This is a genomic window from Streptomyces sp. NPDC044064, assembly GCF_056434245.1.
Genome location: NZ_JBWKFN010000008.1, coordinates 181,330 through 296,672, shown reverse-complemented (window position 1 = coordinate 296,672; position 115,343 = coordinate 181,330). Strand labels below are relative to the sequence as shown.

General features: G+C 72.0%; 86 protein-coding genes, 1 pseudogene and 2 riboswitches (1 of these 89 running past the window's edge). Of the genes and pseudogenes, 51 read left to right on the top strand and 36 right to left on the bottom strand.

Going from position 1 to position 115,343, the window contains the following annotated elements; all coding sequences use genetic code 11:
• Together AC07DS_RS16095 and AC07DS_RS16090 are read left to right on the top strand one after the other, a co-directional pair.
• Window positions 1-92, top strand: the 3' portion of a protein-coding gene (locus tag AC07DS_RS16095) for a rhodanese-like domain-containing protein (protein ID WP_479145749.1). The gene continues 298 nt to the left of window position 1, outside the view; the window shows 92 of its 390 coding nt (coding positions 299-390); the start codon falls outside the window, past its left edge; the stop codon is at window positions 90-92.
• A complete protein-coding gene (locus AC07DS_RS16090) occupies window positions 89-835 on the top strand; it encodes a sulfite exporter TauE/SafE family protein (protein ID WP_479145747.1) in 747 nt (248 codons plus the stop codon). The genes AC07DS_RS16095 and AC07DS_RS16090 overlap by 4 nt, the downstream gene beginning before the upstream one ends.
• 33 nt (window positions 836-868) lie before the next feature.
• On the opposite strand, the gene AC07DS_RS16085 is transcribed toward AC07DS_RS16090, so the two are convergent.
• The gene (locus tag AC07DS_RS16085; protein ID WP_479145745.1) at window positions 869-1,156 is read right to left on the bottom strand and encodes a metal-sensitive transcriptional regulator; all 288 of its coding nucleotides are present in this window, start codon (window positions 1,154-1,156) and stop codon (window positions 869-871) included.
• 91 nt (window positions 1,157-1,247) lie between these two features.
• Between AC07DS_RS16085 and AC07DS_RS16080 the strand changes: the two genes are divergently transcribed.
• From AC07DS_RS16080 to AC07DS_RS16060, 5 genes are all read left to right on the top strand, one after another.
• Window positions 1,248-1,835, top strand: a complete 588-nt coding sequence (locus tag AC07DS_RS16080) for a rhodanese-like domain-containing protein (RefSeq protein ID WP_479145743.1) — start codon at window positions 1,248-1,250, stop codon at window positions 1,833-1,835.
• 567 nt (window positions 1,836-2,402) lie between these two features.
• The gene (locus tag AC07DS_RS16075) at window positions 2,403-4,589 is read left to right on the top strand and encodes an MMPL family transporter (protein WP_479145741.1); all 2,187 of its coding nucleotides are present in this window, start codon (window positions 2,403-2,405) and stop codon (window positions 4,587-4,589) included.
• 115 nt (window positions 4,590-4,704) lie between these two features.
• Window positions 4,705-4,849, top strand: a riboswitch (cobalamin riboswitch).
• Between the two features lie 35 nt (window positions 4,850-4,884).
• A complete protein-coding gene (locus AC07DS_RS16070; protein ID WP_086692985.1) occupies window positions 4,885-5,106 on the top strand; it encodes a CbtB domain-containing protein in 222 nt (73 codons plus the stop codon).
• 21 nt (window positions 5,107-5,127) lie between these two features.
• The gene (locus AC07DS_RS16065; protein WP_479145739.1) at window positions 5,128-5,880 is read left to right on the top strand and encodes a CbtA family protein; all 753 of its coding nucleotides are present in this window, start codon (window positions 5,128-5,130) and stop codon (window positions 5,878-5,880) included.
• Between the two features lie 92 nt (window positions 5,881-5,972).
• Window positions 5,973-6,326, top strand: coding sequence for a hypothetical protein (locus tag AC07DS_RS16060; protein WP_479145737.1), 354 nt, complete (start codon window positions 5,973-5,975; stop codon window positions 6,324-6,326).
• Window positions 6,327-6,332: 6 nt separating this feature from the next.
• On the opposite strand, the gene AC07DS_RS16055 is transcribed toward AC07DS_RS16060, so the two are convergent.
• Entirely contained in the window at window positions 6,333-6,911 is a 579-nt protein-coding gene (locus AC07DS_RS16055) for a histidine phosphatase family protein (RefSeq protein ID WP_479145735.1), read from the bottom strand.
• A gap of 229 nt (window positions 6,912-7,140) precedes the next feature.
• Between AC07DS_RS16055 and AC07DS_RS16050 the strand changes: the two genes are divergently transcribed.
• The 7 genes from AC07DS_RS16050 to AC07DS_RS16020 all read left to right on the top strand — a co-directional run bounded on the left by AC07DS_RS16050 (window position 7,141) and on the right by AC07DS_RS16020 (window position 12,297).
• Window positions 7,141-7,779, top strand: coding sequence for a helix-turn-helix transcriptional regulator (locus AC07DS_RS16050; protein ID WP_479145734.1), 639 nt, complete (start codon window positions 7,141-7,143; stop codon window positions 7,777-7,779).
• A 10-nt stretch (window positions 7,780-7,789) separates the two neighbouring features.
• The gene (locus AC07DS_RS16045; protein ID WP_479145732.1) at window positions 7,790-8,728 is read left to right on the top strand and encodes an ornithine cyclodeaminase family protein; all 939 of its coding nucleotides are present in this window, start codon (window positions 7,790-7,792) and stop codon (window positions 8,726-8,728) included.
• A complete protein-coding gene (locus AC07DS_RS16040; RefSeq protein WP_479145730.1) occupies window positions 8,725-9,891 on the top strand; it encodes an alanine racemase in 1,167 nt (388 codons plus the stop codon). Before AC07DS_RS16045 ends, AC07DS_RS16040 begins: the two co-directional genes overlap by 4 nt.
• 53 nt (window positions 9,892-9,944) lie before the next feature.
• Window positions 9,945-10,913 carry a threo-3-hydroxy-L-aspartate ammonia-lyase gene (locus tag AC07DS_RS16035; RefSeq protein WP_479145728.1) on the top strand — a complete coding sequence of 323 codons (969 nt, stop codon included), beginning with the start codon at window positions 9,945-9,947 and terminating at the stop codon, window positions 10,911-10,913.
• A 78-nt stretch (window positions 10,914-10,991) separates the two neighbouring features.
• Window positions 10,992-11,726: a hypothetical protein gene (locus tag AC07DS_RS16030; RefSeq protein WP_479145727.1), complete on the top strand. Its 735-nt coding sequence runs from the start codon at window positions 10,992-10,994 to the stop codon at window positions 11,724-11,726.
• A gap of 63 nt (window positions 11,727-11,789) precedes the next feature.
• Window positions 11,790-12,083 carry a DUF6400 family protein gene (locus tag AC07DS_RS16025; protein WP_479145725.1) on the top strand — a complete coding sequence of 98 codons (294 nt, stop codon included), beginning with the start codon at window positions 11,790-11,792 and terminating at the stop codon, window positions 12,081-12,083.
• Entirely contained in the window at window positions 12,070-12,297 is a 228-nt protein-coding gene (locus AC07DS_RS16020; RefSeq protein ID WP_479145723.1) for a hypothetical protein, read from the top strand. Before AC07DS_RS16025 ends, AC07DS_RS16020 begins: the two co-directional genes overlap by 14 nt.
• Before the next feature lie 6 nt (window positions 12,298-12,303).
• On the opposite strand, the gene AC07DS_RS16015 is transcribed toward AC07DS_RS16020, so the two are convergent.
• Window positions 12,304-13,131 carry a maleylpyruvate isomerase family mycothiol-dependent enzyme gene (locus AC07DS_RS16015; RefSeq protein WP_479145722.1) on the bottom strand — a complete coding sequence of 276 codons (828 nt, stop codon included), beginning with the start codon at window positions 13,129-13,131 and terminating at the stop codon, window positions 12,304-12,306.
• Between the two features lie 97 nt (window positions 13,132-13,228).
• Window positions 13,229-13,792, bottom strand: coding sequence for an AMIN-like domain-containing (lipo)protein (locus tag AC07DS_RS16010; RefSeq protein WP_479145720.1), 564 nt, complete (start codon window positions 13,790-13,792; stop codon window positions 13,229-13,231).
• Between the two features lie 170 nt (window positions 13,793-13,962).
• On the opposite strand from AC07DS_RS16010, the gene AC07DS_RS16005 reads away from it, so the two are divergent.
• From AC07DS_RS16005 to AC07DS_RS15965, 9 genes and pseudogenes are all read left to right on the top strand, one after another.
• Window positions 13,963-15,987, top strand: a complete 2,025-nt coding sequence (locus tag AC07DS_RS16005) for an AfsR/SARP family transcriptional regulator (protein WP_479145718.1) — start codon at window positions 13,963-13,965, stop codon at window positions 15,985-15,987.
• A 6-nt stretch (window positions 15,988-15,993) separates the two neighbouring features.
• Complete coding sequence (locus AC07DS_RS16000) at window positions 15,994-16,791, top strand: tetratricopeptide repeat protein (protein WP_479145716.1); 798 nt, start codon at window positions 15,994-15,996, stop codon at window positions 16,789-16,791.
• A gap of 120 nt (window positions 16,792-16,911) precedes the next feature.
• Window positions 16,912-18,738 carry an AfsR/SARP family transcriptional regulator gene (locus AC07DS_RS15995; protein ID WP_479145715.1) on the top strand — a complete coding sequence of 609 codons (1,827 nt, stop codon included), beginning with the start codon at window positions 16,912-16,914 and terminating at the stop codon, window positions 18,736-18,738.
• 109 nt (window positions 18,739-18,847) lie between these two features.
• A complete protein-coding gene (locus AC07DS_RS15990) occupies window positions 18,848-19,771 on the top strand; it encodes a helix-turn-helix domain-containing protein (RefSeq protein ID WP_479145713.1) in 924 nt (307 codons plus the stop codon).
• A 206-nt stretch (window positions 19,772-19,977) separates the two neighbouring features.
• Window positions 19,978-20,949: an alpha/beta hydrolase gene (locus AC07DS_RS15985; protein WP_479145712.1), complete on the top strand. Its 972-nt coding sequence runs from the start codon at window positions 19,978-19,980 to the stop codon at window positions 20,947-20,949.
• A 21-nt stretch (window positions 20,950-20,970) separates the two neighbouring features.
• Window positions 20,971-21,728: pseudogene (locus AC07DS_RS15980) on the top strand (alpha/beta fold hydrolase).
• A 258-nt stretch (window positions 21,729-21,986) separates the two neighbouring features.
• On the top strand, window positions 21,987-24,047 hold the full coding sequence (locus AC07DS_RS15975; RefSeq protein ID WP_479145710.1) for a serine/threonine-protein kinase: 2,061 nt from the start codon (window positions 21,987-21,989) through the stop codon (window positions 24,045-24,047).
• Between the two features lie 152 nt (window positions 24,048-24,199).
• Entirely contained in the window at window positions 24,200-25,090 is an 891-nt protein-coding gene (locus AC07DS_RS15970; protein ID WP_479145708.1) for an NmrA/HSCARG family protein, read from the top strand.
• Window positions 25,087-25,512, top strand: a complete 426-nt coding sequence (locus AC07DS_RS15965) for a MarR family winged helix-turn-helix transcriptional regulator (protein WP_479145707.1) — start codon at window positions 25,087-25,089, stop codon at window positions 25,510-25,512. The genes AC07DS_RS15970 and AC07DS_RS15965 overlap by 4 nt, the downstream gene beginning before the upstream one ends.
• Before the next feature lie 8 nt (window positions 25,513-25,520).
• On the opposite strand, the gene AC07DS_RS15960 is transcribed toward AC07DS_RS15965, so the two are convergent.
• Both AC07DS_RS15960 and AC07DS_RS15955 read right to left on the bottom strand, forming a co-directional pair.
• Entirely contained in the window at window positions 25,521-26,312 is a 792-nt protein-coding gene (locus tag AC07DS_RS15960) for a ribonuclease BN (RefSeq protein WP_479145705.1), read from the bottom strand.
• A gap of 176 nt (window positions 26,313-26,488) precedes the next feature.
• A complete protein-coding gene (locus tag AC07DS_RS15955; RefSeq protein ID WP_479145703.1) occupies window positions 26,489-26,947 on the bottom strand; it encodes an Lrp/AsnC family transcriptional regulator in 459 nt (152 codons plus the stop codon).
• Between the two features lie 62 nt (window positions 26,948-27,009).
• Here AC07DS_RS15955 and AC07DS_RS15950 point away from each other — a divergent pair, with 62 nt between their 5' ends.
• Together AC07DS_RS15950 and AC07DS_RS15945 are read left to right on the top strand one after the other, a co-directional pair.
• Window positions 27,010-27,759 (top strand): AzlC family ABC transporter permease, encoded by a 750-nt coding sequence (locus AC07DS_RS15950; RefSeq protein ID WP_479145702.1) that lies wholly within the window; start codon window positions 27,010-27,012, stop codon window positions 27,757-27,759.
• On the top strand, window positions 27,752-28,081 hold the full coding sequence (locus AC07DS_RS15945) for a branched-chain amino acid transporter permease (RefSeq protein WP_479145700.1): 330 nt from the start codon (window positions 27,752-27,754) through the stop codon (window positions 28,079-28,081). The genes AC07DS_RS15950 and AC07DS_RS15945 overlap by 8 nt, the downstream gene beginning before the upstream one ends.
• A 105-nt stretch (window positions 28,082-28,186) precedes the next feature.
• On the opposite strand, the gene AC07DS_RS15940 is transcribed toward AC07DS_RS15945, so the two are convergent.
• The gene (locus AC07DS_RS15940; protein WP_479145698.1) at window positions 28,187-28,678 is read right to left on the bottom strand and encodes a peptidylprolyl isomerase; all 492 of its coding nucleotides are present in this window, start codon (window positions 28,676-28,678) and stop codon (window positions 28,187-28,189) included.
• Window positions 28,679-28,803: 125 nt separating this feature from the next.
• On the opposite strand from AC07DS_RS15940, the gene AC07DS_RS15935 reads away from it, so the two are divergent.
• Together AC07DS_RS15935 and AC07DS_RS15930 are read left to right on the top strand one after the other, a co-directional pair.
• Window positions 28,804-29,688 (top strand): class I SAM-dependent methyltransferase, encoded by an 885-nt coding sequence (locus AC07DS_RS15935; RefSeq protein ID WP_479145696.1) that lies wholly within the window; start codon window positions 28,804-28,806, stop codon window positions 29,686-29,688.
• Between the two features lie 162 nt (window positions 29,689-29,850).
• A complete protein-coding gene (locus AC07DS_RS15930; RefSeq protein WP_479145694.1) occupies window positions 29,851-30,468 on the top strand; it encodes a hypothetical protein in 618 nt (205 codons plus the stop codon).
• 94 nt (window positions 30,469-30,562) lie between these two features.
• Here the strand turns inward: AC07DS_RS15930 and AC07DS_RS15925 are convergent, their stop codons facing one another.
• Together AC07DS_RS15925 and AC07DS_RS15920 are read right to left on the bottom strand one after the other, a co-directional pair.
• Window positions 30,563-31,483 carry a serine hydrolase gene (locus AC07DS_RS15925; RefSeq protein WP_479145692.1) on the bottom strand — a complete coding sequence of 307 codons (921 nt, stop codon included), beginning with the start codon at window positions 31,481-31,483 and terminating at the stop codon, window positions 30,563-30,565.
• Between the two features lie 100 nt (window positions 31,484-31,583).
• Window positions 31,584-32,384: an SAM-dependent methyltransferase gene (locus AC07DS_RS15920; RefSeq protein ID WP_479145690.1), complete on the bottom strand. Its 801-nt coding sequence runs from the start codon at window positions 32,382-32,384 to the stop codon at window positions 31,584-31,586.
• A gap of 275 nt (window positions 32,385-32,659) precedes the next feature.
• Here AC07DS_RS15920 and AC07DS_RS15915 point away from each other — a divergent pair, with 275 nt between their 5' ends.
• The 4 genes from AC07DS_RS15915 (at window position 32,660) to AC07DS_RS15900 (ending at window position 36,668) form a co-directional block, all read left to right on the top strand.
• Complete coding sequence (locus tag AC07DS_RS15915; protein ID WP_479145688.1) at window positions 32,660-33,646, top strand: hypothetical protein; 987 nt, start codon at window positions 32,660-32,662, stop codon at window positions 33,644-33,646.
• Window positions 33,647-33,694: 48 nt separating this feature from the next.
• Complete coding sequence (locus AC07DS_RS15910) at window positions 33,695-34,771, top strand: hypothetical protein (protein ID WP_479145687.1); 1,077 nt, start codon at window positions 33,695-33,697, stop codon at window positions 34,769-34,771.
• Window positions 34,772-34,892: 121 nt separating this feature from the next.
• Window positions 34,893-36,110, top strand: a complete 1,218-nt coding sequence (locus tag AC07DS_RS15905) for an MFS transporter (RefSeq protein WP_479145685.1) — start codon at window positions 34,893-34,895, stop codon at window positions 36,108-36,110.
• Between the two features lie 84 nt (window positions 36,111-36,194).
• On the top strand, window positions 36,195-36,668 hold the full coding sequence (locus tag AC07DS_RS15900) for a DUF6174 domain-containing protein (protein WP_479145683.1): 474 nt from the start codon (window positions 36,195-36,197) through the stop codon (window positions 36,666-36,668).
• A gap of 87 nt (window positions 36,669-36,755) precedes the next feature.
• Here AC07DS_RS15900 and AC07DS_RS15895 read toward each other — a convergent pair whose 3' ends face one another.
• Complete coding sequence (locus tag AC07DS_RS15895; protein WP_479145681.1) at window positions 36,756-37,058, bottom strand: hypothetical protein; 303 nt, start codon at window positions 37,056-37,058, stop codon at window positions 36,756-36,758.
• Between the two features lie 300 nt (window positions 37,059-37,358).
• Between AC07DS_RS15895 and AC07DS_RS15890 the strand changes: the two genes are divergently transcribed.
• Window positions 37,359-38,627: an alpha/beta hydrolase family protein gene (locus AC07DS_RS15890; protein WP_479145679.1), complete on the top strand. Its 1,269-nt coding sequence runs from the start codon at window positions 37,359-37,361 to the stop codon at window positions 38,625-38,627.
• 21 nt (window positions 38,628-38,648) lie between these two features.
• On the opposite strand, the gene AC07DS_RS15885 is transcribed toward AC07DS_RS15890, so the two are convergent.
• Window positions 38,649-38,894 (bottom strand): Smr/MutS family protein, encoded by a 246-nt coding sequence (locus AC07DS_RS15885; protein WP_479145677.1) that lies wholly within the window; start codon window positions 38,892-38,894, stop codon window positions 38,649-38,651.
• Between the two features lie 114 nt (window positions 38,895-39,008).
• Between AC07DS_RS15885 and AC07DS_RS15880 the strand changes: the two genes are divergently transcribed.
• Complete coding sequence (locus tag AC07DS_RS15880; protein ID WP_479145675.1) at window positions 39,009-39,827, top strand: hypothetical protein; 819 nt, start codon at window positions 39,009-39,011, stop codon at window positions 39,825-39,827.
• Window positions 39,828-39,850: 23 nt separating this feature from the next.
• Here AC07DS_RS15880 and AC07DS_RS15875 read toward each other — a convergent pair whose 3' ends face one another.
• From AC07DS_RS15875 to AC07DS_RS15845, 7 genes are all read right to left on the bottom strand, one after another.
• A complete protein-coding gene (locus AC07DS_RS15875; protein WP_479145674.1) occupies window positions 39,851-41,758 on the bottom strand; it encodes a glycoside hydrolase family 5 protein in 1,908 nt (635 codons plus the stop codon).
• A gap of 105 nt (window positions 41,759-41,863) precedes the next feature.
• Window positions 41,864-43,753 (bottom strand): hypothetical protein, encoded by a 1,890-nt coding sequence (locus AC07DS_RS15870; RefSeq protein WP_479145673.1) that lies wholly within the window; start codon window positions 43,751-43,753, stop codon window positions 41,864-41,866.
• 44 nt (window positions 43,754-43,797) lie between these two features.
• Window positions 43,798-49,056, bottom strand: a complete 5,259-nt coding sequence (locus AC07DS_RS15865) for a hypothetical protein (RefSeq protein WP_479145671.1) — start codon at window positions 49,054-49,056, stop codon at window positions 43,798-43,800.
• A complete protein-coding gene (locus AC07DS_RS15860; RefSeq protein WP_479145669.1) occupies window positions 49,043-52,324 on the bottom strand; it encodes a hypothetical protein in 3,282 nt (1,093 codons plus the stop codon). Before AC07DS_RS15860 ends, AC07DS_RS15865 begins: the two co-directional genes overlap by 14 nt.
• A complete protein-coding gene (locus AC07DS_RS15855; protein ID WP_479145668.1) occupies window positions 52,321-53,526 on the bottom strand; it encodes a Kelch repeat-containing protein in 1,206 nt (401 codons plus the stop codon). The genes AC07DS_RS15860 and AC07DS_RS15855 overlap by 4 nt, the downstream gene beginning before the upstream one ends.
• A gap of 34 nt (window positions 53,527-53,560) precedes the next feature.
• A complete protein-coding gene (locus AC07DS_RS15850) occupies window positions 53,561-58,210 on the bottom strand; it encodes a DUF6603 domain-containing protein (RefSeq protein WP_479145666.1) in 4,650 nt (1,549 codons plus the stop codon).
• A gap of 1 nt (window position 58,211) precedes the next feature.
• A complete protein-coding gene (locus AC07DS_RS15845) occupies window positions 58,212-60,833 on the bottom strand; it encodes a S8 family serine peptidase (protein ID WP_479145665.1) in 2,622 nt (873 codons plus the stop codon).
• Window positions 60,834-61,385: 552 nt separating this feature from the next.
• On the opposite strand from AC07DS_RS15845, the gene AC07DS_RS15840 reads away from it, so the two are divergent.
• Window positions 61,386-64,760, top strand: a complete 3,375-nt coding sequence (locus AC07DS_RS15840; protein WP_479145664.1) for a M14 family zinc carboxypeptidase — start codon at window positions 61,386-61,388, stop codon at window positions 64,758-64,760.
• A 156-nt stretch (window positions 64,761-64,916) separates the two neighbouring features.
• Complete coding sequence (locus AC07DS_RS15835) at window positions 64,917-65,084, top strand: hypothetical protein (protein ID WP_479145663.1); 168 nt, start codon at window positions 64,917-64,919, stop codon at window positions 65,082-65,084.
• A 177-nt stretch (window positions 65,085-65,261) separates the two neighbouring features.
• Here the strand turns inward: AC07DS_RS15835 and AC07DS_RS15830 are convergent, their stop codons facing one another.
• Window positions 65,262-66,674 carry an FAD-binding oxidoreductase gene (locus AC07DS_RS15830; protein ID WP_479145662.1) on the bottom strand — a complete coding sequence of 471 codons (1,413 nt, stop codon included), beginning with the start codon at window positions 66,672-66,674 and terminating at the stop codon, window positions 65,262-65,264.
• Between the two features lie 69 nt (window positions 66,675-66,743).
• A complete protein-coding gene (locus tag AC07DS_RS15825; protein ID WP_479145661.1) occupies window positions 66,744-69,968 on the bottom strand; it encodes a tetratricopeptide repeat protein in 3,225 nt (1,074 codons plus the stop codon).
• 358 nt (window positions 69,969-70,326) lie between these two features.
• Between AC07DS_RS15825 and AC07DS_RS15820 the strand changes: the two genes are divergently transcribed.
• Both AC07DS_RS15820 and AC07DS_RS15815 read left to right on the top strand, forming a co-directional pair.
• The gene (locus tag AC07DS_RS15820) at window positions 70,327-70,755 is read left to right on the top strand and encodes a DoxX family protein (protein ID WP_479145819.1); all 429 of its coding nucleotides are present in this window, start codon (window positions 70,327-70,329) and stop codon (window positions 70,753-70,755) included.
• An 87-nt stretch (window positions 70,756-70,842) separates the two neighbouring features.
• Complete coding sequence (locus tag AC07DS_RS15815; RefSeq protein WP_479145659.1) at window positions 70,843-71,337, top strand: nucleoside deaminase; 495 nt, start codon at window positions 70,843-70,845, stop codon at window positions 71,335-71,337.
• A gap of 92 nt (window positions 71,338-71,429) precedes the next feature.
• On the opposite strand, the gene AC07DS_RS15810 is transcribed toward AC07DS_RS15815, so the two are convergent.
• Window positions 71,430-71,945, bottom strand: a complete 516-nt coding sequence (locus AC07DS_RS15810; RefSeq protein WP_479145657.1) for a YceI family protein — start codon at window positions 71,943-71,945, stop codon at window positions 71,430-71,432.
• A gap of 178 nt (window positions 71,946-72,123) precedes the next feature.
• On the opposite strand from AC07DS_RS15810, the gene AC07DS_RS15805 reads away from it, so the two are divergent.
• Together AC07DS_RS15805 and AC07DS_RS15800 are read left to right on the top strand one after the other, a co-directional pair.
• Window positions 72,124-73,338, top strand: coding sequence for a sensor histidine kinase (locus tag AC07DS_RS15805; protein WP_479145656.1), 1,215 nt, complete (start codon window positions 72,124-72,126; stop codon window positions 73,336-73,338).
• Between the two features lie 2 nt (window positions 73,339-73,340).
• On the top strand, window positions 73,341-73,991 hold the full coding sequence (locus AC07DS_RS15800) for a response regulator transcription factor (RefSeq protein WP_479145654.1): 651 nt from the start codon (window positions 73,341-73,343) through the stop codon (window positions 73,989-73,991).
• 144 nt (window positions 73,992-74,135) lie between these two features.
• Here the strand turns inward: AC07DS_RS15800 and AC07DS_RS15795 are convergent, their stop codons facing one another.
• From AC07DS_RS15795 to AC07DS_RS15780, 4 genes are all read right to left on the bottom strand, one after another.
• A complete protein-coding gene (locus AC07DS_RS15795) occupies window positions 74,136-74,585 on the bottom strand; it encodes a cytidine/deoxycytidylate deaminase family protein (RefSeq protein ID WP_479145652.1) in 450 nt (149 codons plus the stop codon).
• A gap of 162 nt (window positions 74,586-74,747) precedes the next feature.
• Entirely contained in the window at window positions 74,748-76,316 is a 1,569-nt protein-coding gene (locus AC07DS_RS15790; protein ID WP_479145650.1) for an FAD-dependent monooxygenase, read from the bottom strand.
• A 173-nt stretch (window positions 76,317-76,489) separates the two neighbouring features.
• Complete coding sequence (locus AC07DS_RS15785) at window positions 76,490-76,843, bottom strand: hypothetical protein (protein ID WP_479145648.1); 354 nt, start codon at window positions 76,841-76,843, stop codon at window positions 76,490-76,492.
• A gap of 286 nt (window positions 76,844-77,129) precedes the next feature.
• The gene (locus AC07DS_RS15780) at window positions 77,130-77,705 is read right to left on the bottom strand and encodes a TetR/AcrR family transcriptional regulator (protein WP_479145646.1); all 576 of its coding nucleotides are present in this window, start codon (window positions 77,703-77,705) and stop codon (window positions 77,130-77,132) included.
• A 243-nt stretch (window positions 77,706-77,948) separates the two neighbouring features.
• Here AC07DS_RS15780 and AC07DS_RS15775 point away from each other — a divergent pair, with 243 nt between their 5' ends.
• The 4 genes from AC07DS_RS15775 to AC07DS_RS15760 are packed head-to-tail and all read left to right on the top strand — an operon-like array spanning window position 77,949 to window position 82,798.
• Window positions 77,949-78,545, top strand: a complete 597-nt coding sequence (locus AC07DS_RS15775; RefSeq protein ID WP_479145644.1) for a (2Fe-2S)-binding protein — start codon at window positions 77,949-77,951, stop codon at window positions 78,543-78,545.
• The gene (locus AC07DS_RS15770; protein WP_479145642.1) at window positions 78,542-79,534 is read left to right on the top strand and encodes an FAD binding domain-containing protein; all 993 of its coding nucleotides are present in this window, start codon (window positions 78,542-78,544) and stop codon (window positions 79,532-79,534) included. Before AC07DS_RS15775 ends, AC07DS_RS15770 begins: the two co-directional genes overlap by 4 nt.
• Window positions 79,531-81,663: a xanthine dehydrogenase family protein molybdopterin-binding subunit gene (locus AC07DS_RS15765; protein WP_479145641.1), complete on the top strand. Its 2,133-nt coding sequence runs from the start codon at window positions 79,531-79,533 to the stop codon at window positions 81,661-81,663. The genes AC07DS_RS15770 and AC07DS_RS15765 overlap by 4 nt, the downstream gene beginning before the upstream one ends.
• On the top strand, window positions 81,656-82,798 hold the full coding sequence (locus tag AC07DS_RS15760) for an XdhC family protein (RefSeq protein ID WP_479145639.1): 1,143 nt from the start codon (window positions 81,656-81,658) through the stop codon (window positions 82,796-82,798). Before AC07DS_RS15765 ends, AC07DS_RS15760 begins: the two co-directional genes overlap by 8 nt.
• A gap of 24 nt (window positions 82,799-82,822) precedes the next feature.
• On the opposite strand, the gene AC07DS_RS15755 is transcribed toward AC07DS_RS15760, so the two are convergent.
• Window positions 82,823-83,701: an MBL fold metallo-hydrolase gene (locus tag AC07DS_RS15755; protein ID WP_479145638.1), complete on the bottom strand. Its 879-nt coding sequence runs from the start codon at window positions 83,699-83,701 to the stop codon at window positions 82,823-82,825.
• A 12-nt stretch (window positions 83,702-83,713) separates the two neighbouring features.
• A riboswitch (guanidine-III (ykkC-III) riboswitch) is annotated at window positions 83,714-83,781 on the bottom strand.
• Window positions 83,782-83,864: 83 nt separating this feature from the next.
• Window positions 83,865-85,067, bottom strand: a complete 1,203-nt coding sequence (locus AC07DS_RS15750; protein ID WP_479145636.1) for a PP2C family protein-serine/threonine phosphatase — start codon at window positions 85,065-85,067, stop codon at window positions 83,865-83,867.
• A gap of 383 nt (window positions 85,068-85,450) precedes the next feature.
• Between AC07DS_RS15750 and AC07DS_RS15745 the strand changes: the two genes are divergently transcribed.
• Window positions 85,451-86,413 (top strand): hypothetical protein, encoded by a 963-nt coding sequence (locus tag AC07DS_RS15745; RefSeq protein WP_479145634.1) that lies wholly within the window; start codon window positions 85,451-85,453, stop codon window positions 86,411-86,413.
• A 197-nt stretch (window positions 86,414-86,610) separates the two neighbouring features.
• Here the strand turns inward: AC07DS_RS15745 and fabV are convergent, their stop codons facing one another.
• Both fabV and AC07DS_RS15735 read right to left on the bottom strand, forming a co-directional pair.
• Window positions 86,611-87,810: an enoyl-[acyl-carrier-protein] reductase FabV gene (gene fabV / locus AC07DS_RS15740; RefSeq protein WP_479145632.1), complete on the bottom strand. Its 1,200-nt coding sequence runs from the start codon at window positions 87,808-87,810 to the stop codon at window positions 86,611-86,613.
• 256 nt (window positions 87,811-88,066) lie between these two features.
• Entirely contained in the window at window positions 88,067-89,092 is a 1,026-nt protein-coding gene (locus AC07DS_RS15735; protein ID WP_479145630.1) for an aldo/keto reductase, read from the bottom strand.
• A 162-nt stretch (window positions 89,093-89,254) separates the two neighbouring features.
• Here AC07DS_RS15735 and AC07DS_RS15730 point away from each other — a divergent pair, with 162 nt between their 5' ends.
• The gene (locus AC07DS_RS15730; RefSeq protein ID WP_479145628.1) at window positions 89,255-90,487 is read left to right on the top strand and encodes an FAD-dependent oxidoreductase; all 1,233 of its coding nucleotides are present in this window, start codon (window positions 89,255-89,257) and stop codon (window positions 90,485-90,487) included.
• A 70-nt stretch (window positions 90,488-90,557) separates the two neighbouring features.
• Here AC07DS_RS15730 and AC07DS_RS15725 read toward each other — a convergent pair whose 3' ends face one another.
• The 4 genes from AC07DS_RS15725 to AC07DS_RS15710 form a co-directional block, all read right to left on the bottom strand.
• Entirely contained in the window at window positions 90,558-93,227 is a 2,670-nt protein-coding gene (locus AC07DS_RS15725) for a SpoIIE family protein phosphatase (RefSeq protein ID WP_479145626.1), read from the bottom strand.
• A 135-nt stretch (window positions 93,228-93,362) separates the two neighbouring features.
• Window positions 93,363-94,100: a class I SAM-dependent methyltransferase gene (locus tag AC07DS_RS15720; protein WP_479145624.1), complete on the bottom strand. Its 738-nt coding sequence runs from the start codon at window positions 94,098-94,100 to the stop codon at window positions 93,363-93,365.
• 172 nt (window positions 94,101-94,272) lie between these two features.
• Window positions 94,273-96,609 (bottom strand): glycosyl hydrolase family 95 catalytic domain-containing protein, encoded by a 2,337-nt coding sequence (locus tag AC07DS_RS15715; RefSeq protein ID WP_479145622.1) that lies wholly within the window; start codon window positions 96,607-96,609, stop codon window positions 94,273-94,275.
• 126 nt (window positions 96,610-96,735) lie between these two features.
• Window positions 96,736-97,560 (bottom strand): SGNH/GDSL hydrolase family protein, encoded by an 825-nt coding sequence (locus tag AC07DS_RS15710; protein ID WP_479145620.1) that lies wholly within the window; start codon window positions 97,558-97,560, stop codon window positions 96,736-96,738.
• A gap of 290 nt (window positions 97,561-97,850) precedes the next feature.
• Between AC07DS_RS15710 and AC07DS_RS15705 the strand changes: the two genes are divergently transcribed.
• Entirely contained in the window at window positions 97,851-105,914 is an 8,064-nt protein-coding gene (locus AC07DS_RS15705; protein ID WP_479145619.1) for a type I polyketide synthase, read from the top strand.
• A gap of 29 nt (window positions 105,915-105,943) precedes the next feature.
• Here the strand turns inward: AC07DS_RS15705 and AC07DS_RS15700 are convergent, their stop codons facing one another.
• Window positions 105,944-107,188, bottom strand: coding sequence for an LmeA family phospholipid-binding protein (locus AC07DS_RS15700; protein WP_479145617.1), 1,245 nt, complete (start codon window positions 107,186-107,188; stop codon window positions 105,944-105,946).
• 395 nt (window positions 107,189-107,583) lie between these two features.
• Here AC07DS_RS15700 and AC07DS_RS15695 point away from each other — a divergent pair, with 395 nt between their 5' ends.
• A complete protein-coding gene (locus AC07DS_RS15695) occupies window positions 107,584-108,159 on the top strand; it encodes a lamin tail domain-containing protein (protein ID WP_479145615.1) in 576 nt (191 codons plus the stop codon).
• Window positions 108,160-108,306: 147 nt separating this feature from the next.
• Here AC07DS_RS15695 and AC07DS_RS15690 read toward each other — a convergent pair whose 3' ends face one another.
• On the bottom strand, window positions 108,307-110,655 hold the full coding sequence (locus AC07DS_RS15690; RefSeq protein ID WP_479145613.1) for a SpoIIE family protein phosphatase: 2,349 nt from the start codon (window positions 110,653-110,655) through the stop codon (window positions 108,307-108,309).
• Between the two features lie 187 nt (window positions 110,656-110,842).
• Here AC07DS_RS15690 and AC07DS_RS15685 point away from each other — a divergent pair, with 187 nt between their 5' ends.
• Window positions 110,843-111,655, top strand: a complete 813-nt coding sequence (locus tag AC07DS_RS15685; protein WP_479145611.1) for a maleylpyruvate isomerase family mycothiol-dependent enzyme — start codon at window positions 110,843-110,845, stop codon at window positions 111,653-111,655.
• A gap of 27 nt (window positions 111,656-111,682) precedes the next feature.
• On the opposite strand, the gene AC07DS_RS15680 is transcribed toward AC07DS_RS15685, so the two are convergent.
• The gene (locus AC07DS_RS15680) at window positions 111,683-112,642 is read right to left on the bottom strand and encodes a GlxA family transcriptional regulator (RefSeq protein ID WP_479145609.1); all 960 of its coding nucleotides are present in this window, start codon (window positions 112,640-112,642) and stop codon (window positions 111,683-111,685) included.
• A 115-nt stretch (window positions 112,643-112,757) separates the two neighbouring features.
• Here AC07DS_RS15680 and AC07DS_RS15675 point away from each other — a divergent pair, with 115 nt between their 5' ends.
• The 3 genes from AC07DS_RS15675 to AC07DS_RS15665 all read left to right on the top strand — a co-directional run bounded on the left by AC07DS_RS15675 (window position 112,758) and on the right by AC07DS_RS15665 (window position 115,230).
• The gene (locus AC07DS_RS15675) at window positions 112,758-113,057 is read left to right on the top strand and encodes a putative quinol monooxygenase (RefSeq protein WP_479145607.1); all 300 of its coding nucleotides are present in this window, start codon (window positions 112,758-112,760) and stop codon (window positions 113,055-113,057) included.
• A 59-nt stretch (window positions 113,058-113,116) separates the two neighbouring features.
• A complete protein-coding gene (locus tag AC07DS_RS15670; protein WP_479145605.1) occupies window positions 113,117-113,674 on the top strand; it encodes a PaaI family thioesterase in 558 nt (185 codons plus the stop codon).
• A gap of 344 nt (window positions 113,675-114,018) precedes the next feature.
• Entirely contained in the window at window positions 114,019-115,230 is a 1,212-nt protein-coding gene (locus AC07DS_RS15665; RefSeq protein WP_479145603.1) for a S8 family peptidase, read from the top strand.
• Window positions 115,231-115,343 lie beyond the last annotated feature (113 nt).

The following is a 115,343-nucleotide window of genomic DNA, read 5'->3' as shown; positions in this document are numbered from 1 at the left end:
AGGCCGTGGACGTGATCGGCGGCATGCGGGAATGGGAAGCGGCGGGACTGCCCGTGCTGGACTCGCGGGGCGGGAACGGGACCGTCGAGTGAGCGCTGTCGTATTCGCCCTGGCCGCCGGTGCCGTCATCGGCGTGGCGCTCGGGGCACTCGGGGGCGGTGGCAGTGTCCTGGCCGTACCCGCCCTGATCTACCTGCTCGGCTTCACCCCGGTCGCGGCCACCACCGCCAGCCTCGTCATCGTCACGGTCACCTCGGCCACGGCGCTGTCCGCGCACGCCCGGGACGGCCATGTGCGATGGCGGACCGGGCTGTTGTTCGCGGCGGCCGGGATCGTCCCCGCGATGCTGGGCGGCGCGCTCGCCGGACGGCTGCCCGCCGGTGCCCTGACGGCCGCCTTCGCCGTCGTGGCGGGAACGGCCGCGGTGCGGATGCTACGACCCCGTGCCGCGTCGGAGACGGCGGTGCTGGTGCGGACGGACCGGGCGGCGGCCGCGGGTGCCGGGCTCGGCGCGGTCACCGGCGTCCTCGGCGTCGGCGGCGGCTTCCTCGCCGTGCCCGCGCTGGTGAGCGTGCTCGGTATGCGGATGCGTGACGCGGTCGGCACCAGCCTGCTGGTGATCACCGTCAACTCCCTGGCCGCGCTGGCGATGCGCGCCGGTACGGCCGACGGTCTGGACTGGGCCGTCATCGGGCCCTTCGCCGGGGCCGCGGTCCTCGGCGCGTGGGACGGGAAGCGACTCGGGGCGAAGGTGTCCGGGCACGCGCTGCAGCGAACCTTCGCCCTGGTGCTGCTGGCCGTGGCCGCGTTCATGATGATCGACGCGGTGGTGTGATGCGCCCGCGCTCACAGCCCCGCGCCGGCCCCCTCACGCCAGCGACAGGAAGAGCTTCTCCAGGCGGGCCCGCATCTGCTCCGGGTCCTCGCCGTTCTTGCCGCCGGACTCCATGTCGGTGATGCACTGCTGCAGGCCGGTGGCGATGATCGCGAAACCCGCGCGGTCGAGCGCCCGCGACGCGGCGGCGAGCTGCGTGATCACGTCCTCGCAGTCGCGCCCCTCCTCGATCATCCGGATCACGCCGGAGATCTGGCCCTGCGCGCGGCGCAGCCGGTTCAGGACGGACTTCAGCTCCGCACCCGCGAGTTCCAGTTCCACGATCACTCCTCCGAAAATACCCCTAGGGGTACTGTACGTCCCGGTACGGGACGGCGTCGAACGCCAAGGATCACAAAGGATCACATCTGCCATGACCGCCCCCATCGCCCCCGTAACCCTCCGTGCCGACCAGGCCCGCACCCGGCTGCACGAGCTGACCGTCATCGACGTACGCACCCCTGGTGAGTACGGCGCGGGCCACCTGCCCGGCGCCCTCAACATCCCCCTGGATCAGATCCGGCGTGCCCTGCCCGAGATCCGGCACGCCGCAGAACGCGGCGACGTCCTGGTCGTGTGCGCCTCCGGAGCCCGCTCCGAGAACGCCTGCAAGCTGCTCGCGGAGCAGGGCATACCCACCGCCACCCTGGTCGGCGGCACCAGCGGCTGGGCTGCCGCGGGCCACGAACTGCAGCAGCCCGCCCCCTGCGACACCCGGGCCGGCTGGAGCATGGAGCGGCAGGTCCGGTTCACGGCGGGCGCGCTGGTCCTCGTCGGCACCGGCCTCGGGCTGCTCGCGCACCCGGCCTTCCAGATCCTGTCGGCGGGTGTCGCAGGCGGTCTCGTCTTCTCCGCGCTCACCGACACCTGCGGCATGGCCGTTCTGCTCGGCAAGCTGCCGCACAACCGCCCTCGCGCGGCCGACCTCGACGCCACGCTCACCGCTCTGCGCAGCCGCTGAGCGACACGCTGCGGGCGCCACCGTGCGCGGTGGGGCCCGCAGCCGCCGGGGATCTCGGCGCCGGCCCGGTTGCAGCGCCGCTTCGACGACGGACTCGGGGGCGGTGTGAGGGGGGCGCGCGTGCCTCACGGGTGCCGACGGCGCACGGCGTGCGAGTGCTGCGGGAGTCCGTACGCCGGAAGCGGATCCGGACAGCGGCGTGCGGTGGGCGCGATCGCGGGGCGCGCCTGCGCAGGCCGCCGTCCTGCGCAGGATCCGAATCCCGGATCCGCCCCTCATCCGTGCCGTGAACGCGCGAGGAACGTGCGCGGGCGACACGACGCTCCAACACCCGTCAGTGGGGCGGGAGTTCACGCTCCAAACCTCGAACGAACAGTCATGACCGAAAAGAGGAGGGTTTTTCGCGGAAGGGCGTCACACGATGGAATGATCTCGGCGTGCGGTCACTACGATCGCATCTCAAGACAACCATTCGACCGGCTCGAAAGTGACAGCCGGTCAGGGTCGCCGATGCCAGGGTCCGCTCCCCGGGCTGCGGTGATCTTCCTGTCCAGGAGGACCTTCCGCATGTTCCGACGCATTGGGAATGCCGTCGTCCGTCATCCCGTCTGGACGATCGTGGCATGGCTCATCGCGGCGGTGGCGATCGTCGCCACCGCACCGAGCCTGCCCTCGAACAGTGACGAGAGCAGTTTCCTGCCGAAGAGTTACGAGTCGATCAAAGCGGCGGTGTTACAGGAGAAGGCGTTCCCCAGCGCCTTCACCCCGTCCGCGATCGCGCTGTACCAACGCACCGACGGCGGCAGGCTCACCGCCGCCGACAAACAGGACATCGCCCGGATCACTTCACAGCTGGGCAGCAAGCACATCGACCAGGTGCAGAAGGTCGTCCCCGGCCAGCCGTCCAAGGACGGCAGGTATGACCTGACCCTGGTGCAGATGGACAGCAAGAACGCCGGCCAGCCCAAACAGATCGACGCGGCCAAGGTGCTGCGCGACGACGTCAAGGAACTGGCGAAGGGCACGCACCTCGACGTCAAGCTCGGCGGCTCCGCCGTGCAGGCCCTCGACCAGCAGGACTCGTCCAAGCAGGGTCAGGCGCTGATCGGTATCGGCACCTTCGCGATCATTCTGATCACCCTGCTGATCATCTTCAGAGCGCCGATCCTGGCGATCCTCCCCCTGGTCCTGATCGGCCTGGTGTCGGCCGTCGCCAACGGACTGATCGCCTACGCCACGAAGCTGTTCGACCTCCAGGCCAACAGCTCGATCTCGTCGATCCTGATCGTCGTGCTCTTCGGCGTGGGCACGGACTACTTCCTCTTCCTGATGTTCCGCTACCGCGAGCGCCTGCGCGCCGGCGACGAGCCGAAGCAAGCCATGATCAACGCGGTCGACCGGGTCGGGGAGGCCATCGCCTCGGCCGCCGGAGCGGTCATCATCGCGTTCCTCGCGCTGGTCCTGTCCACGCTGGGGTTCCTCAAGCAGATGGGCCCGGCACTCGCCATCGCGGTCGCCGCCACGCTGGTCGCGGGCCTGACCCTGATCCCGGCCGTGGTCTCGCTCATCGGACCGAAGGTCTTCTGGCCCTCCAAGTCCTGGCAGCGGGAGCCGGAGAACGCCCGGTTCGCCGCCCTCGGCCGGGGCGTGCAGCGCCGCCCGGGGCTGACCGCCACGCTCTCCGGCCTCGTCCTGGTCGCGCTGTCGCTCGGCACCCTCGGCTTCAACGCCACGTTCGACCTGGCGGCGGGCTCGATGCCCAAGACCAAGGAGTCCATGGTCGTCCAGGACGAGATGCAGAAGGCGTACTCGGCGGGCGCCGCCGCACCCACCGACGTCTTCGTGTCCAGCACCGACGGCAAGCAGCTGGACAAGTCCGGCCTGGACGCCTACGCGCAGAAGCTCGGGGCCGTCGACGGCGTCGCGAACGCCCGCCTGACCCAGCTGAACAAGGCAGGCACCACCGCCGACATCACCGTCACCCTCAAGTACGAGGCGTCGACGGACAAGGCGATCGATGCCGTGGGTGAGGTGCGCGACGTCGCACACTCCGACGCACCCGAGGGCACCGAAGCCGTCGTCGGCGGCATGTCCTCGATCTACAAGGACATCGCCACGGCGGTCAACCACGACTACCGGACGGTCTTCCCCGTGGCCGCCCTCCTCATCATGATCATCCTGGGGCTGCTGCTGCGCAGTGTGGTCGCCCCCTGGTACCTGATGGCCTCGGTGGGTCTCGGCTTCGGCGCCACCCTCGGCGCCACGGTCTGGATCTTCCAGGCGGGGCAGGGACACTCGGGTCTGATGTTCATGCTCCCGGTGATCATGTATCTGTTCGTGGTCGCCATCGGCACCGACTACAACATCCTGATGATCGCCCGGCTCCGCGAGGAGGCCCGCGAGGGCCGCGAGCCCCGCGAGGCGGCGGGCATGGCGCTCCGGCACGCCGGGCCGACCGTGGCGGCGGCCGGCTTCATCCTGGCGGCGACCTTCGCCACGATGATGCTGGCGGGCAACGCGCTGCTGACGGAGATGGGTTTCGCGGTCTCCTTCGGTATCGCCGTCGCCGCCTTCGTGATGGCGATGTTCTTCACGCCGAGCCTCACCGCGCTGATCGGCCACGCGGCATGGTGGCCGGGCCATGGGGACCGGGCACGGGAAGTGCCGGCCGGTGCCGGCTCTCCGGACGCCGGTTCGGTTCCCGGCCAGGACCGGGACACCGTCGCACCCGATCCGTCGGGCCGCCGCGGCTAGTTGTACGAGGACGGGGCAGGTCTGCCGGGCCGCACAGCCCGGCGGGCCTGACCCGCCGTCATCGCGGCGGCCGACGCGAGAGGAAGATCACGACGGACCACGCGGTCTTGGCCATGCACGCGCCACGCGGTACGGTCTGTCCGATATCGACGACGGCGAGACGGAAGCCGGTGGAAATCCGGCACGGTCGCGCCACTGTATGCGGAACACCCCTGGGTGTCCCGTGAGTCAGACCCGTGGCCGTCGTCATGTGCACCACCGAGATGGGACGCGAACTCCCAGAGGAGGTCCTGCCATGGCGCAGACCGTCGCCCAGCCGACAGCCACCACCCCCGCCGTTCCCGCCACGCTGCCGCTCAAGGCGATCGCTCCGTGGGCGGTCTTCTTCGGCATCCTCATGCTCGTCCTGCTGTACTTCGTCGGCGCCGAGCAGGGCGCCACCTCCGTGTTCAACGGCACGGACGTCCACGAGTGGGTGCACGACGCCCGCCACCTGCTCGGCTTCCCCTGCCACTGACGCGAGGGACGCCGCTCGACCATGAACTCCACAACCGTGAGAAACCTTCTCGTGCGGGGCATGCTCGCCGGCCTTGCCGCCGGCGTGCTCGCCCTCGTCGTCGCCTACCTCCTCGGTGAGCCGAGCGTCGACAGCGCGATCAGCTTCGAGGACGCCCACTCCCACGAGCACGAGATGGAGGTCGTCTCCCGCTCACTGCAGTCCACCCTGGGCCTCGCCACCGGTGTCCTCGTCTACGGGGTCGCCTTCGGCGGCATCGCCGCGCTCGCCTTCTGCGTCGCGCTCGGCCGTGTCGGCCGCTTCAGCCCGCGGGCGACCGCGCTGCTGCTGTCCGGCTGCGCACTGCTCGCCGTCTACGTCGTACCGTTCCTGAAGTACCCGGCCAACCCGCCGTCGGTCGGCGAGCCCGACACCATCGGCAAGCGGACGACCCTGTACTTCCTGATGATGCTGCTCAGCGTGCTTCTGGCGGTCGCCGCCACCATCCTGGGCAAACGCCTCGCGCCTTCCCTGGGCACCTGGTACGCGACCGTCGTCGCGGTGGCCGCCTTCGCCGTCGTGATCGGCCTGGCCTACGAGTTCCTGCCCGTCATCAACGAGGTGCCGAAGGACTTCCCGGCCACCCTGCTGTGGCGGTTCCGCCTCTCCGCACTGGCCATCCAGGCCGTCCTGTGGGGTGGATTCGGCCTGCTCTTCGGCGAGTTGGCCGAGCGGCAGCTGAACCCCAAGCCCGCGGCCGCCGCGTCCGGGCGAAGAGTTCCCGCCACGCACTGATCCGTTCAGGACACGAGAGGGCCCTTCGGAACCGTCCGGGGGCCCTCTCGCGTTTCCGGGACACCGGCGGAGGCGACGAGCGGAGGAGCCGAGTGGCCAGACAACGTCCCGAACCGCGCCACATCACTCTCGGCGGTCGTGAGGCGGTGGCCCTGACCGTGGAGGAGTACGCCCAACTCGTGGCCAGCCGACGCCAGATCGGCGGCCAGAGCGCACGCGTACGGGTGCTCGCCCAGCAGGTCAAGCGGACCGAGCGACTTCTCGACGAGCTGGAGGCCCTGGTCGGTGCCCCCACGGCCGTCTGCCGTACCCCGGACGAGGCAGCGGGCCGCCGGGCGACGGCCGACTGCCACGGCGACCACGGCACGACCGGCGGCATGGACACCGACTGCCTGCGGTGCGCGATCGCGGCACTGCTGCGTCGCCACCGGGACGCGACTCCCTGACCGCCGTCAGTCGCCCGGCCGGCCGAGGCCGTGTCCGAGGCGCACGTTCCAGCGTCCGGAACGACCGGTGACCTCGGCCGCCGTGAGCGGCGGAACGTCGAGGCGCCAGAACGCCGCCTCGGGCGCGCCCAACGCGTGCACCACCACAGCCCGTACGACCTCGGGCTCCACCACGGCGACGGTCCGCACGTCCGCCCCTCCACTCGTGTCCAGCCAGCGCGCGACCCGTGCACACAGCTCCCGAACCGACTCGCCGCCATGCGGTGCGAACCCGGGATCCGCCAGCCAGCGGGCCACCATCTCCGGCTCGGCAGCACCGACCTCGTCCAGCGTCCGCCCTCGCCACCGGCCCACATCGAGGCCCGAGAGCTCCGGTTCCACCGAGGCGTCGAGGCCGAGCGCGGCGGCCGTCTCCCGGCAGCGCACGCTGGGGGAGGCAAGAACGCGGCGTGCTGCGGGCAGGGACCCGGCCGCCGACCCGGCACGCGCCGCCGCGCTCTCCTCGATCGAGTCGCCGTCGTCGAAACGGGCTCGCCGCAGGGAGCGCGTGGTCGCGGGTGAGATGAGAGTGACACGGCTGGTCACGCGGTGGTTCCTCCTGCTTCCGCTGTGGGGCGGGGCGCCCTGGACTGCATGTGTACGACGGTACGGGCATCCGTGGCACTCGTGCGCGCTCTCCCACCCTCACGTGGAGCCGCGCCGAGCAGGAGCGGCGGCCTCGACGGCCGGCTGCTGGACGGCGACAGCGCAACCGCTTAGGGTTGCTGTCCAGAGTTGGAAAAATAGTCGAAGTGCTGTGTGGGAGGGGCACGTCATGCGTACCGGTGGGGCCGAGGCGGACGAGCACCTCATCCGCGAGACGGAGAAGATCGCCGTCGCGCTGGGCCGGATGTTCCCGGGGCTGTGCGAGGTGGTCCTGCACGACCTGCGCGATCCGGAACACGCGATCCGGGCGATCGAGAACAACCTCTCAGGCCGGCAAGTGGGCGATAGCGCAACCGAGCTGGGACTGGCCCGCATCGCCGACCCGCAGTACCCGAGCGTCATCCAGAACTACCCCAACCGGTTCCCCGACGGCCGCCCGGCCAAGAGCACGTCGATCGGCATCAGGAACAGCGCCGGCGAGTACATCGCGGCCCTGTGCCTGAACCTGGACGTCTCCGTGCTCTCACCGGTCACGCTCGCGCTGTCCAACCTGGTCGCCACGGACGCCGAGCACCGTGAACAGCCGCTGGAGACCCTGCGCGACCGCAACGCCCGGGAGCTGCGTCAGGCGGTGGAGGAGCTCGCCGCGGAACGTGGTGGCACCCCGAGGTCGCTGGGCCGGGACGGCAAGAGGGCGCTCGTACGGCAGTTGCACTCGGACGGCTACTTCGACTCGCGAGATGCCGCCCAGACGATCGCGGACCTGCTCGGCGTGTCCCGCGCGACCGTCTACAACTACACCAAGTGAAGGGCCACTCATGAACCGCGGTCTGCTGCACATCACCGAGGAAGAGACCGCCGCGGTCGTCGACGAGGACCTCGCACTGCAGGCCGCCCGCGAGGCGTTCGCCGCGACCGTGGACGGCGCGGTCTTCCCCAGTCTGGCCGTCCACGGATCCGACCCGAGGAACCGGTTCACGCTCAAGCCGTCGGCCTCCGCCACACACGCCGGGGTGAAGATCGGCAGCTACTGGCCCGGCAACCCGGAGCAGGGACTGCCGCGCCACCACTCCACCCTGCTGCTCCTCGACCAGAGGGTCGGCCGGATCGCCGCCGTCCTGGAGGTCGGCAGGGCCAACGCCTACCGGACCGCGGCCGCCGACGCCCTCGCCGTCGATCTGCTGGCCCGCCCCGACACCACCACGCTGGCCGTGTTCGGCACCGGGCACCAGGCCGCCTACGAGGTGCGGGCGGTCAGCCGGGTCCGGCCCGTGGGCGAGGTCCTGGTCGTGGGCCGCGACAAGGACCGCGCCGCACGGATGGCAGCCGACCTCGCGGCGGAAGGCCGTACGGCGACAGTCACCGGTGCCGAGGAGGCGTGCGCCCGGGCCGATGTCATCGTCACCGCCACCAACGCCACTGCCGAAGCCCCGCCCCTGTTCCAGGCCGAATGGGTCCGGCCCGGCACGCACATCTCCTGCATGGGTGCCGACGCTCCCGGCAAGCGGGAACTGGACCCCGGACTGTTCTCCATGGCGCGCGTCTTCTGCGATCTGCCCGAGCAGGCCCGCCGCATGGGCGAGAGCCAGCACGCGCCCGAGGAAACTCCACTCACCCCGCTCGGCGAGGTCCTCACCGGCCGGGCCGCGGGACGCGCCGACGACGCCGACATCACGCTCTTCGACAGCTCCGGCATCGGCCTGCAGGACCTCTACCTCGGCCTGGCCCTTCTGAAGAGACTGGACATGACCCTGTGACCACCACACCATCGGCGGCCGTCCGGAACCTGGCCGACCCCGACACCCCGTTCGCCGTCGTCGACGTGCACAGGACACGACGCAACATCGCACGGCTCGCCCGGCACGCGGACCGCCTCGGGGTCACCCTGCGCCCGCACGTCAAGACGGCCAAGAGCCTCGACGTCGCAGCCCTCCTGCACGACGGCACACCCGGACCGGTCACCGTCTCCACCCTCGCCGAAGCCGAGGCGTTCGCCGGCGCCGGCTACACGGACATCACCTACGCCGTCGGCATCGACCCCCACAAGCTGCCCCGTGTGATCGCCCTGCTGCGCCGCGGTGTCACGCTGCGCGTCCTGCTCGACAGCACCGAACAGGCGACGGCCGTCGCCGCAGCCGCGCGCGAAGCCGGCATCGCCCTGCCCGCCCAGATGGAGATCGACTGCGACGGCCACCGCGGCGGCCTGAGGCCCGACGCGCCCGGGCTCGTCGGCATCGGCCGCATCCTGCACGAGGCAGGCTGCCTCGACGGCGTCCTGACGCACGCGGGGGAGTCCTACTTCGCCCACACCGCGGAGGACCGGCGCCTGGCGGCGAAGAACGAACGCGACGCCGTCGTCGCCGCGGCCGACGCACTGCGGGCCGCCGGGCTGCCCGTGCCCGTCGTCAGCGTCGGCTCCACCCCCACCGCCCACGCGGCGGACGACCTCACCGGCGTCACCGAACTGCGCGCCGGCAACTACGTCTTCTTCGACCTGGTCATGGCCGGCCTGGGCGTCTGCGACCTCGACGACCTCGCCCTGTCGGTGGTCGTCACCGTCATAGGTCACCGCCCGGAGTACGGGTGGATCATCACCGACGGCGGCTGGATGGCCATGTCCCGCGACCGGGGCACCTCCGCCCAGGCCCAGGACCAGGGCTACGGCCTGGTCACCGACCTGGCCGGGCGGCTGATCCCCGGGCTCGTCATGAGCGGCGCGAGCCAGGAGCACGGCACCCTCTCCGCACGTGACGGATCCCACCTGCCCGACCTGCCCGTAGGCACCCGCCTGCGTGTCCTGCCCAACCACGCCTGCGCCACGGCGGCCCAGCACCACGGCTACCACGTCGTCGACGGCAGCCGGTCCGACGGCCCCACGCCCACGATCCAGGGCGTCTGGAACCGCGTCGGCGGCTGGTAGCCCGCCCGCCGCGGTCCCCGACCGCCTCCCGCCCCCTACTCCAAGGACACGCCATGGCCGCCGCTTCGCCCGTAACGTTCGACGACGTCCGTGAGGCCGCCGCGCGCCTCAAGGGCATCGCCCACCGCACCCCCGTCCTCACCTCGCGCACGCTCGACGCCCTCGTCGGCGCCGAGGTGTTCATCAAGTGCGAGAACTTCCAGCGGATCGGCGCCTTCAAGATCCGCGGCGCCTACAACGCGGCCGCCCAGCTCACGCCCGAGCAGTTGGCCAAGGGGATCGCCGCCTACTCCTCCGGCAACCACGCCCAGGCCACCGCCCTTGCCGCCCGTGAACTGGGCACCAGCGCCGTCATCCTGATGCCCGAGGACGCCCCCCGCTCCAAGATGGAGGCCACCGCCGGATACGGGGCGGAGATCGTCACGTACGACCGCTACACCCAGGACCGCACCGCCCTCGGCGAGGCCCTGGCCGAGGACCGCGGCCTGGCCCTGATCCCGCCCTACGACCATCCCCACGTCATCGCCGGCCAGGGCACCGCGGCCCTCGAACTCCTCGAGGACACCGGAGAACTCGACGCCCTCGTCGTGCCCGTCGGCGGGGGCGGCCTCATCGCCGGCAGCGCCACCGCCGCCAAGGCCCTCCACCCGGGCATCCGGATGATCGGCGTCGAGCCCGAGGCGGGCGACGACACCAAGCGCTCACTGGAGAGCGGCACCCGCGTCACCATTCCCGTGCCGCGCACCATTGCCGACGGCCAGGCGATCTCCACCCCCGGGGAGATCACCTTCGGCATCAACCGGCGCCTGGTCGACACGGTCACGCTCGTCAGCGACGAGGAGATCGTCCGGGCCATGAGGTTCGCCTTCGAGCGCCTGAAGATCGTCCTGGAGCCCAGCGGCGCCACGGGCCTGGCGGCCCTGCTGGCCGGACGCGTCGGGAACCTCCCGCGGCGGATCGGCGTCATCGCCTCGGGCGGCAACATCGACACCGCCCGGTTCACCGCCCTGATCAGCGGCTGAACCGCAGGTCAGCGCCTGTAAGCCCGGTGCCCGGCACCCGCTCCGACGCGCGGCCCGCCGAGCGGGACAATCGTCGCCATGACCGATGACATGGGCGACGCCGAGAACAGCTTGGCCAGGGTCGAGCGACTGCTGGAGGCCGGCGAACGTGATCTGGTCCCCGCGTGGCGGCGGGCCACGCGCGGGGAGCCGCGCTGGGCGGTGACCGCCGTGATCCTGGTGGCGGTCGCCCTGCAGCTGATGCTGCCCCACCGGCTCGCGCTCCAGCCGTACTGGGCGCTGCCGGTGCTGGAGCTGGTGCTGCTGGCCGGCCTGATCGCCGCGAACCCCCGACGGGTCGAGCCGCGGACGCGATGGCTGCGGTGGCTGGGCCTCGGCCTGATCTCCGTCATCAGCCTGGCCAACGGCCTGGCGGCCCTCAGGCTCGTCGCGGACCTGGTGAGCGGCCGGGCGGGGAAGGACGCGGTGCCGCTGCTGCTGACCGGCGGCGGCATCTGGCTGACCAACGTCATCGTGTTCGCGCTCTGGTACTGGGAGTGGGACCGCGGCGGCCCGATGGCGCGGGCCCTCGGCCGGCAGCAGCACGCCGACTTCCTCTTCGTGCAGATGCAGAGCCCGGAGGTCGCCCCGCCGGACTGGGAGCCGGCGTTCCTGGACTACCTGTACCTGTCCTTCACCAACTCCACCGCCTTCAGCCCGACCGACGTGATGCCCCTCTCACGGTGGGCGAAGATGCTGATGATGCTCCAGTCCTCGGTGTCCCTGGTGACCGTGGTCCTGGTGGTCGCGCGAGCCGTGAACATCCTGAAGTGAGCTGCTGTGACTTCCCCCACCTGCTCTTGCCGTGGCGGGAAAGGCTTACCTACGTTCGGTTGTATGTCCTCCTTTGACCCCATCCTTCCTGGCGAGCCGGACGAGCAGCCTGCCGCGGTGAGCGCGTCCGAGCCGGTCGACTTCGTCGTCGACCTGACCGCGCACGAGATGCTCCGGCGCACGCACGCCCTGGCCGCCCTGGGGCCCGACTGGGACCCCGTCGCGGCGCTGCGCGGCGAGGAGGAGGCGTACGACCTGCTGTACTCCGGCCTCGACGCTGAGCAGCAGCGGATCTACGACGAGCTGGTCGCGGCCGGGGTGCTCCCCAGGCGCGGGGGTGGCGATGCTGCCGCTTGATCCGCAGGCCGACATCGGGCGCCGTGCCTGGGTGGACTGCCCGAACTGCGACGACCGCCGGCAGTGCGCCACCTGCGCGCAGGGCGGCGAGTGCCGCTCCCACTGGCGCTACCTGCTGTCCAACACCGGCAGCCTGCTGCACCTGCAGTGCCCCTCCTGCACCCACGTCTGGAACCACGAGACCCACTTCGGAGCCACCCGGTCCAAGGGCTGAGACGGCTCAGGGCGCGGTGAACAGGTTCGGGAATCGGGGCGCCAGCCAGGGCTTGGCTCCCCAGGTGAGGATCTGTCCCCGGGCGATGGCGCGCCACGGGTTGAGCCGCCCCAGCGCGACGAGCAGGAAGGCGGTGGGCTCGATGAGAATGGTGCAGTCCGAGCGGCCCTGCGGCGGCCCCGGGGTCACCTGCACGGCACCGTCGGCCAAGGCCACACCGAACGTCTCGCCCCCGCGGAGCCTGACCGTGTAGCGAGCCGTGAGACCGGCGGTGGCCGTGGTGTTCGTGACGCGCGGCATGACCGAGAGCATGAACGGCATGCACAGGCTCACGCGCGGGCCGTCGACCATGTGCGGGCGGCCCACGGCGCGCGCGAGATCGTATCCGTGGCCGAGCATGTGCGTGAGCAGGTAGGACGCGAGGACGCCGCGGTTCATGGGGCCCAGCGGCGTGGTCGGTGCGGGGGCATCGGTGGCCGTCCGCGTCATGGCGTCCAGGAACGCCCCGGCCTGCTCGGCGATCATCGTCGCCAGCGGCTGCGCCCGGCGCTCGCCGAAGGCGGCGAGCGAGTCCTCGTTCGCCGCGGCCAGGCTCTGCGGGGTGCCGTCGCCGTAGGGGCGCTCGCGCCCGGCGGCGAGGTCGGCCATCAGCTCGTTGGCGAGGGCCAGGTGTGCGGCCGCCTCGCCGACGGTCCACGCCGACCCCGGTACGGGAACCGCCGTGTCGGGCACGCCTCGCAACAGCGTGGCGATGTCCTCGGCGGTCCCGCGTATCGCCTGCCCGAGTCCGTCGGGCAACAGCCCCTCGGTGTCCTGTCGTTCCGTCGGCCGCACGCCGCCCGCCCTCCCGCCTGCCGTACCCCGTGGGTACGGGGTGCCGGGTACCCAATCAGACTCGGGAGGGCAGGGCAAGCCTGCGGGCGGCCCGTGATCAGCGGCTGCCCGTCCAGTTGTGGGCCACGTCGATCACCACACGGTCGGACAGCTGGATCACCCGGAACGGCAGCCTGGCCCGGACTCCGAGACCGACCTGCGTCTCGCCCTCGAAGCTGCCGGCGAACCGGGTGTCCCGGAAGGTGCGGTACCCGCTGACCTTCACGCCGGGAAGCGTGTGGCCCACCCGTCCCGGGTACGTCACCGCGCCGGTCTCCGGGTCGTAACTCGGAGCGCCGATGTGGACGTCGAGGATCGCCCCACCGCCGACCGGGATGACCCGGCCGCTGGCGCTCTGGTGGAGCCGGTGGACGTACCTGACGGAGTAGCCGATGGAACGGCCCCCGCCGGGCACTTCGAGGACCATGCGGTCGTAGCAGGCGTGCCGACCGGTCCTGATGTCGTCGAGCGGCACGGCGCCTGCGGTGGAACCGCCCTTGTCGCCGCTGCCCCAGCCGGTCGGGCAGGCCGTCGCCTGTGTGGCGGCCGTCGCGCTCGACGCCGTCCCCAACCCTGCGCCCGCCAGAAGGAGCGCTGCTATAACTGCCCCAATTCTTCGCATGATGTCCCCCTTGGTCGAGTCATGCTGTTATGGCATGAGACACGGAACCCTGGCGAATGGTTGCACGCAATGATGCCGGAAGTTCCGCGGATCTCGGGGTGCGGTAACTCTCGGTCACTGATCGGGTGACGTACAGTCGAGTCCGGGGAGGCAGACCGGAGGGGGGCGTCATGCCGGACGAGTCGGCCGTGCGGTTCGCGGTGCTGGGGCCGGTGCGGGTCTGGCGCGGGGAGCGCGAGCTGGCACTCGGGGGACCTCAGGAACAGGCACTGCTGGCCCTCCTGTTGCTTCGTGCAGGCCAGCCCGTGTCCGTGCCCGAGATCGTCGACGCGCTGTGGGGCCCGCACCCGCCACGCACGGCCGTCAACGTCGTCCGCCGCCATGTCGGCTCCCTGCGCCGTCTGTTGGAGCCGGGGCTGCCCGCGCGAGCGTCGGGCCGCCGCCTGGTGCGCGGCGCCAGCGGCTACCGGCTCGTCACCGACGGCGACGCCCTGGACCTCCTACGCTTCCGCGAGTTGCGGGACGAAGCTCGGCAGGCCGCCGCCGAGGGGTCGCCCGCACGGGCCGTGGACCTGCTCGCCGAAGCATTGTCGCTGTGGAACGGACCGGTCGCCGCCGGAGTCTCCCCGGACGTGCGCGACCGCATCTCGGTCGGCGGGCCGGAGCGCGAGCGCCTCACCGCGGTGCGCGAGGCTGCCGACGCGGCACTGCACGCCGGAGTACCGGACAGGGTGCTGCCCGAACTCCGGCAGGCCGCCGCCGCGCACCCGCTGGACGAGCCCCTGCTGGCCCGCCTGGTCCTGGCCCTCGCGGCCACCGGCCGCCGCGCCGAGGCGCTGGACACGTACCGGACCGCCTGCGGCCGCCTCGCCGACGGGCTGGGCATCGACCCCGGCCCCGAACTGCGGGACGCGCTGCACGAGGCGACCGGCCGGGGCGCCGGCACACCGCCCCGGGAAGCCCCGGGCCCGCACCCCGCCGTACCCGCCCAACTGCCCCACGACCTGGCCACGTTCACCGGACGGCACGCCGAGCTCGCGGAGGTGCTCGGCTCGTTCTCCGGCGGCGCGGAGGACGCCGGGACGGTGCTGATCTCCGCGCTCGGCGGCATGGCGGGGGTGGGCAAGACCACGCTGGCCGTCCACTGGGCCCACCGGGTCGCCCACCGGTACCCGGACGGCCAGCTCTACGCCGACCTGCGCGGCTTCGCACCGTCCGGGGCGGTCACCGGTCCGGGGGAGGCCCTGCGCGGTTTCCTCGATGCGCTCGGGGTGCCACCGGAGCACATTCCGCAGGGCCTGGACGCTCAGGCCGCGCTCTACCGCAGCATGCTGTCCGGACGGCGGGTGCTCGTCCTGCTCGACAACGCGCGCGACGCGGAGCAGGTACGGCCACTGCTGCCCGGCGCGCCCGGCTGCCTCACCATCGTCACCAGCCGGGACGAACTCACCGGCCTGGTGGCCGCCCACGGAGCCCGCTCCCTGACCCTGCGGCCGTTCGACACCGGCCAGGCGCGGGAGTTCCTCACCGGCCGGCTGGGCGCGGAACGGATCGCCGCCGAACCCGCAGCGGTCGACGCGATCATCACCCGGTGCGCCGGGCTGCCCCTCGCCCTCGCCTGCGTGGCCGCCCGCGCCGCCCTCCGCCCGCACTTCCCGCTGGCTGCCGTGGCCGCCGAACTCCACGAGGCCCACGGCAGCCTCGACGCCTTCACCAGGCCCGACACCTCGGCGGACGTCGCCACGGTGTTCTCCTGGTCGGTACGCGCCGTGTCGGCCGAGGCCGCCCGGCTGTTCCGGCTCCTCTCCCTGCACCCCGGCCCGGACGCGTCCCCGGCCGCCGCGGCCGCGCTCGCCGGACTGCCGCTCCGTCAGGTGCGACCACTGCTCGCCGAACTCTCCGGCGTCCACCTCGTAGGCGAACCCACGCCCGGCCGCTACGCCTTCCACGACCTGCTCCGCGCGCACGCCGCCGAACTCCTCCAGGCCCACCACGGCGAGGGCGAGCGCCAGGAGGCGAGCGACGGGCTGTTCGCGTACTACCTGCACCGCGCCCACGCCGCCGGTGCGCTCCTCGATCCGAGCGGGGATCTCCCACCCCTGCCGGAGGGTACGCACGCCGAACCGTTCGCCGACGACAGCCACGCCCTGGCCTGGCTCGGTGCCGAGTACGGAGTACTGCCCGCCGTCGTCTAGGAGGCGGTGGCCTCCCGACGCGACCGGCTCGCGTGTCTGCTGACCTGGTCCCTGGAGCCGTACTTCGAACGGCGCGGCCACTGGCACGACGGACTGGCCGCCCAGCGCACCGCGCACGACGCCGCGCTGCGGCTCGCCGATCCCGCACTGGAGGCCCGCGCCCTGCGCGGCCTCGGCCGGGCGGCCGGCAGACTGGGACAGCACGAGGAGGCCCGCACCCACCTCGAACGAGCCCTGGAGCTGTTCACCGGCCTCGGTGACCTGGCCGGCCGGGCGGGCACCCACCGCAGCCTGGGCTGGACGAGCGAGCAGCAGGGCGACCTGGCCGGAGCCCTGCGGCACAACCGGCTCGCCCTCGACCTGTTCCGCACCGCGGGCCACCGACCGGCGCAGGCCAGCGTCCTCAACTCCGTCGGCTGGTACCACGTCCTGCTCGGCGAGCACCGGAAGGCGCTCGCCCACTGCTTCGAAGCCCTGACCCTGCTCCAGGACCTGGGCGACCGCTACGGCCAGGCCGCGACCTGGGACAGCATCGCCTACGCCTACCACCACCTCGGCCGCCACCCGCACGCCCTGCTGGGCTACCGCAACGCGCTGACCTTGTACCGCGCGCTCGGGGTGCCTTACCCGGAGGCCGACACGCTCACCCGCATCGGCGAGACCCACCTGGCCACCGGCGACCGCGACAGCGCACGGGCCGCCTGGGAAGAGGCACTCACCCTTCTCACCGCCCTCGGCCACCCCGACGCCGACCGGGTCCGGGCCAGACTCGACGGACGGGACGAATGGCCCGGCGCGGTGTGAGCGGCGCGCACACGCGCGATGCGGCGGTAATGGGTGGTCGGCGGACAGCGGACAGCGGACAGCGGACAGCGGTCGGTGGCCGGTGGTGTGTGGCCGTGCGGGACGGGGCTCGGTGAAGTGATGCGGTTCGAAGTGCTCGGATCCCTGCGGGTGGTGCGGGGGGAGACCGAGCTGGATCTCGGCTTCCCGCAGCAACGGGCCCTGCTCGGGCTGCTGCTGGTGCAGCCGGGCCGGCCCATGCGGATGAGCGAGATCGTCGAGGTGCTGTGGTCCGGGGAGCCCCCTGCCAGTGCCCGCAACGTGGTGCGCCGCTACGTCGGTGCCCTGCGCAGGCTGCTGGAACCGGGCCTGCCGCCGCGCGCGCCCGGACGGCGCCTGCTCGGCCGAACCGGTGGCTATGTGCTGGAGGCGGACACCGACGAGGTCGACCTGCTGCGCTTGCGGGACCTCGCCCGGCAGGGCATGCGGGCCGCCGCCACCGGACGGCCGGAGGAGGCGGTACGGCACTTCGCCGACGCCCTCGCCCTCTGGCGCGGTCCGGTGGCGACGGGGATACCCGTGGCCACCCGCGCGCACCCGCACTTCGCGGCCGTGGAGCGGGACATCGTGCGCACCGCACAGATGGCGGCGGACGCCGCCCTGCTGTGCGGCAGGTCGGAGCAGGTGCTCCCCGCCCTGCGCAGGGCCGCCGAAGTCGAGCCGCTCGACGAGTCGTTGCACGCCCGACTGGTCATGTCGCTGGCGGCCTGTGGTCTCCAGGCCGAGGCGCTGGCCGTGTACGAGCGCGTCCGGCGCGACCTGGCCGCTCAGCTGGGCGTCGCACCCGGTCCCGAGCTGGGCGCGGCCCATGCCCGCGTCCTGCGCCAGGAGGTGCGGCCCGCCGGGCACATCACCGCGCGGAGCACGCCGTCGGCGCGACCGCACTCTCCGGAACCCTTCGTCCGCCCCGCCCAGTTGCCGCCCGATCTCGCCGTGTTCACGGGCCGCAGCACCGAACTCGACACGCTGAGCGCCCTCGCCGACGCCACGGCGGCAACCGGTCACCGGCCCGTGACCGTCCTGATCAGCGGAATGGCGGGCATCGGCAAGACCACCCTCGCGGTCCACTGGGCGCACAGCGCCGCCGACCGCTTCCCGGACGGCCAACTCCACGTGGAGCTGGGCGGCTTCGACCCGCGCCGGTCCGCCCTGGACCCCGCCGAGGTGCTACGGCAGCTCCTCGCCTCCCTCGGAGTGCCCGTCCAGCGGATGCCGGAAGGCGTCGACGAGCTCGCCGGCCTCTACCGACGCCTGCTGGCGGGCCGCCGCCTTCTCCTCCTCCTCGACGGCGCCGCCGACACCGAGCAGCTCCGCCCCCTGCTGCCCCTCTCGCCCGGCTGCCTGACAGTGGTCACGAGCCGCAACGGACTACCCGGCCTGATCGCCGCCGGCGCACGCCCGCTGCCCCTGGACCTGCCGTCCGCGGCGGACGCACGCACCGCCCTGGCCCGGCGGATCGGCTCGGAGCGGGTGACCGCCGAACCCGAGGCGGCCGAGGAGATCGTGGCGCGGTGCGGGCGGCTGCCGCTGGCCCTCGCCGTCGTCGCCGCACGCGCAGCCAGCCGCAGAGACTTTCCGCTGGCCGCCCTCGCGGCCGAACTCCGCGCCTCCCACGGCAGCCTCGACGCCTTCTCCTCCGCGAGAGGGGCAGCCGACGCCCGAGCCGCGTTCGGCTGTTCCTACCGCACCCTGTCGGCTGGGGGCGCCCGGCTGTTCCGGCTCCTCCCGCGGCACACCGGCCCCCTCGTCACGGCCGGTACCGCCGCGGCACTGGCCGACCTGCCGGTGCGCGAGGCCGGGACCCTCCTCGTCGAGCTGACCGACGCGCACCTCGTCACCGAAGCCGCGCCCGGCCACTACGCCATGCACGAGCTGCTGCGGGCCTTCGCCACCGAACTCACCGAGTAGCACCCTCACTTCCTTGTCACTCTTTTTGCACATCCCGCGATCTACGCTCCCGGCGAAGTGGCCCTCTCCATCGCCGCTTCACGTGACGACAGAGCGGAGGCGACGACGGATGACGGCGACGACCGGCATCGAGGCGAGCGGCGGACACCTGAGATCACCGCAACCGAAACCGGTGTGGCGACGGGCCATGGGACTCGACATCCTCATCACGGACCCGGCCCCCGCCGTGCTGCCCCGCGAACGCGCGCCGTACGCCGGGCCGGACCTCACCGGAGGGCCCCGCAGGTGGATCGCCCGGGACAGCGGCGACTTCCTCTTCGTGGGCGTGCGGGGCGGCGGCCCGGTGTTAGTGCAGGAACCGTCCGTGGACGGCCGACTCGGCCCGGGCGACATCTGCTTCTACGACCTGCACCGCCCGCCCGTGCTGGACCTCCCCGAGGGATGCCGTACGCAGACGTTCCTGCTCTCACGCGAACTGCTGGGGCTCGCCGACCGCGACCTGCACCGGATCACCAGGGTGCCGGTGCGCCGCGACTCCCGGATGGGCTCGCTCCTCTCGCCGTTCCTGTCCGACCTCGCCGACACCGCCGTCGCGTCGCGGGCCACGGTCGGCGACATGCTCGCCTGGAACGCCGTGCAACTGCTCACCACCCTCGCCACGGAGCACCTGCGGGAACCCGGGAGGGCGGCCGCCGCCGACCAGTCGGCCCTGGTGTCCCGGATCCTCGGGTTCATCGACCTGCACCTGGGTGACGTGGAGCTGTCCCCCGAGCGGATCGCCCGCGCCCACCACATCTCCGTGCGGTACCTGCACAAGCTCTTCGCCGACGAAGGAACCACCGTCGGCCGGCGGATCCTGCTGCGCAGGCTGGAGGAGTGCCGGCGCGAACTCGCCGACCGTTCCCGCGGGACCCGGACCATCGCCGCGGTGGCGGGCCACTGGGGCTTCGCCAGCGCCACGCACTTCAGCCGCGTCTTCCGGGCCACGTACGGGATGACCCCGCGCGAGTGGCGGGACTCCGCGAGCCGTTAGCACGCTGCTTCCTCCCGGTGCACCGAACCCTTCCCTCCAGGGCGCCCGCAGCAGCGCCGCGCGAATCCGTGCGCTGTCGGCACACTGACCGTTCGCTCACGGGCAATTGCCCTCCGCCCGGCGGATCTACGGTGGCGCTCAGCGGCGCCGGAGTACTCAGCGGATCCACCATGCGATCCGGCGCCCCCGAAATCCGAGGAGAACCGATGTCCGATGCCGTAGCCCCGGTCCAGCCGGTCCTGGAACCGGCCGCCGCCGACTTCGCCCGCGCGACCGCCAACCCGCCCTACCTGTTCGACCTCGACCCGGCGGAGGGCCGCAAGGCGGTCGACGAGGTGCAGTCCGGCGAGATCGACAAGCCGGCCGTCGACGAGGAGTGGATCACCGTCTCGGGCGGGCCCACGGGCAGCGTCCGGGCACGCATCGTCAAGCCCGCGGGCGCCTCCGGCATCCTCCCGGTGATCGTCTACATCCACGGCGCGGGCTGGGTGTTCGGCAATGCCCACACGCACGACCGCCTGGTGCGGGAACTCGCCGTCGGTGCCGAAGCGGCCGTCGTCTTCCCCGAGTACGACCTGTCGCCGGAGGCCCGCTACCCGGTCGCGATCGAGCAGAACTACGCGGTCGCCCGGTGGGTCGTGGAGCAGGGGGCGTCCAAGGGCCTGGACGGCTCGCGGCTGGCCGTGGCCGGTGACTCCGTCGGCGGCAACATGACCGCCGCCCTCACCCTGATGGCCAAGGAGCGCGGCGGCCTCCCGCTGGCGCAGCAGGTGCTGTTCTACCCGGTCACGGACGCGAGCTTCGACACCGGCTCCTACCACCAGTTCGCCACCGGCTACTTCCTGCGCCGCGACGGCATGCAGTGGTTCTGGGACCAGTACACGACCGACGAGGCCGAACGGGCGCAGATCACCGCCTCCCCGCTGCGTGCCACCGCGGAGCAGCTGGGGGACCTCCCCCCGGCCCTCGTCATCACCGCGGAGGCCGACGTCCTGCGCGACGAGGGCGAGGCCTACGCCAACAAGCTGCGCGAGGCGGGCGTGCCGGTCACCGCGGTGCGCTTCCAGGGCATCATCCACGACTTCGTCATGCTCAACGCCCTGCGCGGCACCCACGCCGCCGAAGCCGCCATCACCCTGGCCGCCCGCACCCTGCACGCGGCCCTGCACACCGCCTGAAGCCGAGGAGACCGCACCCACATGACCGCCTCCACTCCCACGGTCGTCCTCGTCCACGGCGCGTTCGCAGACGCGACCAGCTGGTCCGGGGTCATCGAGGAACTGCAGCGCGAGGGCATCCCCGTCGTCGCGCCGCCCAACCCTCCCCCAGTTCTCGGCGGCGCTCGAACCGGGGGCACCCCCATCGCGGCCTCGCCTCCGACGCCGCCTACGTCGCCTCCGTGGTCGCCCAGATCGACGGCCCCGTCGTGCTGGTCGGACACTCGTACGGCGGTGCGCTCATCACCGTGGCCGGCACCGTCGAGAACGTCGTCGGGCTGGTCTACGTGGCCGCCTACGTCCTCGAGGAGGGCGAGAGCCTCGGTGAGCTGCAGGGCCGCTTCCCGCTCTCGCCGCTGGTCAGCAACCTGAAGCAGTGGACGTACCCCGGCCCGGACGGTGAGGACGCGGTCGAGGTCACCATCGCGGCGGATGCCTTCCCGTCGGTGTTCGCCGCCGACGTGGCCCCCGAGGTCACCAAGGTCCTCGCGGTGGCCCAGCGTCCGCTGGCCGCCGCGGCCTTCGAGGAGACCGCCTCCGCCGCCGCGTGGCAGACCAAGCCGTCCTGGGCCCTGGTCGCCGGCGCGGACGAGGCGATCAACCCGGAGGTCGAGCGCTACGGCGCGAAGCGGGCCGGAGCGACCGTCCTGGAGCTGGAGGGCGCGTCCCACGCGGTCGCCGTGTCCCGGCCCAAGGAGGTCGCCGCCCTGATCCGCGACGCGGTCCGCGCGACGAGCTGACCGCACGCCACGGAACTCGCCCTCCCGCCCGTGCGGGAGGGCGAGTCCGACTGTCACTTCGGCCGGCCCTTCCGCGCCGCGTACGGGACGACGCCCAGGAAGTGGCGGCTTGACGGTGCGTCGGACGGGGTGGGTGTTGCCGTGACCGTGTGGCCCGCCCGCCCCCCGAGAACGTGTGCCGACGTCAACCATCTGCGTGATATACACATTCTCCACGTCTTCTGCACGGTCCATCGGCATGCTCCTGGGGGGAGTTCCGTGAGCACTACTGGCGCGGGCGGGCGGGTGCGGCCTGCCCAGCCCGGGGACCCCGCCCGCATCGGCCCGTACCGGATCATCGGCCGTCTCGGCTCCGGCGGCATGGGCACGGTCCACGCCGGCCTCACCGACGACGGACTCCGGGTCGCGGTCAAGGTGATCCACCCCGCGCAGGCCCAGGACCCGGAGTTCCGGGCCCGGTTCCGCCGCGAGGTCCAGCTCTCCGCCCGGGTGCAGGGCCCCTGCCTCGTGCCCCTGCTCGCCGCCGATCCCGAAGCCGCCGCGCCCTGGCTGGCCACCGCCTACGCTCCCGGCCCCACCCTCAACGAGCACCTGGCCGAGCACGGCCCCCTCACCGGCGGCACCCTGTACGCCTTCGCCACCGGCACGGCCCAGGCGCTGGCGGCGATTCACCGGGCCGGTGTGGTCCACCGGGACGTGAAGCCGCAGAACGTCATCCTCACGCCCGCCGGGCCCCGCGTGCTGGACTTCGGCATCGCCCACGCCGCCGACGGCACCAGCGTGACCCGGACGGGCGTCCTGACCGGAACCCCCGGCTGGATCAGCCCCGAGTACTACCGCGGCGGCACGGCCGGACCCGAGGGCGACCTGTTCGCCTGGGGCGCGCTGGTGGCGTACGCCGCGACCGGCCGTCTCCCGTTCGGCGCCGGCGCGCCGGACGCGGTCGCGTTCCGCGTCATGTCGGGGGAGCCCGATCTGGACGGAGTTCCGCGGGAGTTGCGGGAGATCGTGGAGACGGCCCTCGCGAAGGAGCCCGCCGACCGGACGAGCGCCGTCACGGCTGCGGACAAGTGCGCAGGGCTGCTCGCGGCGCAGGCCACCCAGGTCGTCGGCGGCGAGGTGGACCTGGGCCCCACCCGTGCCGGTGCGCCGGTCATGGCCCGGTGGGACCTGCCCACCCTGGACGATCCCCGCTGGCACGCCCCGGCGGTACCGTCCTCCCGCAGGCGGACCGTCACGACCGTCCTCGTCGCCGCGGCCGTGGCCGGCGCTCTCGCGGGCGCCGTCATCGCCCTCCCCGGCGGGCGGGACGACCGCGCGGCGAAGACCAGGGGAGCCACGGCCGGTGCGTCCCCGGCCGCGCACGCGGACAACACCGCACAGCACACCGGCTCCGCCGCGCCCGACGGGACGACGGAACCGGCGCAGCCGGCGGTCGATCCGCGCAGGGCAGCGGTCCCGGCCGACCCGCTCGCCGGGGTGACCGACCCCGCCTTCACCCGTGCCGGGGACGAGACCCAGCCCGGCGACGACGAGTGGAGAGCCAGCACCGGAGCGAGCACCGCGGCCGAGACGGACGTGGCGACGGTGGTCCGGGACGACATCAGGACCATGCTCGCCACCAAGAACATGGCCTTCATGGAGCCCACGGTCACCTTCAACAAGAGCGCACAGACGCTGATGGTGACCGGCGGCCCGATCTCCCAGCTTCCCGAGGACCAGCAGGAAGTGTTCCGCAGGAGCGGGGAGATGGCGGCTTGCACCGCCCTCGCCCGCCGGCTCGCGGACGACCCCACCGCCTGGCCCTACGGCCGCTACTCGGTCTTCTGGAAGGACTCCGACACCGATCCCGAGCCGAACATCCTCGGCTTCGGCGAGGCCACCGACGGGTGCTACAACCTGACCGCCGGGCAGTGGCAGGGCGACGAGTCCGGCATGGCGACCGCACAGATACCGAGCAGCGACCGGGCGGAGATCCGCGTCGCCGACGCCACCGACAAGGCCGTCACGGCGGCCTGGAAGGTCCGGGTCGCCGAGGGCAACGGGGTGGATCCCGCGGCCGCGCAGAACGACATCAGCCTCGGCTTCGATCCCGTCGAGAAGGCTGCGTACGTGTGGATGCACGACCCCGACGGCACAATGATCGGCCGCGCCCAGCGGGACAACTTCCAGGACGTCGTCACCACCACCGCCTGCCGGAAGCTGGTCTCCGAGTACAGCAGCAACAAGGCGTGGCAGTACACCCGCTGGTCCGTCCTCATGTGGGAGGGCAACAGCCGCTTCCCCGAGTTCACGGGCTCGGGGGACTGCATGAAGTGAGGGCCGGGCCTGTCACGGGCCGGCCCGGCGCGAGAGCGATCCACTTCACAAGTTTTTATCTGCGCGACGCAGCGAAGATGTGGGCTATTCTCTTCGTGACGCAGTTAATGTGCAGCGCAGGTACGCGCTGCCTTGCATTTTCAGGAGCCCACATGTCCACCATCGCCGTCACCGGTGCGACCGGCGCCCAGGGCGGGGCCACCGCGCGCGCCCTGCTGGCCGCCGGACTCCGGGTCCGCGCCCTCACGCGCACCCCTGCCGCACCGTCGGCCGAGGCCCTGCGCCGGCTCGGCGCGGACGTCCGGTACGCCGACTTCGACGACCGCCCCTCCCTGGACGCCGCCCTCACCCACGCCGACTCCCTCTTCGCGGTGACCACCCCGTTCGGCACGGACACCGCCACCGAGGTCCGCCAGGGCAGGACCCTGCTGGACGTGGCGGCGGCCGCCCGGGTCGGCCACATCGTGTTCACGTCGGCGGCGCACGCCGACCGTGGCACCGGCATCCCGCACTACGACAGCAAGGACGAGATCGAGCGCCACCTCAGGACGACGGGCGTCCCCTGGACGGTCATCGCCCCCGCGGCCTTCATGGACAACTTCGCGTCCGGCTGGACCCTGGAGGGCCTGCGCGACAACACCTTCGCCTGGCCCATGCCGGCCGACCGCCCCCTGACGCTCATCCCGGCCGACGACATCGGTGCGTTCGCGGCCCTGGTCCTGCAGCACCGGTCCGTCTTCACCGGCCGCCGTGTCGACATCGCGTCCGACGAACTCACCGCCGCCCAGATCGCCGCGGCCCTGTCCGCCGCCACCGGCCGTCCCGTCACGCACCGCGAGGTGCCCCTGTCCTACGTCCGCACCCACTCGGACGACCTCGCGGAGATGTTCTCCTACTTCACCACCACCGGCCTCGACGTCGACGTCACCGGCCTGCGCCGCGCCCATCCCGAGGTCGGCTGGCACACCTTCGCCGACTGGGCGGCCGCCCAGGACTGGCCCGCTCTGCTCACTCCGGATCCGAAGGAGCCCGCCCTGTCATGAAACCCATCGGCTACTGGCTCAACCGCACCGACCAGGCCCTCACCCGGCACCTCGACGCCCTGCTCACGGAGTACGGCCTCACCCGCCTGACCTGGCAGGTCCTCAACGTCGTCCGCGCGGCACCCGGAGCCGCCGACACCGATGTCCACACCACCCTGGGCGCCAACGCCGACACCATCACCCTCGCCGCCGCCATCCGTACCGTCCTCGCCGACGGCTGGGCGACGCGCTCCGCCGCGGGCCTCCTCACCCTCACCGCGCAGGGCGAAGCCCGCCTGGGCACCGTCACCGAAAGGGTCGCGTTCTTCCGGGAGGCGGTCATCGCGGGCATCTCGCTGGAGGAGTACGGCGCCGCTGTAAGCGTCCTGGAACGCATGACGCGCAACCTCGAAGGCCCACAGGTCATGGCCTCGACCGGCTGAAGGACCACTCACTCCTCGTGGGTGGGCATCCAGTGGTGTTCGACGAACCAGCGGCCGAACAGCGCACCCCCGTACACCACGAACCCGACGCCGATCAGCCACGACTCCACCACCAGCACGGTCCCGACCGCGCCGTAGTTCAGTGCGTTGGTGACGATGAGCGGGGCGAAGACGAGGAACGAGAAGGCCCTGAGGCCGACCAGGCCGAGGACCGTGGCGATCGCGCCCGGCAGCAGGGTGCGCCAGTGGACCTGGCCCCCGAGCAGGAAGCGCTGGCCCCACCAGAAGAACAGCACCCCGCTGAGCACGGACAGCGAGATCCGCTGCGTACCGTGCACCGCCGTCCGTGTCTGCACCTCCTGATAGAGGTAGGCGGTCAGTACCGCCAGCCAGGTCACCTGTCGCCAGACCCGGTGCCAGGGTCCCGAGGCAAGACCCCAGATCCGCTCGTACCCGTTCTGCACGCTGCCGGCGAAGGAGACGCCGAACACCGCGAGCAGGATCAGGCTCAGCAGACTGGTGGTGCCGATGACCTTGCGCGGGGGGCTGATGATGCCGGTGAGAGCCTCGGCGGACTGTCCCGACAGTCCCATGCCGTCGGTGAGCCACGAGGCGAAGCCTCCCCGCACCAGCGGATCGGCCGCGGCGACCGTGATCAGCAGCGGAGCCAGCGTCACCAGGGCCAGCGTGGCGAACCCCATGGCCCGGTGCATCAGCTCCAGTTCACGGCCGTGCTGGAGCAGGGCGCGCAGACGCAGCCACTCCCAAGCGCGGTGGAGGCCGCGCCGCCACTGCCTCACGGGTTCCTCCCGTGCTCGCCGCACCAGGCGTCGTCGCCGACGGTCGTCCGCCGCCGGGTTCGCCCGGGCGGCCCTCGATGAGTCTTTGGTGACATGATCGGACGAAAGCCGTCGAATCGCCCGGCCGGACATGCCGAGGAGGGCCACCCGGAGAACTTCCCGAGCGGGAGCGGCCGTCAGGCACCCGACTTGATCGTCTTCATGGTCAGGTGGGAGTCGATGCGCAGGACGCACGGCAGGCCGCTGAGTTTCTCGGTGAGGAAGGACTCGTAGGCGGCGTGGTCGGCGACGGCGACGCGGACGAAGTAGTCGGGGCGGCCGTACATGCGCCGGAACTCGATCACCTCGTCGAAGGCGGCCACGGTGTCCTCGAACTCCAGGAACGTCGTGCGGTCGTTGGCGCTGACCTCGACGTCGATGAGGACCTCGAGGCCGCGGCCGAGGGCCTCGGGGTCGACGACGGCCCGGTACCCGGCGATGACACCCGCCTCCTCCAGTCGCTTGACCCGGCGCAGGCAGGGCGGCGGCGTCAGCCCCACCCGCTGGGCCAGCTCGACGTTGGTCAGCCGGCCGTCCTGGCGCAGGTGAAACAGAATGTCCCGATCGATGGCGTCGAGTTTCACTTCATTGCGCATGAGTCCAGGGTACGGACATTATCGGCAACCATATGACGTGCCATATTTCCTAAAATGTCTTCATGCGAACATCCTCTGCCGTCGCCGACGGCCCGGCCTCGCCCGCGCCGACCCTGCCTCCCCGGCCTCGCTCCGCGGCCCGGGGCGCGTTCGAGGACTCCGCCTCCGTGGGTCTCGCATTCGTCCCGCTCGGCGTCGCCTTCGGGGTGCTCGTCACACACTCCGGAGTCGGCTGGTGGTGGGCAGGACTGTCCAGCGCGGTCATCTACGGCGGATCGTTCGAGTTCCTGCTGATCGGCATGGTCACGGCGGCCGTGCCGCTGGTCTCCATCGCCGTGTCCGCGTTCCTGGTGAACCTGCGGCACGTCTTCTACGCCCTGTCCTTCCCGCTGGACCGGGTGCAGGGACGGCTCGGGAAGGCATACAGCACCTTCGCCCTGTGCGACGAGGCGTACGCCCTGACCGCCGGGCAACAGGCCCGCTCCTGGCCGAGCCGGCGCATTCTCTGGCTGCAGCTCTTCATGCACCTGTACTGGGCCGGGGGCGCCACCGCCGGAGCCCTGCTCGGCTCCCTCGTCCCGGACAGCGTCACCGGGCTGGACTTCGCCCTGACCGCCCTGTTCACCGTGCTGGCGCTCGACGCCGTCCGTGACCGGCGGGGCGATCTGCCCACCCCGCTGCTCGCCCTCGTCAGCGCCCTGGCCGCCCGGCTGCTCTTCCCCGGTCAGCTGCTGCCGGTCGCCTTCGCCCTGTTCACCGCCGGACTCCTGGCCCGGCACCTCATCACCAGCACGAAGCCGAGCCATGCCTGACACGACCTATCTGGTTGCCGCGGTCCTGATATCCGCCGCGGTGACCTGGGCCCTGCGGGCCCTCCCCTTCGCCGCCCTCGCCCCGCTGCGGGCGAGCGGTACGGTCCAGTACCTGAGCACGCGCATGCCCGCCGGAATCATGGTGATCCTGGTCGTCTACTGTCTGCGCGACCTGCCGGTGACCCACGCGCGCGTGGTGGCCCCCCTGGCCGCCCTGACGGTCACCGTCGGCCTGCATCTGTGGCGCCGCAACGCCCTGTTGAGCATCCTCGGCGGCACCGCCGTCCATGTGGCGCTGGCCAGTACGGTCTTCGCGCACTGACGGCCCCGGACAGGGCGACGCCCGGTGAGACGGCCGGTCAGGTGAGAACCGACCGGCGTCGTCACCGGGGCGTTCGCGTCACCCGCCGGTGCGGGGGAGCGTCGGTCAGACCGTGCCGCTCGCGGTGATCGCGATCTTCGCGCTGGTCGAGCCGCTCCGGCTGCCAAGGCCCTCGATCTGGTCGACGAGCTTCTGACCCTCGACGACCTCACCGAAGACGACGTGCTTGCCGTCGAGCCAGTCGGTGACGATCGTGGTGATGAAGAACTGCGAGCCGTTGGTGTTCCGGCCGGCGTTCGCCATGCTCAGCAGGTACGGGCGGTCGTGCTTCAGAGTGAAGTTCTCGTCGGCGAACTTCTCGCCGTAGATGCTCTTGCCGCCGGTGCCGTCGCCCTTGGTGAAGTCGCCGCCCTGCAGCATGAACTGCGGGATGACCCGGTGGAACGAGGAACCGGCGTAACCGAAGCCGTGCTGACCGGTGGCCAGCTCACGGAAGTTCTTGGCGGTCTTGGGAACCACGTCGTCGAAGAGCTTGAAAACGATCCGGCCGGCCGGCTCGTCGTTGATGCTGATGTCGAAGTACACGTTGTCACTCATGGCGATCAACCTACCTTCGTGGAGTCCCGCGACGTGCAGAAGGGTCTCCCTGAGCATCTGGTGTCGCTCCGCGCCCCACCTGCAAACACCGTACCCCGCGCCCCGAACACGGGGAAAATGCTTCCGTGACCGAAGACTGGGTGTGGGACGAAACACTGTTCGCGGGCGCAGGCCCCTACTACGACCGGGGCAGACTGCCGTACGCGCCCACCCTCGTGACAGTGCTGGCCGATGTGCTCGGGCTCGACGGAAACGGGCGGCTCCTCGACGTGGGATGCGGCCCCGGCACCCTGTCCGTGCCTCTCGCGCCCCTGTTCGGCGAAGTCGTGGGCGTGGACCCCGACCCGGGCATGCTCGACGAAGCCGCCCGCCGGGTCGCCGCCATGGGCGGGGCCGTGGGCGGGGCAGCCAAGTACCGCTGGCTGCGGATACGGGCCGAGGATCTCCCGGCTGACCTCGGCACCTTCACCGTGGCGGTCTTCGCCCAGTCCTTCCACTGGATGGACCGCGACCTGGTGGCGGCCACCGTGCGCGGCATGCTCCGGCCCGGCGGGGCGCTGGTGCACGTCTCGGACCTGAAGGGCGAGCAGCCCGGCATCGAGGGCCTGCCCCACCCCGGTGTGCCGTACGGCGCCGTGGGCGAACTGGTCAGGCAGTACCTGGGGCCGGTCCGCCGTGCCGGGCGCGGGGTGCTGCCCGACGGGACACCCGGCGGTGAAGCGGCCGTCATCGCCCGCGCCGGATACCTGGGGCCCGAGCGCCATGTCGTCCCCGGCGGGCAGGTACTGGAGCGCAGCGAGGACGACGTCGTCGCCTGGACCTTCTCGATGTCGTACTCCGCACCCGGCCTGTTCGGCGCGCGCCGTGACGCCTTCGAGGCCGACCTGCGCCGCCTGCTGCGCTCGTCCTCCCCGACGGGCCGCTTCAGCGAACGGGGGCCCAGCACCGAGGTGTTCGTGTGGCGAAACCCGTCCGTCCCCGCAGCGGCCGGGAGCCCGGCCTGCCAGTGATCCGTCACGACGGAAGGGCGAGCGGGCGTCACTCGCCGGCGGCCGCGCCCGGCCTGGAATCCCGGCCAATCGGGCGGGGCCTCCGGACCGGCTCGGCATGGCTCCGTGCCGAATCGCACCGTGACCCGATGCTGAGGGCTTCCGGACCCTGCAGGAGAGATCATGGACGATCGCCCCAGACTTCAAGAAGCCCGGCAGACGAGATCCGTTGGTGCGGCCCGTGACACCTCCGGTGGGGCGGGGGTCATCGGCATCGCGCTCGCCGCCGTTCTCACGGCCGCGTTCGCGCAGGGTTCCTGGCAATGGTTCGCCAGCTACATCGGGGTGACGCTTCTCGCGGTGGTCTTCTCCTTCTACCGGCTGCCGACATGGGTGCCCGGCCTCGGATCCACGTACATGAGGAATCTGGCCGCGTTCTCACTGGTGGTCGGTCTGTGCGTGGCGATCACCATCGCGCCCGCCCTTCAGCGCTCGGCGTGGCTGTTTCCGATGCCGGGCACCCGACGCGTGTGTCCCGAACTGGGCAAGTACGCGGGCATCCAGGCGGAGGCCGCGTTGGCCGGACTGGTCGGCCGCGACAGAACCGCCCTGGCCCAGGTGCAGGAGGCGAAGGTCCATGAGGCTGTTGCCGACTGCCTCTCGGCCACGACCACTCTGTGGCTGCCGGTGTACGGGTTGGCGGCAGCCGTACTGGTGGGTGTCGGCGCGTGGTGCCTCGACCGGGCTCGGGTGAGGAGGGAGACTGCCGCGCCCGGCCGGAATGCTCCTCATCAGGGCTGAGCGGACACGCGAACGGGACAGAAGGGCAAGGAGTTCCACCGGCCTGTCGGTGGCCGGGCGTGCCCTCACAGCATCGCTGCTGCGCGATGGCCGATCACCCGGCAGCCCTGAACCGGCGCAGATGCTCGACGGCCAGCCGGGCGGCCGTGCCGATCACGGAATCGGCCGGAGGTGTCCCCGTACCGGGGCCGCTGGGCCTGGTGAACACCGCCACCGCGAAGCGGGAACCGTCCGGGAACTGCACGACTCCCGCGTCGTTGCTCACACATCCCGGAACCGTGCCCGACTTGGCGGCCACCCGCACCTCGGCACCGAACCCCGCGGCGATCTTCCGGGTCAGCCGCTGCTGACCGATGACGGTCCGTACCGCGGCGCAGGCGTCGGCGGGCCCGGCCTCGTCCCGCCAGATCATCCTGAGCAAGGCGGCCATCTGCCCGGCCGTCGCGCTCGTGATGCGCCCGGGCCGCAGGGACGGAGTGGACAGCGCGCGCTCCCATATGCGGTCGGTGTCCCGGGGCGAGCCCGCCTCGCGCATCGCACGGTTCATCTCCGCCCACCCGGCGAAGCCCGCATCGCGGCCGATCGCGTCGAACTCCTCCTGGATCGTGCCCGCCAACAGGATCCGGTCCAGGCCCAACCCGGCCAGCCGTGCGTGAACCCGCGATACCGACACCCGACGGATCACCACATCGGTCGCGGTGTTGTCGCTGATCGTCACCATCATCCGGGCGACATCACGCAGCGAGACCTCGGCCTCGTCCTCGAAGATGCAGAAGCCCTGACCGCCCGGCGTGGCCCGCGACGGCGACAGTCGGACCCGCTCGGCCAGGTCCAACTCGCCCTCGGAGCCCTGGCAGAACAACTCCAATGCCACCGCGATCTTGAACGTGGACGCGGCGACCATCAACTCGTCGTCGCCCAGCACCACCCGCCCGGGACCGTCGACGTCCAGGACGGCCACACTGCCCTGACACCCGGCCTCGGCGAACACCTGCGCAAGTCGGTCCTCGATCATCCGCCCATGATCACTCGCGCACCCCCGGCCCGGGACACGCTTCGCCACCGGTGAACGCCGACCGGCCGGGACTGCCCATGCTTCCCGAACCACCTTGGGATCAGGCGGTCTTGCGGGCCACCCCTCCGTAGAAGCCGATCTCGGCCGACCTCGGGGGAGGCGGGCTGTCCGGGCGCCAGAACGGGACCTGGGCCAGGCCGGGATCGACCAGTTCGAAGCCGTCGAAGAACCCCTCGACCTCGGCGCGGGAGCGCAGGTTCAGCGTGGCGGTGGCCTTGTTGTACACGGCCTGGGCGGCGCTGCGGTCGGCGAAGTCGCCGGTGGCGTGCGAGAGCACCAGACAGCTGCCGGCCGGAAGCGCGTCACGCAGCGCGGCGACGGCCTGCGCGGGCTTCTCCGCGTCGGTGAGGAAGTGGAGGACGGCGACCAGGAGGAGCGCGACCGGCCGGTCGAAGTCGATGGCCCGGCGGACCTCGGGGTGGTTCACGATGGCCAGGGGGTCGCGCACGTCGGCGAGTACGACACTGGTCGCCCCGGAGCTGCTGAGCAGCGCGTTGGCGTGCGCGGCCACGATCGGATCGTTGTCGACGTAGGCCACGCGGACGTCGGACGCCAGCTCGTGGGCGATCTCGTGCACGTTCGGCGAAGTGGGCAGCCCGGTGCCGATGTCGAGGATCTGGCGTACCCCGCTGCTGACGACGTACCGGACGGCGCGCCGCAGGAACGCGCGGTTGGCCTGCAGACCTATGCGCACCTCGGGTGCGGCGGCGGCCAGTTCGTCGCCCGCCCGCCGGTCCACCTCGTAGTTGTCCTTGCCGCCCAGCAGGTAGTCGTAGATCCGCGCGGGGTGCGGCCTGCTGGTGTCGATCTCCCTGACGCCGAAGCCGTCGTCCTGTCCCACACCGCGCTCCTCTCGACGACCGCCACGGCCCCACGCACGAACGGTTCGCGACAGCTTCGCACATCAACTCCCAGGCCCGGTCACGTGGTTGTGCGTTGTTCGCTGCGCGATACGCGTTGCGCGCAGGAGCGGGACGGCGACGTCGTCCGTGTACTGCCTGATCTGGATCACTGTCAGGGCGGGCGGGCCCCGACCAAGATCAGATCGCCTGGTATCGTCCGGCGATCGAAGGCGAGGCCCGACCGTCCTCGCCGTCCGCATACCAGGGGGGTCATGTGTCCACGTCGTCCTTTTCGGTTCCGTCCCGTCGTCATCTGCTGACCGGGAGCGCCGGGCTGGCGCTCGCCGCGTCCGCCGGTTCCCTGATCTCGCCCACCCGCGCCGCCGCGGCCGAGCCGGCGAGCGCCGCGCTCTACCAGCTCAAGCCGCCGCACCTGCTGGAGGCCGAGACGCTGGTCGAGTACCTGCGGCTGCGCACGAACCAGTGGGACCACAACCGGTACAACGTCGAACAGACCAATGGTGAGAACCTCGGCAGAACCCAGGTGACCTGGGGTCGTCCGGGCCACCCCGACGAGTTCGAGAACCTCTCCCAGTGCGCCTCGTTCATGACGAGCCTGCTGCAGCGCTCCTACGGCGCCGACACCGCGTACGGCTGGGCCACCACGGCGTACTTCAACCAGTACTTCCCGCCGAAGGACGGCCTGCCCCGCACCGCCTCGTTCCCCAACGCCGAGGATCTGCAGGCGGGCTTCCTGAACGCCTCCGACGTGCCGCACATCGACCCGGTGACCAAGCCGGTGAACCTGCGTCCCGGTGACATCGTGGCCTGGGACTACGACCCCAACGCCAAGAGCGTCCCCTACACCGGGCACACCGTGATGATCCGCGCCTACCTCGGCACCTACGCCTCCTCCGTCGACAGCAAGCTGGGCATCACCGGGGTCGTCCCGCACCTCTTCCAGATCGTCGACTGCACCAACAGCCCCCACGGCGGGCCCGACCTCACCAGCCAGTCCAGTGTCGACCGCTACCGTTCGTACCCGGACAGCCGCGCCGAGCTCGCCGACGACAACTCCACCTACTCCGAGCACAGTGGTGTGGGCTACGGGCACATGGTCTTCTACGCGGACCCCGACACGTCCCTCTTCGCCGGATACCGCTGGAGCGTCAACTCCTCCACGCCCCAGGCCGCCGTCGCGCAGCCCGTCACGGGCAAGAAGCAGATCGCGGCGGGCCGCGTCAACGCCTTCCTGGTCTAGCCGGCACGGAACCGGGCCGCCGGCCGGAGCGGATGACAGGATGCCGGGATGGATCAGATCCTCCGCGCCGCCGGCGATCTGCTGGGCACCCGGCTCTCCGATCCCGTCGACCTGGGCGGCAGCCGGCGCAGTACCGTGGTGCGCTGCCGCACCGCGACCGGCGACAGCGTGATCGTCAAGTCGTTCACCGACGAGCCGGACGCCTTGCGCTCATTCACCTCCGAGGCCGCCGGGCTCGGCCTTCAAGTGGCCGGCCCGGCACTGCTCGGCGTGGACACCGACGTACCGCTGCTGGTGATGGAGGATCTGGGGGCTGCGCCCACGCTGGCGGACGTGCTGCTCGGAGACGACCCGAAGGCCGCCGCGGAAGGCCTGTCGACCTGGGCCGCGGGGCTCGGCCGACTCGCTGCGACGTCCGTGCACAGGCGAGCCGACTTCACCCGGCTGGCGGCCCGGTACGACAAGGGGCTGCCGTCCTGGGGGGACGAGCCGTGGATCGGGCGGAACGCCGCCGACCTGCTCCCGCTGCTGGCCGAGGCCGCAGTCACCGCGCCACCGGAACTGCCGGCCGAACTGGCCCGGATCGGGACGGCGGGCGGCGACGAGTACCCGGCGTTCACTCCGGGGGACACCTGCCCCGACAACAACCTGCTCACCGCGGACGGTCTGCGACTGATCGACTTCGAGGCGGCCTGCTTCCAGTCGGTGTTCCTGACCGCCGCCTACTGCCGGATGCCCTTCTCCAGCTGCTGGTGCGTCTTCAGGCTTCCCGCGGGCCTGGCCGAGGAGATCGAGCAGGCCTTCCGCACGGAGGTCGTGACCGCTTATCCGGACCTCGCCGACGACGCGGTGTGGGAGGCCGGAATGCGCCGGGCGATCGCGGTCTGGACGGTCGACGTGACAGTGGCGCTGCTCCCGCGCACCGCTGCCGCGGACGACCGGCCGATGCACCGGACCCGGCGTCCCGTACCGACGATGCGTCAGGTACTGCGCCACCGTTGGGAGACGGCGAGCGGGATCGAGGAGTTCCCGGCGTTCACGGAGACCATGGAACTGCTGCTGCGGAAGGTCGCCGGAGGGTGGCAGGCCGCGCCCCTGCCGGGGTATCCGGCATTCGCGGGCTGAGTCCCTGCCGGGGTGTCCCGCATCCGGGGGCTGAACCCCCGGCCGGGCGTGGCGGCACCGGACGGCGCGGCACGGCGTTGCGGGGCGCACCGCGCCCGGCAGCCGATGCCTATGGTGGGATGTGATCAGCAGCGACGCAGAGCCTTGCCGGCGGGGTGGCGGACGCCCTGGGTACAAGTCCGCGGCGGGCGTCTTCGCCATCGGAATGATGGGCACCACCCTGCCCACACCGCTGTACGGGTTGTACCGGGAGCAGATCGGGTTCTCCGAACTGATCGTCACGGTGGTGTTCGCCGTCTACGCGGTGGGCGTCATCACCGCCCTGCTGGTCGCCGGCGGCTTCTCCGACGTGCTGGGGCGGCGGCCGGTGCTGCTGGCCGCACTCGGCCTGGCCGCCCTCAGCGCGGTGTGCTTCCTCTTCGAGGCCGGACTGCCGCTGCTGTACACCGGCCGGGTGCTGTCGGGCTTCTCGGCCGGTCTGCTCAGTGGCACGGGCACCGCGGCCGTACTCGAACTGGCCCCGCCGGGCAGACGCGGCCGTGCCGGACTGGCCGCGACCGCGGCCAACATGGGCGGTCTGGGACTCGGCCCGCTCGTCTCCGGATTCCTCGCCGAGTACGCCCCGTGGCCGCTCAAGCTACCGTTCGCCACCCACCTGGTGCTCCTGGCGGTCGCCACGGCGGTCGTCTGCCTGCTGCCCGAGACCGTACGCCGCACGGTTCCTCGGCCGTCGCTGCGACCTCAGGGCATGAGGGTTCCGCCGGAGGTGCGCGGGGTGTTCACCCCCTGTGCGCTCGCCGCCTTCGCGGGCTTCGCCATGCTCGGCCTGTTCACGGCCGTCGCCCCGGCCTTCCTCACGCAGACGCTGGGGGAGCGCAACCTGGCGGTCGCCGGGGGCGTCGTCTTCTGCGTGTTCTGCGCCTCGACCGGTGGCCAGTTGCTCATGGGACGGGTCGGTCCGCGCCGCGCCCTGCCCCTGGGCTGTACGGTGCTCGTCGTCGGACTCCTCCTCATCGCGTCCTCGCTGTTGCTGGAGTCCTTCCCGTTGCTGCTGGCAGGTGCGGTGACCGGTGGTGTGGGGCAGGGGATGGCGTTCCGCGCCGGGCTGACCGAGGTGAGCACCGCGGCGCCCCCGGCGCACCAAGGCGCCACCATCTCGGCGTTCTTCGTCGTCGCGTACGTGGGGATCTCGTTGCCGGTCGTGGGGGTGGGCGCCATGACGCTGGCGCTGGGGCTGCGCGGGGCCGGTCTGGTGTTCACGGCGTGCGCGGTCGTGCTCGTCACGGCGGTGGGCATCCGCGTGCGACGGACTCTGCCCCCGGCCACCGCCCGGTCCTGAACCGAAGTTCAGGCCGGCCGGCGAACGAACGGCGGTCCTCCGGCGTCGAAGGAGAAACAGCCCGCGCAGGTGAGAGGCCCCAACATGAGATCCGTCCGGCTGGTTCCCCGGTCCGCGCTGCCACGCCTCGCACTGATGGCGTGCCTTGTCTGGGCAACCGCCGCGTGCCAGGGGGAGGCCGAGGTCAACAGAGCGGCGCGGGCGGAGAGTACCGCCTGGAAGGAGCCGTCGGCGTACACGTACACCCTGAAGTCGAGCGGGGGAGAGCGGCTCCTGATCGGCACCTTCCGAGTGACCGTGCGGAAGGGGAAAGCGGTGCGGGCGGTGGGGTTGGACGAGCCGGGCCGCAGGGTGGTGAAGCGGTCGCCCGGAGCGGTGCCCACCATCGGCGGGCTGCTGAAGGAACTGGAACAGGCCCGTCGCGACGGCGCGGACACCGCGGAGGCGGAATACTCGACCATGGGCTACCCACTGCGCATCACCCTGGACTGGTCGGCGAACGCCGTCGACGACGAGGCCGAGTACGCGGTCAGCGACTACGTGGCCGGGCGCCACTGACGTTTGCGGCCCGGGGGACTTCACGCCGGGGCCGGCACCGGACGGCCTTCCGGCAGACCCGTCATCGCTGAGCGGCCTGCGTCGGTGTCACCCCAGGCCGAAGGCCTCAGCAGCCGGTGCGGTCACCCTGGCAGCCTCTCGCACACCGGCAGCGAGCACCGCGCAGGTGAACACGATCGCAAGGGCCTTCCAGTCCCAGGAGGCGAACACGATCACCGGTACGACGAACAGCGAATGGACGGCAGAGACAGCGAACGCCCCCCGCGCCCAGCCTCCAGCGCTCACCGAACGACTCATGGTCGCCCAGTGACGCCACCAGAGTCCGGCAGCCACCGCCGCGACACCGGCCATCACAGCAGCGCCCAGCCGGGCCAGATCAGCGTCGGTCACGCTGTCAGGGTCCGGTGCGGTCGAGCCGGTCGTGTGCACGCTCAGTGCAACCGCGGTCCATCCGAGGGCCGCCGCACTCAGCAGAGAAGCCAGAAGTGCAGTGCGCCGCCGGGACCAACTGGTTGCAGAATGTATGGAGTTCGATGTCATGGCTCATTCTAGCCAGCGCTCGGAACGGGCCCGCGAGTACACCCGGCCGTGTCCGGCCCTGCCCGGAGGGGGTGCACGTCCTGACCTCCGGGTTCGAGTGGGGGATCACCCCGATGCGCGGGCAGGAGCCGAGCCCCCACGATGGGCGGTATGACGAAGGCACAGCCGAACAGGCGTCGACCCCATCAGCACCGAGGCCTGCGGGCGGTGGCCGTCTGCGCGGTCATGGCCGTCGGCTCACTGACGGCGCTCCTTCCCGCTCAGGCCGCGACGCAGCGCGGACCGGCCGCACCTCCTGCCCGGATGCGGTTACCGGCCCCTACAGGCCGCTTCCAGGTCGGTGAAGTGACGCTGCACCTGGCCGACACCTCCCGCCACGACCCCTGGCAGGAGGGCAGGAGCAACCGCGAGCTGATGGTCGGCGTGTACTACCCCGCGACGCGCGCAGCCGGCCGTCCGGCCGCGCCCTACATGCTGCCCAGGGCGGCAGCCCACTTCGACTCGGTGACCGCCGACGACTACCTGGGGCTGGGTCTGCCGGCCGGGCGGGCCGACTGGGCGGCCACGGTCACGCACGCGTCGCAGGGTGCTCCGGTGGCCGACGCCGGCAGGAAGCGGCCCGTACTGATCTACTCCCCGGGCCTCGGTGAACCCCGGACCTGGGGCACCACTCTGGTCACGGACCTGGCCAGCAGGGGCTACGTGGTGGTGACCATCGACAACACCTACGAATCACCGGAAGTGGAGTTCCCCGACGGTTCCTTGGCGACCATGGTCACCCCGGGCGACCCCGACGCCTTCATCAGGAAGGCCCTCCGCGTCCGGAACACCGACACCGGCTTCGTACTGGACCGACTGGGCCTGCTGAACGCCGGCCTGAACCCCGACGTGGACGACCACCCGCTGCCCTGCGGCCTCGCCGGCGCGCTCGACCTCACCAAGGTCGGCATGTTCGGCCACTCGCTGGGCGGAACCGCGACGGCCACGGCCATGGACACCGACCCGCGCATCACCGCCGGTATCGACATGGACGGCAACCTGACCAACTTCGACGGCACGCCGATGCCGGTGGCCGAGCACGGGCTCACCCGGCCGTTGCTGCTCATGGGCAAGGACGGCCCCACGGACACGGGCCCCGGCTGGACCGCGTTCCGGGCTCACACACCGGGCTGGAACCGTCAGCTCAGACTGCGCGGCGCCGAACACGCTTCCTTCACGGACGCGGAGGCCCTGCTCCCGCAGCTGGGTCTGCCACCGGCCACACAGACGCAGGACATCGGCACGATCGACCCGGCCACCGCCGTCCGCACCGACGAGGCCTACGTCTCCGCGTTCTTCGACCGCTGGCTGCGCGGCCGCCAAGACCACTTGCTGGACGCTCCCTCGCCCCGGTACCCGGCGATGGAGTTCGTCGACTGATCCGGGGCCGGGGCCGTCGGCTCACTTGAAGTAGACGAGGATGCGCCCGGTGTTGCCGGAGTCGACCTCCCGGCGGACGTACAGCTTCCTGATGTGCTTCTGGTCGAGGAAGGCGAGGACGCGCGCCCTGAGCTGTCCCGACCCCTTGCCCGGAATGATCTCCGCGACCGGCTCACCCGAGTGGTTGGCCTTGAAGACGAACTGCCGCAGCGCCAGTTCGATGTCACGGTTGTTGCGGAACAGGGGATGGAGATCGAGCGACATCATGGGGAGCCTCCTCGCTGGACTCCTGATCCGGAGACAGGACCGAAGCTACCTCATACGAGTGACCTTGCCGGGTATGTGATCTTCGACGTCTCTCCCCGTGTTTGGCTGCCGGCCATGACGACGACGGACGAACTGCCCTACCCCAGCGGCTGGTTCTACTTGGCGCACGCACGCGAACTGGCCCCCGGCAGTGTCCTGACCCGCCGTTTCCTGGACCAGGACATCGTCCTCCACCGCACCCGCGGCGGCCGGCTCCGCGCGGAACACCACACCCTCAGCGAGCGCAACGGCCTCGTCCTCGCCTGGTACGGCCCGGAGGGCGCCGCGCCGACCTGGGAAGTCCCCGACACCGCAGAGGCCGGAGTCGTTCCGACGGCCGCCTGGAGCACGGAGGTGCGCACCCACCCCCAGGAGATCATCGAGAACACGGTGGACCACCGGCATCTGCCCGTCCCGCACCGAAGGGGCGGGCAGGAAGTCGGACCGCCGACGACCCAGGGCCCCCTCCTGCACACGAGACTGCGCCCCGGACCGGACCGGCCCACCGCCCTCAGGCAGAGGCTCCGGGCCGACCACACGCTCCTGATGGCCGGGCTGGGCTACCTCCGTGTCGAGCTGCCCCAGCCCTCGCTCGGTCTCGTCGGCTACCTGTGGGCCATGCACACACCCACCGGGCCCCGCCGTACCCACATGCTGGTCGCGACGGCCTGCGCGGACCTCCGCGCACCGGACGCCACCGGAGCGTCGCTCCCACGGCACGGCCTGCACCGATCCTTCGCCCGGGCGATGCTGAGGACCGCGGTCGGCAAGGTCCGCCAGGACCTGAGGACCTGGAACACCAAACGGTACGAGCCGCGCCCCCGCCTCACGGCGAACGACGAGGGCATCGGCCTGTTCCGCCACTGGGCCCGCCAGTTCTATCCGTCGTCCTGAGGGGCCTCTTCGCGCGGCCTTCCTCAGGGCAGCGTCCGGCACAGCAGCGCGGCGGGTCCCGGACGGCTGCCGAAGCGGGTCGTGAAGGCGATCCCGGCCGCGTACTCGTTCGCCGCGCACTGGCCCTTGTAGTCGCCGTAGGCGAAGTCGCCGCCCGCCCCGTCGGCGGGGCGGTTGTCGGACCGGTCGAACCACACGGTGCGTCCGGTTCCCGACAGCGCGGTGCGACCCGGTACGCACAGGGCCGCCGACACACGCTCCCCGCGCAGGCTGTAACCGGCCAGGAAACCGCCCTGCGGGCACTGGAGTTTGGTGTACCCGGACGCCCAGTCGCCGCCCGCGGGGACGTACCGCTCGTCGACGACGACGGTCTGACCCGCGGCGGAGGTCCGCAGGTCCGCCGCGCCGGTGTCGGTGCACAGGCCGCGACCGGTGGTGTGGCTCAGACCGATCAGCCGCAGCCCGTCCGGGCAGGCCGCCCTATGGGCCCCCGCATCCCAGTCTCCCGTGGCCCGTACGCGCAGGGACTCCACCGCGTCGGCGTGGTCGGTGCTCAGCATCCGCCACACCGGGACGGCCGCGACGGGACCGGTCGTGCTCGGCGCGGACATGAGGTGCTGCCATGCCGTACCGCGCCAGTCGCCCGGGTCGAGGATGCCGTCGCGGTGCCCGGCGGTGTCGTAGCGCAGCAACGCCCAGTCGTCGTGGCCGGCGAAGCCCACCAGCGGCCAGTACGCGAAGTCGGCGTCGTGGTCGGCGAAGTAGTCGGTGACGTTGCCGAACCAGCTTCGGGCCGCCGCGTTCGTCTCGTTGCTCCCGATGCCGAACTCACTCACCCACACGGGCGCGGTGTAGTGCCGGCCGGTCTCCTCGACGAAGAACGCCTCGTCGTCGAGAGCGGCGGCGAGCTGGTCACGGGTCAGATCCTGATAGCGGGCGTCGTGCGTCTCGCCGATGCCGGTGGCGCCACTGTGACGGGGGCCGGTGTAACCGTAGAAGTGGGCGGAGTACACCAGCTTGTGGGAGTCGACGAGGGTGTGCGACAGGGTGCGGGCCGGGGTGAGCATCGGCCGGCCGTGCGGTAGCCCGTCGACGGGCACACCGGTCCAGTTGATGCCTTCGACGACGATGAGGAGACGGGGGTTGGCCTCGGTCAGGATCCGGTCGGCGGCGAGCTGGGCGGCCGCGTACCAGTCGTGGTTGTCGCCCAGACCCCAGTTGGGGTCGTCCAGGACGTCGCGTCGCACCTCGTTGTACAGGTCGGCGCCGACCACACGGGGCACCGCGGCGTAACGGCGGGCCATGAAGACCCAGTCGTCGGCCCACTGCTGCGTGGACTGTCCGCTGTTCCACCGCTCGTTGCCGTCCACCCCACAGCACCAACGGGACGTGTTGGTGTGGTTGTTGAGGATGACGGCGAACCCGCTGTCGCTGAGCGCGCCGACCACGGCGTCGTAGACCTGCAGGGGCGTTCTGCCCCGCAGCTGGGGATTGGCGCTCACGGCGTTGTCGGGCACGGGGGTCGTGCTGTGGATCATCTCGTTGGAGAACGGCAGCCGGATGGTGTTGATGCCCAGCTGGTGGAAGTCGGCGAGCAGCCCGTCCAGCGGGACGCGGTCGAGGCCGAGCGGAATGCCGTAGGAGTCCTGGCCGGCGTGATGGTTGGCGGGGTCGGAGATGCTGCCGCTGCCCGTCCACGAGCCCTGTGCGCCGTCCCAGTTGGCCGCCTTGAGCCGGAAGCGGTTGCCCTGCGCGTCGACTATGTAGCGGCCCTGGGTCGACAAGGGCGCGGTCCAGGTGTCCGAGGCCGGCACAGCGGCGGGCGAACGCGGTGGCGGCGTGGTTGCGGACGCCGTTGCCGTCTGTGCAGCCACGAGCAGAAGGCCCGCGGCTGTTGCGGCAAGACGCAGGACAACTGGTGCTATCGACATGTGGACAGCCCTCGGTAGTTGGGGGGTGCCGCCTGGCGCGGGCGGTGTGACTCCGAGGATGCAGAGTGCCCGATGGGACCGAGAAGGTCCACACCTGATGCGGTGTCACGAAGCCCCTGACGCACCCGTTCCCGTGCCGGGCGGCGTGGTGTCCGCCAGAAAGTCGAACGCCAGCCCGCTGGAGCCCTCGCCCCGGCCCAGACCCCGGCGGGCGCCGAGCCAGACGCAGACACGGCCGTCGCGCCAGCGGGCGCGGTTGTAGGCCAGGGACAGCCGGGTGCCGCTCTGCGGGACCTCCTCCTCGTTGACGTAGTACTGCTGCCCCTGGTCCAGGCCCTGCCGCAGCAGTGAGGTTCGCGGCGGAACGGGCAGCCCGGTGACGGTGCTGGGCATCGCGGCCCGCTGCAACCGGATCGCCCGGTCCTGACCCGGCACATGCACCGGGATGAACGGGATCCAGTGCTCCGGTACGGAGTTCATGGCCCGGTACGCCACGGCCGCCGACGGTTCCGGCACGGTGGGCGGTGTCCGTAGCCGAAGCCGGTGGGCCAGCTCCTCGGCGGAGATCTCGGTGCCGCGCCGCGCCGTACCGGTGGCGGTGGGCACGGTCGCCTCGACACCCCACACCAGGTTCGCGCTCTCGTCCCGGGCCAGGACGACCTCCTCCAGCGGCGGGCCGTCGGCCACCACCACGGCGCCCGGCGGCAGCAGCAGACCGGTGTCGGCGGGGACGTCGTCGTCGCCGACGGTGCCGAGGGTGAACATCGACCAGCGCTGCCAGTCGGCATCGCTGCCCGCGCCCGCCGGGGTGATCCACAGCTTCTCGCCGAAGACGTCGGTCACGGCGAGCCCCCGGACCGAGGCGTACGTCCCGGCCGGCAGGGCGCAGGGCAGCTGGTACCAGTCGTTGCTGTAGACGAGCGCGAACTCCAGGAAGACCAGCCGGGCCAGGTCGGTGCTGTCCGGGGTCACGGCGGCGAAGTTCGTACGGCCGTCCTCGACGGCCCACCAGCGGGGCAGCGGCATCCCCGAGAACCGGACGGGCGCCGGGAAGACCGTACGGTGGAACTCCACCGCGTCCGGGGCCGTACCGCCGAGCGGGTGCTCCGGATCGAGGGAGAAATCCTGCCAGCCGAGGGTGCCGCCCGGGTACTCCTGCGCGGTCAGCACCTTCTCGGCGCCCGCACCGCCGATCTCGGGTGTGCCGGCGGCGACCGAGAAGCGGTGTTCCAGGCGGGTGGGGTCCCAGGTTGCGTTGGTCGTGCCGAGGGCCGGGTTCACGACCGGCTGGTCGATGAGCCGGTCGAACCAGGCGACCAGCCGTGCACCGAGGCTGCGCAGTTCCTGCCGGTGCAGCCCCAGCAGCCCGCCGATGCCCGCGGAGGCGTCCCCGCCGCCCTTGAGGTGCAGATAGAACGCGTACCCGTCCATGCGGCGCCCGGCCACCGCCTGCATCTCGGACCACACCTCGGGGTGGGCGACACGCGGGGTGTCGGCGGGGACGTCCGGGGCGGGCAGGGCGAACGGGTAGCGGTCGATGTACTTCTGCCGGATGCCGAGGGAGAGGACGTTCAGCCGCGGCCGTGCGCCGACGAGTTTGAGCCAGCGGCGGCCGATCGCGAGCCGCAGGTCGAGCGCGAGCGGATCGGCGCCGGCCGCGAAGGGCAGCGGGCGCCGCTCGGCGATCGTCTCCAGCGGGCGGTCGTCCTTCAGGTCCTCGACGCTCGTGTGCGCGGCCGCCGGCCTGAACCGGCCGGGCCGGGTGGCCGCCACCGAGTAGGTGGCCGTGACCGGTGAGCCGCCGTCCGTGCCGTGGAACTCGCCGAGCTGCCACTGCCGGGTCAGCATCCACAGCGCGTCCCGCACCTCGACACGCAGGGCACGGTCGAAGTCGGTGGTCCGGGGCCGGCCCTCCAGCCGGTTCCACAGGCCGACCGTCGGCGCGGCGCGCTCGTCCAGGGCCTTGCGCAGGTCGTCGATACGCGGCTCAGGCACGGTCCGGCCCTCCGGCCGCCGGGCTCGCCGCACGGAAGTCGATGTCAGTCATGGGTTCGGGCCTTCCAGCGCAGGTTGGACACCGCGAGATCGGTGGAGATGGTGATCGGCTGCCGTGTCGCCGAGATCAGCGTGGCGGGCAGGAACTGGGCGTACGCCGTGTCGTCGAGGTGGTGCGGTTCGACGCCGCGGATCCTCGCCAGGGCGAAGGTCTCGTTGACGGCGGCGAGCAGGTCGGAGCGCAGCCAGGTGCCGTTCTCGCGCCGCACGGGCGGCACCACCAGCAGCATGGCCTGCGGGGGCTCGGAGTCCGGGCCGTCGTAGTGCACGGCGATCCCGGTCGTCTCCTCGGCCGCCGGGACCACCTCCGTCCACTCGTCGAGCAGCAGCCCGCACCAGCTGCCGCCGCCCAGCAGGGGCTGCGAGGCGTAGTGGGCGGTGAACAGCAGCCGGTCCTCCACGATCCGCGTACCGGCCCCGAACTCCATGGCCAGCCAGGAGTCGCCTTCGCGGTGGGGCAGTTGAACCGGCGTCAGCTGCGGTTCCTGCCAGCCGTCGAGGTTGCCCAGCAGACCGCCGGGACCGCGCAGCGCGTCGCCGAGGTGGACGGCCTTCTCCCACAGCCGCGGCTTCTCCCGGACCCGCGCGACGCCGTGCACCCAGTCGTCGACGGGATAGTCGTGCTCCGCGGTGAGGTGCGCGGTCAGCCGGGTGCTGTCGCCGCGCGCCCTGCGCCAGTCGTCGGCGAGGTCCGCGGTCGGCCTGAACTCGGGTACGACGAGGACGTCCTCGCCGATCATCGCCTTGACCGCGTCGACTGCGGCCTTCACCCTGTCCGGTCCGGTGACGGCGTCGTCGTACGCCTTCAGGTCCCGGTCGGCGCCGTCGAGCCGCTCGCGGATCTCCGTGCGCAGGCCCTTGGCGCGCTGCAGCAGGTCGCGCGCGAAGGTGACGACCCGGTCCGCCATCGGACCCGGGTCCAGGCCGATGGGGTCGAACGCGGTCAGCGGCAGCAGAGCGGCGACTTCGGCGAACAGGCCGTTCAGCGTGGTTTCCGTGGTCGTGGCCACGTCCTTGAGGCCGTCCAGCCGGTGGGCGAACTCGCCGCGCCGGAGCGCCACGGTGGTCCGCAACCGGGCCGGGCTCGACGGGCGAGGGCTGGTGGGTGTGGTGGTGAGGAGGCGTTCGGCCTGTTCCAGCAGGGCGAAGCGCTGGTCGTCCGGGGCTGAGCCGGGCAGGTCGTCGTAGGCCCTGATCAGGGCGTCCGCCTTTGTGCGGGAGTGGTCCATCCGGTCGGCGGCGACGGCGACGGCCGCCAGCAGGTCCGCGTACACCCCGCGCCGCCACTCGACGACCTCGCCCCAGCCGCTGCGGACCATGCCGAACCCGCTCGCCGTGGCCACGAGTCCGCAGTAGCGGGCGAGGAAGTCGTCGATGCCGGAGACGAGTTCACCGCGCGCGGGGACGGCCGGTGGCGCCGGAAGGAACGGGGTGAGGTCGGCGAGGTAGGCGTCGACGCCCCTGCGGAGGGCGTCGAGGGCGGTGCGTACGGCGGCGGGGCGCTCCCTGGGGACCGTGACGGCCTCGTCGTCGGCTGCGGCGGCGGGACTCGGACCGGCCGCCGCCCGCAGGTCGGTCGGGCGCAGGGGACGCGCGGTGGTCAGCAGCGAGCGCAGGGTGTCGACCAGGGAGGACACCTCGAACAGGGTCAGCTTGCCGCGGACGCGCTCGGTGTACCTGATGGTCAGCACGGCGTCGGGGCGCGGCCGGTCGCGGCTGACCACGGCGCCGATGATCCGGTCGTCCAGGTCGGTCCGACCGGTCTCGCCCGCCGGGCGCAACGCCCACAGCAGGTCGATCGGTTGCAGGCCGAGGTCGAACTGGGTGACCACCCGGCTGCGTTGCTGTCCGCCGACGGGGTCGGTCCAGGTGACCTGGACCGCGACGTCGAGCTGGCCGGGCAGCAGGGCGGGCAGCCAGGCGTTCAGCGCCGGTTCGGCCTGCGCGCGCGGGCCGTTGCCCGCGAAGTGCGTGGTGCCGTGGTCGGGGCGGAGCCCGGGTGTCAGCAGCAGACCGAGCCGGTGGGTGAGGGTGACCCCGCTGCGCGGTGTGCGCACGACCGCCGGATCGGGCGGGAAGCCCTCCTTGGCGTAGGCGTCGAGCGTGGCCGAGGCGCGCTCGGGGTTGCCGAGCAGGGCCTGGTGGGCGCCCTCGGCGACGGCGAGGTCGGCGAGCGCGTCGTGCAGGTCGAGCAGACGCCGCACCTCCGTGTTCATGGCGGCCTGCTCGGTGGTGCTGGCCTCGGGCATGTGCTCGGCGCCGAACGGGTAGGTGGGCGCCGCGGGTTGGCGGGTGGCCCGGCGGACCAGTTCGAGGCCGTCGACGACGTTGCGGGCCTCGACCAGGTCGATGTCCACGGGGGTGCCTGCGTCCGTCACGGGTGCGTCGGAGAGCTTGCCCGCGCGCAGCGGGAAGGCGCCGCGCAGCGCGGGCAGGAACTTGTCGAGTTCGACACCCGGATGCCCCTCGTGCAGTCCGCGCTCGAACCGGTAGCCGAGCAGAGCCCCCAGTGACTGCCCCTGCCGCAGCCCGTCCAGCAGGGCGAGTGCCCGGCGGACCCGCTCCGAGCTGAGGTGCACCGCGAACGCGTCCTTGTTCTGCGGCGATCCATTGGCGAGGTACCCGGCGCGGAGCACGGCCGCGGTACGGGCCTGAGCGGGCGAAGGGGCGTGGATCCACCCGCCGTTGCGGCTGTCCTGCGCGATGGAGTCGGTCCTGAACACCTCGGCGGGCTTTCCGGTGAGTGACACCCGGCTGATCGTGGTCGGCTTGCGCGGCCGGACCTGCTCCAGCAGGCCGTAGGCACCGATGTGCAGCCCCCGCTTCGGGGTGCCGGTGCCGTAACGCAGTTTGGACAGCTCCTCGTTGGCCTGCCCGAGACGCCAGGCGTCGAGACGGTACGTCGCACAGTCGAGGTGTTCCGCGAGGACCCGCTCCAGCCGTGCGGTCGGCAGGTCCGCGAGCAGTTCGACGGCGTCGGTCTGCTCCTTGAGCCGGGCCGTCTCCTGACGGGTGGCGAGCACCTCGGGGATGTACCGGTGCACCAGGTCGTCGGGGTTCCCGGTGATCGCCGGATCGGGCGCGTACAGCAGGCGCCAGCGGCTCTCGCTCGGCGGCTCGGCCGGCTCCGGCGGACGGCGCAGGCGTACATGCACGAACGGCGGGTCGACGGGCGGCGCGGGCGCCCGTCCGGCGGTCACGGCGAGCCGGCGGGCCGCGTCCTCCCAGCCGAGCATCAGCCCGTGCCGCAGCAGCAGGTACAGCACGGCAGCGGGCGGCCGCCCGTCGGTGAAGCCGTCCTCCAGGCGCAGCGCGTCGAGGTCCGTGCGCCCCGTCTCGGCCAGCCAGTGCAGGTAGTTCCGGCCGTCCGGGCCCGGGGTGCAGGCGCGCACCGGAGCCGTCTCGGACAGCGGCCGGTCGTCGACGAGCGGGCCGGCCAGCGGGTACTGGGTGCCCGCGAACAGCCGCCGGACCAGTTCGGGCCCGTCCAGCAGCGGGTCTTCGACCTGGTGGCCGAAGCGGGCCAGGAGGTCGGCGATCGGCTGCGGATGACGCAGTTCGTTCCTGAGCAGGTCCAGCGCGTGGGGTCCGGCGGCGGCCAGGTTCTCCCGGTTGTAGTAGTCCTCGACGCCGAGCGCGTACCGCTGGTGGTACTCGGCGGAGGTCGGGTGCAGCGCCAGGACGTCCAGGAGCCGCTGGTGCGGGTCGTAGCCGGGCGGCGGGTCCTCGTCGTCGCCGAGGACGCGTGCCACCTTGCCGGTGGCCGTCTCCCAGGCGTCCTGCGCCACGTCGAGGATCCGGCCGAGGGCTCGCCGGTGTGCCGAGTCCGGCCACCGGAGCTGGGAGAAGGCGGTGGTCGGCAGGATTCCGTAGGGCTGTCGGCCCACCTTGACGGCGGGGACGGGGCCGCGCCCGGAGACGTACCGCAGGAAGAACTCGCGGGTCTCGGCCACCGCCTCCGCCGAGAGGACCGGGTGCAGCGCGCCCTCCAGGAACGCTCCCCAGGTCGCGGGCCACAGCGCGGTGTTCGCGGCGCGGGCGTCGCGCTGGTCGGTGCCGTCGGCGTTCGGCACCCCGATGAGCACGGCCGGGTCGAGGCCGAGGAGTTCGGCGAACCACTGCCCGTCGGTGCGGCCGCGCCAGTCGCCGGGTGCGGCGGCGAAGCCCTGCCGGAGGCTGCGCAGTCCGGCCTCGGCCGCCGTCCTCTCGTCCTGGCCGGCCGGCGCCTGCCCGGTGTTGTTGGTCGGCGTACCCTGCGGCAGCAACGCGAACCCGGTCGAGCTGCGCACCTGACGAGTGATCAGGTCTGCCAGGTCCTGGGCACTCCGCTCGGCCGTCGGCCCCTCGCGCAGGCCGAGTACGACCAGCCGGTCGAGGCCGTTTTGGGTCCGTTCGTCGAGCGGGATCCTCAGTCCCATGCCGATCCGGACGGCCTCGCGGAAGTCGACCAGCCACAGCAGCTCGTCGGGCACGTTCAGCACGCCGGTGCTCTCGTCGAGTCTCAGCTGGTTCTGCTCGCCCGGATCGGGGCTGACGGCCAGCTCCTGCCGGGCGAGCGGGGCACCGTCGGCGGTGAGCACCAGGTCGTCGCCGACGTACCCGAACACCGTGAACCGGTCCGGCAGCAGGGCTGCCCTGGCGGGCCTGGTCCAGGAGTCGGCGGCCGTCTGCGGCCGGGGCAGGACCAGGAAGGCCACCACGACACCCTCGTACGGCGTCACCGGCGCCGCGTCGATCCCGGACGGCGGCCGGCTGCGGATGGCGTCGGCGCGGCCGGCGCCCACGGCGGCGAGCAGCGCGACCTCGGCGGCGCGCAGCCGGGACCGGTCACCGTGGGCACGCCACACCGACGTCCAGTACGTGACGGTGGGCTGCCGGTCGGCGGCGGGCAACGCGGCCTCGCTGACGATCACCAGGACCGCCGTCTCGGCCTGCACCTGGGCGGGCCGGTCGCCCGGGTTGGCGGGCCGGCAGGTGTCGGTGAGCCAGGCGGCCCGGCCGACCGGGACGCGCCCGGTCAGCTCCTGCCAGGCGGCATGTTCGGCGTTCTGCCGCCCCGCGGCCCGCCACAGCGCCGTCCAGTACGCCGACAGCGCCCCGAACTCGGCGTCGCTCGGCACCGTCTCCTCGGTGGAGACGCACCACTCGTCGGGAAACACCCGCACCAGCAGCTCGGTCTCGGTGAACCGGGTCTCCACCCGGACCGGTCCGAGCAGCACGGGAAAGTCGTCACTCAGCGGCATCGAGCAGCATCTCCTGCGCGTGAACGGCGATCAGTACGGGAGCCTGGAAGAGCATGTAGGCGATGTCCGCCGAGCCGAGCGTCTCGTCCCAGCGTGGCAGGAACACGTCCTCGCGGCGCTGCTCCTCCTTCTCCTGGTCGTCCTCGGACCCGTCGAACGGCGCCAGCGGCTGCCGCACGGCCGGGTCGAGGGTGATGAACCGGGATCCGCCCGGGTCGATGTCGTTCCAGGACAGGTCGTTCCACACTTCGACGGCATCGGTGCCCTGGCCCTCCTCGTCGGCCCCGAACCGTGGATCGCCGGGCCGCTCCTTGATCACGAAGAACCATCCCGGGTCGTCCGGGACGCGCCCGCGTGCCGCCTCGGCCGTCAGATCGAAGCCGAGCAGGGTGATGTCCGGCTCGACCTTCGCCTCGTAGATCGGCAGCCTCACCTTGTCCGGCGGCGGGTGCTCGGAGTCCGGGAACGTGGCGAGCACCCGTTCCCGCTCCGGCCGCGGTGTGCCGTCCTCGTCCCTGTCCCAGTCGGCGGCGTGGGCGTAGATCGCCGCGGTGGGGTACTTCTTCAGCAGGTCGCCGCGGATCACGAGGACGAGTTCCTGCTCCTGCACGCCCTGGTCGCGGTTGTCGTGCGTGCCGAGCCGAGAGCCGGGGTCCCAGCCGGCGACCGGCGTGATGTCGTAGAGGCGTTCCCGGCGCTGCTCGGCGCTCTCGCCGGGCAGCGCCAGCGCGGGGCGCGGGTCCCAGAACTGCCGGAAGGGCGAGCCCCGCTGGTCGGTGGGGTACTCGCGCCACAGCAGCTCGCGCGCCATCTCGTGGTTGAGCCCGACCATGAACGACTCGATGAACTCCTGGTCGGTCTCCAGCAGGGTGACCGAGTTCGGCGGGACCATCCGGAGGTTCGGTACGAAGGTGTCCACCGACATGTCGATCAGGGACTGGAACATCGGCAGGTCGATCACCGGATACGCCATCACCTCCAGGAACCGGTCGGTGAAACTCCGCAGCCGCTCCGGAACGCGGGCCGAGTGGAACAGGTCCCTGGGCACGGTGAGGTCGGAGCGGAGTCCGGTGAGCAGGCGGGAGACGGTCAGGTCCACGCCGAGCGGGTCGCGCTCCCTGGCCCTGGCGCCCGCCTCCGCGTCCGCGCGTGCCCGGTAGAGGTCCCGCAGACCGTCCTTGAACCGTGCGCCCTCGAGGCTGTCGTGGTCGCCGCCGGCCGGGGGCACGACTCCCTCGCGGGGAAGGGTGACGACGAACTGGGCGCTGGTCCTCAGCCGCTTGATCTCGTCGGGGTCGTCGGCGGCCGCCCGGGTCGGCGCCTGGGGGCGCAGCAGGTCCTCCAGTCGCTGCGCGGTGACCACGGCCGGCGGTGTGGTCTTCACGGGCGCCGGTGTGACCGCCCCGGTGTCCCGGTCCATCTTCTCCGGCAGTTCGTCCGGGGACGCCGTGCCGAAGGCCAGCGTCCGCATGAGCCGGGAGCCGGGCCGGGTGATCCGCCGCATCGCGGGCGACACCGGCGCGGAGCCGACGCGGCTGGTGGCGAGCTGGAAGCCGACGGCCAGGTTCTGGCCCGCGGCGGCGAGCAGCGCCGCGCTCGTCGGCTCCGGTGTGACACGGGCACCCGCCGGGGCGGTCAGCCGCAGCGCGCGGCCGGACGGGGCGGCGGCTGCGAAGGCGGTACCGCCGGCCGGCGTGGCGGGCGGATCGAGATGCTTCTTCTGCAGGGCGTGCCCCACCTCGCGGGCCAACTGGGCCTGCCGGATCCGCTTGTTGGCCTCCAGCACCTCCCCGATCTGCGCCCAGGCGGCCGCCATGAACTCCTCCTGGTGTGCCTGCACCACCTGGGTGCCGAAGTTCGCCGCGATGCGGAACCGGGGGTCCAGGTTCAGCCGGTGCACCCAGTTCCGGCTCCGTGGCTCCGGGACCGGCGTACCGTCCCGCTCCCTCAGCAACCGCGAGGTCGCCGCATGCCACCTGCCGTACAGGGGCGGCGTGACGACCGGGTCGACCTGACCCGCGAGCATCCGCACCTCCGGCGCGCCGGGCACCACCGGGTGGGCCGCACCGTCGGGCGCGGCGGCGGCCAGCCGGGCGTGCGCCTCGGCCGGGGCGGTGTCGAGGTAGGCGTCTGCCAGGTTGACCAGCCCGGCGAGGGCCTCCTGAAAGGGATGCGGGTGGTCCGGGGGAGGCGGTTGTGAGGGGTCAGTGGCCGGGAACCAGCCGTCCCAGTTGTCCCACACATCGCGCTCGCGTCCCGGCACCCGCAGGGCGCCGCCCAGCTTCAGGACGCCGCCGAGCGCTTCCGGCGTGTCGATCGGCGGCAGATTCGCGCCCGGCGGCTGCCGCACGTCGACATCGCGCCGGGCCACGCGCACATCGGGCCGCTCCGGCACGAGCTGCCGTACCAGGTACTCGAAGTCGCCTGCGTCACCCGTGGCGAAGAACCAGCGGTGGTAGTACGGCAGTTGCCCGGCGGCGGGCTGGTTCGGATAGCCGCGCCCCCAGGCCGGGAAGTCGGCCTTCGCGTCGGCCGGCAGGACGGGCGGGAGGCCGAGACCGCTGAGCCGGCCGGTCTCGAACGCCGGTACCAGGAAGGCGTGGTACGGCCGGTTCGGGAGCAGGTGCCGGGGGCACAGCAGCCGGCAGCAGGCGTCGTCCGGCCGGTCGCGCAGGACCGCGCGCAGAGCGTCCACGACGGCCGGCATGCGCGGCTCGTCCGAGACGACGGCGCCGTCGAGTTCGCCGTTGACGTGCACGTGCGCCCACGCGCCCAGCTGGTCCGGGTGGGGCAGGGTGCGCGCGGGGTCGGTGACGGTGACGAAGGGCAGCGGGCGGTCCGGCGCGGTCCCTTCCGTGAACTCGCCCGGCTCACCGGAATCGCCCGGACCCTCCAGCACGACCAGCGCCAGCCACGGCTTGAGCCGGCCGGTCGCCTCGGGGGCGGCCGGGCTGTAGCGCCAGAGGAAGTCCTCCGCGTAGAACTCGATGTGCGCGAGGTAGTTGGGCTCGACGTCGGTGACCCAGGGACGTGGCTCGGTGCGGGAGATCGCGCGCGGGTCGACGCCGACGACGTCACCGGGACCGTAGAGCTGGACGCGCCGCTCGACCGGCTTCTCCAGGGGGTCGGACCCCTGGAGCGGGTCCCCGGACACGATGAGCCTGACCGGGATGGTCGCCCTGGTCGAGGGGATGGTCGGCGCCTCGGTGACACGGGTGACGATGCCGGAGCGCAGCCACGGCAGGAAGGAGTAGGCGCCGCCGCTCACGAGCCGCCTCCGGTGAGCGTGAAGACCTCGGTGGTCATGGTCAGTTCGGCCTTCGTCGGGTCCGCCGCGGCGACACCGGAGGCGAGGACCCCGCCGGTGACCAGGACCGTGCCCGCGCCGAGCGCGGTCGCGGCGAACGCCCAGCGGCCCTCGGCCAGGCCCGCGGCCGTGCTCCAGCCGCCCGGCCCGTTGTCGTCGTACACCAGCGCGCTCTGGTAGCCGATGCCGTTGCCGCCGTCGGTGGTGCCGCCCACGACGAGGAACTTCGCCGGGCCGAGCGGGACCACCCGGTGCAGGGCCCGGCCGCCCGGCGTCGACGGACGCGCAGTCCACTTCCCGGACGCCAGGTCGAAACGCTCCACGGTCAGTTCGGCGTACGGGTCGTAGGTGCCGTCGCCCGCGGTGCCCGGTGTCGCCCCGCCGACGACCAGCGCGGCCGTGTCGGAGGCGAGGACCGCCCGATGGCCGCTCCTGGGCTCCGACAGGCTCGCGACGGGCGTCCAGGCACCCGCGGGGCCGGCACCCGGGTCGTACACCTCGCAGTAGGCGAGCGCGGCCTCGCCGGCCGGGGACACGGGCGCGGTGCCGCCGGCCACCAGGACCTTGCCGCCCTTGAAGACGAGGGCGCAGTGCCCGGTCCGGGCGTCGGTCATCGGCGCGGCGGGGGTCCAGGAGCCCTTGTCCGGATCGTCCGGGTCGCCCTTCGGATCGAAGATCTCCGCCGAGGCGAGCGCCCGCACCGAGTCCCCTGAGCGGCTGGTGCACCCGCCGGTGACCAGCACCTTGCCGCCCTCCAGGAGCACCGCGGCATGACCCCACCGGGCCTCACGCAGACTGGCGACCGTCTTCCAGGTCCCCTGCACCGGGTCGTACAGCTCCACCGCGGCCAGCCCGGCCGCGTGCGGACCGGATCCGCCCGTCCCGCCCGTGACCAGGACCTTGCCGCTGTCGAGCACGGTCACGGTGTGCAGGCGACGCGGGAGGGCGAGCGGGCTGCCCGCCTTCCACTCCCGCTTCGTCAGGTCGTAGACGCCGGTGCGGTTGGTGGCGGCCGAGGCGGCGTCGGAGCCGCCGACCAGCAGCACGCCCTTGCCGTTCTTCAGCAGGACGGCACCGTCGTCCTGCCCGTGCCAGCCGGTCGCCGCGGGCAGGGCGCCGGTCTTCGTCCAGCTGCCGACGGCCGCCGGAGTGGGACTGGTCATCGTGGATGCACCCTTCGTGGTGGGGCGTGGGGGGTCAGGGCGTGTGGAGCTCGGTGGTGGCGGTGACGGCGTCGCTCCCGTCCGGCGTGGCGGGACCCGAGCGGACCAGCCCGCCGGTGGTGAGCACCCGCCCGTCGGCCAGCTCGACGGCCACCGCCTCCGAACGGCCGGTGGCCAGGCCTCCGGTGGCCGTCCAGGTGCGCGCCGCCGGGTCGTAGAGCACCGCGCCCCGCAGCCCGGGCGAGGCCGGCTCGCGCCGGGGCGTACCGCCGAACACCAGGACCCCGCCGCCGCGCAGGGCCACGGCACGGTGGCGGCCGCGTCCGGCGACGGGCAGGCCGGGGCACGGGACCCAGGTGTCGGTGTCCGGGCGGTACTGCTCCACGGAGACCTGGCACGCCCTGGAGAACCGGGCACCGGGCGGGGTGCCGTCCGGGTCGCCACCGGTCACCAGGACGGTCCCGTCGGCGAGCAGCGTGGCCTGGTGGCCGGTGCGCGGCACGGCGAGGCTGCCGGCCGGCGTCCAGGTCCGGCTTCCGGGGTCGTACAACTCGCAGTACGCGAGGGCCGCCCGCCCCGCTCCGGTGTGCAGCGCACCCCCGACCACCAGCACTCGGCCCCGTTCGTCGGTCAGGCGTTCGGCCCGGTGCCCGGACCGGGCGTCGCCCATGGGAGCGGGCCGCCGCTCGCTCTCGGCCCAGGCCCCGGCACGGGGGTCGAACAGTTCCGCGGACGCCAGTGAGGCGTGGCCCTGCCCGCCGCGAGGCCCGGAGCCGCCGGCGATCAGCACCGTGCCGTCGCCGAGGAGGGTGGCGCTGTGACCGAAGCGGGCGCCCGGCAGCGGCGCGACCGTGCTCCAGACGCGGGTCACCGGGTCATGGACCTCGGCCGAGCCGAGTACCTCGCCGTCGGTGCCGAGCCCTCCGACGACCAGCACCCGGCCGTCGGCGAGCAGCGTGACCGTGTGCCCCTGACGGGCCGCCGCCATGTCCGGGGCGGCCTCCCAGACCCCTCCGACGGGATCGAACAGCGCGGCGGACGCGACCGGCGCACCCGTCTCGTCCCGCCCCCCGGCGACCAGCACGACCCCGCCCGCGAGCCGGACGGCCTCACCGCCCGCCGCGGCGAAGGGCGCCGGTGCGGCGGCCGTCCAGGTGTCCGGCGCCGCGAGTGGTGCGGAGACCTCCGACTCCCGGATGACGTGCAGCTTCCCGGCGAGTCCCGGATCCGCCGCGATCCAGTCGGAGAGCGCGTCCTCGGCCGTGGCCTGGGACCGGAACGTGGTCGCACTCAGTCCCGCGCGTGGCGGGAACGCCTGGACGTTGTTGCGCACGTACGCGATGACGAACCGCTGCGCCGCCACGCGCACGGTGTCCTCGGCCGCGAACGGCTGCCGACGGCCGGCCTCCGTGCGGGACAGGGGCGAGCGGCTGGTGCTGCTGCCGTCGAGGAGCCGGCGGAACACGGCCGCGTCCACGTTCTGGAACCGCCTGGTCCGGCTTCCGGAGGCGACGACGGCCCGGGGCGCCGCAGCCGCCGCCGAGTTCGGGACCGGCCGGGTGTGGGGCTTGCGGGAGTCGAAGACATGCGTCTCGTAACGGGCGCTGCGCCGTACCGCGCGGGGAGTGGCCAGCGCATCGGGGGCGGCGCTGAGTTCGAGGCCCGCGTCCTGGTCCTCGTAGGCGGGCCGGGAGAGTTTGGCCGCGTCGTCCATGTCCTGGAACTGGGCCATCGCGAACTTCTCGTCGGGCAGGGAGAGCCGGACGAGCCCTCCGGCGGGGTCCGGAACGATGGTGAACCGCTTGCCGTCGCTCGGCCGCTGCGCGCCCACCCGGTCGATCCGCACCCCGAGCGGAACGGCCCGCTGCCGTACGAAGAGAGTGCCGAGCGGGTGCAGCACCAGGTCCTCGGTGTCCGCCAACCGGCGCAGGGTGACCAGGGTTCGGGTGTTCCCGGTGGGCAGCCGGGTCTCCCACCCCTCGGTCTTGGCGATCTCACCGGCGAGCAGCGCGAGGACCTCCACGGGCGGGAGCGTCGTGTTGTGCTCCTCGCCCCAGCTGATGTCGAAGTCGGCGGAGATCTCGAAGAAGAGCAGGGAGATGGAGCCCCGCCCGTGCGCCCGCCATGGCGACGGGCCTTCGAGCTGGAACCTCAGGTCGATGCCGAAGATCCCCGCACCGAACGCCTTGAGCGTGACGCTGGCGGACACGCTGATGACGAACGCGAACGGCGAGAATCGGAACAGCGCGTCGAAACTGACGTGCCCCTCGATGCCGAAGTCCTCGAACCCGAAGCGCAGCAGGGCCTCGGCTCCGAACTGGACGGTGTTGCTGGTGATCGCGAAGTATCCGGAGACCCGGATCAGCCGGCCGGGCATGTTGATGATGTCGACGGACAGCCGGTCGGGCACCGGGAAGGGGAGCGTGGGCGGCTTGTACGAGGGGTGGAACCCACCGACGGACAGCACGAGATCCGGGCTGTCGCCCCAGGCGACGTACAGACCCATTCCCCCGTCGATGGTCATCCACAGGATGCGCGACTCGAACAGCCGGGCGTAGAACCACAGCCGTGACCTGTCGAACTCGACGGCCCCGATGAACTGCACCTGCAGTACGAGCAGGGGCAGTTGCTCGGTGGGCAGCACACACCTCAGCACGCCGAGGACGGCCAGGTTCCCGGGGATCTCGACGATCAGGCCCAGCGAGACGCTGACCAGCGTCGGGGTCCCCCAACCGATCTTCGCCATCGGCCCGATGAGGAACTTCCCGTCCTCCGGCGGGAAGAACTGCCGCAGATCGCTGATGATCCGCGGCGCATTGGCCACCACGTCCCGCGGGAACATGACCGATTCGACACGCCCGCTGTGCACGCCCTCGGTCAGCGCCCTGAGGTTCATGACGCGATTGAGCCCGATGATCCCGCCGACCGCGAGCAGCGTGAAGCCGTACCCCAGTTGGATCCCGGTGCCGAACTCCGCGGTGATGACGACGAGCAGCGAGAATCCGTCGGGCCGGTCCGGCATCCGGGTGGAGATCAGCCCGATTCCCCTGAGTTGGAGAAAGCCGGCGAACTCCAGCTCCACGGCGCCCGCGTACTCGCCGCGTTCGGCGTCGACGTACAGGTATCCACCGCCGGAGATCACCCCGGCGTCCACCGACAGCCCGACACCGTTCGGAGGCTTGAACCGGAACCCGAGGTCGAGCGGTCCGAATGCCCCACCGTCCGCCGGGAAACCGAGCGTCACCACGAGCCCGACCCGGTCGACGGCCGCCTTGACGGGGCCGAACTCCGCGGTGAACGCCCCCGAGATCTCCACCGGCACCGAGGGACCGTCGCCGATCCCGACGCTGAGGTAGAGCGTGGTGACCTCGACGGGACCGAGTTCGAGATGCACAGGGATCGACAGATCCAGCGAGCCGCTGCCTTCGAGCCGCAGCCCGGAGGACGCCGCCCACAGTGCGGTGACGTCGACGTCGGACTCGATCCTCCCTCCGCGGGTGACGGTACGCAGGAACCCGTCGGCTTCGGAGAGGTCGATGAGAAGGTGCCCGCCCTGGAGGCTCAGGCGTGCGGAGGGCTCGACGGTGACGTCGGCACTCGCGGTCGCCTCGGCGTGGAGTCCGAGGGCGACGGCGAAGTGCCCCAGTTCCAGGCGGGAGCCGCCGGCCCGCCCGAGGAGCAGCATGGGCTTGCCGTCCGCGTGCCGCGCCTCCAGGGTGAGCTCGGCGGAGAGCGCGAGGTCGCCCTCGGGGCGGAAGGCGATCGCCAGGGGCGGGGTGACGACGGCCCGCAGCCCGGCGTCGAAGGTGGCGGTCGCGTCGAGAGCCAGCTTCCAGAGCGGGCTGAGTTCGACCGTGGTGGAGAGTTTTGCGGCCGACGCACCGCCGGTCTGAACGGACAAGGACGGCGGTGCGGTCGACTTGTCGACGATCAGCCGCGTCAGGAGCACGTCGAACGTCGGTGGCAGGTCGGGCTGTTCGGGCGGTCCCTGGTACAGATAGGGCCGCCCCCGCGCGATGAGCTGTTCGGCGACGACGCGGAACAGCGCCAGGCCGTCGAACTCCGGCGTGCCGAAACTGAAGACGTCGCGGAGGAGTCCGGCGGGATCGGTGAGGAGGCCGAGCAGGCGGTCCAGGTGCAGGACGCGACGCCGTACGGGCAGCCGCGTCGGATCCCCCGGGTCGTAGATCGCCGGGATGTTCTCGACGATGCCGACGAGCGTCAGCGCGTCGACCGTCTCTCGGCTTCGGCCCTCCAGATGGGTGATCAGCGTGTGGTCGAGCAGCCGCTTGGGCAACTGCCGTACCTCGGCGGCCAGTCGGGCACGCTGCACGTCCGTCAGGTACTGGTCGGCTGCGACCGTGGTCTCGAGGGCCGGGCCGAGGGTGCCGATCGCCGAGAGCACCTGGCCGAGAGTCCCCAGCAGCGACGTGCCCGCCCGAACGATCTCCGGTGTGCTGTCCCCTTCGATCGCCCTGGTGAGTTCGTCGACGGCGGCTGCGAGACCGGCCGCCTGTACGGCCACCGTGCCGATGGCGCCCGCGGCGGAATCCAGTCCGCCGGGCAGCCACAGCCCCAGCTCCTTGAAGAAGCGCTGCCGCTGCTCCGCACCGAGCCGTTGCTCCAGGGGCTGCAGCGCCCGGGCGATCTCCCGGGCCAGCAGCTCCAGCGTCCCGGCCGCCATGTCAGCTCACCTCGCTCGTGGGTACGCCGAGTTCGGACAGCCGGGCTCCGGGCAGGGCGAGGACGAAGGCGTGGTGGGCGGTGATTCCCGCCTGCAGCGCGGGACTCCCGGCACGGTGCAACTCTTCGAGCAGCCGGGCCAGTCCGTCGGCTACGGACTTCCCGCCCAGGGTGCGGGGCACGGGAGCGTCCGGGTACAGCTCGCTGAACAGCAACAGCCGCACGAGCAGCGGCCCGTGCATCCGGTGCCAGGCCACGGTCACCCGCCGGTCGCCCGTGACCAGCCGCTGCACCTCCGGCTGGTGCGTGGCGACCAGCGAGGCCAGATGGCGCCCGGCAGGAGTGCTTTCGACACGGGACCGCACCTGTCGTACCCGGGTCGTGAACGGCACACGCGCGGCGGGGTAGGCGGCGACGGGCAGGACGAGGGGTTCGTCCGGCGTGTGCGGGGTGGCGGCGCGGCGCGCGGCGGAGGCCGCCCTGACGGCGTTCACCGCCTTCTCGGGATTGACCCGGCCCTTGCCCCAGCCGCTGTCCAGGCGGCCCGGCGGGACGGGAGGCACCGGGTCGTCGCAGGTGCTGATGAGGTGGGAGACGATGGTCCCCTGGTCCAGAATGCCGTTGACCTCGAACATCAGGGCCACGACTCCGGCGACGTACGGGGAGGCCATGCTGGTGCCGCTGTCGACGGCGTAGAGGCCGTCGGGTGGGGTTCCGCCGTTCTTGGCCGAGGTGATCTGTTCTCCAGGGGCGCACAGCTCCGGCTTCAACCGCGAGTCCGTGGTCGGTCCGCGGCTGGAGTACGGCGCGAGTCGGTCGTCCTCGGGGTTGAAGGACCCCACGGTGATCACCTGGCGCGCGGTGCCGGGAGAGGTGACCGTCCTGCTGCGGTCCTGGTTGGCGGTGTCGAACCGCCCCGCCGGATCTGTCTTGTCCTCCAGGAACCACACGTCGAACCATGTGTCGAACCCCGCCGTTTCACGCAGCTCGATCTCCCATGACCCCATGGTGATGTCCTGGCCGGCGGGCGGAGAGATCATCAGCCGGAGATGGCGCTTGCCGCTCGGTGGAACGGCGGAGTAGTACGTGTACGTCAGCGGATGCCCCCCGGTTCCGCCGAGGTCGACCTGGGTGTTCTTCGGGTTCGGACTGGGGGTCAGCTGGGGGTGGAGATGGGGTCCCACGGTGGCCGAGACGGCGCCCGGGGCGCTGGGCGGCCCGTACAGATCGACGGCGAGCTCCCCAGGGCCTTCGTACCAGAGGTCGAACCAGTCCGGCCGGTTGTCCGCGAACTCGACGAAGAAACGGAGCGGCTTGAGGACCGTCGTCCCGCGTGCCGGGACGAAACCCCGCGCGTGCTGCCCACCGCCGCGCTGATACGTCGGTACGGTGAACGTGGTGTTGGTGGGCGACGGCATGGGATAGGAGTCGCCCTCGTTCCCGGCGGCCACCACGATGGATCGCGCGTTGGTTCCCACCAGCAGGTCGTCCAGTGCGAGGTCGGTCGGGTCGGAGCCGTCGGCCGCGCTGCCGAGGGAGCCGAGGCTCACGTTCACGACGGCAGGCTTCTTGAACACCCCGGGGGCGAGCCAGGACTGGCCGAAGATGTGGGTGGCACCCGAGACGATGTCACCTTTCGTGAGGGCCCTGACGATGGCCAGGTCGGCGTCCGGTGCGACACCGATCGGCTGGTCACGCTTGCAGCAGGCCTGAGACGCCTTCCCCACGCCCGCGGCGATGCCCGCGACATGGGTGCCGTGGTCGGTGCCGTCGCGGGACACGAAGGGGACGCGCGGGCTGGCCTGGAGCGCTGTGTTGATCTCCGCCTCGGTGATCACGCGACCGCGACGGACGGCGATCTTCGGGGAGGTACCCCCGGTGAAGGAGGGCTGCAGGCCGATCTCCTCGACGATCTTGCCGTCGTAGTGGCCTGTGAAGTCGACGACGACCGGGGTCCCGGGAAGCGGACCACCGGTGACGTTCACATCACCCGGATCGATCGAGGCGAACGCCTCGAGCGCGGCCTGCACCTTGGCCGCCTGCAACGGGAAGGCCAGCGACGGCGTGATGCCCGGCGCCTGGGCCCCGGGCGCAAGCCAGGTGAGGACCACGGAGCCCGTCGGATTCCCGGTGCACTCGATGGTCTGACGCAGCGTGAAGTCGAGCAGTGAGACGATCCGGGTCCGGGGAGGGCTGCTGCCCGGCTTGATGAAGGCGGGGTGGTAGATGTCGATGCCGGAATCGATGACGCCGACGAGTGTGCCCTTCCCGGTCACCCCGTCGGGCAACGGCGGCTTGGCCTCGGCGTGGGTGTCTGCGATGTCCGCGGCCGGTGTGCCGGAGGCGGTGAGCGCCTCCGCGTCCGGCTGGGCCGGCGCTGCCCGGTCCCGTCGAAGCGGACGTACCGGCCGGTCACCGTGGATTGCGACGACGTCGGTCACCGCGGCCACGTTTTCGAGGTCGGCCACCGCGATTCTGCCGACCGCGACCCGCGCCGTGCGGAACTCGGTCCACAGGCCGGCGCTCTCCGCGGCCGCCAAGTCCCCCTCGATGTGCGTCAGAACCCGGATCTGCTCCTGACCCGCGGCCTGCACGGCCTCGGCCGCGATCCGGGCGGCTTCCACAGCTGCGTCCCTGAGGGCAACGGGTTGCTCGGCGGCCTGCGCCGCGGCTCGTCCGGCGGTCTCTTCGGCTCGGCGGGCGATTTCCTGAAGGGTCCGGAGACGAGAGAGAAGTGCTCCGTCGAGTTTGCTGATCACCACACGGCACCCCCGCGCTGAGCAACACAAATGTGCGCTCACGTATCCCCCATGGTCGACGACCAGCGTAAAGGCCCGCGAAGTTATGCGTCAATTGGCTTTTTGCGGCTTTGATTTGCATGCATCGACGCCTTGGAAAATGGCCGGAAAGGAGTGATTGGCTGAAAGTGGTTAATCATTTCGAGGTTATAGCAACGGCAAAGTATTTGCAGGAATTGAGTGCTGCCCTAGCATGCCCGCTTCACGCTCCAACTCGGCACTCGGAGAGGCCTTTCGGCTCGCATTGGCGGACTGTCCGAGTGAGGTTCGCGTTTTTCGGGCACCCCCTCACCGACACACCCGCACCGCACCCCAGGGCGCACGCCCTCGGGGCGAGGACGGCGACTGACCACCGCCGTACGGACCGGGGGGAAACACATGACCGGAATCAGTGCCGGCGCCGACGACCCACTGCAGGAGGCTCAGCGTGAAGTCGAGCGCTGCCGACAGGCCGGAGACCGGCCCGACCTTGCCCGCGCGTTGATCAGACTCTCGGCGCTGCTGCGCAACGCTGGCCGCCTGCCGGAGGCCGTCTCGGCAGGTGAAGAGGCCGTCTCGATCTTCCGCGAGCTGCACAGCGACGCCGAGTTGGCATGGGCGCTGCAGAACATTGCCGCTCGCTACTCGGAGGCCGGACAGTACGACAAGTCCGTGACGGCGGCCCGTGAACGCTGCGACATCCTCCGGCGACTCGGTGACCGACCCACACTGGCCGAGGCCCTGATCACCCTCTCCGCGTACCTCCAGCACACCGCCGCGTACGCGCAGGCGGTGGCGGCGGCCGAGGAAGGCGTGTCGATCTACCGGGAGTTGGCGGACGAGCCGGATCTGGCCTGGGGGTTGGAGAACCTGGCGAACCGGTATTCGGCGGCGGGGCGGCATGAGCAGTCGGTGGTGGCGGGGCGGGAGTGCTGTGACATCCACCGCCGGCGCGGAGACCGTCCGGAGCTCGCCCGCACCCTGATCGTCCTCAGCTCGTACGAGTCTCACGCGGCCGCGTACGAGCAGGCGGTGGCGGCGGCCGGGGAAGGCGTGTCGATCTACCGGGAGTTGGCGGACGAGCCGGATCTGGCCTGGGGGTTGGAGAACCTGGCGAACCGGTATTCGGCGGCGGGGCGGCATGAGCAGTCGGTGGTGGCGGGGCGGGAGTGCTGTGACATCCACCGCCGGCGCGGAGACCGTACGGACCTCGCCCGCACCCTCGTCGTCCTCAGCTCCTACCTGCGGCACCTGCGGTCCTTCGCCGAGGCCATCGACACGGCCATCGACGGCACCGGCTTCTACCGCGAGCTGCGCAGCGACCCCGGCGAGGCATGGGCGCTGGAGAACCTCAACTCCTGCTACGCCGCCGCACCCTGGCTGCGCGTCAAACGCGCCCAAGTGTCTGCTCCGGACTACGAGGGACTGCAGGCTGCGCTCACCACGTCGCAGGTACGCGCGGTGGGCGGGGTGCAGCGGGACGAGTCCGGAACGGTGCGCGCAGAGGTCTACGCGACGGTGGAGCGGCTGGACGCCGTCCGGGCCCGGGGCCTGACCGTCGACGTGGTCGACGACAACACCCAGTACTGGCTCGACCGGCAGAAGGAGGTGGGCCGCGGCAACCGATTCGCCGAAGGTACGGCACCCTCCGGGCTCGGCGTGCCGGGCGGCACCGGCCTGGGCGACCTCTATCTGAACGTGGAAGAGGTGGACACAGCCGTCCGCAACCTCGCGGCGACCTACGGCGATCTCTGCCGCCTCATCGAACTCCCCGAACGGACCGCGTCCGAAGCGCACCGCGTCAGCCACGCCCTGCGGCTCGGCGGCGGAGCTGATCACAGCCGCCCGACGGTACTGCTGCTCGGCGGGCAGCACGCCCGCGAGTGGGGAGGCTGCGAGATCCTCGTGAACCTCGCGGCCGACCTCCTCCAGGCCTACCGGGACGGTACGGGCCTGCGCTACGGCGGCCGGGAGATCTCGCCCGTCGAGGTGCGGACCGTGATGGAACGCCTGCACCTCCTCGTCTTCCCCATGGTCAACCCCGACGGCCGGCACCACAGCCAGTACCGCAAGGGCGACTGGCGCAAGAACCGGAACCCCGCCTACGGCGTGCCCGAGGTGAGCGGTGTCGACCTCAACCGCAACTACGACTTCCTCTTCGATCTCGGAAAACACTGGGCGCCCAGCAGCGAGGGCGGTGAGGTGCTGGGAGCCACGTCCGCCGACCCGAACGATTACGAGGTGTACCAGGGGCCGAGGCCTTTCTCCGAGGCCGAGACCCTGAACGTGAAATGCCTGCTCGACACCCATCCCCGGGTGCGCTGGCAGGTCGACGTGCACAGTTACACCCAGGTGTTCGGCTACAACTGGAACAACGACGACAACCAGATCACCGATCCCGACATGAACTTCCGGAACCCCGCGTACGACGGAAAACGCGGTGTCACCCGAACATTTCATCCCGACCGGCCCCTGGAGGCCGCCTACCGGGAGTACATTCCCGCCGCCGACCTCGGAATCGTGCAGTCACTGACCCAGACCTTCACCGACGGGCTGAGGGCCGTCAGAGGCACGGCGTACCGACCCGAACAGGGCGTGGTCACCTATGTCACTGCCGGCACGGTCGACGACTACGCCTACGCCCGGCACCTGGACGACCCCGGGAGGGAGAAGGTCCACGGATTCTTCGTGGAGTTCAGCACGGAGTACGTGCCGACGTGGACCGAGATGACCGAAGTCGTCCGTGACGTGTCCTCGGGGCTCTTCTCCTTCTGCCACCGAGCGGCGCTGGAGGCCGGCCACATCGCCACCGTGACCCGTGACCCCGACTGGATGGACGTCTTCGGGGTCGGCGGGGACGGCCTGGCACGGGTGGCCTGGTGGCACGGCCGGTGGAACGACTGGCAGCCCATCGCCGGGCACACCTTCGTCCCGCACACCCCGATCACCGCCCTGTCGCGTGACCCCGACTGGATGGACATCTTCGCGGTCGGCGCGGACGGAGTGGTACGGGTCGCCTGGTGGAACGGGGGCTGGAACGCCTGGCAGCCCATCTACTCACGCACCTTCGCACCGGGCACCGTCATCGCCGCGCAGAGCCGCAACTCCGACCAGATGGACCTCTTCGCCATCGGCACCGACGGGCTGGTCCACAACGCGTGGTGGCACGGCAGCTGGAACGACTGGCAGCCCGTCGGCACGCAGCGGTTCACCACGGGAGCCCAGGTCACCACACTGACCCGTGACCCCGACTGGATGGACGTGTTCGCGGTCGGCGACGACGGCCGGGTGTACGTGGCGTGGTGGCACGGCGAATGGAACGACTGGCGGCCGATCTACTCACGCACCTTCGCGCCGGGCACCGTCATCGCCGCGCAGAGCCGCAACTCCGACCAGATGGACCTGTTCGCCGTGGGCACCGACGGGCTCGTCCACAACGCGTGGTGGCACGGCAGCTGGAACGACTGGCAGCCCATCGGCACCAGGAGGTTCACGACCGGGACACGGCTGGCCACGCTCACGCGTGACCCCGACTGGATGGACGTGTTCGCGGTCGGGGAGGACGGCCGGGTGTATGTGGCGTGGTGGCACGGTGAGTGGAACGACTGGCAGCCCATCGGCACCCGCACCTTCGCCCCCGACACCCCCATCGCGGCACAGAGCCGCAACTCCGACCAGATGGACCTCTTCGCCATCGGCACCGACGGGCTGGTCCACAACGCGTGGTGGCACGGGAGGTGGAACGACTGGCAGTCGATCGGCTCGATCGGCTGACCCTGGAGACCCGAACAGCTCGCTGCCGCCGGCCTGCGGATCGGAGCTGGTGATGTCCTCCGCAGCGGAATCGGGGTACGAGCTGCTCTCGCCTTGCCGTGTCTCCCGGAGGAGTATGGAAGGTGAGTGAACAAAGGCGAGCAAAGGGGGCCCGTCATGAAGACCGGAGCCTCGGACTACGACGCCTGGCTGTACTCGCACACGCCCTCCCAGGCCGAGGGCGAGCGCGACGAGCCGGCCGAGCGCGCGGCCATGGAGCAGCACCCGGATGTCCCCAGGACCGAGCCGTCCCAGGCGGAGGGAGAGCGGACGCAGGACACCTAATCTGCATGATCACCGGGAGGTCTCGTCGTACCAGCCCTGGACACGTCCTGCTACGAGATGATCCAGCGCACCTGTGAAGGATGCGGCGACCAGCGCGGCATCAGCTGTGCGCCGAGACGCGCCGACCGGGAGCGGACCCCGGTCAGCGCGCGATGGACAGTAGCTCCAGAGGGTCGATCAGGCCGCCTTGGAGGGCCGGATGTTCTGGTTGAGGCGGAACAGGTTCGTCGGATCGTAGGCGTCCTTCACCCGCACCAGCCGCTCGTGGACCGCGTCGGGGTACGAGGCACGCACCTTGTCCTCGGCCGCGTCGCCGGTGAAGTTGACGTACATGGTCCCGCGTCCGTGGCGGGCGATCTCCGCACGGGCGCCACGCGCCCAGGCGATCTGCGCGTCGAAGTCGGTCGGGTCCGTGGACCGCGCGACCACGTTGCACAGGACGCTCGCATCACGCTGGCTGAAGGCCGTGGCCTCGGCGGGCACGCGGGCGAAGGCACCGCCCAGATGGTGCAGATGGAGTTCGCTGGAGGGCGAGGGCGTCGTCAGGTGGAGACGCAGTACGGCGTCGAGGGCGGCGTCGGACGGCTCGATGAACGCCGACGTGAAGTAGTTGTGCGCGCCCGCCGTCCACAGCGGGTCGAGCAGTGTCTGCATGCCGGTGTACGGCATGGGGCCCATGACGTCGGCGATGGGCGTCCCCAGCGTCCGCAGCGGGGCGACGGCCGCCTCGCCGGCCGCGGGGTCACCCGCGTACATGCCGACCAGAACCACGATGCGGGTGCCGTGGACCTCGGGCGGCAGGAAGGGCAGCGGGGGCGCCGTGGTGAAGTTGACCACGGTCGTCAGCTCGTCGGGCATGTTCCCGGTCAGCTCACGCCAGCCCGTGACCACCTGCCGGGCCTGCTCCAGCGGATAGACGATCAGGCCGGCGAGGACCTGCGGCCCGACCGGGTGCAGCTGGTACTCCAGGGAGGTCACGACCCCGAAGTTGCCGCCGCCACCCCGCAGGGCCCAGAACAGCTCGGGGTTCTCGTCCTGGTCCGCGCGCACCACACGGCCGTCCGCCGTGACGACCTCCGCCGCCGTCACGTTGTCGGAGGCCAGACCGTGGCGGCGCAGCAGCCAGCCCACGCCGCCGCCGAGCGTGAAGCCCGCGATGCCGGTCGAGGAGACCAGGCCACCGGTCACGGCCAGCCCGAAGGCCTGGGTCTCGTGGTCGAGGTCGCCCCAGGTCATACCGGTCTGGGCGAGCACCCGGCGGCGCACCGGATCCACGAAGGCGCCCTTCATGGGCGACAGGTCGATGACGATGCCGTCGTCGCAGGTCGAGAACCCGGCGATGCTGTGGGAGCCACCGCGCACGGCCACGAGCAGGTCCTGGCTGCGGGCGAACTCGACGGCTCGGATCACGTCCGCGGTCCCGGCGCACCGCACGATCAGCGCCGGATGCTTGTCATGTGCCGCGTTCCAGACCGCGCGGGCCTGGTCGTACTCGGCGTCGTCGGGACGGACGACAGTGCCGCGCAGGCCTGCCTCCAGTTCGGCGACGGTGGCGTCCCCCAGGATGCCCTTTGCCGTGTCGATCGACATGGTCGGCTCCTTGGTGTGTGTCGGGCGGGCTGACATTCACGACCGTAGGCAGCACCTCTTAGCATCCACTCAGCAGCCGCTTTGACCGGAGGACGACCAGGGCAGCGTGCGCCGCAGGACGGCCGGGCCGCGCTTGTCGCCCAGGTCGGCGAAGAGAACACCGGCACGGGTGGCTGCCGCCTCGGCCGCCTCGCGATCGCCCTCCTCCCACAGCAGCCGCGCCAGCATGAGGGCGACCCAGCCGACGGTGCAGGTGGACCCCGCGACGTGTTCAAGCTGCTGGGCGCGGGTCAGCAGGGTGCGGGCCCGCGCCGAGTCACCCGCGGCCCTGGCCACGAGCCCGAGGTGGAGCAGGGTGTTGGTGGTGCCCGGGATGTCGTCGGTCTCCTCGAAGCCCGCGTGGACATCGCACAGGGTCGCCTGCGCGCGGTCGGTGTCCCCGGCGGCCAGGTGGAGCAGGCCCAGGCAACCGAGGGTGATGCCCTCGGCCCGGCGGTCGCCGAGCCGGCGCCGGACCGCGAGAGCCGCCTCGAGGTGTTTGCGTGCCGCATCGTGGCGGTCCTGGTTCCGGTGGATGTTGCCGAGGATGTTGAGGGCCAGCGATTCGCCGTGCGGGTCGTCGAGCGTGCGGAAACAGTCGACACTGCGTTCGGCCGCCGAGACGGCGGCGCCGGTGTCGCCGTCACAGCGGCTCGCCCACGCGAGAGTGGCCAGGGCGTAGCCACGCGCCCGGGCGGGGCCGACCGTACGGCCGACGAGCACCGTCTCCTCGTAGAACAGCGACACCTGCCCCGCCTCGTCGTCCTCGACCACGTAGCCCGGTGTCATCACCGGGAAGAACGGCCCGCTCCCGCCCCGGACGTCGTCCAGCAGCCGGAGACACTCGGCGCAGGCCTCGCGTGCGATCGAGTTCTCACCCCGGCAGACGGCACAGACGCCCTCCAGGTGTGTGGCGGCCGCGAGCACCGAGGGATCGCCCGCGTCGCGGGCGAGGGCACGGGCCAGGTCCAGGGCGGTGCGGGCGCGGTCCCACGTACCCCGCATCCACAGCAGGATCGCCTGCTGCAGGTGGGCGTACGCCAGCGCCGCCGGGTCCGCCCGCAGCCGGTGGATGCCGACGATCTGCTCGCCGATGTCCTCCAGCGGGGAGCCGTCACCGAGGCGGATGGCCAGCACGGCGCGCCCCATCAGCGCCCTCGCCCGGGGAAGGGAGGGCTCCGGTGCGGCAGCCAGGGCGTCCTCCAGCCAGCGCCGGCCCTCGGCGAGGCGTCCCCGTTCGGGCCAGAACGAGCGCAGGGCCACGGCCAGGCGGAGCGCGTCGTCCGGTTCGTGGCGCAGGAAGGAGCGCAGGGCGGCCCGGAGATTGCCGTAGTCGGCCTCCAGCTCGAGCGAGGTGGCTCCGCAGATGCCGGTGGGCGGCTCGCGGTCCCGCGCCTCGGCCAGCTCCAGGTAGAACCGGCGATGTCTGGCCTCGGTGGCGGCCGGTTCCCCGGCGGCCCGCAGCCGCTCGGCGGCGTACTGCCGGATCGTCTCCAGCAGCCGGTAGCGGACCTCGTCCTGCCGGGGCTCCGCCCACACCAGGGACTTGTCGGCGAGCCGGCCGAGGAGATCCAGCACCGAGGTGCCCCGCACACCGTCCGCGCACACCTGCTCGGCCGCGGCGAGGGAGAACCCGCCCGCGAAGACCGCCAGCCGGCGGAACAGGCGCCGTTCCTCCTCGTCGAGCAGCCGGTGACTCCACTCCAGCGTGGCCAGCAACGTCTCCTGGCGGGTCGCGCCGCGCCGGCTGCCCCGGCCGAGGAGAGCCAGGGCGTCGTCGAGCCGTTCGGCGATCTGACGCGGGGCCAGAACGGGCACCCGAGCCGCCGCGAGCTCCAGCGCCAGGGGCATGCCGTCGAGCCGGAAACAGATCTGCGCGACGGCCTCCGCGTTCCCCGGGGTCAGCCGGAAACCGGGGGCCGCGTCCCCGGCCCGCTCCACGAACAGCCGTACCGAGGCGAACCGGCCCAGCTCCTCCACCGACGGAAGCCGGCGGGGATCAGGCAGCCCCAGGGAAGGCACCCGGAAGGTACGTTCCCCGTAGCTGCGCAGCGGCTCACGGCTGGTCGCGAGCACCAGCACGCCGGGGCAGCGGGCCAGGACCTCCGAGACGAGAGCGGCGCATGCGTCGATCAGGTGCTCGCAGTTGTCCAGCACCAGCAGCATCTCGCGGCCGCCGAGCTGTGCGATCAGCGCTTCCCGGCCGTCGCCGGACGGCGGCAGCTGCAGTCCCAGGGCGGCGGCGACCGCCTCGGGCACGAGGTGCGGTTCCGCGAGCCCGGCGAGGTCCACGAACCGAGCCCCGTCCCGGAAGTCGTCGCCCCGACGAGCCGCCACGGCGAGCGCCAGCCGGGTCTTGCCGCAGCCACCGGCCCCGGTGAGGGTCAGCAGCCTTCCCCGCCCGAGCAGCTTCTCCACCTCGACCGTCTCGCGTTCCCGCCCGATGAGGGCCGTCGCGGGCGCCGGCAGACGGTGCCGCGGCGCCGCCGGCCGCTGCTCCCGTGCCTCGACGGAGTCGGCCAGCAGCTCACGGTAGAGACGGCGGGTCTGCGGATCGGGGTCGGCGCCGGTCTCCCGGTGGAGTGCCTCCCGCAGCTGCTCGAAGTCGGCCAGTGCCTCCCGCCGTTGTCCGGCCTCGGCCAGGACCCGCATCAGCGCCCGGTGACCGGGCTCGTGCAGCGGCTCCTGCGCGGTCAGGGACCGCAGTACGTCGAGGGCCTCCGCCGTGTGATGATCTTGCTCCAGCGTCTCGCCCAGCCCCAGCCGGAGCGCCGCCCGCCGCGCCTCCAGCGCCTCGGCCGCCTCGCTGGCCCAGGGCTCGTACCGGTCCTCGGGCAGCAGCCCGGCATCGGCCAGAGCCAGCGCGGCACGGTAGTCCGCGGCACCGCCGCCGTCCGAGGCCCGCCGAGCCGTCTGCTCGAAGGCGTCGAGATCGATCCGCACACCGCCGTCGGGGGCGAGCACCACCATGTCGTCGCGGAGGACGAGCACGTCCCCCGGCGCTCCCGTGGACGTCAGAGCGCGCCGCACGGCGTGCAGCACCTGGTGCAGATTGTTCGCCGCGGACGCCCGGTCGAGGTCCGGCCACAGAAGGTCGTAGAGCCGTTCCCGGTGCAGCTGACGGCCCGGTGACAGACACAGCAGTTTCAGCAGGCTCCGGGCCTTGCGCAGCCGCCACGCCCCGGCGGCGACCGGGCGGTCCCCGACCGCAACGGCGAAACCACCGAGGAGACGGATGTGTACCTCATCGGCCATGGCTGCCCTCACGAGCAGGCTACCGCCCGACCGCGTTCGGGACCCGTGGGCCGTTCCGTGCCCCGCCCGGATGCATGACCACGCTCGCGGCGGAAGGATCGGAACAGAAGGATCGGCCCAGGCGGTCCACGCTCCGCGACGCAGCGCGGGGCTCACGCCCGACCGGTGCCTCGGCGTCCGTCCGAGCTGGGGGTAACGCCCGTTCCGGCGTTGTTACCGGAGCATCGACATGGATACGAATCACCTATTGCGACGTCTTTCGAGCCCTGCAGGGACGGGAGCGCACGCCGCCGGCGAACCCACGGCCTCCGCCGCCGACTGGGGCCTGCTGCTGGTCCGGCTGACCTTCGGGCTGCTGATGGCCGCGCACGGCGCGCGGAAACTGTTCGGGATCTTCGGCGGAGACGGCCTGACGGCGACCGGCCGGGCGTTCGCGAGCATCGGCTACCGGCCGGGAAAGCTGTTCGCCGCGATCGGTGGCCTGTCCGAGTGCCTCGGTGGCCTCGGGCTGGCTCTCGGACTGTTCACCCCGCTCGCGGCCGCCGCCCTGATCGGCGTGATGATCAATGCCATGGCGACCGTATCGGCTGCCAATGGCCTGTGGGACGAGCATGGCGGCGTGGAGTACAACGTCTGCATCGCCGTGGTCGCCATCGCCGTAGCGGCGATCGGTCCGGGCCGCCTCGCCCTGGACCGCTTCTTCCGCTGGGGCGCGGGCGGCTGGGGCGAGGCGGCGTTCGCCCTCGGTCTGGGCGGGGTCGCCGCTGCGATAACGCTGAGTCTCTAGATGTCCTCCAAGGGCAGGTGAAGACTCTGGTGGAGCTTGAGTCATACGTATAACCTACGTCCGTGTTCAACCGCTGAGGAGCGTGCCATGCAGTCATCGCCGAACCAACCGGCCGATCAGGACCGAGCTCACCTCCTGGCAGCGATCGAGCTCGCGGCCGGCGCGCGGAACCACGGAAACCATCCGTTCGGCGCGCTGCTGACCGACTCCACGGGAAACGTCCTGCTCACGGCCGAGAACACGGTGCTGACGGAACGCGACGTCACCGGTCACGCGGAGATCAATCTGGTGCGGTTGGCCTCGCGCACGCTGGAGCCGGACCAGCTCGTCGAGGCCACGATGTACACCAGCACCGAACCATGCGCGATGTGCTCCGGCGCCGTCTACTGGAGCGGCATCCGCCGGGTCGTGTACGCGCTCGCGGCCCCGGAGCTGAACGTCCTCGCGGGAGCGGACCCCAACGAACCGCTGCTCGACCTGCCGTGCCGCCAGGTCTTCGAGTCGGGCGGGAACACGGTGGAGGTGTCCGGGCCGTACCTGTACGAGGAGGCGGCAGCGGTGCACGCCGGCTATTGGGGTTAGGGGAGCGGTTCACCCTCATCCAGCTGCAGGTCCTCCACCACGACCGCGTCAGTCATGGCCGCCTTTGATCGCCCGCCGCACGGCCGTGGGCGTCAGCCGCGGACGCAACGGATCTCCAAGTTCAGGTCGAGGTGGCGTCCGGCCATGCCGCGGGCCGCCGTCACACCGAACTCGGTGCGATCGATCCGTGCGGTGGCACGGACGGTGAAGGCATCCGCGAGCACCTCGCAGCGCACGAGCGAAAGACTGACCGCCCGGGAGACGCCGCACACGGTCAGCGTGCCGGAGACAGCCGCGGTATCCACCCGGTCGGAAGTGAATGTGATCAGCGGGTACCGGTCTGTGTCCAGGAACTTCGCCGACCGTACGGCGGCGTCCCGTCGGGCGTTGCCCGTGCGGAAACTCGGCGCGTCGACCTCCGCGTGCAGACGTGACCCGGAGAGCGGTTCGGCCACCTCGATGCTGCCACCGCGGATCGCGAAGGTGCCGCGCACCGGCAGGAGGCCGAAGACGTGTCTGCTCTTGAACGAGAGGGACGAACGGTCTGTGGCGATCGTGTAGCGGCCGAGCCAGGGCGTCGTCGTGATGATGTCGCTTGTCGTATCCATGCCCCCATTCCACGGCGGTGGGCATACGGTGCGGCAGGGCCGGCGGTTGGCTCCTCACCCGACGATGGCTTGCCCGAGGAGGCAGGCATACGACTTTCGTAGGGTCGGCCCGAGGCGGAGGTATTCAGTGCTGCCGGCCGGGGCGGGTACCTGAGGCGGATGGCCTACCGTGAGCCTTATGACCGACGACCGGGGGGCGTGTGACGGGCCGTGGTATCGCCGGCACCGGCTCGCCGTGGACGTCGTGATCGCGGCCGCCTTCGTGCTGCTCGACAGCGGCCTGACACTGACCGGAGCCACCTGGTGGCCCGTCCACCCGGGGACACTCGCCTGGGTCATGCTGGGCGTGCAGGCGCTCGCCTGCGCCTCGCTCGCCGCCCGGCGCACCGCTCCGCTGACCGTCGTCGGCGTGCTCGGCGCGTACACGCTCGCGGTGACGCTGCTGGTCTCACCGGCGGGGGTGCTGACACCGGCTCACGAGGGCCAGGTGTGGGCGCCCCTCTCCACCGTGCTCGCCGCCTACGGCCCGATCTTCTACCAACGGAACCGCCACACCGCGTACTTGGTGCTCGCCACGTTCACTCTCGTCGTCATGCGGCCCTGGGAGCCGTCCGTCCCGAACATGACGATCGGGCTGCTGCGAACCGCCGTCGGGCCGCTGCTGGCGCTCTACTTCGACACCCGCCGCAGACTGATGCGGGCCCTGGTCGAGCGCGCCGAGCGCGCCGAACGGGAGCGTCATCTGCTGGCCGAGCAGGCCCGCACCGACGAACGAGCCCGGCTCGCCGGTGAGATGCATGACGTGGTCACCCACCGAGTGAGCCTGATGGTGCTGCAGGCCGGTGCTCTCAAGGTGACGGCACCGGACGAGCCCACCCGGCGAGCGGCGGAGGACCTGCGAGCCGCGGGCTGCCAGGCACTGGAGGAACTGCGGGACCTGGTCGGCATTCTGCGCACCGCGCCGGAGGGCGACCGGACACCGTCGGTGGCGGGCTTCGCCGATCTGGTCGCCGAGTCCGTGGCCGTGGGGATACCGACGGAACTGATCGAGAAGGGCGACCCGGCGCTGGCCTCACCCGTGGTCGGGCGCACCGCCTATCGTGTGCTGCGCGAGGCACTGACCAACGTACGCAAGCATGCTCCCGGCGCCCGCGTGAGCGTGCGTGTGGAGTACGGCAACGCTCAGCTGCGGCTGACGGTCCGTAACACGCCACCGAACGGCGGCCCCCGCAGCGCCCTCGCCGGCACCGGCTCCGGTCTCGGAATCGCCCGACTGTGGCAGCGCATCGAGCTGGTGCGCGGCACATTGCGTGCCGAACCCTGTTCCGACGGCGGGTTCAGCGTCGAGGCGACGCTGCCCGCGTTCGTCCCGACCGCGAAATCGGAGTTGTGAGCATGACCCGGGTAGTGGTGGTGGACGACGAGCCGATGGTGTGCGAGTTCCTGCGCACCATCCTTGGCTCGGCCCCGGACATCGAGGTTGTCGACGAGGCGCACGACGGTGCGGCCGGTGTCGAGGCTGTCCTGCGCAGCCGTCCGGACGTCGTCCTGATGGACCTGCGCATGCCGGGCATGGACGGGCTGACCGCGATCCAGCGCATCAGCGAGCTGGCCGGCCCGCCGAACATCGTGGTACTGACCACGTTCGACGCTGACCAGTACGTGCTGCGGGCACTGCGGGCCGGGGCGACCGGCTTCCTGGTGAAGTCCACCCCGCCGGAGGAGCTGATTGGTCTCGTGCGGACCGCCGCCCAGGGTCATACCGTGCTGTCGCCCTCCGCCGCCCGCCGGCTCATCGCCGCCTCGACGGACAAGCTCTCGGCCCGCGACCGCGCCCGCGAACTGGTCGGCTCGCTGACCGAGCGGGAGGTCCAGGTGCTGGCCGGTGTCGGCGAGGGCCTGTCGAACGCGCAGATCGCGGCGCGGCTTTACCTCTCCGAGGCCACGATCAAGGGCTATGTCTCGCGGATGCTGGACAAACTGGGCTGCGTCAACCGCACCCAGGCGGGCCTTCTCGCCCACGACGCGGGGATCACCGACACCTGAGGCCGAGCGCGGCCGGTGCCGGGCCGACCGCCGACTGGCGACCGTCCGGCACTGCCTGGCAGGAGCGATCCCCGCCCGACAAGCCGCGATCGCGCAGCACGTATGGTCGGCCTGCCTGCCGGCCAGGAGGGCAACGAATTCTGCCTACTGCGCCCCCGGCTCCAGCCCGTCCGACGCGGGCTGCTCCGCGTCCAGCTGGTGGTCGGCCCACACATAGCTCTCGGGCAGCAAGTCGGTGATGAGGACGCTGCGGATGCGGTCGCCTGCGCCGACGATGACCTCGAGGGCCGGGAAGTAGTCGAGAAGGACCTGACGGCACCGCCCGCACGGCGGAACAACCCCCCGGTCGCGGTCGCCCACGGCGACGATCGTCTCCAGGCCGTAGGCCCCCTGGGCGGCTGCCGCGCCGATGAGGACGAGTTCTGCGCAGGGACCTCCTGTGAAGTGGTAGGCGTTCAGCGCGGTGATGATCCGGCCGTCCTTGGCGCGGGCGGCGGCTGCCATGGTGTGGTTGTCGCCCCGGCAGCGGGTGCGGGCGACATGGGCCGCGGCCTCGATGAGTTCGTGGTCGACGCGGTGGGTCGGCGTGGTCATTCTTCTCCGCCTTCGTCAGGGTGCCAGGCGACGTTGACCCGGGTGACGCCGGTGCGCAAGCGAATATCGGCGTGGTGCTTGTTCCGCCGGACGATCGGGCGTGCGCTCGCCGTCATTGCCGGAGTCCGACTCCCGTGGCCGACCAGGTGCCGGGGTCGGCTGTCAGGAGGGTGCCGAGCGGGTGATCGAGGCGAGCGCGCGAGGGAGGGTGCCGTCGGTCGACGGGCGGTCCTGCCAGCGGGCGCCGATGTGACCGTCGGGCCGGACGAGGAGCGCTCCCCTCGGGTGGATGCCGCAGAGGTCGGCGTGCTCCCTCGGAAGAGGTTCGACGCGCACCGGCCATCGTGCGTCGGTGTGCCGGTCCCAGTGGGCGGGGTCCGGGGTGAGCACGGTGAACCACTCGCCGAGGGCGTCGAGCGTGGAGCGGCCGGGTGCGAGCCAGAAGTGGGGCATGCGGTGGCCGGGCTCCGCGGTGGGGACGTAGTCCGTGTCTCCGTCGGACGGTTCGGGCGGGGCACTGTTGCCCGTGAGGACGGCCGGGGAACGGTAGGTGACGCCGAGTAGGAGACCCAGTTGGGCGAAGTACCTTTCCGACCAGGGGAGTTCGATCTCGGACGACATCGGTTCGCCGGCCGCGAGCTGGTCGCGGCGCCTGGTCTGTACGTGGACCATGAGCTCGGTGTTGGCAACCGCCTGCCGGAGCGTGCGAAGGGCGACGGGGTGGCGTTCCCTCTCGTAGGTTTCCAGCAGGCCTGGTTCGGCCCAGCCGCGGAGCACGCCCGCCAGTTTCCAGCACAGGTTGTGCACGTCGGCGAGGCCGGTGTTCATGCCCAGGCCGCCGATGGTGGGCAGTGCGTGCGCGGCGTCACCGGCCAGCAGGGTCCGGCCGTGCAGGAAGCGCTCGGCGACGAACGCGTTCATCACCCAGTGCTGGACCCGCAGCACCTCGGCTTCCACGTCCGCTCCGGGTCCGAGGGCACGTGCGACGACGCCGGGCCAGTCGGCCTCCGTGCCGTGTTCGGGTGTGGCACCGAACCAGGCCCAGCCTCCTTCGGGGTAGAGCGGGGCGAAGGAGCCGTGCGGGGTGAAGTAGACCCCGGCGGGCCGGTGCGCGCACCAGCGGCTGAGGTCGGCGTCGAACACGATGGTGGTGAAGCCGCCCAGTGCTCCGGGGCCCGCGGTGCCGATCCCGAGCAGCGGCCGGACGGTGGAGCTCGCGCCGTCGGCGGCGAGTACGTAACGGGCACGGACGCGCGTCTCCACACCGCGTCGGCGGTCGGAGAGCAGGGCCACGACGCCCTCGGCCTCTTCCGCCAGGCCGACGAGTTCGACCCCGAACCGCACTTCCGCCTCTGCCGCGGCGAGCAGGGCGGGTTCCAGGCGATCCTGCGAGGTGACCACGCCGATCACAGGGCTTTCGGGAACCGGCGCGTTGACCCCGACCATCGCCGCCGTGGCGAAGTCCCGCTCGTGCAGGGTGTCGCGGAAGCGGATGCGGCCGTATTCCGGTGCGAACGCGCGGGCAGCGATCCTGTCGGCGAGCCCCAGCTGGCGGTAGATCTCCATCGAGCGCACGTTGACGAGCCGGGACCGTGGGAACGGTGACAGCTCGTGGTGCCTCTCGACCAGCAGCACTCGCACGCCCCAGCGTTCCAGCAGCGCCCGGGCGGTGAGCCCGACCGGACCGCCGCCGACGATCAGCACCTCCACCTCGGCGTTCGCCACGGCCATGTCGAGTTCCTCCTGCTCACCCCGGAACCGTCAAGGCTCCCGGTGTCCGTCGGCGATGCCGTCCCGGGATCTGGGCCTGAGCCGTCATGAGATCAATGATCCGCGCCCGGTGGCGGGCCGCAATGCGGGAAGCATGGGGAGGGCCCCGCGTGCCGGGGCCCTGGTCGAGAAGGTCAGGGCCTGAGGAAGATCACCGAGCGGAGCTTCAGGCGGTCCGTGGCCGGGTTGCCGTGGGGGCGCAGGGTCCAGGAGGCGCCCGTGCAGTCGGAGCCGGTGAAGACGACGGCGAACTCGTCGGTGTTGTTGTGCGGGGCGAAGGCGGGCTCGGAGGCGCCCGGGTCCGCGACTTCGGGCAGGGTGACGCACTCACCGCTCGGCGGGTCGTGCAGGGCGGCCGCCTGGGGCCGGCCGTTCAGGCCGATGAACTGGTAGCCGAAATCGCCGGTGGCGGCCTGGGCGGGCGTGGCCAGGACGGCGGTCAGGGCGATGGCACCGCAGACGGCGGCGACGGGGTTCCAAAGACGCACGGAGTTCTCGTTTCGAGAGGACGACCAAGGTCATCTGCAGCCCTGCTCCCGGCGAGCACCTCGCATGCGGAACGTCGCAGCAGAAGCGTTCCGCTGTCACCCGTTCGGACGCGCTCCCGGTCGGCGGCCCGGTCGGCGGCCCGGTCGGCGGTCGGGTCGGCGCTCCGGTCGGCGTCCCGCGGCGGACAACAGCAGGTCGCCGCCCGGCTGCGGGAGCGGGGAGCGATGTCGGCCGAGGGCCGCGCGTGACACCGCCTCGGCCGGACCGCCGCGGGCTGAGCGTCCTTCACCGGCCGGGCGCCACCGTCCGCAGACCGTCCATGACGAAGTCGAGGAGCCAGGCCGCCCGTGCCTGCCAGTCCTCGTGCGGGTCGAGCTGCCACAGACCCGCGATGGCGAGGAAGAAGTCCTCCGCCGTCACGCCGGGGCGGATCGTGCCCGCCTTCTCGTTGGCCCGGAGCAGGAGTTCCGCCGCGGCGGTCACCGGCGTGTGGGCCGGCTTCGCCGGGCTTCCCGGTGTGCTGGTGGCCTGACGTATCGCGTCGGCCAGGCCGGCCTTGGCCATGGCGAACTCGGCGAGCCGGTCCATCCAGGCGCGCAGGGCCTGCTCGGGCGCCCGGGTGTCGAGCAACTGAGCCGCGCTGCCGGCGACCTGCCGCATCTCGTGGCGGTAGATCTCGAGGACGAGCGCCTCGCGGTTGGGGAAGTTGCGGTAGAACGTGCCCTGCCCGACACCGGCCTTCTTGGCGATCACGCTGAGCGGGGTGTCCGCGCTGCGCGTCAGCTCGACGAGTGCCACTTCCAGGATGCGCTCGCGGTTGCGCTGTGCGTCGGACCGCAGCGGGGCCTTCTTCTGTGGCACTCGTCCTCCTCAGGGGTTCTGGCCGAACCCCGCCCTTGCTAACCGGACAGCTGTCCGTATAGGTTCCTCGGGTAGCGGACAGCTGTCCGGTTGTGTCCACGGTAGCCGTGGACGCCGCCCTGGGGCAGTCAGCAGTTGCCACCTTCTTCGGCCCAAGCATCCCGCACCTTCGATTTCCCACCCCGGCAGCGGCCTGCTCGACGCACTCTCCACAACCGTCCTGGAAAGCGAAAGAAGTTGTTCATGGCTTTACCGACGTCCAGTGTCATCACCCTGAAGATCAACGGCGAGAAGTACACGCTGCCCGTCGACCACCGCACCACGCTGCTCGACGCACTGCGCGAGCGCCTCGATCTGACCGGCACCAAGAAGGGCTGTGACCAGGGCCAGTGCGGTGCCTGCACCGTCCTGCTCGACGGGCGTCGGACCGTCGCCTGCCTGCAACTGGCCGTCGCGGCCGAGGGCCGGGAGATCACCACCATCGAAGGCGTCGCCGACGGAGAGCAGTTGCACCCCGTGCAGCAGGCCTTCCTCGACCTGGACGGCTTCCAGTGCGGCTACTGCACTCCCGGACAGATCTGTTCGGCGATCGGGATGATCCAGGAGCACGCGGCGGGCTGGCCGAGCGCGGTCACCGACGACGTACGGCCCGAAGCGGGACCACCACCTCTGACCGCCGGCGAGATCCGCGAGCGGATGAGCGGCAATCTGTGCCGCTGTGGCGCGTACGTCTCCATCGTCGAGGCGGTGGCCCGGGCGGCCGAGGCCGGTACGGACACCGGAACGGCCTCGGCGGCGCGCATCGGCTCCGAGGCCGAGACCAAGGAGGCTGTGGCATGAGGGAATTCGGTTATCAGCGAGCCTCCGACGTCGCCGGTGCCGTCGCGCTGCTCGGCGCCGATCCGGACACACGCTTCCTCGGCGGCGGCACCAACCTGGTCGACCTCATGAAGGCCGGTGTCGAACGCCCCGCCCGACTCGTCGACATCCGGGAACTCCCGCTGGACGAGATCGAGTCGACGCCGCAGGGCGGTCTGCGCATCGGCGCCACCGTCACCAACGGCGAACTGGCCGCGCACCCCGAAGTCCGGCGCCGCTACCCGGCGCTGGCCCAAGCGGTGCTGGCCGGCGCGTCCGGACAGCTCCGCAACATGGCCACGGTCGGCGGAAACCTGCTCCAGCGCACCCGCTGCAGCTACTTCACCGATGTCACCAAGCCCTGCAACAGGCGTGTCCCCGGCAGCGGTTGCCCCGCCATCGAGGGCGAACACCACAACCACGCGATCCTCGGCGCATCCGAGCACTGCGTGGCCGTACACCCCTCCGACATGGCCGTCGCACTCACCGCCTTCGACGCCGTCGTATCGTACGAAACCGCGGACGGGCCGGGCCGGTTGCCCCTCGGTGAGTTCTACCTGCCTGTCGGTGACACCCCGCACCGTGAGACCGCCCTGCCGCCCGGCGCGCTGATCACCGGCGTCACCCTGCCGCCCACTCCCGCGGCCGCCAACTCCCGCTACCGCAAGGTGCGCGAGCGCGCCTCGTACGCGTTCGCCATCGGCTCGGTCGCCGCCGCCCTCGACATCCGTGACGGCGTCGTCCAGGACGTCCGTCTGGCGCTCGGCGCGGTCGCCTCCCGCCCGTGGCGGGCCGTCGCGGCCGAACGGGTCCTGGCCGGCGCGCCGGCCGCTGCCGACACCTACGCCGCGGCGGCAGACGCCGAGCTGACGGCCGCGCGGCCGCTGACGCACAACGGCTACAAGGTGACCCTGATGCGCAACCTCGTGGTGGCCGTGCTGACCGAACTCGCCGAGGAGGCCGCCCGATGACCACCGTCACCACCGGGACACCCACACCGGCACCCTCCGTCGGCACCGCGCACACCCGCGTGGAGGGCCGGGACAAGGTCACCGGAGCGGCCCGCTACGCGGGCGAGGTCCCCTTCGCCGACCTCGCGCACGGCTGGCTGGTGCTGTCCACGATCGCCCGCGGCCGCATCCGCGAGATCGACACCGCTGCCGTCCTCGAACTCCCCGGCGTCCTGGCCGTCCTGGACCACCGCAACGCCCCGCGCGTCGAGACCGACTATGTCGGCCTGATGGGCTCGAAGCCCGACTTGACCTGCGCCGTCTTCCAGCACGACCGGGTTCCGCACCTGGGCTGGCCGGTGGCACTGGTCGTCGCCGAGACGTCCGAGCAGGCCAGGGAGGCCGCCGAGGCGCTCGTGGTGCACTACGAACAGGAGCCCCACGACGTCGACTTCACGGGCGAGCACCCGGACGCCTACCCGCTGGACGGCCATATGCCGGCAGTGACGGAGAAGGGGGACCTCGACGCCGAACTCGCCGCGTCGGCCGTCGTCCTGGACACCGAGTACACCACCCCCGAAGAGCATCACAACCCGATGGAACCGCACGCGGCGACCGTCCGCTGGGACGGCGGCCGGCTCGAGGTGGTCGACTCCAACCAGGGCACCACCTGGGTCGTCGGCGAACTCGCGAGCCTCTTCTCGCTCGACCCGGCCTCGGTGCACGTACGCTCCGAACACGTCGGCGGAGGCTTCGGCAGCAAGGGCGTCCGCGCCCACCAGGTGGCCGCCGTGATGGCCGCGACCGTACTGCAACGTCCGGTAAGAGTGGTCCTGACCCGCCGCCAGATGTTCTCGCTCGCGGGCTACCGCAGCCCCACCGTCCAGCGTGTCAGGCTCGGCGCCGACGCCGACGGACGGCTGCGCGCACTGGAGCACCGCTCGGTCAGCCTCACCTCGACCGTGCACGAGTTCGTCGAACCGAGCGCCGGGGTGGCCCGGGTGATGTACGACGCCGACGCCCACCACACCGCCAACCGGGTCGTACGGCTCGACGTACCGACCCCGACGTGGATGCGCGCCCCGGGAGAGGCACCGGGTTCGTTCGCGCTGGAGGCGGCGCTCGACGAACTCGCCGAGCAGTGCGGGATCGACCCGATCGAGCTGCGCCTGCGCAACGAACCCGACAAGGGGCCGGTCTCCGGCCTGCCCTTCGCAGGCCGCAATCTGCCCGCCTGCTTCCGCGAGGGCGCGCGCCGGTTCGGCTGGGCCGACCGGGACCCGCGTCCGGGCCTGCGCCGGGACGGTCGCTGGCTGCTGGGCACCGGCACCGCGGCGGCCTCCTTCCACGCGGGTGCCATGCCGTCCACGGCGGCCGTGACCGCGCACCAGGACGGCAGCTTCACCGTCCGGATCGCCGCGGCCGACATCGGCACCGGGGCCCGTACCGCACTCACCCTGGTCGCCGCGGACGCGCTGCGCGTGCCCCCGGAACGGGTCCATGTACGCATCGGCGACAGCGACTTCGGACCGGCCATGATCGCCGGCGGGTCCATGGGCACCCGCTCCTGGGCATGGGCGGTCACGGCAGCGGCCGACGAGCTGCGCGACCGGCTGGTGCTGGGCACCGGCATCCCCGCGGAGGGCATCACGGTGCGGTCGGACACCACCGCGGCCATCGGCGCCCTCGCCCCCGCCGAACGCCACTCCTTCGGGGCGCAGTTCGCCGAGGTGGCCGTGGACGTCACCACCGGCGAGGTGCGCGTGCGGCGTATGCTCGGCATCTTCGCGGCAGGCCGGATCGTCAACCCGCTCACGGCACGCGGCCAGTTCACGGGCGGCATGATCTGGGGCATCTCCATGGCCCTGCACGAGGAGGCGATCCGGGACCGCGCCTCGGGCGGCCACGTCGGAGCCGACCTCGCGGGCTACCACGTGGCCACGCACGCCGACGTACCGGACATCGAGGCCGACTGGATCGACGACTCGGACCCGAGGGATCCGGTCGGGATCAAGGGCATCGGAGAGATCGGCGTCGTGGGCGCCGCGGCCGCCGTCGCCAACGCGGTCTGGCACGCGACCGGCGTACGCCACCGCAGCCTGCCCATCCGGCCGGACCGCGTCATCCAGGCCGGGGTACCAAGTGCTTGACATCGCGGAGGAGTTGTTCCGCTGGGTCGAGGAGGGCCGGGACTTCGCCGTCGCCACCGTGCTGGCGGTGGGCGGCAGCGCACCGCGTGGTCCCGGCGCCGCCCTCGCCGTCGACAGCGGGGGCACCGTCATCGGCTCGGTCTCCGGCGGGTGCGTGGAGGGCGCGGTCTACGACCTGTGCCGGCAGTCGCTCGGGACGGGCGAGAGCGTCACGGAACGGTTCGGCTACAGCGACGAGGACGCCTTCGCCGTAGGACTGACCTGCGGCGGGACGATCGACGTGCTGATCACGCCGGTGGCCGGGCAGGTGCCCGTCCGGACGGTCCTGGCGTCGGCTCTCTCGGCCGCGGTCCGGGGTGAACCGGCGGCCCTCGCCCGGGTCGTCCGCGGCCCGGCCGAACTCCTGGGCCGAGCCCTGCTGGTACGCCCCGACGGTATGTACGAGGGAGGCCTCGGCGGTCACGTTCAGCTGGACCGGACGGCGGCGGCCGAGGCCCGGGCCCTGCTGGAGGCCGGGCGGACCGGCACCGTGGACGTCGCCGCGGACGGCTCGCACTGTCCCGGCGGCCTCGCCCTGCTGGTCGAGTCGAACGTGCCGCCCCCACGGATGATCGTCTTCGGCGCGGTGGACTTCGCCTCGGCGCTGGCGCGGGCCGGCAAGTTCCTCGGCTACCACGTGACCGTCTGCGACGCCCGCCCCGTCTTCGCCACGCGGGCCCGTTTCCCCGAGGCCGACGAGGTCGTCGTCGACTGGCCGCACCGCTATCTGCGGCGCACCGCGACCGACGCCCGTACCGTCCTGTGCGTGCTCACCCACGACGCGAAGTTCGACGTGCCGCTGTTGCAGGCGGCCCTCGCGATGCCGGTGGCGTTCGTCGGTGCCATGGGCTCGCGCCGCACCCACGAGGAACGAAACCGGCGGCTGCGGGAAGAGGGCGTCACTGAGCGGGAGTTGGCCCGGCTGCGCTCCCCGATCGGCCTCGACCTCGGCGCCCGTACACCGGAGGAGACCGCCCTGTCGATCGTGGCGGAGATCGTCGCCGCCGGACGTGGCGGTACGGGCGTTCCCCTGACCGGCACGAAGGATCCGATCCACCACGACCAGAGGGGACGTGACGAGGCTACGGCCGCCTGAGGGGCACTGCCCTCCGCGCCGGGCTCAGGCGCGGGGGCACAGGACGAAGTCGGAGTAGGCGCGCCAGGTGCGGTCGGCGTCGAGTTCGGTGAGCGCGTCACGGATCCTGCGGAGGTGAGCCGGGGTCAGCTGGAGCGGCGGCTCGTCCGGCTGGTAGGTGATGCGGACCGGGTAGTCCACGCCCGGCTCGGTGGTCATCTCGATGTGACAGCCGAGCACATGCGTGACCGGCCGGCGGCCGGCGAACTCGATCAGACGGTCGACGCTGCGGGCGAAGGCGGGGACGTCCTCGATGTAGAGCCGCCCGGGGTACACGCTGTCGCCGGTGAGCAGGAAGCCGGTGGCCGGGTCGTAGTACGTGACGGCCGCCTCGTGGTGGCCCGGGGTGGCCAGGCACTCCAGCACCCGGCCGCCCAGGTCGACGCGGGCGACGGCGTCCGGGTCCACGTCGAACCCGAAGTACGACCAGGCGCCGGCGCGGTCGGCGCCCACCACCGTGGTGTCGGGGCGGTCGGTGAACTGGCCGTCACCGGCGACGTGGTCACCGTGCCCATGAGTGTGCAGCACCAGCAGTTGGTAGCCGTCGCGGGGGTGCCGGGCGAGCCAGTCCGCGAGAAGGCCGTCGACCACCCGGCGCAGCGGGAAGAACTCGGCGGAACCGGTGGCTCCGGTGTCGATCAGCACTGCCCGTTCGTTGCCGCAGAGCAGGAACAGGAACGGCGCCTCGTAGTGCACCGCCATGTTCTGCCGCAGGATGAACGTGTGCTCGTCATAGGCGTGGACCTGGATGTCCGGGTCGGTGTTGTGCTTGGCCGAGGGCGACCCGTGGATCCACCGCACGTCCAGCGGACGTGCCTGGGGAGGGGTGCTGCCGAAGTCGATCAGGTGCGTGCCGGAATCCACGATGCCTCCGCGCGTGCGTCGTCTTGGCGGGCCGGGTACGGCGCACATCTCGTCCGGGGCAGGCACGTCAGAGCCTCCGACGGGACGCTACCACGGTGTCCGACGGGGCCCGTGGCCGTAGCCGCACGTCCTGCCGTGCGTGCCGTAGAGACCGCAGACGGCATCACCGCGGCCCGTCGCTTCCCTCCACACCGCCCGACGGCGGAGGCGGCGCGGCCGGCTGGTCGGCGAGCAGGCAGGCGGTGAGCGCCGCGGTGTCGTCCTGGAGGCGGTCGTGACTGTAGGCCATCAGGTCGCGGTGGAGCTGTTCCAGAAGCTCCCGAGGCGGAAGGGGACCCCAGGAGCGCAGACGCTCGGACAGGGGATAGAAGGTGCCGTGCGGATCGCGGGTCTCCGTGATGCCGTCCGTGTAGAGGAAGAGCTGCTCACCGGGCCGGAAGTCGTAGACGTCGACGTTGTACGGCTCTCCGACCAGCACACCGAGGTTCAACGGCGGTGCCGACCGTCCCCGGTCCAGTTCGTGCACCTCGTCGGAGCGGATGAGGAGCGGCGGCGGATGACCGCAGTTGACGATGCGGACCACATGACCGTCGGCCGGGATCTCGGCGAAGACTGCGGTGACGAACCGTTCGCCCACCTCGCTTCCGCCGAGCAGCGTCGCCCTGCGGCCCATGCTGATCTCCACGCGGTCGGCCAGGGCGGGCAGATCGGGTTCGTCGTGCGCCGCCTCGCGGAACGCACCCAGCAGGGTCGCGGCGGTCTCGACCGCGAGCAGACCCTTGCCGCGGACGTCGCCGATCAGCAGCCGGACCCCGTACCGGGTGGGGACGGCCTCGTAGAGGTCGCCGCCGATACGGGCCTCCGCGGCGGCGGACAGGTAGAGGCTCTCCAGGAGGAGGTTGCCGATCCGGTGCGGCACCGGTCGCAGCAGCACGCGCTGCGCGATCTCGGCCACGAAGCGCACGTCGGCGAGCGTGCGTTCACGGCGGGTCCGATGGGCAGCCAGGACCGTGGCGATCGCGCCCACCAGGATCGTGCAGATGTAGGAGGCCACGTAGTGGCGGTCCCACAGATAGCCGACGGACCGGCCCGCACAGCAAGGGGTACCGGCCAGGACCCCTTCGAGGAGCACCGCGAAGAGCGTGATGGCGGCGACCGCGCGCGGCCCCTGGGTGAAGGCGGCCAGCAGCGGCACGGTGATCAGCGCGAAGCTCACCGGCCAGTCCACCGGCGTGATGGGTTCGATCAGCAGAAGGGCCACGACGAACAGCGCAGGAAGCCAGCGCATCCACGCCGGAGGCGCCGGCAGTTGGGTCCGTACGGCGATGCCGGCCTCCGGCTCCCGACGGGTACGCCCGAGCCTCACCCGGCGCTCCCGCACGCGCACGCCGTCGGAGCTGCCAGACCGGCCCGGGAGGCGTGCCGTGCCGGTGGACGGCTTGCCTGACGGTTCGGCTTACGCGGCCTTCGCACACCGGACTCCTGATCGCACGACCCCTGCAAGAGGTCCAGCCTCCTGTGCGGGGTCCCGGCACACCGGTGATTGCTCCGCTTGGCGGCATGTTCCGGAGGCCGGGTCATGGGCGGAGGCCGGGTGATGGGTGGAGGACGGTGTCCGCCGGACGGGGGAGAGGGATACGACCTGCGCGTGACGCGGCGCGTGAGGCTGCCGACGAGGGTGGAGCACCCAAGGGGAGAAAGGGGGGACCTTCGATGGACCGGGTGAACCGGGTAGGCCGTTTGGACAGGGTGGACCGTTTGGACCGGGTGGGTCGGCCGGCGGCGTACGGGGCGGCTCTGGTGATGGCGCCCTACGCATTGATCAAGATCTCATGGGTGGTCGGGTCGGTGGCGGGGCTGCTGCCCGTCGGAGACGGGTTCGGCCTGACCGGGTGGGTCGCGCTCAACACGGTGACCATCGGCATGGCAGCCATCGGGATCGCCGTGGCGCTCGCCCTCGTACGGCCCTGGGGAATGCGGATACCGGGACCGCTGGTGGCGTTCGTCGCCTGGGTGGGCACGGGGTTCCTCGTTCCCTTGTTGCCCTATGCCGTACTGGACCCGCTGCTCGGCCTGTCCGGCGACGCGTCGCAGCGCCACGAGGACTCGGGTCCTGCCATGCCGGGTTGGGAAGCGGCGCTGATCCAGATCAGCTTCGTGGGGATGGGCCTGGGCCTCGCACTCGCCCTGCCCGCATACCTTCGACGGCGTTGGCCGGAAGTGTTCGAGGGGCGGGTCGGAGACGACGGCGGGAGCGGCCCACGGCCCGCGCTGTGGGCGGCCGGCGTCGCGGCGGCGATCGGCGTGGTCTGGGTCTACTGGGCGCTCGGCGGCACGGCCGGTGTGGCCCGTCCCGCGCACCAGGAAGCCGGCGGACGGTTGCTGACGGGGGTGTGGGGACTGTGGGCGCTCGTCGCCTCCGCCGCCACATGGATGCTCAGCCGCGGCCGGCCTGCCCGGCTGCCCCGCTGGGTCCCCCTGTCACTCGGCTGGCTCGGGACCGGTTCGCTGTTCGCGTGGAGCGGCTGGCGGCTGCCGATCACGCTGTACGTCGCGATCGCGCACCCCACTGATGTGTCGCTGCCGGAGAACCTCGCGTTCGTGGCCGTTCTGCAAGCCGCCGCCGTGGCCGCAGGCGCGGCGATGCTGCCGGTACTGGTCCGCTCCCGCAGACTTCCCACCGCACGCGACGCCGTCAAGGCCTCCGCCTGACCAACGGGCTTCCGCCCCTGCCGGGGCCAAGTGCCCTACGGCGCGGGCGAATTGCGGCGACAGCAGCGAGAACGCCGGCAGCATCCGGGAGCAGCGGTGCGGCCTGACCGTGCGAACGGACGAACTCGCCGTCGCTCATCAGGCCGCACTCCATCGCGCGGCTGCCCTCACGTGGGTCCCGACGACCCCGTGCGGGCTCAGCTCGTGGTCGGCCAGGGAACCGTGGTCTGGGCCGGGGCGTCGTAGTCGGTTCCGGGGACGTGCCACCCGTAGAGCCGGCCGACCTGAGCCTGGAACCAGTCGGTGTCCGCGAGTTCGGCCAGGGTGTCGGTGGCCGCTGCGGCCCAGCGTTCGTGGACGGCGTCCTGGACCTTGTCGTCCATCTCCCAGCCGTCGAGACGGATCCGCTGCTCCTCGTCGAGCTGGAGCGGCGCCGCGCCGGTGAGCTGCTGCCAGAGGGCGGCGGCCTGCTGCGCGGTGCTCTGGAAGTCGTCACCGAGGACGGCGCGGAGAAGGCTGGTGTAGAGGGCGATGGACGGGATGGCGGTCGAGGCCTGGGTGACAGCCGCGCCGGCGACCACGGTGTGCGCCTGTCCGCCGAGCGGGGCCAAGTCCTGCTGGAGGCCGCGCGCGGTGTCCTCCAGGTGCCGCTTGGCCGCGCCGATGGTGCCGGCCCGGTAGATCGGTGCGGTCAGGTCGGAGCCCACGTAGGAGAGCGCCACCGTGTGGAAGCCGTCCTGGATGAGGCCACGGTCCGCCAGCGCGTCGATCCACAGCTTCCAGTCGGCGCCGCCCATGACCCGCACGGTCGCGTCGAGCTCGGCGTCGTCGGCGGGCTCGAGTTCCAGGGAGCCGACGAGGGGGGTGTCGCCGTCGAACTGCAGGGTCTTGGCCCGGTAGGCGGATCCCAGGGGCTTGATCACCGAGTGGTGGACCTCGCCGGTGACAGGGTCGGTGCGGCGGGGCGCGGCAACGCTGTAGATGAGGTAGTCGACCTTGCCGTACCGGGCGGCGAGGTGGTCCAGCGCCTGCGCCTTGGCCGCGACGGAGAAGGCGTCTGCGTTGAGGAAGGCGAAGTCGCCGTCCGGTCCGGCGAGTGCTGCGGTGCGTGCCGTCCGGTACCAGCCGCCGGAGGCGGTACGGCGCTCGGTCTCGGGACCCTCGAAGGCGATGCCGATTCCGCGCATGCCGTAGGTGCGCAACGCGGCGACGGTGGCGGCGAGGCCGTAGCCGGCGCTGGAGCCGATGATCAGGGCGACCGGCCCCGCATCGACGGCCGGGCCGGTGGGTTCGGGGGTGCGCCGCCACAGCTCGTCGACGACAGCGGCGCAGCCCTCGGGGTGGGAGTTGACGTAAAGGAAGCCACGGTTGCCGGGTTTGATCTCGCGGAGAGTCATCAATTTCCTTCGTGCTGAGGATGCTGAGGAGTCATCGCCCCGACGGCTTCGCCGGGGGCGGCGAAGCCGTCGGGCCCGCTCCAGGCCGGCCAGGCTTCCATCCTGTCCGGTCAACCCGTACGGCGACGTGGCGACATGTGCCAGGGTCGGCTAAAAAATCTTGTCGGACACCAACGTCCGCCTCGACCCCGCCACCGGCCCCGGCCGCGACCGGCCCTCCCGCAATCGCGGCCGAGACCCTCAGGAACGAAGGACCCTAGGCCTCCCGCCCCACGGAGGTGAACGACATGTCCGGGTAGCGGTCGCCCGCCACCTGGGCGGCGATCGGCTCCAGCAGCGCCAGTTCGTCGGCGGTCAGCGTGATGCGAGTGGCCGCGGCGTTCTCCAGGAGGCGGGTGCGCTTGCGGGTCCCGGGGATCGGTACGACGGTCAGGCCGTGCACCTGGGCCCGCTGCTGCACCCAGGCGAGGGCGATCTGCGCCGTGGTGGCGCCGTGGCCGGCCGCGATCTTGCGCAGGGGCTCCAGGAGGGCGGCGTTCGCCTTGGCGTTGTCGCCGGTGAAGCGCGGCTGGTACTGCCGGAAGTCGCTGCTGGAGAGTTCTGTGCCCGCGTCGACGAAGGCACCGGTCAGGAAGCCACGGCCCAGCGGCGAGTACGGCACGAACGCGACCCCCAGTTCGGCGGCCGCGCCCACTGCGCTGCGCTCGACGTCCCGGCTGAAGACCGACCACTCCGACTGCAGCGCGGTGATCGGATGCACGGCGTGGGCCTCGCGCAGCTCGGCGCCGGTGACCTCGCTCAGGCCGAGGTGCTTGACCTTGCCCTCCCGCACCAGCTCGGCCATGGCGCCGACGGACTCGGCGAGCGGGACGGCGGGGTCGCGCCGGTGCATGTAGTACAGGTCGATGACCTCGACGCCCAGGCGGCGCAGGCTCGCCTCGACCGCGCTCTTCACGTAGGCGGGCTCGTTGCGGATGCCGCGGTAGCGCGGGTCGTCGGCGCGGCGTTCGATGCCGAACTTGGTGGCCAGGGTGATCTCGTCGCGGTGCGCGGCCACGAACGGTGCGAGGAACTCCTCGTTGGCGCCGGAGCCGTACATGTCGGCGGTGTCGATGAGGGTGACACCCGCCTCGAGAGTGGCCTCCAGGGTGTCGCGGGCCGCCGCGACGTCCGTCTCGCCGTACGCGTCGCTGATGCCCATGGCGCCGAAGCCCTGCACGCCCACGAGGCGGCCGTCGTTGCCCAGCCGGACCTTGTGGATCTGTTCGATGGCGTTACTCATGCCCGCCACGCTAGATCGTTTGAGCGCGCTCGAAGCAAGTGCTTTCCGGCCGCCGAGCGGCGCTTTTCGCGCACCTTTTCCCGGTCGGCCGTCGCAGCGAGGAGTACAGTATTCATCGACTGATGAATTACTGCTCTCGTGATCGTGAAGGGCAGGACTGCGATGGAACGAACCACGTGCTGTGTGGTGGGGGGCGGTCCCGCGGGCATGGTGTTCGCCCTGCTGCTGGCCCGGGCCGGCGTCGAGGTGACGGTCCTGGAGAAGCACGGCGACTTCCTGCGCGACTTCCGCGGCGACACCGTCCACCCCTCCACCCTGGCCCTCCTGGACGACCTGGGGCTGGCCGAACGCTTCGCCCAGCTGCCGCAGCGCCGGGTGAACACCGTCCAGCTGCCGGTCGGAGCCGGCCGCTCGACGGTCACCGTCGCCGACCTCACGGTGCTGCGCGGACCGTACAACTACGTGGCGATGGTGCCCCAGTGGGACCTGTTGGAGCTGCTCGCGGACGAGGCCAGGCGCGAGCCGTCCTTCCGGCTGAGGATGAACACCGAGGCGACGTCCTTCCTGATCGAGTCCGGACGGGTCAACGGGGTGCGCTACCGCACCGCCGACGGCCGCACCGGCGAGTTGCGGGCTGCTCTGACCGTCGCCTGTGACGGCCGCGGATCACTGGCGCGCTCCCGGCCGGAGCTCGGACTGCGCAGCTTCACCTGCCCGATGGACGCCTGGTGGTTCCGCCTGCCACGGCAGGAGGGCGACCCGAGTGGACTCTTCGGCGCCGCCGGGGACCGCTTCCTGACCGCGATGATCGACCGCGGCGACTACTGGCAGTGCGCCGGACTCATTCCGAAGGGCACCGACGCACAGCGCCGTGCCGCGGGCCTGGACCGCTTCCTGGCCCAGTTCACCACGGCTGTCCCGTGGATCGCCGACCGCTCGCACGCCCTGTGCTCATGGGACGAGGTCAAGCTCCTGGACGTACGCCTGGACCGGCTGCGCCGCTGGCACCGTCCGGGGCTGCTGTGCATCGGCGACGCCGCGCACGCGATGTCCCCGGTCTTCGGCATCGGGATCAACCTCGCGGTCCAGGACGCCGTTGCCGCCGCCCGCCATCTGATCCAGCCGCTGCGCAACGGAACCGTCGGACTGCGCGACGTACGCGGTGTGCAGCGCCGGCGCCTCCCGACCACGGTCGTCACCCAGGCCCTCCAGCGCACGGCCCACGCCCTCCTGATCGCTCCCGTCCTGCAGGGCCGTCCACCGCTCGGCAGCCCGGAGCGGGCCCAGTGCCTCGCACGCCGGGTCGCCGGATCACGATGGATGCGGCGCCTGCCGGCGTACTTCATCGGCTACGGCGCACTTCGGGAACGCCCGCCCGCGGTGGCCGTCCGCTAGCCGCCGACGGTCACGCAAAAGGCTCGGGGCCTGGAAGTCGCTGTGCAGCGGCACGAACCGGCCGAGGCCGTCAGGGCTGTACGGGCAGCTGCTGTTCGGTCCAGATGACCTTGCCGTCCGGCGTGTACCGCGTGCCCCAGCGGTCGGCGAACTGGGCCACGAGGAAGAGGCCGCGGCCGCCCTCGTCCATGGTGGTGGCCCGGCGCAGGTGCGGGGAGACGCTGCTCCCGTCGGACACTTCGCAGATGAGGGTGCGGTCGCGGATCAGGCGCACGCTGATCGGACCGGTCGCGTGCCGGATCGCGTTGGTGACCAGCTCGCTGAGGATCAGTTCCAGGGTGAACGCCTCCTCGTCCAGACCCCAGGTGTGCAGCAGCCGGCCGGCGCAGGCGCGCACGCCGGCGACGGCAGCGGGATCGGAGGGAACGTCCCAGACCGCGGTACGGCCGCTGTCGAGCAGCCGGGTACGAGCGACCAGCAGAGCCACGTCGTCGCGTGGTGCCGTCGGCAGCAGCGCGTCCATCACGGCCTGGCACATCTCCTCCGGAGTCCGTCCCGCGTGTTCGACGGCGCGGCGCAGCTCCTCGATCCCCTCGTCGATGTCACGCTGCCGCTCCTCGATCAGGCCGTTGGTGTACAGCACGACGGCACTTCCCGCGGGCAGGCGTATCTCCGCCTTCTCGTAGGGCAGCCCGCCCAGCCCCAGCGGCGGACCGGTCGGCACCCCGGCCAGGTCCGCGCGGCCGTCCGGGTGCACGATCAGCGGGTCCAGGTGGCCGGCTCTGGCCATCGTGCACAGACCCGACACCGGGTCGTAGACCGCGTACAGGCACGTGGCACCCGTGAGCGTCGGCGCTTCGCTGTTCTCGTCGTCCCGGTCCTGGTCGATGCGGGTGACGAGTTCGTCCAGGCACCAGAGCAACTCGTCGGGCGGCAGGTCGAGCGTGGAGAAGTTGTGGACGGCGGTGCGCAGTTGCCCCATGGTGGCGGCGGCGTGCAGACCGTGCCCGACGACGTCGCCCACCACGAACGCGACGCGGGCTCCCGGCAGCGGGATGACGTCGAACCAGTCGCCGCCGACACCGCCGAGCCCCGCCTCGGCCGGCAGATAACGATGGGCCACCTCGACGGCGCTGTGCTCCGGAAGCGCGTGCGGCAGCAGACTGCGCTGCAGCGCGACGGCCATGGCGTGCTCCCGGGTGAAACGGCGGGCGTTGTCGATGCTCACCGCGGCACGGGCGACCAGCTCTTCCGCCACCGACAGGTCTTCCGGACCGAAGGGAGCGGGCTCCTTCGAACGCCAGAAGGTGGCCACGCCGAGAACCACCCCGCGTGCCCGGAGCGGAGCCGCGATCATCGAATGAATGCCATGGGCCACCAGCCGGCGAGCCCGGTCGGGGGCCTGTGCCTGCCAGCCGGAGAACGCCCCCATGTCGGCCTCCAGCACCATCCGCCCGGAACCGAATCCGGAGGCCTGCGGCGTGGAGGCGTCGAAGTGGATGAGGTGACCGGGCGGATACAGCGGGGTGTCCTCCCGGATGCCGTACAGGGCGACACGCCGCAACTCCGCCATGTTCGCCTGGTTCGGTTCCTCACCGCGCAGCACGGCGTCGGCCAGGTCGACGGTGACGTAGTCGGCGAACCTGGGCACGGCCAGTTCGGCCAGTTCCTCGGCCGTACGGGTCACGTTGAGCGTCGTGCCGATGCGGATGCCGGCGTCGTACAGCAGCTTGAGCCGTTCCTGTACGTCCTCCACGCGGCCCATCAGCGCGCTGAGCTCCGTGGTGTCCCGCAGGGTCGCGACCGCGCCCCCTGGCCCGGGCTGCTGCGCCATGGGGCGCAGGCTGATCGCCAGCAGCCGGTCGCCGACCCTGATCACCCGGTCCGTGGTCGCGGTACCGGACAGCAGCAGCCGCTCCGCGCCCGGCTCGAGTCCCAGACTCCTGACGGGCCGGCCCTCCACGTCCGCCGCGAGCCCGAGCAGGCGTCGTGCCTCGTCGTTGGCCAGAAGCAGACAGCCTTGCGGATCGACGATCAGAACACCTTCGCGCACCGCGTGGAGGACGGCGTCGTGGTGCTCGTACATGCGTGTCATCTGCACCGGGCCGAGACCGTGTGTCTGACGGCGCAGCCGCCTGCTGATCAGCGCGGTTCCGGCCGTGGCTGCCAGGAGCACCACTCCGGTCGCGACCAGGACGAGCGGTACCTGCCGGTCCGCCGCCCCGCTCACCTGCTTGATCGTGATGCCCGCGGAGACCAGACCGATGACCTTCCCGTCGGACGAGGTGACCGGGACGACGGTCCGCACCGAGCGGCCCAGCGTCCCCGTGGTGGTCTCGGTCACGATGCCACCGTGCTGCGCCGCCGCGATGCTGCCGATGTAGTGCTCGCCGATCTGTGCCGGATTCGGATGGGTGTAGCGAATACCCTCCGGACTCATCACCACGATGAAGTCCACCTCGGCGCGCTTGCGGACCTCCTCGGCCTGCGGCTGGAGCGCGGCGGTGGGGTTCGGGCCTTCCAGGGCCTGCCGTACCGACGGGGACGAGGCGACGGCCGAGGCCACCGAGAGCGTGCGGTTGCGGGCCTCGCGCTCGGCGTCCGTCCGGGACTGCAGCAGCAGGGCGACGACGGCGGACGCCAACAGAACCACGATGATGAAGACCTGCAGGACGAAGACCTGGCCGGAGACGGTGCGCAGCCCCTGCCAGGACCGCAGACGCCCGGGCCGCCGGTCCATAGACCCATCTAACCGCGGCTCCAACGCGCCATCATCCTTGAGCGACCGCCCTGCCCCGCCCTTCACGTCACGTGCCCGCGTGCGCGCACGCAGCGAGGGGCGCCGGGAGGGCCACGCTCACGCAGCCAGGCGTCCTCAGGCGTGCGTCGTCAAGATCATGTACGGCGCGGTCCTGGTCTCCGCAGGGTCATGTTCTGCGGGTGCTTCGACGCGGAGTGTGGGCAGGTCCACGGTGGGCGAGGGGAAGCCGGCCCCGGTCAGGAAGGACCGGTAGCGGTCGAGGGAGCGGTAGTGGGTGACGCTGGTCATCGGGGTGCCGTCGCGCAGCCGCAGCAGCGCGGGCACGGTGTCGCCGTCGGAGTACACGGCTCCTGGTTCGCCGTGGCGCAGGGTGGAGAAAACCACACCGGTCGCGGCGGGGTTGAGGTCGGCGAGGAGATACGGGGCACCGGGCCGCAGGACACGGTGGATCTCGGCGGTGAGGGCTGCCAGCCGGTCGTCGTCGGGGTCGGTGCAGTACACCAGGCCGCACACGGCGCCGTCGACGCTGTTGTCGGCGAGCCAGGGCAGGGTGCGGCCGTCGAACAGCCGGTAGGAGATACGCGGGTGCGGGCGGTCGGCGCGGGCGAAGTCCAGCATGTACGCCGACGGGTCGAGCGCCTGGACCGTCCACTCCCCGCCGCCGGCGAGCTGCGCCGCGATCGCACCGGTGCCGCAGCCGACGTCCAGCACGAGCCGGTCCGGGCCCGGGCTGCGGCCGAACCGCTGCAGCACCGCCGGGAAGATCAGCCTCTCGGCCAGCCGCATGTCACGGTCCCGGTAGGCGCCGGCTGCGGCGGTGGTGTCCCAGTCGAGGGGGTCTTCGCCGGCCATCAAGGGTCGCTGCCTCCTGCGCTGAACCTGGCCCGGACTCCTGCGGAAGGGCGCTCGGCGGAAGCGTGGCACACGAGACGGCCGGACAGTCCGTGGCACACGGGGATTCCCCCGACAGTGCGTCCGTCCTGCGCACAGTTGACGCCGGGATCCGTAGCCGCGCCGGCAGCCGCTACGGCAGCCCCCACGCAGGCCCCGGCTCGCCGCCGGCGACGGGCGCTATGACGAGTTCGGGTCGGACACCGGAGTGGACGAGCACCTCGCGGCCCCGGGGCAGGTCGATGGCGAGCGTGCCGTCGCCCAGGTCCTGGGTGCGGGCCGGGGTGCCGTCGTCCAGCAGCACGGTGAGGGTGCCGCTGAGACCGTGCCGCAGCTCGAGCGGTTCGCCCGCCAGGCTCCTGATCCGTATGAAGCGGGTCGTCCCCGCCTTGCGTACGGCACTGACCAGGAAGGCGCCCTGGGTGCGGAAGTCGTGCAGGGTGACGTCCGCCCAGGCGGACGGGACGGCCGGGAAGACCCGGACCGTGCCGCCCCAGCTCTGGCAGAACATGTCGTGCAGGGACTGCGAGGCGGACAGCGGGGTCTCGATGACCGGACCGGCCTCGGTGTAGTGCGTGTTGGCGCGGCAGGGGAAGCGCGTCGTGGGGTCGAAGAACTTGCGCAGATAGGTGATCGCGGTGTCGCCGTCGCCGGTCATCGCGTACATCGAGGCGGCCCCGGTGTAGCTGTAGCCCCGGTGGGCACCGGTCAGCGCGTGCCACCGGGCCACCGACTTCGCGATCAGGTCGCGGCTGCCGGGCTGGTCCCAGTTGACGAGGTACAGCGGATACACCATCAACAGATGCGAGTAGTGCCGGTGCGACTGGGCGTACGGCGTGTCCGCGCCGATCATGAAGCCGTTGTCGTCGACCGGGTACGGCGTGAGTCTGGCCAGCACCTCCTGCCAGCGCGGCATCAACTCGTCGTCGATATTCAGCAGTCGGGCGGACTCGATCAGTGTCCGGCAGCCCCAGCGGAGCAGGGCCAGGTCGTAGTTGGTGTCCTGTGGCGGCACGACGGGGTACTCGGGCGAGAGCGTGCTCGGCAGGTGGAGCCTGCCGTCGCTGCCCGGGGTGAGGAAGTGCAGGTAGTAGTTGATGGCCCGGCGCAGCACCGGGAAGATCGTGTCGCGCAGCAGGGCCTTGTCCATGGAGTGCCGGTAGGACAGCCACACGTTGTGCAGCGCCCAGGTGAGGTCACCGGTCTCGGCGCCGCTGCCCGGCACGCCCACGCCGCGGTCGGCGAACATGTCGGAGCTGCGGCCGATCCCGGAGCTGTCCGCGCGGTAGGCGGCGGGCACGTTGGCGATGAGCTGTTCCTGGCTCTGCCGCAGCGTGGTGGCGAGCGCGTCGAGTTCCGGGTGGTTGAAGCCATGGATGAGCCAGTACTCCAGCTGGACGTTGAGGTTCCACCAGACCGCGGGCCAGGGGGTGGGCTCCAGCCACGGCCCGGAGGTGGCCATGACGGGGCCGCCCGCGCGGCTTGCGGAGGCGACCTTGTAGAGCTGGATCCAGTGGAAACTCTGCAGTCGCCGGTCGGGGAAGGAGACGAAGCTCTTGCGGTAGAACGCATGCCACCAGCGCAGGTGCCGTCGCCTGAGGGCGTTGTACGACGCGACGCGCCCGAGGTTGCGCAGCGAGGCGGCCTCGGCTGCGGTGCCGGAGGGCGAGCTGTGTCCGACGCTCAGCAGCAGGTCGTCGCCGGTGCGACGGTACGCGGTGGCGGTCTGGCCGCCGCCGGTGAGCGGCTGGAGCACCTGCTCGGTGCCGTCGGCGGCGGTCCGGGTGGTCCAGGGCGGGTTGGCGGTGTAGCCGGCGGGCGGGACCTCGCTGATGCGCCGGGGGCTGACGGCCTCCTCGGCGTGGAAGGTCCAGGAGACCCGCTCGCCGCCGGCGGCGAGCACCCGGGCGGCCAGGACCTCGTCGTGGATGAGGGCGGAGAGGGTGAGCGTTCCCGCAGTGGTGGTGATGGTGCCGGTGAGTTCGGCGCTCCACAGGCTCAGCCGCCAGTCGACGGCGGTGATCGTGCCGACCGGTTCGAGCGTGAGATGCCCGACCGGGAGGCGGCAGGTGCCCCAGCCGCTGCCGAACTCGGGCCGGTGGTCCTGGACGCGGCCGTGCTGGACGGTGAAGCGGACCTGGTTGGCACCCGGCTCCCGGTACACCATGCTGCCGAGCAGCCCGTCCCCGAGGAACGGACCCTCGTGCCAGAGGGTGGGCATCCTGGTCCACAGCAGGTCCTGGCCGTGCAGGAACCGGTCCCAGGCGCCGTCGGTGGTCATGGTGTCGCGCAGTCGCCACGGGCGCCTGACGGCTGCCTCCGTCGGACCAGGTCTGCCGGATCCCGTCGCCTGTACGGGTAACCCGGCGTGGGCCGGCCCGGGCAGGGCCACCGTTGCCGCTCCGCCCAGCGCGGTGCCGAGCACGGCTCTGCGGGGCACCGGTGAGCACTTCTCCGGCTGCGAGGTCATCGTCGTCCTCCCGGGCTGACGGATCGTCGAAACATCGGGTGTATGGCGGAACCTAGATAGTGATGCACGGGCGTGTCAATCGCCTGTGCCGCGACGAGTCCCTGACACATCCGATGTATGGAGAGATCAAGCCGCGCCGGTGAGGAGAGGGAGGTAGCCCAGCGACTGCCCTGGTGCCGTGGGGTGGTACGACTCGGTCAGGTCCAGCCAGTCGACGCTGTGCAGCCAGGGCGTGGACGAACAGATCTCGTGCCCGGCGAAGGCGCCCCGGGGATCGGCGAAAGTGAACCCGTGGTCGACGGCGCGCTCGGCGATCACCGCGTTGAGCTGGTCCACGGCCTCGTTGAGCGCCGACCTCTCCGTGTCCGCGAGGCCGCCCGAACAGGTGCCGTGGACCTGGTAGAGGTGCGGGTAACCGAGCACGACGACATGGGCGGCGGGCGCCTTGCTGCGGATGGCCGAGTAGAGACGGTCCAGGCTGCCGGGAAGGGACCCGTTCATGAAGGTGCGTGCCTTCGCGACGGCGGAGAAGCATGCCTCGGTGCCGGGCAGTACGCAGGTCGCCATCACGCCGGAGAAGTCCGAGTCGCTGCCGCCGACCGTGATGCTGACCAGGTCGGTACGGGGAGTCAGCGGGCCGAGCTGACTCGACATGACGTCGCCGGTGCGGGCGCCGTTGCACGCCATGAAGCTGAACGACGACGGCGCATGGGCCGCGGCCCACAGGGCCGGGTACGCCCGGCCGCTGCGCAGGCAGTCCGAGGCGGAGGTGAAGTAGCTGCCGGCTCCGACACCGGCCGAATAGGAGTCACCGAGAGCCACGTAGTCGAGGGCTTCGGAGTGCGTGGCTTCGGCGCCCGGCGCCGCCGGCGCCGTCGCGGGACCGGCGAGGGTACAGGCGGCCGCGACGAGTGCGGAGGACATGTAGGACGCTATTCGGGACCGTCTCATGACTCTCCTGTACCGCGGCCCGGCCACCCCCGCCCGTGGGCGTCGTCCTCCCCGCTCGGCCGTGTTGACAGAGCCCCACGGCGGTGCCGCGGCTGCAGTACGCCGCGTTGGCGAGGGACACCGGCCGGAACCGGGAGCGCGCGTGGCATGCCGTCTCCCCGGCGGAGTTCACCCGGCGAGCCGTCACCCGTTCGGCGGCGCGCGCGACGCGGCCCGGAGCTGACGGCCGCGAACGGATCGTGACCCTATAGTCGATGGGCGTCGGGGGTGGACGCACAAGAGGGGTGGGAATGACGGGGGTTCGCGGGGAACTTGTCCGTCCGTTGGCCGAAGCCGTCCGAGCGCATGCGGCACGCGCGGGGGAGAGGACCGCCTTCCGGGACGCGCGCAGGGGGGTGACCTGGGAGCAGCTGGACCGGCGGACGGCACGGATCGCAGGACATCTGGCACGGCTGGGCGTGCGCCGCGGCGACCGGGTGGTGTTCTGGCTGTCCAACCGCGTTGAAGTGGCGGAGAGTTGCCTGGCCGCCGTGCGCGCGGGGGTCGTCGGTGTGCCCATGGATCCCGGGGCGGCCGACGCCGAGCTGGACCATGTCCTCGGCGACAGCGGCGCGGTGGCGATCGTGGTCGAGGTGTCGCTGCTGGAGCGCCTGGCGCACGTGGCGACAGGACCGCGCTCGCCGCGGCTGGTGGTCGTCGTGGGCGCGCAGGCACTGCCGTCCGGAGCACCCGCGGGCGCGGTCTCCTACGAAGAACTCGCCGGCACCGATCCGGGCCGCCCGCCGTACGACGGCCTCGGCCTGGACGAACCGGCCTGGATCCTCTACACCTCGGGCACCACCGGCGAGCGCAAAGGCGTGGTGACGAGCCAGCGGGCCGTGCTGTGGTCGACGGCCGCCGCCTATGCGCCACTCTTCGGCATGTCCGAGGAGGACCGGCTCCTGTGGCCGTTGCCGATGCATCACGCCTATGCGTACTCGCTGTGCATCCTCGGGGTGGTCGCCACCGGGGCGAGCGCCTACCTGCTCGACCGCGGCGTGGACGTGCTGGACGCGCTCGAACAGCAGCCGCTGCAGGGGCCGTTCACGATGCTGGCCGGGGTACCGGCCACCTACCACCTGCTGGTGAGCGCACTGCGGGAGGCGCCGCGCGCACCGGGCGGGCTCCGGCTGTGCGTCACCGCCGGAGCGCCCTGCCCGCCGGAACTTCGCTCCTCTGTCGAGGAGTTGCTGGGCGCTCCGCTGCTGGACGGCTACGGCTCCACCGAGACCTCCGGCAAGATCGCGGTCGACCGGCTCGAGGCGCCGGGTCCGCAGCGCGTGCCGCAGCCGGTGCCCGGAGTCGAGGTCCGGGTGGCCGACCCGCACTCAGGTGCCGGCGTCGCCGCCGGTGCCGAGGGCGAGATCTGGGTGCGCGGCCCCGGTGTGATGACCGGTTACCACGGTCGCCCCGACAGCACGGCGCAGGTCCTGCGTGACGGCTGGTACCGGACCGGTGACCTCGGGCGTCGTGAGCCGGACGGTGGGCTGCGGGTCACCGGCCGGGTGGGCGACCTGATCATCCGCGGCGGGCAGAACGTCAACCCGGTCGAGGTGGAGCAGGTGCTCCTGGCGTGTCCCGGTGTCGCCGACGCGGCGGTCGTGGGCAGGCCGCACGACGTGCTGGGGGAGGTCCCGGTGGCGTGCGTCGTCCCCGGGCCGGACGGAGTCGACCTCGCGCCGCTGCGGGCCGCGTGCCGGGAGCGGCTGTCCGCTTTCAAGGTGCCGGACGAGATCCGGCTGAGCGGCCCGCTGCCCCGCACGCCCTCCGGCAAGATCCAACGCGCGGTACTCGCCGGCCAGTTGGCCGAGGCGCTCGTCACCGAGCGGGAGGACGCCGCCACCGAACTGCGGGCCCGGCTGCTCGCGCTCCCGGCCCCCGAGCGGCACCGCGCCGTACTGAACCTCGTCATGGCCCAGCTGCGCGGCGACGGGGAGTCCGACCCGGAGCCCGACCAGGCCTTCACCGATCTGGGAGTCAGCTCCCTGCACGGTGTGCTGCTGCGCGACCGGCTCGGCGCGGTGACCGGTCTGCGGCTGCCCGCGACCCTGGTGTTCGACCGGCCGACGCCGGACGCGGTGGCCGATTTCCTGCACGACGCGCTCCTCGGCGCCCCTACTCCGGCGGCACGTGGGGCCGGGCCCCGCACACCCGGCGACACGCCGCAGCCCGACGAACCGGTGGCCATCGTCGCCATGGCCTGCCGCTATCCGGGAGCCGTCGACGACGTCTGCGCGCCGGAGGAGCTCTGGCGGCTGATCGCCGACGGCACGGACGCCACCTCCGCGTTCCCCGCCGACCGGGGCTGGGACCTGGCCGGGCTGTTCGACGCCGACCCGGACCGGCCGGGCACCTCGGTCACCCGCCGCGGTGGCTTCCTGCGCCGGGCCGCCGACTTCGACGCGGCCTTCTTCGGCATGTCGCCCCGGGAGGCACTGGCCACCGACCCGCAGCAGCGGCTGCTCCTCGAGACCGCCTGGGAGGTCGTGGAACGGGCGGGCATCGCCCCCAGCGCCCTGCGCGGCAGCGACACCGGCGTCTTCGTCGGCGTGATGCACGGCGACTACGCGGGCCGGCTGCTGCACCGCGGAGGACACGAGTACGAGGCACACCTCGCGCTCGGCTCGGCGGGCAGCGTGGCCTCCGGGCGCATCGCCTACACCCTGGGCCTGGAGGGTCCCGCGGTGACGGTGGACACGGCCTGCTCCTCGTCGCTGGTGGCGATGGACTGGGCGGCACGGGCACTGCGCTCGGGCCAGTGCTCGCTGGCCGTGGCCGGCGGGGCCACCGTCATGGCCAGCCCGGTGCCGTTCGCCGCGTTCAGCAGGCTGCGCGGCCTGTCGCCCGACGGACGGTGCAGGCCGTTCTCGGCCGCGGCCGACGGCACGGCCTGGGGCGAGGGCGTCGGACTGGTCCTGCTGGAGCGGCTCGCCGACGCGCGGCGCAACGGCCATCCGGTGCTGGCCGTGCTCCGCGGCTCCGCCGTCAACGGCGACGGCGCGTCCAACGGCCTGACCGCGCCCAGCGGGCCCGCCCAGGAGCGGGTGATCGGCGATGCCCTCGCCGCCGCCGGACTCACCCCGGCCGACATCGACGCCGTGGAGGCGCACGGCACCGGCACCCCGCTCGGCGATCCCATCGAAGCCCGGGCGCTCCTCGCCGCGTACGGGCACGACCGCCCGGCGGAGCGGCCGCTGTGGCTGGGATCGCTGAAGTCCAACATCGGGCACACCCAGGCCGCGGCGGGCGTCGCCGGGGTCATCAAGACGGTGCTCGCCATGCGGCACGGTGTGCTGCCGCGCACGCTGCACGCCGATGAGCCGTCACCGGGCGTCGACTGGTCCTCCGGCGCCGTACGGCTGCTGCAGCGGGAGCAGCCGTGGCAGCCCGCTCCCGGAAAACCCCGGCGCGCCGCGGTGTCCGCCTTCGGTATCGGCGGCACCAACGCCCACGTGATCCTGGAGGAAGCGGTCGACGAGCAGGCGGCCCCGCACCGCGAGGATTCCCGGACCGCTCCGGAACCGCCGCTCCTCCTGTCCGGCGCGACCGCCGAAGCGCTGCGCGCCCAGGCCCGGCGTACCGCCGCCTTCCTCCGCGGACGGCCCGAACTGCCGCTCGGGGACGTGGCGTTCTCATCGGCGACCGCCCGCGCCGCACTCCGCCACAGGGCGGCGCTGGCCGTCCAGGACCGCGCCGCCCTGCTGAGTGAACTGGACCGGCTCTCGGACGAGGGGGCGGCTGCCGTGCCCTCCCCGGTCCGTAGGGGCGGACGGCTGGCGCTGCTCTTCACCGGGCAGGGCGCCGGATGGGCGGGCCTCGGCCGGGAGTTGCACACCGCGTACCCCGTCTTCGCGGACGCCTTCGACGCCTTGTGCGGCCGGTTCGACTCCGTCGGCGTCGGGGAGCGGCCCCTGCGCGAGGTTCTGTGGGACGGCCCGGGCACATCGCTCGCCGACGCAGGGCAGCACAGAACGGATGTCGCGCAGGCCGGCCTGTTCACGTTCGAGGTCGCGCTGTTCCGGCTGCTCGAATCCTGGGGCGTGCGACCGGACTTCCTGGCCGGCCATTCCGTCGGCGAGCTGGCCGTGGCGCACGCGGCCGGGATCCTCTCGGAGAGCGACGCCGTCGACCTGGTCGCCGCCCGGGGCCGTTTGATGCGGCAACTCCCGGCAGGGGGCGCCATGCTGTCCCTGGACGCCACCGAGGAAGAGGCGCTGGCGGCCCTGGCCGAACTGCCTGCAGCAGCCGGGCCGGTGACGGTCGCGGCGGTCAACGGTCCACGGTCGGTCGTCGTCTCCGGGGCGGAGCAGGCGGTGTCTGCGGCGGCCGAGCGCTTCGAGACCCTTGGGCGTCGCACCGTACGGCTGCGCACCAGCCACGCCTTCCACTCGCCGCTGATCGAACCGGCGCTCGCGGAGTTCGCCCGAGCCGCCTCCCGGGCCACCTACCGTGAGCCCCGCATCCCGATCGCCTCGACGCTGACCGGGCGTCAGGCCACCGGAGACGACCTGCGCTCGGCGGCCTACTGGGTCCGTCACGCCCGCGAAACGGTGCGGTTCGCGGACGCCGTACGTCATCTGGTGCGTGAAGCGAGGGTGACCGCGTTCGCCGAGGTGGGACCGGGCACACAGCTCACCTCGGCCGCGATGGCCACGGCCGGGGCATCCGGGGACGTGGTGTTCACCCCGACGGCGCGGGCCGGTCACCCGGAGCCCGACACGGTTCTGGCGGCACTCGCCCGACTCCACGAGCACGGCACGGCGATCGACTGGGACACCGTGCACCAGGCGGCGCACCCGGGCAGCCGTGCCCGGCGGGTGGACCTGCCCACCTACCCCTTCCAGCGGGAGCGCTACTGGCTGACCGAGCCCGTCGACCCCACACCGACGGCCGCACGAGCCGCCTCCGGCGGCCACCCGGTGCTGACCTCCACGACCAGCCTCCCGGACACCGGCCGCCTGCTGTGCACCGGCCACTTGTCGGACACCGACCAGCCCTGGCTGTGCGACCACGTCGTCGACGGACGCCTGCTGGTGCCCGCGTCCGCCCTCGCCGACCTGGCCCTCCACTCCGGCAGCACCTGCGGGCTGGACGTCCTGGAAGAGCTGACCCTGCTGCTGCCGCTGCGACTGCCCGGCGCCGGCGCACGCGTCGAGCTCCAGGTGGCGCTTGGCGAACCGGACCCGGACGGCCGCAGGACCGTCGACATCCACGCGCGCCCCGAGGACTCCGGCCCGGTGGGCACCTGGACCCAGCACGCCACCGGTCGGCTGGCGGCATCGGCCACCGACCCCGCCCCGAACCCCGGACCGCAGGGTTCCTGGCCGCCGCCGGACGCCGTACCGGTCGACGTGACTAAGGCCTACGACCGGCTGGCGCGCGAAGGCTACGGCTACGGCCCGGCCTTCCGCTGCGTACGGGCCGTCTGGCGGCAGGGAGACGACCTCCTCGCCGATGTCCGGCTCCCCGACGCCGCCGTGGCAGAGGCGCAGCGGTACGGCATCCATCCCGCGCTGCTCGACGCCGCGATCCACGTTCCACTGCTGGTCCCCGGGGACCGGGGGGAGTCCGAACCACCCCGGCTGCCGTTCGCCTGGCGGGGTGTCAGCCGGTACGCGACCGGCGTCAACGCGCTGCGGGTACGTCTGCGCCGTACCGGGGAGGACACGGTCGCCGTGGACCTCACCGACCCGGCGGGCAGGCCGGTGCTGCGGGTGGAGGCGCTCACCACCCGGGCGGTCCCGCGCACCGCCGACCGTGGGCAGGCCGGACCGCTGTACCGGCCGAGTTGGACCGCCGTGGCCGCCGACCGCACCACCGCCTCCGCGTTCGCGGTGGAATCCCCGGACGACCTGGACCTGGGGGCAGCGCTGTCCGGGACACGGCGCTCCGGCTCCCTCGAAGGCGATCTGCCGGCCGTCGTCGTCTCCCTGACCGCGCCGACTCCGTCCACCACCCCCGCCGCCGGCACTCGTGCCCTCGTCACACGCGCCCTGGAACTGCTGCGCGGCCGGCTGCCCGGCCTGGCTCCGGGATCACGCCTGGTCCTGGTGACCCGTGGAGCCACCGGTCGGGCTCCGGACCTGCCGGCCGCGGCGGTCTGGGGACTGGCGCGCAGTGCGCAGTCGGAGTACCCCGGCCGCCTGACCCTCGTCGACGTCGACGACCACCCCGAGTCGGTGCGCCGGCTGACGGCGGCCCTGGGGACCGGTGAACCCCAACTGGCCGTCCACGCCGGGAAGGTGCTGGTGCCAGGGCTGACACAGGCGGCCGCCACACCGTCCCGGTCGGCTCCGTTCGGCGAGGAGGGCACCGTACTGATCACCGGGGGCACCGGTGCTCTCGGCGGGCTGCTGGCCCGCCACCTGACGGAGCATCACAAAGTGCGCCGCCTGGTGCTCACCAGCCGCAGTGGCCCGAAGGCGCCCGGTGCACGCCGGCTGCAGGCGGAGATCGAGCAGGCCGGAGGCCGGGTGGAGGTGGTCGCCTGCGACGCGGCCGACCGGTCCGCGCTGGCGGAGGTGGTCGACCGGTACGCAACGGACCTGACCGCCGTGGTGCATACGGCCGGTGTCCTCGACGACGGCGTGCTGGAGGCGCAGACGCCCGAGCGGATCGCGGCGGTGATGCGCCCGAAGGCGGACGCGGCCTGGCACCTGCACGAGCTGACGAAGGACCTGCCCCTGTCTCAGTTCGTGTTCTTCTCCTCGGCGGCGGGACTGCTCGGCAATCCCGGTCAGGCGGGCTACGCGGCCGCGAACGCGTTCCTCGACGCCCTCGCGGTGCACCGTGCCGCCCTGGGAATGCCGGCCCTCTCCCTGGCATGGGGCCCCTGGTCGGGGGCCGAGGGGATGGCGGCCCGCACCGGCCGGACCAGTGACGGCGTGCTGCGCGCCGTCACACCCGCCGAGGGCATGGCGTTGTTCGACGCCGCCTTGGCGGCGGACGAACCCGTCCTGGCACCGCTGCCGTTGGCCCCGACGGCCGGTAGGCAGCGGAGGCCGGTTCCGCCGCCGCTGCAGGATCTGCTGCGACCGTCCGGCTCGGCAACGGGCCCGGGCGCGGACCGGAGCGGCGGGGGACCGGCGGCGACCACCACCCGGCCGACCCACGACTCGCCGGGAGCGTGGCGAGTACGGCTTGCGCAGCTGCCCGCCGACGACCGCCACTCCGCCCTGCTCACGCTCGTCCGGGAAGCGGTCGCCGAGGTGCTCGGCCATCCCGGCGCGGCCGCCGTGACGGCCGACCGCGCCTTCACGGAACTGGGTCTCGACTCCCTGACCGCCGTTCTGCTGCGCAACCGGCTGAGTCTGCTCACCGGACTGGAGCTGCCCGCCACCGTCACCTTCGACCTGCCCACCACCGAGCGACTGACGAGCCACCTGCTCGCCGAACTGCACGAGGCGCTGCCCTGTCGGAAGGCGGCCACCGCGGCACGGCCGGCACGGCCCGTACAGACCCTGGCCTCCCTGTACCGGCGCGTGTGCGGGACCGGCGACGTCGTCTCGGCGATGCACCTGCTCGTGACCGCCTCACTGGCCGTCCCCGGGTTCGGCCCCGAGGAGGGCGCCGCGCACGCCCTGCAGCCACTCCAGCTGGCCGTCGGCGCGGACGACCGGGCACCTCTGGTGTGCTTCCCCGGCTTCTCCCCGGCCCTGGGCCGGCCCTGGTACGACGCGCTCGCGCGACACCTCGAAGACGACCGGGACGTTCTGGAGATGCGGCACCCCGGGGTCACCTCGGGCGACGCGCTGCCCGGCGACTGGCAGACACTGGTGGACCTGCATGCAGCCACCCTGCGGGAGCAACTGGGCGAGCGCCGGCCCGTCCTGCTGGGCTGGTCGATGGGCGGCTGCCCGGCACACGCGGTCGCCGCGCGGCTGGCGGAGACCGGCACTCCGCCGGCCGGCCTGGTCCTCGTCGACACCTACCACGTGACCCCCGAGCGGGAGGCCGAGCCATGGCTGCTCGCCCTCCCCGCCCGCGCGGCCCTGGCCATGCGGGAGGAGTTCGACACCGCGGTGGAGGACATGGCGCTGGCCGCACTCGGGGCCTACACCCGGATGCTCCGCGGCTGGCGTCCCGAGCCGGTGGACGTACCCACACTGCTGGTGCGCGCCACCGCCCGGCTGCCGGAGATGCGCACCCACGGCAGCCGCGGGGCGGAGAGCCGCGACTGGCGGGCTTCCTGGCCACAGCTGTCCGAGACCGTGGACGTCCCCGGCGACCACTGGACCGTCGCCGGGGAACACGCACCCACCACGGCACGGGCGATCCGTGACTGGATCAACCGCCTCGGCAGCTCGACGGATTGAGGCACCGCCGGTGTCCCCGGTGCGGATGCTCAGTGCCCCAGGAGCAGCCCCGATCCCGTGACGTCGGCGTGGATGCCGTCCTTGTGCACCGTCACGCCCTGCAGGCGCAGGGCGCCCGAAGGCGGTTTCGGGAGCTGGAAGGAGAAGGAGAAGCGGTCCGCGATCTGCGGGCGGGTGAGCTTGGTCAGTGCGGTGAGGAGGGAGAGGTCGAGGCCCAGCCGCTTCAGGAGCGCCGGGTGGGCGAGCGCCACGTCCACGAGGTTCATGCGGGTCAGGTCGTGCAGGAACCGCGGTGCGCCGGTGAGCTGATGGAGCCTGTCCTCGTCGTGCAGCGCGGCCCGCACCGCGCTGTCGGGGACGCCCAGGCGCCGCACGATCTCCGGGACGGCCAGAAAGGCCCTGATCCTCTCCGCTTCCCGGGTGAGCCGGCGCGCCGAGGCGCGGGTCAGGTGGAGGCCCTCGGCGGGCCCGGTGCCGGGCCGGTACGTCGCGAGGTCACCGACGTCGAGCCGCATGCCGTCCACGGAGGTGGCGATGCCGCGCTCCCCTTCGCGCCGGATGCGGACGTCGGCTCGTACCCGCAGATCGTTCCCCGCGACGCGCAGATCGCCGTGGGCCCGGACGCGGCCCGGTCCGCGGGCCGTGAAGGACACCTGGGATGCGCCGAGTTCGCGGTTCATGTCGGCGAAGGACAGCAGCACCTGACCGTGCACCTGCCGCACCAGGGCGCCGCGCACGGCGGTGGGCCCGTCGCCGTCGATGCGTATGTCGTGTGCGGTGGCGGTGACCTGGGTGAGGGTGACCCGGCGGGCCGGGATGCCGGGGACGGTGATCCGGACCGAGTCGAGGCGCTGTGCGGCCAGCTGGGTGAGGAACGGGAATCCTCCGATCCGTACCTCGGGGGCCGCGGCGAGATGCAGTTGGTCCTTGAGCCGGTCCGAGGCCTTGTGCTCGGCATACAGCAGCGCCCAGCGGTCGGCGAGGGTGACGAGGCAGGCGAGGGTGAGCGCCCAGGCGAGGACTCTGACCATGGTGGGCAGGCCGGTGGCCCGGTTGCGGCGGCGGCTGCCGCGCCGGTGGTTGGGCGGGGACCAGGGCTCCTCGGACTCGTCGTTCCGCGAGGTCGGAGCGGTGTCGTCGGTGAGGAAGTCCTCCAGCGGATTGTCTGCCAGCGCGGCCAGTTCGTCGTACGGGCTGCGATTGTGTGGAACCCCGTCGGCGGAATCCCCGTCGGACAGGGCAGGTTGATGCGTCGGTACGTGGGGGGTACGCATCGGGAGATTTGATCATATAGTCCCACCAGGCGTGCAAGTCCTACTTGAAGTAAGGCTCGAAATCGGCCACTTCACGGCCGACGGTCGGTGGGCGTACGCGCGGCATATGCCTGGGGACTGTTGCTCACTTTCGGGTGACGGGCCGGTGTGTACGCATGTGAAAGGTCGCCTGATAAAGCCTTGAAACGGTCATTCAGTCCATAGATGGACTATGCATCCGAGTGTCACCAATATGTGGGCGATTTGTAACACACCCCGTATGTGCCGCGCTTTTCTCGTGCGGGGCACGAAGGTGTGGATGCGCGGCCGCACGGCCGCTCCTCACCTACCGCACCCCGGTCCACGGCCCGAAGCCGTGCAGCCCGGACGTGCCCACACCCTGCAAGGGGGACCCTGTGTCCGCTTCCGTTTCTGTGACCCCGCGTCGTCTGACCGCAGCCGCCGCCGTGGCGGCCGCCCTGGTCGGAGCGGTGGCGCTGCCCGCCTCCGCCGCGGACCGGGCGAGCGCGTACCCGGACCGCGCCCAGGTGGTCATCGGCAACGTGCAGTCCAGCCTCCACGGCCGCTACGAGCGATCCAACCTGGCCCTCAACCGGGAGTGGGTCGACATCACCAACAACGGCCGTCACGGCGTGAATCTGAGCGGCTGGACCCTGTCCGACCGGGACGGCAACACCTACACCTTCCGCAACTACTGGCTGGGAGGCCGGGCAACCGTTCGCGTCCACACCGGTGTCGGCCGCGACAGCTCGACCGACGTCTTCCAGGACCGCCGCTTCTCCGTATGGGACCGCGACGCCGACACCGCCACCCTGCGCAACGACCACGGCCGCTTCATCGACGCCCAGTCCTGGGGCGGCCGGCGTGACGACCACCGCGGCTACCGTGACCACGACCGTCACTTCCGTGGTGAAGACGGCCGTCACTACCGCGGCGACGACCGCAACCACCGCGGCGACGACCGCTTCTGACCGTCCCCGGTGTGCCGACGCACCTGCCTCGGCACCCGACCACCCGCATCACGGCGCGCCGCTCCCGGGGAGGAGCGGCGCGCCGCGCCCGCACCGGCTTCTCCGGCGCTGTGCGGCCGCGTCGACCGGCTCCTGCTCGTCCCGGTCCTACGGGCCTGCCCGCCGAGGGGCGACCGGCTGCCCGATCCGGAGGCTGAACCACGTCGTCTTGCCGTCGTCGGTCGGCCGGACTCCCCAGTCGTCGGCGAGGGCCCGTACGAGCTGCAGCCCCCGGCCGGACTCCTCCTCCTCGGCGGCGACCCGGGGCTGGGGCAGCTGCGGGCTGGGGTCGCTGACCTCGACGGTCAGCTCGGTGTCCGTGCGGCGCACACGCAGGCCGATCGGGCCCTGCGCGTGCTGGACCGCGTTGGTGAGTATCTCCGACAGCAGCAGACACGCGTCGTCCGCCCGCTCGACGAAGCCCCATGTGCAGAGGGTCGCGGCGAGGAATCCGCGGCCGTCACGCACCGCGCGCGGCTCCGCGCACAGATCGGCGCCGGCCGTGGCCAGCGGGGCGGCCGGCACCTGGGTGAGCAGCAGGGTGACGTCGTCGTGCCCATTCGCGTCGGGCAGCAGCGTCGTCAGTACGTGGTCGGCGGCGGCCTCCAGGTCGAGGCCGGAGCTGGCCAGCTTGTCGAGGGTGCCGATGAGCTCGGTGAGCTGGTCCTCGATGTCGGTGCCCGGGGTCTCGATGAGACCGTCGGTGTACAGCACGAGCGTGGCCCCGCGTGCGATGGTCGCGGTGTGCTGTTCGTAGATCACGCCGCCGACGCCGAGCGGCGCGTTCACCGGCGTGGGAAGGGCGCTGACACCCTCGCCGGGGACGGCGACCAGGACCGGCAGATGTCCCGCGGAACAGATGACCACTTCGCCGGAGTCCGCGGCGACGACGAGATAGCAGCAGGTGACCAGCTGGTCGGGGACGTTCAGGTCGGCCACGACCGTGTCCAGGGCCTGCATCAGCTGACGGGGCCGCATGCCCGTCTTCGCCAGCGCGTGCGCGGCGGACCGCAGCTGGCCCATCACGGCGGCCGCCTCCAGACCGCGGCCCATCACGTCACCGATCAGCACTCCGACGCGGCCGGCTCCCAGCGGGATCAGGTCGAACCAGTCGCCGCCCACCCCGGCTCCCTGGGTGGCGGGGAGGTAGCGGCTCGCGGTGGCCAGGTCGGGAATCGCGGGCGGCGTGCCCATCAGGCTGCGCTGCAGCGTGAGCGCGATGTGCCGCTGCTGCTCGTACAGTTCGGTCAGTTCCGCCTCGGCCCGTTTGCGGTCACTGATGTCGCGGACGATCGCGCACGCGCCGATGACCGTGCCGTCCGGGGACCGGGTCGGCCACAGGGTGACGTCGACGTCGAGCAGCGCGCCGGACCGGGTCACCCGCAGCGTCTCGAAGTGCTCGACCTTCTCGCCGCGGCGCAACCGGTCAAGGAGCAGCCGGATCTCGTCCGTCTGGTCGGGCGGGGCCAGGATCGACACGTGCTGACCGACCGCCTCGGCGGCCGAGAACCCGTACAGCCGCTGGGCGGCGGCGTTCCAGTAGGTGATCCGGCCGTCGAGGGTCTTGGCGAGGATCGCGTCCTGGGACGACTCGACCAGCGCGGCGAGTTCGTTGATGCGCTCTTCGGCGGCTTTGCGTTCGCTGACGTCGCGTACGGCGGCGGAGACGAGGAGTCCGTCGGCGGTTTCGAGGGGGCTGAGGCTGATCTCGACGGGGAATTCGGTGCCGTCCTTGCGCAGGCCGTAGAGGTCGAGGCCGGCGCCCATGGGGCGTACTTGCTGGTTGTGGGCGTAGCCGTTGCGGTGTTTGGTGTGGTGGGTGCGGAAGCGGCCGGGGACGAGGAGTTCGACGGGGTGGCCGAGGAGTTCCTCGCGTCGGTAGCCGAAGAGGGCTTCGGTCTGGGCGTTGACGAGTTTGATGGTGCCGGTGTCGTCGACGATGACCATCGCGTCCGGTGCCGCCTCCAGCAGACCCCGGAAACGTTCCTCTGCGGCTTTGCGTTCGCTGACGTCGCGTACGGCGGCGGAGACGAGGAGTCCGTCGGCGGTTTCGAGGGGGCTGAGGCTGATCTCGACGGGGAATTCGGTGCCGTCCTTGCGCAGGCCGTAGAGGTCGAGGCCGGCGCCCATGGGGCGTACTTGCTGGTTGTGGGCGTAGCCGTTGCGGTGTTTGGTGTGGTGGGTGCGGAAGCGGCCGGGGACGAGGAGTTCGACGGGGTGGCCGAGGAGTTCCTCGCGTCGGTAGCCGAAGAGGGCTTCGGTCTGGGCGTTGACGAGTTTGATGGTGCCGGTGTCGTCGACGATGACCATCGCGTCCGGTGCCGCCTCCAGCAGACCCCGGAAACGGTCCTCCTCGTCCCGGGGCCCGCCCACGGGTATGTCGCCGCCGCACTCGCACGTCGCCCGCTCCGCCATGTGGGTGGAACCGGACGGCACCGCCTCGGCCAAGTCGCTCATGTCCATCCCCGATCCGCGGCTCACGATGAGTCGGCCATCCCAGCGCAATCCGGAGACATCCGTACGCACATGTCGCCAAGTGGCCCACAACGGTTGAACATGGCCGTCCGCTATTCCCCGGTGACTGATTGGGGTTCACGAGGCTCCGTCTCGGTGGACCTCCCGCGGACGAAAGGGCGGACGCGACATGGAAGGCAGCCGAGCGGCGGTCCACCCGCTGCCGTACACGACCTACCAGCGGGCCGTCGAGCAGGAGACGGCGCTCTTCGCCGAGGTGGCCGAGGGCGTGGATCCGGCATCCCCCGTGCCCTCCTGCCCCGACTGGACGGTGGCCGACCTCACCCGGCACGTCGGGAGTCTGCAGCGCTGGTTCTCCGCCCTGCTGACCCGGCTCGTGCAGGAGCAGCCGCGGAGTCGTGAGGTGGAACCGGAGCTGCCGGACAGCGCACAGGATTACCCCCGCTGGGTGGCGGCAGGTATTCCCCGGGTGGCCGCCGTGCTGCGGGCCACGGATCCCCACGCACCGATGTGGGCCTGGGGCGAGGACCAGCACGCCCGGTTCTGGGCCCGCCGGATGCTGTTCGAGACACTGGTCCACCGCGTCGACGCCGAGCGGTCCGTGGGCCGGGAGTCCCCCGTCGACCCCGTGCTGGCGGCGGACGGGATCGACGAGTTCCTCGTCAACCTGCCCCACGCCCACCTGTTCGCCCCTGCCGTGGCCCAGCTGAAAGGCGACGGCGAGATCGTCGTGTTCCAGTGCGCAGGCCCCGGCGAAGGCCTCGGTGAGCAGTGGCGGGTGCGACTGGACGCCGAGGGTTTCCATGTGCTGCCCCGAGCGGAGGACGGCGAACCGTCCGACGCGCGCACGACGACGGTGCGGGCCCGGGCCGCCGACCTCCTGCTCCTGCTCTACGGACGGCGGTCGTACCGGGAGGCCGATTTCGACGTGAGGGGGGAATCCGCGACGCTGGACCGCTGGTTCGCCCACACGGCCTTCTAGCCGGAGCGGGGGCATTCCTGGGGCTGCTCAGCGTGTGCGCAGCCCCGCCGTGGTGGTGCCGGTGCGATCGCGCAGCAGCGTGCGCAGGGTGGCGGCGTGCTCGTAACCGACCTTGCGGGCGATGCTCTCCAGGGACAGATCGGTGGTCCGCAGCAGATGCGTCGCCTGTTCGACGCGCAGGTCCTGGACGAACCGCACCGGAGTGGTGTTCAGGACCCGGCGCACGGTGCGCTGCAGCGTGCGCTCACTGACACCCAGGGCATGTGCCGCCTCGGCCAGGCTGTTCGGCGTGTCGAGGTGCCGGCGCGCCCACCGTTCGAACGCGGCGATCAGCGGATCGCTCTGCGCGAGGGCGCTCGGGATCGTGTACGCGGACTGTGACGGGCGCTCGTCGACGACCAGGTAGCGGGCGACCAGGTCGGCCAGGGCGGGGCTGGCCATGCGTACGACTGCGAGGGCGAGATCGACGTGCCCGAAGGCGGCCCCCGCCGTCGTCACCCCCTGCGATGTGGTGACCATGCTCGTCTCGTCGAGCGCAACGGCCGGATAGCGACCGCGGAAGACGGGCGCCAGCCACCACGTGGTCGTCGCCCGGTGGCCGTCCAGGATGCCCGACTCGGCCAGCAGGAAGGTGCCCGTGCAGGCCGAGGCGACGGGTGCGGCCCGGCCCCGGTGGCCGGCGACCAGCTCCCGTACGTCGGCGAGGCCGGGCCCCGCGACCCGCTCCAGGAGGGCGTCCGGCCGGCGCTCGGCGAGCGCGGGAACGAGCAGCAGGTCCGTGGCACCCACGCCGGTTGCGGGCTCGGTCGTGACGATGTGTCCGGCGCCGGTGCGCACCTGCGGGCTGAAGCCGACCGTCGTGACGTTCCAGGCCGGTGGCGGCTGGGGGAGTTCGCCGCGCATCGCGTTGGCCGCCTCCAGGACGTCCAGCGCCGCACAGAGCCCCGAGTCGAACACGCCGTCGTAGACCAGCACCGAGACGTCCATGTCGGAAACGCTACCAGAGAAGTCGTTTCCGACACTGGGGCCGGACGGCTCACCGACCTAGCGTGAATGGTGTGCCCCGGTGAGGGGACACACGACCGAGCCGAAGGAGCCCACCATGAACAAGATCGGCCTGCTGGCCCGTATCGAGGCCAAGCCGGAGCACGCCGAAGAGATCGCCCGGATGCTGACCGAGGCCGTGCAGCTCGCCGAGGAGGAGCAGCGGACCGTCACCTGGTTCGCCTTCCGGGAGGACGCCACCACCTTCGGTGTCTTCGACACCTTCGAGAACGACGAGGACCGCACCGAGCACCTGCGCGGACGGATCGCCGCCGCGCTCATGGGCGCCGCGGAGACCATGCTCGCCGCGGCCCCCGACATCCGGCCCGTCGACCTGCTCGCGGTCAAGCTGCCCTGAGCGGCCCCGCACGCCGTACCGCGCCCCCGAGACCCCGACGCACAGGAGATCCACCGACCATGACATCCATCACCCCCGCGCCGGCGACGGAAGCCGGGGCCCGGCGCGACGCGGGGCCCACCGTCCGCTCCCGCACCCACACCTGGGCACCGCCCACCAGCTATGCCGACGGTGCCGGCCGTTCGGGTCTGGAGGTGCTCCGGATGTGCGTCGAGGGCCGCCTTCCTCAGGCGCCGATCGGCGGGACGCTCGGATTCCGTCTCGTGGCGGCCGAGCACGGCCGGGCCGTCTTCGAGGGGGAACCCGGCGAACACCTGCTCAACCCCATGGGCACGGTGCACGGCGGATTCCTCGCCACGCTCCTCGACTCGGCGCTCGGCAGCGCGGTGATGTCGACACTCCCCGTGGGGCGCGCGTACACGACGATCCAGCTGGGAGTGCACATGGTGCGCCCCGTCTTCGCGGACACCCCGACCCTGCGCTGCGAGGGCACCGTGATCCATGCGGGCCGCACGACCGCGACCGCCGAGGCCAGGATCACCGGCACCGCCGACGGCAAGCTCTACGCGCACGCCACCACCACCTGCGCGGTGTTCGCGCAGCCCGAGGGGGCCTGACCGGCAGGGCGGACAGCGGGCCCGCGCGTTTTCACAGGCCGGGGCGATGGCGGACACCCATCGCCCCGGCCGCCTGCGGCCGGCCCGCGTGAACGGCCGGTGAAGAGATCGGCACGGATAATTCTTGACCGTTCCTTGGTGATTCAACCAGCGCAAAGCGCTGCATGTTTGCATTCGGGTTGCTCCCAACCTGCGTAAGCCCTGTGAAGATCGGCCGTCGGAGGGCTTCGGGGCTGCGACCAGGGGATTGATCTGATCGCGTCAAGTCGGCAGGCTCGCAGAGCGCGAGCAGAACTCTGCCGCGTGAACGCAAATCCCCCCACATGCAAACGAGGAGACCCCTCTTGACGGCGCATCACAAACGCATAGGCAAGGCCAAGACCGTCACCGCGATCGCGGCCGTTGCGACTGTCGTGGGCACGGCTCTGTACGTGTCGCCCGCCGCCCAGGCCGGACAGCCCGCGGAAGGCAAGGTCTACGGCCTGCGCGCTGAAGGAGCCGTGGCCGGCAGCTTCGTCGTCCTTCTGGACCAGAAGGCCTCCGCTGCCGAGAAGAAGGACCTGGCCACGGAGTACGGCGGCAAGATCAGCCGCACCTTCGGCTCGGCGGTGAACGGCTTCTCCGCCGACAGCCTCACCGAGACGGAGGCCAAGCGCCTCGCCGCCGACCCCGCGGTCGCCACGGTGGTGCAGAACAAGAAGTTCCACATCGACGCCACCCAGGACAACCCGCCGTCCTGGGGCCTGGACCGCATCGACCAGACGGACACGGCCGGCGACCACAAGTACACCTACCCGGACAAGGCCGGGGAGGGTGTGACCGCGTACGTCATCGACACGGGTGTGCGCATCAGCCACAAGGACTTCGGCGGACGCGCGAGTTACGGGTTCGACGCCGTCGACAACGACAACACCGCCGACGACGGCAACGGGCACGGCACCCACGTGGCCGGAACCATCGCCGGAACCGCCCACGGTGTCGCCAAGAAGGCCAAGATCGTCGCGGTCAGAGTCCTCGACAACAACGGCTCCGGCACCACCGAGCAGGTCGTCGCCGGCATCGACTGGGTGACCAAGAACCACCAGGGCCCCTCGGTGGCCAACATGAGCCTCGGCGGAGGCGCCGACCCCGCCCTCGACGAGGCGGTCAAGAAGGCCATCGCCTCGGGCGTCACGTTCGCCGTCGCCGCCGGCAACGAGTCGGCGGACGCCGGACAGGGTTCACCGGCGCGGGTCCCCGAGGCCATCACGGTCGCCTCCAGCACGAAGGACGACGCCCAGTCGGACTTCTCGAACTTCGGCAAGACCGTGGACCTGTACGCGCCGGGCTCGGACATCACCTCCGACTGGAACGACAGCGACGAGGGGACCAAGACGATCTCCGGCACCTCCATGGCCACCCCGCACGTGACCGGAGCCGCCGCCGTCTACCTGGCCGGACACCCGGACGCCACGCCCGACCAGGTCTCCTCCGCACTGGTCGGCGCGGCGACCAGTGACAAGATCACCAACCCGAGCAGTGGAACGCCCAACAAGCTGCTGAAGGTGACCGAGTAGGAACTGCTGTGCCGCGTCCTCGTGGACGACACGGAGAAACGGCCGCCACAACGGGCCGCCCCCCCCTCCCCCCGCGGCCCCCCCCCGCCCCTGGCCCCCCCCCCCCCCCCACC

What these genes read in the sequence shown, in the direction of transcription:
- AC07DS_RS16080 (WP_479145743.1), top strand. Translation starts at nt 1,248, where the DNA reads ATGACCGCCCCCATCGCCCCCGTAACCCTCCGTGCCGACCAGGCCCGC.
- AC07DS_RS16075 (WP_479145741.1), top strand. Translation starts at nt 2,403, where the DNA reads ATGTTCCGACGCATTGGGAATGCCGTCGTCCGTCATCCCGTCTGGACG.
- AC07DS_RS16070 (WP_086692985.1), top strand. Translation starts at nt 4,885, where the DNA reads ATGGCGCAGACCGTCGCCCAGCCGACAGCCACCACCCCCGCCGTTCCC.
- AC07DS_RS16065 (WP_479145739.1), top strand. Translation starts at nt 5,128, where the DNA reads ATGAACTCCACAACCGTGAGAAACCTTCTCGTGCGGGGCATGCTCGCC.
- AC07DS_RS16050 (WP_479145734.1), top strand. Translation starts at nt 7,141, where the DNA reads ATGCGTACCGGTGGGGCCGAGGCGGACGAGCACCTCATCCGCGAGACG.
- AC07DS_RS16045 (WP_479145732.1), top strand. Translation starts at nt 7,790, where the DNA reads ATGAACCGCGGTCTGCTGCACATCACCGAGGAAGAGACCGCCGCGGTC.
- AC07DS_RS16035 (WP_479145728.1), top strand. Translation starts at nt 9,945, where the DNA reads ATGGCCGCCGCTTCGCCCGTAACGTTCGACGACGTCCGTGAGGCCGCC.
- AC07DS_RS16030 (WP_479145727.1), top strand. Translation starts at nt 10,992, where the DNA reads ATGACCGATGACATGGGCGACGCCGAGAACAGCTTGGCCAGGGTCGAG.
- AC07DS_RS16025 (WP_479145725.1), top strand. Translation starts at nt 11,790, where the DNA reads ATGTCCTCCTTTGACCCCATCCTTCCTGGCGAGCCGGACGAGCAGCCT.
- AC07DS_RS16020 (WP_479145723.1), top strand. Translation starts at nt 12,070, where the DNA reads ATGCTGCCGCTTGATCCGCAGGCCGACATCGGGCGCCGTGCCTGGGTG.
- AC07DS_RS16010 (WP_479145720.1), bottom strand. Translation starts at nt 13,792, where the DNA reads ATGCGAAGAATTGGGGCAGTTATAGCAGCGCTCCTTCTGGCGGGCGCA.
- AC07DS_RS16005 (WP_479145718.1), top strand. Translation starts at nt 13,963, where the DNA reads ATGCCGGACGAGTCGGCCGTGCGGTTCGCGGTGCTGGGGCCGGTGCGG.
- AC07DS_RS15995 (WP_479145715.1), top strand. Translation starts at nt 16,912, where the DNA reads ATGCGGTTCGAAGTGCTCGGATCCCTGCGGGTGGTGCGGGGGGAGACC.
- AC07DS_RS15990 (WP_479145713.1), top strand. Translation starts at nt 18,848, where the DNA reads ATGACGGCGACGACCGGCATCGAGGCGAGCGGCGGACACCTGAGATCA.
- AC07DS_RS15985 (WP_479145712.1), top strand. Translation starts at nt 19,978, where the DNA reads ATGTCCGATGCCGTAGCCCCGGTCCAGCCGGTCCTGGAACCGGCCGCC.
- AC07DS_RS15970 (WP_479145708.1), top strand. Translation starts at nt 24,200, where the DNA reads ATGTCCACCATCGCCGTCACCGGTGCGACCGGCGCCCAGGGCGGGGCC.
- AC07DS_RS15965 (WP_479145707.1), top strand. Translation starts at nt 25,087, where the DNA reads ATGAAACCCATCGGCTACTGGCTCAACCGCACCGACCAGGCCCTCACC.
- AC07DS_RS15955 (WP_479145703.1), bottom strand. Translation starts at nt 26,947, where the DNA reads ATGCGCAATGAAGTGAAACTCGACGCCATCGATCGGGACATTCTGTTT.
- AC07DS_RS15950 (WP_479145702.1), top strand. Translation starts at nt 27,010, where the DNA reads ATGCGAACATCCTCTGCCGTCGCCGACGGCCCGGCCTCGCCCGCGCCG.
- AC07DS_RS15945 (WP_479145700.1), top strand. Translation starts at nt 27,752, where the DNA reads ATGCCTGACACGACCTATCTGGTTGCCGCGGTCCTGATATCCGCCGCG.
- AC07DS_RS15940 (WP_479145698.1), bottom strand. Translation starts at nt 28,678, where the DNA reads ATGAGTGACAACGTGTACTTCGACATCAGCATCAACGACGAGCCGGCC.
- AC07DS_RS15930 (WP_479145694.1), top strand. Translation starts at nt 29,851, where the DNA reads ATGGACGATCGCCCCAGACTTCAAGAAGCCCGGCAGACGAGATCCGTT.
- AC07DS_RS15925 (WP_479145692.1), bottom strand. Translation starts at nt 31,483, where the DNA reads ATGATCGAGGACCGACTTGCGCAGGTGTTCGCCGAGGCCGGGTGTCAG.
- AC07DS_RS15910 (WP_479145687.1), top strand. Translation starts at nt 33,695, where the DNA reads ATGGATCAGATCCTCCGCGCCGCCGGCGATCTGCTGGGCACCCGGCTC.
- AC07DS_RS15900 (WP_479145683.1), top strand. Translation starts at nt 36,195, where the DNA reads ATGAGATCCGTCCGGCTGGTTCCCCGGTCCGCGCTGCCACGCCTCGCA.
- AC07DS_RS15890 (WP_479145679.1), top strand. Translation starts at nt 37,359, where the DNA reads ATGACGAAGGCACAGCCGAACAGGCGTCGACCCCATCAGCACCGAGGC.
- AC07DS_RS15885 (WP_479145677.1), bottom strand. Translation starts at nt 38,894, where the DNA reads ATGATGTCGCTCGATCTCCATCCCCTGTTCCGCAACAACCGTGACATC.
- AC07DS_RS15880 (WP_479145675.1), top strand. Translation starts at nt 39,009, where the DNA reads ATGACGACGACGGACGAACTGCCCTACCCCAGCGGCTGGTTCTACTTG.
- AC07DS_RS15875 (WP_479145674.1), bottom strand. Translation starts at nt 41,758, where the DNA reads ATGTCGATAGCACCAGTTGTCCTGCGTCTTGCCGCAACAGCCGCGGGC.
- AC07DS_RS15865 (WP_479145671.1), bottom strand. Translation starts at nt 49,056, where the DNA reads ATGCCGCTGAGTGACGACTTTCCCGTGCTGCTCGGACCGGTCCGGGTG.
- AC07DS_RS15855 (WP_479145668.1), bottom strand. Translation starts at nt 53,526, where the DNA reads ATGACCAGTCCCACTCCGGCGGCCGTCGGCAGCTGGACGAAGACCGGC.
- AC07DS_RS15850 (WP_479145666.1), bottom strand. Translation starts at nt 58,210, where the DNA reads ATGGCGGCCGGGACGCTGGAGCTGCTGGCCCGGGAGATCGCCCGGGCG.
- AC07DS_RS15840 (WP_479145664.1), top strand. Translation starts at nt 61,386, where the DNA reads ATGACCGGAATCAGTGCCGGCGCCGACGACCCACTGCAGGAGGCTCAG.
- AC07DS_RS15835 (WP_479145663.1), top strand. Translation starts at nt 64,917, where the DNA reads ATGAAGACCGGAGCCTCGGACTACGACGCCTGGCTGTACTCGCACACG.
- AC07DS_RS15830 (WP_479145662.1), bottom strand. Translation starts at nt 66,674, where the DNA reads ATGTCGATCGACACGGCAAAGGGCATCCTGGGGGACGCCACCGTCGCC.
- AC07DS_RS15825 (WP_479145661.1), bottom strand. Translation starts at nt 69,968, where the DNA reads ATGGCCGATGAGGTACACATCCGTCTCCTCGGTGGTTTCGCCGTTGCG.
- AC07DS_RS15820 (WP_479145819.1), top strand. Translation starts at nt 70,327, where the DNA reads ATGGCCGCGCACGGCGCGCGGAAACTGTTCGGGATCTTCGGCGGAGAC.
- AC07DS_RS15815 (WP_479145659.1), top strand. Translation starts at nt 70,843, where the DNA reads ATGCAGTCATCGCCGAACCAACCGGCCGATCAGGACCGAGCTCACCTC.
- AC07DS_RS15810 (WP_479145657.1), bottom strand. Translation starts at nt 71,945, where the DNA reads ATGGATACGACAAGCGACATCATCACGACGACGCCCTGGCTCGGCCGC.
- AC07DS_RS15805 (WP_479145656.1), top strand. Translation starts at nt 72,124, where the DNA reads ATGACCGACGACCGGGGGGCGTGTGACGGGCCGTGGTATCGCCGGCAC.
- AC07DS_RS15800 (WP_479145654.1), top strand. Translation starts at nt 73,341, where the DNA reads ATGACCCGGGTAGTGGTGGTGGACGACGAGCCGATGGTGTGCGAGTTC.
- AC07DS_RS15795 (WP_479145652.1), bottom strand. Translation starts at nt 74,585, where the DNA reads ATGACCACGCCGACCCACCGCGTCGACCACGAACTCATCGAGGCCGCG.
- AC07DS_RS15790 (WP_479145650.1), bottom strand. Translation starts at nt 76,316, where the DNA reads ATGGCCGTGGCGAACGCCGAGGTGGAGGTGCTGATCGTCGGCGGCGGT.
- AC07DS_RS15775 (WP_479145644.1), top strand. Translation starts at nt 77,949, where the DNA reads ATGGCTTTACCGACGTCCAGTGTCATCACCCTGAAGATCAACGGCGAG.
- AC07DS_RS15770 (WP_479145642.1), top strand. Translation starts at nt 78,542, where the DNA reads ATGAGGGAATTCGGTTATCAGCGAGCCTCCGACGTCGCCGGTGCCGTC.
- AC07DS_RS15765 (WP_479145641.1), top strand. Translation starts at nt 79,531, where the DNA reads ATGACCACCGTCACCACCGGGACACCCACACCGGCACCCTCCGTCGGC.
- fabV (WP_479145632.1), bottom strand. Translation starts at nt 87,810, where the DNA reads ATGACTCTCCGCGAGATCAAACCCGGCAACCGTGGCTTCCTTTACGTC.
- AC07DS_RS15735 (WP_479145630.1), bottom strand. Translation starts at nt 89,092, where the DNA reads ATGAGTAACGCCATCGAACAGATCCACAAGGTCCGGCTGGGCAACGAC.
- AC07DS_RS15730 (WP_479145628.1), top strand. Translation starts at nt 89,255, where the DNA reads ATGGAACGAACCACGTGCTGTGTGGTGGGGGGCGGTCCCGCGGGCATG.
- AC07DS_RS15725 (WP_479145626.1), bottom strand. Translation starts at nt 93,227, where the DNA reads ATGGACCGGCGGCCCGGGCGTCTGCGGTCCTGGCAGGGGCTGCGCACC.
- AC07DS_RS15720 (WP_479145624.1), bottom strand. Translation starts at nt 94,100, where the DNA reads ATGGCCGGCGAAGACCCCCTCGACTGGGACACCACCGCCGCAGCCGGC.
- AC07DS_RS15715 (WP_479145622.1), bottom strand. Translation starts at nt 96,609, where the DNA reads ATGACCTCGCAGCCGGAGAAGTGCTCACCGGTGCCCCGCAGAGCCGTG.
- AC07DS_RS15710 (WP_479145620.1), bottom strand. Translation starts at nt 97,560, where the DNA reads ATGAGACGGTCCCGAATAGCGTCCTACATGTCCTCCGCACTCGTCGCG.
- AC07DS_RS15705 (WP_479145619.1), top strand. Translation starts at nt 97,851, where the DNA reads ATGACGGGGGTTCGCGGGGAACTTGTCCGTCCGTTGGCCGAAGCCGTC.
- AC07DS_RS15700 (WP_479145617.1), bottom strand. Translation starts at nt 107,188, where the DNA reads ATGCGTACCCCCCACGTACCGACGCATCAACCTGCCCTGTCCGACGGG.
- AC07DS_RS15690 (WP_479145613.1), bottom strand. Translation starts at nt 110,655, where the DNA reads ATGAGCGACTTGGCCGAGGCGGTGCCGTCCGGTTCCACCCACATGGCG.
- AC07DS_RS15685 (WP_479145611.1), top strand. Translation starts at nt 110,843, where the DNA reads ATGGAAGGCAGCCGAGCGGCGGTCCACCCGCTGCCGTACACGACCTAC.
- AC07DS_RS15680 (WP_479145609.1), bottom strand. Translation starts at nt 112,642, where the DNA reads ATGGACGTCTCGGTGCTGGTCTACGACGGCGTGTTCGACTCGGGGCTC.
- AC07DS_RS15675 (WP_479145607.1), top strand. Translation starts at nt 112,758, where the DNA reads ATGAACAAGATCGGCCTGCTGGCCCGTATCGAGGCCAAGCCGGAGCAC.
- AC07DS_RS15670 (WP_479145605.1), top strand. Translation starts at nt 113,117, where the DNA reads ATGACATCCATCACCCCCGCGCCGGCGACGGAAGCCGGGGCCCGGCGC.